This window comes from Legionella genomosp. 1 (assembly GCF_900640215.1).
Classification (GTDB): Bacteria; Pseudomonadota; Gammaproteobacteria; order Legionellales; family Legionellaceae; genus Legionella_C; species Legionella_C quinlivanii_A.
This window is the reverse complement of the sequence record NZ_CAAAJH010000010.1, coordinates 1-115,343: the sequence shown is the minus strand read 5'-3', so window position 1 is coordinate 115,343 and position 115,343 is coordinate 1. Positions and strand designations below refer to the sequence as shown.

Here is a 115,343-nt window from a genome sequence, read left to right as displayed (position 1 = left end):
GAGAGAAAGGCTTCCTGAGCAGAGATGGACTGCGTCAATCAGTTATCGCTGTGTTCTCTATTGGTGACTTGTTCTTTATCCTTTCTTTTTCCCGAGTTTGCATCGGTTTTTAAAGGAACGACTCGTGCACCGGATTGTTGTTGCTGATTGCCGCCTTTTTTGCGCTGCATATTCGCACCGGAAGTCTGACGTTGCTGATTACCAGGGGAACGTCTTCTGCGAGAAGGCGAGCCGCCTTGTCGCTTCTCACCGCTATTTCCAGCTCTGGTATTTTGCTGACGAGGATGCTGCTGACGGGTCTGTTTGGGCTCAGTTTTGGCAGCAGGTTGTTTTGATGCCTCATCCGAACCACCAAAAAGGCTTGTCCATAAACGCTTGATAAAGCTGGTTTGAGGCGCTTTTGAACTGCTTGCTACGGCAAAGGCTTTAACAGCAGGTTCGTCTCTTACAGCATCCTGCTCATCGCGCACAAGCGTTAATTCGGGCTGTTGAATCATTGAATAACTGGGTTTCTTGTTCTTGCCCACATTATCTTCTTTTAGACGCGTGATGTTATATTGAGGTGTTTGCATGTAAGGGTTAGCAATAACGATAATTTTAACCCCATGACGTTTTTCAATATGCAGAATAAATTCACGCTTCTCATTAATGAGAAAGGTCGCCATTTCAACGGGCACCTGAACATGAACTTCCGCCGTTTTATCCTTCAATGCTTCTTCTTCGATAAGACGTACGATAGATAAACCATGCGACTGAATATTTCTGACAGTACCACGTCCTTCGCAGCGCGGACAAACTTCCTGGGCGGTTTCTCCCAGAGAAAGTCTCAAACGCTGGCGGGACATTTCCAGTAAACCGAAGCGAGAAATCCGGCCCACCTGAATCCTTGCCCGATCGGTTTTTAATGCTTCTTTTAACTCATTTTCTACGTCACGCTGGTTCTTGCTGGAGTTCATATCGATGAAATCGATGACTACCAGACCACCAAGATCGCGTAAACGTAACTGACGTGCAATCTCATTGGCTGCTTCGAGATTAGTATTTAATGCAGTTGTTTCAATATCGGCACCACTGGTCGCCTTGGCTGAGTTAACATCAATGGACACCAGCGCTTCAGTGCGATCGATAACCAGAGAACCGCCGGAGGGCAGGGGTACTTCACGCTGGTAAGCCGTTTCTATCTGACTTTCAATCTGATAATAATTAAACAGAGGGATATTGTTGTTATACAGTTTAACATTGGGTAAGAAATCAGGTTTAACCTGCTCAATGTATTGTTTTGCCTTAACATAGGAAATCTGATCATCAATGATGATTTCAGAAATCGATTTTCTGAGATTATCGCGAATTGAGCGAATAATCACATCTCCTTCCTGATGAATCAGGCAAGGAGCCAGTTGATTAGTATAGGCCTGATTAATAGCTTGCCACTGATTGCACAGCATATCAAGATCAGCCTGCAATTCATCCTGGCCTTTGCCAACACCTGCTGTCCGAATGATTAAGCCCATTCCTTCCGGCAATTCCAGGGCGTTGAGTGTTTCCTTCAGTTCATCACGGTCATCGCCTTCGATGCGTCGCGAAATACCGCCAGAATTTGGATTATTCGGCATCAGCACCAGATAACAGCCTGCCAAGGTAATGAATGTAGTGAGTGCTGCCCCTTTGCCACCGCGTTCTTCTTTATCCACCTGAACCAGTAGCTCCTGGTTTTCGCGAATTAATGAGGTAATTGGAGGACGATCTTCGCCAAATTCTTCAGGATTTTTACTCAGATACTCGGGAGCGATTTCTTTTAGTGGCAGGAACCCTTGTCGTTTTGCACCATATTCCACGAAAACGGCATCAAGACTTGGTTCACGACGAGTTACAACCGCTTTGTAGATGTTTCCTTTCTTTTTGACTTCTGTTGGGCAATCAATGTCCAAATCAAACAGGTAATTATCTTTTATCAGGGCAACTCGCACTTCCTCAGTTTGAGTCGCATTTATTAACATTTTCTCCATCACACACCCCGTTGAGGGCGCAACACTTAAGCAGAACGACAGTGCAGGATCTTTTTGTTCGTTAAACGTTTCACGCCCGGTACAGGCAAAGTACAGCAAACGAACACTAATCATTAGTTCGTATGGCAGTACTGGACAGGGATGATGGCATTGAATAGTAACAGTAAGTTACTTTGTCAAATCAACAGATCCCGGATTTACGTCTCTTTAACCAAACAAAATTTATTAAGCATTTCCCAATATTACTAAATTCAGACCGTACGCAAGTTACCATTCAATCAATGGTGCATGTAAGTGCTTGTATTTAAAGGACCGTTTACGCAGAGCAGGTGTTTACTTCAGAATAGCGTAACATAGCCTTGACTCTAATATTCAAGTCGTTTTACATCTACACACATGTCTCACATGCGCAGGTATCCGGTGAGTTCTCAGTTTATGACTCTTAATACCGGGTTTACTTCCTTCATATCATTAACCTAAGGGAAGCGCATTTTATTTATCGTAAGTGTGCCGATTTTTATCGGCAATTAAACTTTTTAGTCATTATACGGTATAATTCGGTCGTCGAAATATTTTTTTTCCGACGCCTAGCATTTTAGCAAAAAAAACTGCCACAGCAAATAGGTTATTGAGAATGAATGATGTACGCTATCTGGAAGTCACTGCCAATGAAGAGGGGCAGCGTCTCGACAATTATCTGATGAGGGTATTAAAAGGAGTTCCCAAGAGTCATATCTATCGTATCATTCGTTCTGGGGAAGTACGCATCAACAAGAAAAGAGCAGAAGCATCCAGCCGCTTGAAAGAAGGCGATATTCTCCGTATTCCGCCTGTGCGTGTCAGCCAGGAAAAAGAGATTTTTGTTGGCGACAGGATGGAGCAGCGCCTGAGGAAAAGTATTATTTATGAGGACAGTGAGCTGCTTGTAATTAACAAACCGGCAGGTATCGCCGTTCACGGCGGCAGCGGTTTAAATCTGGGAGTCATCGAGGCTTTGCGAAAAATTCGGACCGATCTGCATTATCTCGAACTGGTTCATCGTCTGGATAGAGAGACTTCAGGCTGTCTTTTGCTGGCCAAAAAAAGAAGTGCTCTCCGATTGATTCAGGCACAATTGGAAAGCAGAGAGGTGAAGAAAATTTATTGGGCACTTCTTCAAAATAGCTGGGCTGATGAAAAAAAGATTCTGGTCGATGCCCCTTTAAAGAAAAATAATCTGCAATCAGGCGAGCGTGTGGTTGTCGTGCATCCGGAAGGCAAGCCCTCGCAAACGACTTTCAGATTATTGGAGAACTATACAGATGCCTGTTGGATAGAGGCTTCGCCCAAAACAGGCCGCACGCACCAGATCAGGGTACATAGCGCACATATTAAACACCCAATCGCTGGGGATGAAAAATATGGCGGCAGACGTTTATCCTATGATTTCATTCAGGATCGTTCTCGACTATATTTGCATGCGCGCGCAATTCAATTTAATCTGAAGGATAAAAAACTTTGCTTTGAAGCTGAATTGGATGAGCAATTTAGTCAAACATTAAAATTTTTACGTACACGGGAGTGTGGTATTCATGAGTAAGCGATATCGTCTGGTCGTCTTCGACTGGGAAGGGACAATCAGCGACACTCTGGGGCAGATTATCGATTATGTGGCCAGTGAAGCAAAGCGCCTGAATTTTGGGGAGTTAAATCCTGAAATTGCAAGGGAAAATGTAAACCTTGGTCTGGTTAAGGCGACTAAAAAAGTATTCCCTCATTTAAGTACGGAGCAGATGGAAGAATTGCTGGAGGCTGTTCAAAGCAAACTATACACGCGACATGCGGAAGTTTATTTGATCCCGGGTGTCCTTGACCTAATCAGACGCTTGAGTGAAGAAGGCGTTTTTCTTGCAATTGCCACCAACAAGGGGCAGCAAAGTTTACATAAGGCGTTGCAAAGCACCGGGCTCGAAAAATATTTTATTGTAACAAAATCGGCAGGCAGCCTCCCATCCAAACCCCATCCGGAAATGCTTAGGGAAATTTTGCAGGATTTTGGAGTCACTGCGAGCGAGACGCTGATGATAGGAGATTCACCCACTGATATGGAAATGGCGAAAAGTTTACAAGTTGATGTGATTGGGGTTGATTTCTACCACCAGCATCCGGAGTTATTAGAGCAATCAGGTGCACTGGCCGTATTTGATGATTACCAGCTGGTTGCAGATTTTCTTCAACTGCCCCAAAAGGATTGATGTCGTGAGTAATCTAACCAGTTTACCCAATATGTTGACGTTGTTTCGGATAGTGCTGATTCCGGTTTTTATTATTGTATTTTATCTGCCTTTCTCCTGGTCGAGGGGGTTGGCGGCTATTATTTTTGCTTTAGCGGGATTTACTGACTGGCTGGATGGTTATGTCGCCCGAAAAATGAAATTGATGTCGCCATTCGGGGCTTTTCTCGATCCTGTTGCTGATAAATTACTGGTTGCCTGTACGCTCCTTTTACTCGTTGGAGCGAGAGATGTTGATTACATCACCTTGCCTGCCATCGTTATTGTAGGCAGAGAAATCGTGATCTCTGCGCTTCGCGAATGGATGGCAGAGGTTGGCAGTCGAGCCAGTGTCACAGTAAGTTATATTGGCAAGGTTAAAACCACACTGCAAATGGCGGCGCTGGTTTTACTGGTAGCCTTTGATCCGACTCAGTCCTGGTGGGGATTAATTGGTTTTATTTTGCTTTATGTGGCTGCCATTTTGACCATATGGTCAATGGTTATTTATTTGTCCATAGCATGGCCAGAATTAACTAAAAAAAGTTAAATTTATGTGTTGACAGCGAATCAATTTTCGGTAAAATGCTTCACATAAAGACGCGGGAATAGCTCAGTTGGTAGAGCACAACCTTGCCAAGGTTGGGGTCGCGAGTTCGAGTCTCGTTTCCCGCTCCAAATTCAAAGCGACGTATAAGTCGCTTTTTTTTCAACAGAAAAATAAGGCTGTGTGGCAGAGTGGTCATGCAGCGGCCTGCAAAGCCGTGTACGCCGGTTCGATTCCGGCCTCAGCCTCCACAAAAATGCCCAGGTGGCGAAACAGGTAGACGCAAGGGACTTAAAATCCCTCGGGAGTCAAATCCCGTGCCGGTTCGACTCCGGCCCTGGGCACCATATAAATCATAAGCACACGTAGGTTTAGCGCTTCGCTCGACGTTTCCTTTTCAGCTTGTTGAAATCACACTGAACCTATTTAAATTTGATAAAAATGAAATGTCGGGCGGGTATATAATTCATGATTAACTTTATCAAAGGATTTTAAATGGGATTTTGGCAAAAATTAAAGTCGGTCAGTGATCACTATGTAGAAGTTACGCATTGTACGGATGGTCTGCTGTTTATAGATATGGCAAAGAAAATATTGCAACAGTGCATGACAAACTGCGCTTATATTTATCAGGGGCATGTTCAGATAAAACCGTTTAAAAGCTATAGTCGAGAGTATTTAAAAAGAGGATTGGAATTATTAAATGATGCCAGTTTAAATCAGGAAGAGCAGTTTAAAGTTGTGATTGGTACTCTATTGGCTGCCAAGTATTACAATGATCAATGTTATGCAGATGATATGTATTATAGAAGCAATCCCCGGCATCTTAGCTCGGAAATGAGGGATAGTATTAAATCACTGTTGGAACCATATGAGGGAAAAGAGGTTTTTACTGCTGAGGAACAGTGTGCTGATTGCAGTAATAAAATAAACGTCCTGTCTGATGCTGTATTTAATGAGGGGTTAGATTTGGATGAATCATTTTTTATTAAATCCTCTTTAATTTCTGCTGAGCCATTTAATCTGAAATTAAAAGAGTTGTGTGAAGTTTATGATATTAAGTTATCTTTGGAACAACAGAGCGAAACCCTGGCGGGGCCCAGGTAAACACATCTAACGTAGGTCGGGCGCTTCGCCCGACATTTCCATTTTCATCAAATTTCAATAATTAGCGAGCTAAGAAAAGAAACGTCGGGCGAAGCGCCCGACCTACGTCATATAAAATCGGATTAGAGTGTCTCCATTTTCGGGCAGACCCTATTTATTTTGCCATAGTGCGATATGAGCGCCGGTGGGGTCAACGAGGATCGCGAAATAACCGATTTCACCCACAGGCGTAACCGGCATTTTTACAGTGCCTCCTAATTCAGTGGCTTTTTCCAGTTTATCTTCAAGATCTTCAACGAGAATATATCCCATCCAGTGAGGTGGAATTTCGTTTTGTCTGTCTTTAGGGATTCCCCATATGCCGCCCAGATCGTCGCTTCCCGGGATTTTAATAAAGTTATACACCATATCGCCGGTTACTTGTTCAGTAAACTGCCATCCTAATAATTTTCCATAGAATTCTTTAGCAGCGGATACATCGGGCGTGGCCAGCTCATTCCAGCAGAAATTTCCGACTAGTGGCTTGTCCATTTTCAATCTCCTTATTAGTGAATGGTAATCGATGCAGCAAGGTCGAATGGGATAAGTATAGATTGTTTTAAAACTAAAGATTTAATCTTCATCTCGAGCGGAGCGGCTCATTAATTGAAGAACAGCTTGCTGAGGATTGAGTTCCCCCTTCAAGAGACTGTTTACTACAGTACAGATGGGCATTTCTACCTGATGGCGATCTGCTAAAAGGCAAATTTGTGCGGCATTATGCTTGCCTTCCACGACCTGTCCAATAAGTTTTTCCGCTTCTTGTGAGGAAATACCATGCCCAAGATGCAGTCCAAAACGGCGGTTCCGAGACTGGTCATCCGTACAGGTTAAGACCAAATCGCCTACACCAGCCAAGCCCATAAAGCTTTCATCACGTGCGCCCAATACCTTCCCAAGACGACGCATTTCCGTTAGACCTCGAGTGATTAACGCTGCTTTGGCATTGGCGCCAAAATGCAGTCCATCGCTGATTCCGCAGGCAATAGCAAGAACATTTTTAACCGCACCACACAACTGAACACCAATTAAATCATTGCTCAGATAGACGCGCAGATTCTGATGGTGCAGAAGGTTTCGAGTAGATTCCTGGTAGGTAATATTATTACCCGCCAGTGTCAGGGCAGTAGGCAGGCTCTGAGCGACTTCTTTTGCAAAAGAAGGACCTGAAATTGCTGCAACTGAAAATTCCTCGCCCCAATGATTGGCGACAATCTGGCTTAGAAATTGATTACTGGATGGATCAAGCCCCTTGGTCAACCAGGCGATGCCTCTTGCGGGTTTGTCAATAAGCTGAATCAATTCAGAAAAAGAATGAGAGGGTACGGCGATAATAACTTCATCAGCCGATGCAGAACATTCATGAAGATTATTAGTGACTTGCAAGCTGTCAGGTAATTTGATGCTGGGCAAATAACGTTGATTGCAGCGAGTGGTCTGCATGGAAGCAACATGCTGCGGGTTACGTGCCCACAGCATGACGTTTCTGCCTGTATTCGCTATATGGATAGCGATTGCGGTTCCCCAGGAACCGGCTCCCAATATAGCGATGGTTTTTTGAACATTCATTATTAATGAGTAGTTTCTGTTTCGTCTGCTTTGGATTTGCTTTGCTCTTCCAGTTGCTGCATATACAGGGCATCAAAATTAATGGGTGCCAGTACCAGCTGAGGGAAGCTGCCGCGGATAACTTGTGAAGTAATTGCTTCGCGGGCATATGGGAAAAGAATACTTGGGCAGAAACTTCCGAGTAGATGACCTAATTGTTCTTTAGGAGCTCCCTGGATAGTAAAAATACCTGCTTGCTTAACTTCAGCCAGAAACGCCGTAGTGTTTTTATTTTTGACAGTAGCAGTCACGGTAAGAACAACTTCATACACGTTTTTTTCTAATTCAGTATTTTCTGTATTCAGATCCAGCGTTAACTCAGGTTCCCATTGTTGCTGGAAAACAGCAGGAGTATTAGGCGTTTCAAAAGAACTGTCTTTCATGTACACCCTTTGAATCATAAATTGAGCTTCGTTCGCTGGATTTGTAGTGGCTTCGTTCATTATTTTTCCTAGTTATTGTAAAAGTTCATTTAGCTTACCCGCATCTTCGAGGGCATATAAATCATCACAGCCGCCGATATGCTGTCCATCAATAAAAATCTGGGGCACCGTTCTGCGTCCACTGCGGGCAATCATTTCATCGCGTTTTCCAGGTTCTTCATCAACGCGGATCTCCTGATAACTGACCTTTTTGCTATCAAGCAATTGCTTGGCTCTTAGACAATAAGGGCAGTAACTGGTGCTATACATAATTATGCTTGCCATAGTTTATTTTCCTTTTACCAGAGGTAAGTCTGCATTTTGCCATGCACTTATTCCGCCCGCCAGAATCATCGGCGCGGTGAATCCCTGTGCACGCAATTTAGCAGCCAATGCCGTAGATTGTAAACCTTTAGCACAAACCAGGATAATAGGTTTGTCTTTATATTTATCCAGTGATTGTTGTTCAAAGTCCTCTACACTGGCACGTACAGAATTAATAATATGGCCCTTTCGATAAGTTTCAAGATCACGCAGGTCAATTACTACTGCATCGTCTCGATTAATGAAGTGAACAGCCTGTTGTGGCGACACTTCCTTGGCACGTTTTTTCTGCGATTGAATTTCATTAATTAAAATGAGCAGTAAAATGAGAATTAAGCCTAACCATAAAGCCCAGTGATTAACAATAAATTGCCCAAGTTGTCCCATACAATACTCATGATAATGAAAATACTAGGACTGAATTATCCTTAGAATATCCTGCTAACGCAAGTGATTAAAAGCCGCCCTGCGCCATTTCCTGTAATCTTGCAATCCGGTCAGCAGTTGGCGGATGAGTTGAAAAAAGGGCGGTCAGACGTTGGCTGGTTAATGGATTGACAATAAATAAATTGGCGGTGGTTGGATGTCTTTCTGCCGCAGGAAACTGACCCTGCTGATTGGCCATTTCCAATTTACCCAATGCGCTGGCCAGCCATAAAGGGTGACCAGATAGTTTAGCTCCGCCTATATCGGCCTCGTACTCTCTTGAGCGAGAAACCGCCATTTGAATCAGGCCTGCTGCCATCGGCGCTAAAATCAGCATTAATATCGCGCCGATCGGATTACTTCGCTCTCCATCAGAGTCATGGCCCATTGGTAAAAACATGAACATATTAGCGATACCGCTAATCGCACCTGCCAGGGTAGCGGCAATGACGCTGATTAGTGTATCCCGATGAGTCACGTGAGAAATTTCATGAGCGAGTACCCCTGTCAGCTCTTCCTGGCTAAGTCTCGATAATATTCCAGTCGTTACGGCAACGCTGGCATGTTCCGGACTTCGTCCTGTAGCAAAGGCATTGGGTACGGGGGTATCAACTATATACACTTTGGGTACGGGAATTTGTGCTCGATTGGCAAGTTGGGAGACAATCGAGTAAACCGGATGGCTTTCATCCAGTGGTTGTGCTTTATACATTCGCAATACAATCTGGTCTGAAAACCAGTAGGCGCCAAAATTCATAACGACTGCAAAAATCAAGGCAATCATCATGCCGCCATAGCCGCCTAATAAACGGCCAATTACCATGAGAAGGGCTGTTAATGCAGCCAGAAGAATTAAAGTTTTCAAATTATTCATTTTAACCACCATTCCTTGGTATTGAACCGATCGTTTTGCAAGCCTGGCGATTTGAATCTTTATCGTCAGGCTCGCAGTGAATCGATAAGCGATGAATTGAGCTTTCTTATTTATTAATTAGCCATAAATTAACGCTTTTCAAGCTTTATTGTCATAAAAACGCGTTACCTCCGCTAAAGGCTGTCCTACGGCGGCAGAAGGCGATTTGATGGCCAGCACCGCTGCCAGAGTAGTGGCAATGTCTGTTGTATAGACAGGACGAGTAATCGTTTGCGCCTCAAATTGAGCATTAACAAAAAGAAGCGGCACATAACTGTCGTATTGCCAGGGCGTTCCATGATCGACTTTCTGGCCTTCCTGATCTTCACTCAATTGATAAGGAGGCGGCACCAGATAAAGATCGCCTGCGCGGCTTAAATTAGCCATACGAATCACCTTATCGCTAAGCCAGTCGTGTTGAGTATTGGCTAAGGACAGCGCATAAGCCTGAAAGACACCGGGGAAATTGCCCAGTGTTTCAACCAGGGTCGCGTTTACCTGATCAATATCCATACTATGAGAGCGGATGACTTCATGATTGAGATACACATAGGGAGGCATAATCGCTTGCAGCGAGTTAGCCGGCAGCTGGAACCGCTTAAGTAAAGTTTGTTCTATTTTTTGACGCAGTTCACTCTCATTTAAAGCATTGGCCTGTGGCATATGGTGTTCAGAAAGATAGCTTGGCGAGTCACTAACTCCATGATCTGCCGAGAGTACGATTAGGGTATTGGCAAGTCCCACCTGAGCATCAATCGCTTTGAGTAATTTGGTCATCGTCTGGTCAAGGCGTAGCAAATTATCTTCTGACTCCAGACTGTTTGGCCCAAACTCATGACCCACTGCGTCGACAGCAGAGAAACTAATGCCTAAATAATCGACTGTATTGGCCGTTTTACCTAATTTTTCTTCTTTAAGCAGGTGAATGGCAAAATCAGCGGTTAATTCATCCGCTTTGGGGGTCATCGATAAAAATTCGTAATATTCCTCATTACCCGGTTCACCTGTATGGTGCGGGAATCCTTTGCCGAAGTCCTTGGAGGAGCGGTTAGGAAAGCCTGCCGATTTGGCGAAAGTATATTGATTGACTGGTCTACTTAGCGACCAGGTTTCATTCTGATCCTGATAATCAGCATTCCAATTAATGACCCACTGCGGATATTGGGTCAAATAATAACTGCTGCTGATAAAACCGCCATTGCTTCGATCAAACCAATAGGCCTGACCCGCATGGCCTGCAAGAGTGATTGCCGCGCGATCCTTTAAGGAAACGGCGAATGCCTGACCTTTTTGAGCGAGCACTAATTCATCACTGAGAGTGGAGGCCAGCAATTGACGCGGGGAGCGTCCTGGCAATTCTTTTTTTGTGTGAGAGGTTGGAATAATTTTGCTGTTTAAATCTTCCATGCAATAAACAGACTGACCTGTCTGACGATCGATCCAGTCATTGGCCACCACACCGTGAAGAGCCGGGAAGCTGCCAGTCGCAATAGTCGCGTGACCAACACAGGTTACGGTATGCGCATGGGGGTGATGGGCATTCTGGTAATTGATGCCATGACTCAGCAGGTAGTTAAAACCCTCTGCGCCAAATTTGCTTTTATAGCGTTCCAGCAGGTCCCCTCGAAGCTGATCCACCACAATCTGAACAACCAGCGCAGGTGGTTTGGTTTCTGCCCAGGCGATACTGGTGAGCAGCATCAGGGGTACACTAAGGTATTTCTTCATTTGATTTCCTTTCTGTTGAAGCAAAGCGTCATCCTAAAGCAGAGGCGAAGAGAAATAAAGATTTTTCATCAGAGTTTTTCCTAAACCTGATGTAAAAACAAGAGGTTGTAATTTAGTTAAGTCGTTTAAAGAAAAGTCATGACGAACGGAAATAATTAGTTTACACTGGGTATCGTGAGGAAAGCCCTCACTTTTGGAATATGGAGTTTAAGGAGAAAATTATGGCTTACGAAATACTGAGTTGGACTGCGCTCAAAGAGGCTTGGAAACAACAACAACTTCAAATGAACTCAGACCACTCCGTTGGTGATATCAAAGAATTGGAGCGTTACGGTGATGTCAAGTTCATCAACACTTACATCGCTCATCTGGACAGTTTGAGTGTAGATTACTCAGATGATCAGAAAGCCGATTGTTTATCAGGGGTTATGCTGACAGTCCGCAAGATGGTTTACGACGACTATCCACGGCTGAATCCAAAAGGCGGTATTCTTAACAAAGGAAGTTCTCTTTTTCGCGCGCTCGACACAATTCTGAAGCCCGAAGATAAGAAAAATCCAATGGATCCTGTAACTGCTTATCGAATTCTGAATACTGCCCATCAATCGTTTTCCGCAGAAATTTATGAAGCGGGTGATGAACTCAAAGGTAAGAAAACCGATCATAAATTTGTTATCCAGGACGACAGAGCAGGGAAAGAAGGAGTAATCTTTAAGCATCTGGAATTTGGCACTACTCTTATTGCTTTAAAAAATCAGGCTCACTCTGAGAAAGATCAACTGCAAAATGAAATAAATAGAAAGGCAAAACTGGAAGAAGAAAAAAGAGCCAGAGAAGAAGCGCTGAAGGCAAAAGGCGGCAACTCAGGTATTTTATCCAGCATCACGGGTGGTTTATCTCATATGTTTCTTGGTGGTGGAAAAGCGTCAGCTTCTACTTCAAAAAGTTCGGTAGCTGAGGAAGAATTTGTTCCTGAAGGTCCTTCCACCTGATATCGCACACAGGCATACGCTGGGCTTCCAAGCCCAGCACATCCTCACTTCTCTATCGGATAACCCGCCATACTCCAGCCGGCAATTCCACCATTGACTGAATACACTTCCTGATAGCCCATTTGCATCAGGGTATCGGCTGCAGCCAGCGACCGGACTCCACCCTGACAGTGCAGATAAATGGGTTCAGCCCTATCGGCTACTTCGTCAGTAATGCGTGCGGCCAATTCCCCTTTGGGAATGTGAAGGGCTTCTCGAATGCGATAGTTCTGCCACTCATAGTCTTCACGAACATCAATCAGGCAAAGCTTGCTGTTTTTTTCCATCCGTTGCTTTAGTTCATGGACATCGATTGTGGCAATCTTATGTTCGTTCATGGCTTTTCTCTCTCAATGTAGGTCGTGTTAGTGTGGAGTGGTGAATAAACCAGTAAATTGCGGCAGTAATTACGCCGCCAAGCAGCGTCGCAAAAGCCCAAGTTGCTGCAGAAACCAGAGCAGGCCGCTGGCCCAACTGATAGAGGCTGCCGGCATCACGGGCTACCGCGCCGGCAAATAACAGATGCAGCAGGGCATTAATTAAAACGAGCAAGTATTGAAAAGTGTCGATTTGTGCTGCATATTGTTCTATTAATTGATTAAGCATGATTATATTGCGTCAATTCGGATGAGTCATCATAACAGAAATTCAGACAAACTGTATTTCTCTTAGCTTCTACGTCCCTCGGCTTGTCCGAGGGAACCAGACTCATAGAGAAACACTGGACCCTGCGGACAAGCCGCAGGGCGTAGGGGTCACTGCCATTAAGTTAAGCTCAGTTGTAAATTAAACTGTCTTCCCCGCGAAGGCGGGGAACCATCTCTGAGCTAGCTATAATGCCAATAGAAGAATGGATTCCCGCCTTCGCGGGAAGGATATAATTCCTTAACTTAATGGCAGTGGGCGTAAGGCGGAAATTAGCTGAGTATTCCTGGGCATATGCAAATAAATGATTAATGTCTTGCGTCTAAAAACCTGGATGCGCTACGCTTATCGAATCTATGCAAACAATCTGCTACTTGTTTTAAATAATAATAATTAGAAAAACCTGGCTGTCTCATTAGGCTTGAGTTTAATCGCTGAGGAGTATTCTCATGCATCACTACGATGTACCGGTACCCAGTTTATTTACGGCTCATTGCGGCCCACTGTACCATGTGGAAGAAGTGATACTGAGCCGGATCGCTGATATTGAAGACTGGTTCAGACAACAATGGCGAATGACTCCGCCCCCTCTGACCTCATCTGTTGATCTCAGACATGCCGGTTTCAAGATTGCTCCAGTGGATACCAATTTATTTCCTGCTGGATTCAATAATCTAAATCCTGATTTCTTACCCCTTTGCGTGCAGGCGGCTCAGGCGGTATTAATTGATTATCTGCCGACCTGCAGGCGTATACTGATTCTACCCGAAAGCCACACGCGTAATCGCTTCTATATGCAAAGCCTTGCCGTCTTAAGAGATATTTTGATGCAGGCAGGATTTAATGTCCGAATTGGCAGTCTGGATCCTGACTTATCGATTCCTGTTGAAATTGAGCTGGAAGGGAATAACAGTTTAGTGATTGAACCCCTGATACGGCACGAGGACCGGGTCGGCCTGCATGATTTTGATCCCTGTTTCATTGTTTTAAACAATGATCTGTCCACTGGCGTTCCTCCCATTCTCGATGGCATTAAGCAGCGTATACGTCCCACTGCCAAACTCGGTTGGTTTTCGCGTTTGAAATCCAGCCATTTTGGTTTTTTTAATGAGGTTTCGCGCGATTTCTGTGAATTAATCAATCTGGATCCCTGGCTGATTAACCCGTATTTCACCGCGGTGGATGGGATTGATTTTATGGCTCAGGAAGGACTGGAAAATCTGGCTGCAGCAGCCGATATGCTTTTAAAACAAATTGAGGACAAATACCGGACTTATGGTATTGACGAAAAGCCATTTCTGGCTGTTAAAGCGGATAATGGGACTTATGGCATGAGCGTTATGATGGTGCATGATGCGAATGAATTGCGTCAGCTGAATCGTAAGCAGCGTACCCGTATGGCGGCGAGTAAAGGAAGCCAGAAAGTTGAGCGCGTCATTTTGCAGGAAGGTGTTTTTTCCTTTGAAACCATGCCTGATGGAGCCGTTGCCGAACCAGTAGTGTATATGATGGGGCAATTTGTAGTCGGTGGTTTTTACCGCGTGCATCAGGGGCGGGGCAGTGATGAAAATCTGAATGCGCCGGGCATGCATTTTGAGCCTTTGGCATTTTCACAACCCTGCAACATGCCAAGAGGTGATTTACCACCTGTTGAGTACCCCAACCGTTTTTACGCCTATGGCGTCATCGCACGGTTAGCGGCGCTTGCGGCAGCAAGGGAAATCGCTGCAATTGGAGGCGAATAATGAAGCTGGCTGTTTTGATGGATCCTCTGGATTCAATAAAGGCGTATAAAGATTCTACTGTCGCCATGCTGCAAAGCGCCCAGCAATTGGGGTGGAAGTGTTATTATTTTACCCCTGCCGATATTTCCTGCAAACAGGGTCAGGCTTTCGCACAGGTCGCCTCAATCAGGGTGGGGGATGAGCACTCTGGCAACTGGGCGGAGGTGAGTGAAAGAGCCGAGCGCTCGCTCAATGAGTTCAATATTATTCTGATGCGAAAGGATCCTCCTTTCGATATGGAATATATTTATGCGACTTATGCTTTGGAGCTTGCAGAAAAGGCCGGGGTGCTGGTGGCTAATAAGCCGCAAAGTTTACGCGATGCCAATGAGAAGTTTTTTACTCTCCAGTTTCCACAATGCTGTCCCTTAACTCTGGTGACTAAAAATATTGACCGCTTGTACCAGTTCTGGGAGCAGCATCAGCAGGTGGTATATAAGCCTCTTGAAGGCATGGGTGGGAATGCCATTTTCCATGTTGATGAAAAAGCCAGTAATTTATCGGTTATCCTTGAGGTGTTGACCCGAGATGAAACAGTGAGCATTATGGCGCAGCGTTACATCCCGGAAATCAAAACCCTTGGTGATAAACGCATTTTATTAATCGATGGCTCTCCTGTTCCCTATGCTTTGGCCAGAATTCCTGCAAAGGGGGATATTCGCGGCAATCTGGCTGCAGGGGCTAGAGGTGAAGTAGTCGATATAAACGACAGAGATCGCTGGATTTGCGAGCAGATTGCGCCGACTCTGCGTGAAAAAGGCCTGTTTTTCGTAGGCATTGACGTGATTGGCGATTATCTGACTGAAATTAATGTAACCAGCCCCACTTGCATCAGAGAAATAACGCAGGTATCTGGTCTGGATATCGCAGGAGAGTATATGTGCTGTCTGGAGAAAAAATTAGCACCATAGTTATCTGGAGAACTCCGTCATTTCCTTGCGGCATTGTTTTGTAAATGAAAATAGCGTTACAAAAGACTGTCTTTGCGAACAAAGTGAAGCAATCAAGTCCAAGCTTTGAGCGGGGTGATGCCGTGGATTGCTTCGCTAACGCTCGCAAAGACGACAGCTTAGTTGCCTGGTTTTATTAAGCAACAATGCTTTTCCTCGCAGGTGGAAATCAATAGATGTTTCTCGGTGTAGTTCGCAAGTGATTTCAGGATAATTCGCGAACTCAAACTGGTGCTGAGTCTTTGTTTCAGTTAAACTATTTGTCTTCAAATTGCTGAGCCTGATATGCGTTCCTTTTCCCGTGAAATTCTGATTACGTTTGCGGTAAAAATAGTCCTTCTGACTGCTTTGTGGTTCTGTTGTTTCCACCACATCGAAAAGCCCCAATCGTTCAAGCAATATCTATTTGGTTCACCGGTGACTATGGAGGCTATCGCAGAACATTAATTCTTTGATCGAACAAGGGCTTTGTTTTTTTAACTTCAGTTACTAAGGTGAGCTATGATTCCTGCCAGTGAAGTTGTCGATTTATCCCGCTTACAATTTGCATTAACCGCGCTATACCATTTTCTTTTCGTTCCTTTAACTCTCGGATTGTCTTTGCTTTTGGCCATTATGGAAACTGTCTATGTAATGACAGGGCGTGATATCTGGCGCCAGATGGTTAAATATTGGGGGCTGCTATTCGGTATCAATTTTGTGTTGGGAGTGGCCACAGGACTGACCATGGAATTTCAGTTCGGCACCAACTGGGCATATTACTCTCACTATGTGGGTGATGTGTTTGGGGCTCCTTTAGCGCTGGAAGGGCTGATGGCCTTTTTTCTGGAAGCCACATTTGTCGGCCTGTTTTTTTTCGGTTGGGATAAATTATCGAAACTTCAGCATATGTGCTGTACCTGGCTTTTGGCTTTAGGAACCAACTTATCGGCGTTATGGATCCTGATTGCGAATGGCTGGATGCAAAATCCGGTTGGCGCCACATTTGACTACCAGACGATGCGTATGGAAGTGAGTGATTTTGCCGAAGTCATGTTTAATCCAGTTGCCCAGGCTAAATTTGTTCATACAATCAGTGCGGGTTATGTAACCGGCGCCATTTTTGTTTTGGCTATCAGCGCTTATTTTATACTGCGCGGGCGCCATATTGATATGGCCAAACGTTCGATGACAGTCGCGGTTTCTTTTGGCCTCGCATCAGCTTTGTCGGTGGTAGTTCTCGGAGACGAGAGCGGGTATGTCGCCAACAGCAATCAGAAAATGAAGCTCGCTGCAATTGAAGCGATGTGGCACACCGAAAAAGCGCCGGCGGGCCTGACGGTTTTCGGTATTCCAAATGAAAAAACACAAACCACCGATTATGGCTTTGAAGTGCCGTATGCGCTTGGATTAATTGCCACACGTTCTATTAGTGAGCCTTTGCAGGGTATCGCAGAGTTAATTGATGAAGGGAAACAGAATATTCGTGAAGGGATGCTTGCCTATAAAGCCCTGGCGGTACTTCAGCAAAACCCGCAGGATAGTCAGGCAAAAGCTGAGTTTGAAGCACATCGTCATGCTTTAGGCTACGGGCTTTTATTGAAAAAATATACGGAAAATGTAAGCGATGCTACGGAAGAGCAGATCAACTCGGCGGCAAATGATCTCAAGCCGAAAGTGCTGCCTCTGTTTTTCTCATTTCGCATCATGGTTGCCTGCGGTTTTTTCTTTATTTTGCTGTTTGCAGTGGGATTTTATTTGTCTATAAAACGCAGGCTGCACACCACTCGCTGGTATCTCCATGTGGCTTTCTGGTCGCTTCCTTTGCCCTGGATTGCCGCAGAACTGGGCTGGATAGTTGCTGAATATGGACGGCAACCCTGGGTTGTACAGGGGATTTTACCCACCTACATTGCCACCTCGTCAGTCAGCTTTTCTCAAGTCGCGACCTCTCTGGCCGGTTTTATCATTTTTTACACGATACTGGCGATTATTGAGGTTTATTTAATGGTTAAGGCCATACGCCTTGGTCCTGACAGCCTGATACATGGAGAGTAAGATGATTATCGATTACGAAATGCTGCGAGTAATATGGTGGATTCTCTTGGGACTTTTATTAATTGGGTTTGCGGTGATGGATGGCTTCGATTTGGGCGTGGTGATGTGGTTGCCCTGGCTCGCCAAAGACGATACTGAAAAGAGAATCCTGATTAACAGTATTGCTCCAACCTGGGAAGGCAATCAGGTGTGGTTTATTCTCGGAGGCGGCGCGATTTTTGCCGCCTGGCCCGCATTGTATGCGCTGTCATTTTCCGGCTTTTACCTTGCGATGCTGCTGGTACTGCTCGCATTGATTTTGCGGCCAGTCGGATTTAAATACCGTTCCAAGCTGCCATCGATACGATGGAGAAATAATTGGGATAAAGCACTTTTTATCGGCGGTGTAGTGCCAGCATTGATCTTTGGTGTGGCTATGGGAAATGTATTACAGGGGGTTCCCTTCTATTTTGATACGAGCCTGCGTCCTTTCTATACCGGAACTTTCATGGAGCTGCTAAATCCCTTTGCTTTGTTATGTGGCGTATTGTCGGTCGCCATGCTGGCCATGCATGGGGCGTTTTTCCTGACAGTCAAAACAGTGGGGGCTGTACAAAACCGTGCAACGATGGCTGCGCGAGCAAGTGCTATACTGGTAATTCTTTTATTTGCAGCGGCTGGCGTCTGGATTTATCTGGGAATTGACGGCTATGCGTTGGCGCATCCGATTCCACAGGATGGACCCTCTAACCCTCTTTATAAAACGGTGGTCAGGGTGCCGGAAGCCTGGTTTTTCAATTATTATCAAAAGCCCTGGGCAATGCTTGTTCCAGCAGGCGGACTGTTATCGGCTTTGCTAGCTATTGTATGTTCTAAAAAACAGAAAATTGCATTTTTATTCAGCGCACTGACTGTGGCATGCATTATTGCTACAGTGGGAGTCAGCATGTTTCCTTTCATTCTGCCTTCTGTCAGCAATCCCTCACAAAGTTTAACGGTATGGGATAGCTCTTCGAGTGCTTTGACTTTAACAATTATGCTGTTTGCGACTCTGATTTTATTGCCGCTGGTTCTTTTATATACGGCCTGGGTTTATCGCGTCCTTAGGGGCAAGGTGACCACAGAGACTGTTAACAATAATTCCGCAATGGGCTATTAGGAGGCATTATGTGGTATTTTTCCTGGATTTTAGGTACAGGTCTGGCCTGCACTTTTGCAGTATTAAACGCGATGTGGCTGGAGTTACGGGTCAGTGATTCCAATCAGGCCGTAAATGATATCTGAAAAATGAGGTTCAGTAGTCTTCGAGTCAAAGCTTTCTCTCGAAGACTATGTTTACGGGTAGCACCAAGTCAAACAAAGTTTAATTGCCGCCAGGCTTCATAAAGAATAATAGCGACCGAGTTTGAAAGATTTAAGCTGCGGCTGTTTTCCTTCATCGGAATGCGAATGGCACTGTAGCGCTCTCTTAATTCAGCGGGCAAACCACGCGTCTCCGGTCCGAATAGTAATAGATCGTCATCCTGATAGGTGATTTGGTTATAGGGTACGCTGCCTTTGGTGGAGCAGGCAAAAATACGCCGACTGCTGTTTTGATTAACAAATGCCGCTTCATTCTCATAGTGAATGACATTGGCCCATTCATGGTAATCCAGACCCGCTCGCCGCATGCGCTTGTCATCCATCTCAAAACCCAGAGGATGAATTAAATGCAATTGCGCGCCGGTATTGGCGCACAAACGAATAATATTGCCGGTATTGGGTGGAATCTCAGGCTGATAAAGCGCAATATGCAACATACAAAACTTAGACCAATGTAGATGGGTGGGCCAATTTTACCCTATTCATCGACATAATCACTACCCAGAGCTGAATTACTGCTTAGCTTCTCTCCATTTTCTCCGTTTTCTTCAACATACAGAGACTCTGAGTCACCAGTTTGTTCTTGTTCGCCAGTAATTCGATAGTTACGGTGCTGTAAGTAAGCATCGCGGATAAAGGCATATTTATCCAGCGCTTCATCCATAAGCCGTTCGGTATCGAATAATTGGGAGCGCAGATCAACATATCTCACTCCAATAAGCGTATTGGTCAGAACAGTGCTGTCCAGATAAGGATATGGCGTTAGCAGAGGATATTCAAACAGCATGCCCATACCATCGCGGAAAGTGCTTGGACCGAGGAATGGAATCACAATATAGGGGGATTCCTTATTACCCCATTTTGCAAACGTGAGGCCCAAATCATTACTGTGCGGCGGCAATCCCATTCGGCTGGCAGGGTCAAAAAATCCGGCGATACCTAAGGTGGAGTTAATCAGGAAGCGCCAGGTGTCTTTGCCTGCCTGACGTAATTCCCCCTGCAGCAAATCATTGCCTACTGTGGGAATCATATTCACATTTTCATAGGCATTGTTAATGCTGGCGCGAACAGGTCCTGGTAAAACCGCTTTGTAAAGGCGGGCCGGCGGTTTCAGAAATGTGGCATCAAATGCCATATTGAATTTGTGAGTCTCGCGATTAATGGATTCATAAGGGTCAACAGGGTTCGGGCCTTTATGGATACAGGAGGCAAGCAGGAATGAGCTTGCGCATGTGGATAAAACTGCCATTAAACGCATGATATTTCAATTGTTCCGAGTCATGGAAAATTCATGTTACCACTATCTCTGGTTTCGCCACAATATGAAAAAAATTGATAACTATTCACCACGTTCACCGAAAAGCCATATTTGGTGCATCTTGGACGATCTCGATTAAAAAAACTGCTCACATACTGATGTATGCTGCGCTTTTTTTTAATCGAGATCGTCCAACCTGCGCTCAAATCTGTCTTTTCCCCTAAAGGATTCAAAATGTTGTGAATGGATACAAAAATTGTAACTCCCCAGGTTATGGATAAGTTTGATTTTAATTCAATCAAATCGTCTCAACGTCATCCTGAACGAAGTGAAGGATCTCCTGAGTCTGGCTCAGTTCTAAGCAGCTTGAGGTCCTTCGCTACACTCAGGATGACGTAACTGGAGAGTTATAAAAAATTTTTAAAAACACATGACAGAGCATAACCGTCAGCATGCGTCTGATCTCTGGCGAGACATTTCCTTGCTTGCGCATATTAAGGCATCAATAATTCCTGCCTCCCTGTCTGAATGGCCTGCATCGCGCACAATGCTTAAATTGGAAGCGGGCAGAGCCTGATGCAAGGTCAAGGCACCCGATAAAGGGCATACCATGTCATAACGTCCATGAATCAGATAGGCCGGGATATGGCGCAGTTTGCTGGCATTCTTGAGTACCTGGTTCTCTTCAATAAAATAGCGATTGTTAATATAATGAGTTTCGAGGGTAGCAAGGGTCAGGGCAAAATGCGGGTCGCTATACTGATCAATCAGGTTTTGATGAGGTTGCAGGCTGCTGCAGCGGGCCAGCCACAGTGTCCAGTTTTTTGCCGCGGACATACGTCCTAATTCATTAAGCCCCTGCAAGCGGCTGGTATAATAAGCGGGTACTTCATCAAGCTGCGTCTCGGGGATAAGATGAGTAAACTCCTGCCAGTAATCGGGATAGATCAAATTAGCGCCCTGGCGATAAAACCAGTCAATATCCTGTTGTCTGCCTAAAAAAATACGATGTAACAATAAGCCGCAGATTTGCTGAGGATAGAGTTCGGCATAGAGTAATGCCAATAAACTTCCCCAGCCTCCGCCTGACAAAACAAAGCGCTGAAGCCCCAGGTAATCCCGAATAGCATCGATGTCGTCCAGTAACGACTGCGTCGTGTTGTCGTTAAGCTCAAGATGCGGGGTGGAGCGGCAGCAACCGCGCTGATCGAATAGAATGATGCGATAAACCTGCGGATCAAAAAAGCGCCTGAGATAGGCGTCACCTCCAGCCCCTGGCCCTGGATGCAATACTATAACCGGCAAACCTTCGGGATTTCCTGTTTCCTCAACATACAATACATGAGGGTGCGCAACGGGGAGCTCATGGACATAGTAGGGTTTAATGGGTGGGTATAGGGTATGCATAGTTTTGCTCATCTTCCTTTTTACTAATCATATACTTGTTTATCGGAATTGGAAAACATTCCATAAATATTGCTTTAACTCCACTAAATTTAAGATAATAGCTCATTTTTTGAAGTGGGAGTCATGCATGACGGTAGAAACATTAACAAAGGGTTTGAATCAAAAACAATATGAAGCCGTCACTGCTGCTTTAAAAAATGTTCTGGTTTTAGCGGGTGCTGGCAGCGGGAAAACTCGAGTACTGGTAAGCCGGATAGCATGGATGGTTTCACATTATAACATGCCCTTTTCCTCTATTCTGGCTGTGACCTTTACGAATAAGGCTGCTGGAGAAATGCGCAGCCGGCTCGCTCAGATTTTTAACAGTCCGGTTCATGGTTTATGGGTAGGTACATTCCATGGACTTTGCCATCGCATGCTGCGCCGCCATTATGAAAGAGCGCGCCTGCCGGAAACTTTTCATATTCTCGATAGTGATGATCAGGCTCGTCTGCTGAAGCGCGTGATTGCTTCACTTAATCTTGATGAAGAGCAATGGCCAGTAAAGCAGGCTCAATCCTTTATTAACGGTAAAAAAGATGAGGGCCTGCGTCCTTCGCATATTCATGCACAAAGCTATGGGCCTACCCGCACTCTGATTCGCATTTATGAGGCCTATGAGCAAGCCTGCCAGAACGCAGGCGTCATTGATTTTGCCGAGATCCTGCTTAGAACGCATGAATTGCTGCGTAATAATCCGGATATCCTTGAGCATTACCGCCAGCGGTTTAACGCCATTCTAGTTGATGAGTTTCAGGACACCAATACCATTCAATATGCCTGGATACGCTTATTAGCCGGTGAGCAGGCAGTGGTTATGGCAGTGGGGGATGATGATCAGTCGATCTATGGATGGCGGGGCGCGAAAGTCGAAAATATCGCTCAGTTTGTCAGGGATTATCCCAATACGGAAACGATTCGTCTGGAGCAGAATTACCGCTCCACGTCGACCATCCTTGAAGCGGCTAACGCTTTAATAACCAACAACAAGTCTCGAATGGGTAAGGAACTGTGGACCGAGGGGCGAGCGGGTGAAAAGATTGTCGTTTACAGCGCTTTTAATGAGCTGGATGAAGCACGCTTTATCAGTGATCGCATTAGCCTTGCATTGAGCCAGGGACGCAGTGCCGATGAGGTGGCGATTTTGTATCGTTCCAATGCGCAATCCCGCGTTCTGGAGGAAGCACTGCTGCATGCAGGAATTGCTTATCGAATTCATGGGGGGCTGCGCTTTTTTGAACGAGCAGAAATTAAGGATGCCCTGGCTTATATGCGCTTGATGGCCAACTCAAACGATGATACCGCGTTTGAGCGAGTGGTTAATTTTCCGACACGCGGCATAGGTGAAAAAACATTGGATGAGCTCCGCCATTTGGCTAAAACAGAGCAAATCTCGCTTTGGCAGGCAGCTGAACTGTTAATTAATAATTCCACACTGACTCAGCGGGCAAGCAGTGCCCTGGCCCGTTTTCTGGATTTAATAAAAGATCTTCAACAGCGAATCGCAGGGCTTGAACTTGATGAACAATTCAATGAAGTTATCAATTTAAGCGGCCTGTATGCTCATTTCGCGAAAGTGAAGGGGGATAAATCTGAATCGCGTCTGGATAACCTGCAGGAGTTAATCAGTGCTGCCAAACAGTTTCGCTATGAGCAGGATGATTATGATGAGGAATTGCCTTTACTGGTTGCGTTTTTAGCCCATGCTTCGCTTGAAGCGGGCGAAATGCAGGCGGCAGAGCATGAGCGTTATGTCCATCTGATGACCCTTCATGCGGCAAAGGGTTTGGAGTTTCCGGTCGTGTTTTTAAGCGGAATGGAGGAAGGAGTTTTTCCCGGTAAGCAGTCTATTGAGGAACCTGGACGGCTCGAGGAAGAAAGAAGACTATGCTATGTTGGGATGACTCGGGCAATGGAAGAGCTTTTTCTGACTTATGCGGAAGTCAGGCGGCAGTATGGTCGTGAAGAGTATCACCGTCCTTCTCGCTTCCTGCGTGAATTACCCTCAGAGCTTTTGCACGAATTAAGGGTAAAAACGCAATTCCAGAAGCCAGTTACTCCCAAAGCCATAACAGCCAGTTTGGCGGAAGATGCCGGATTACAATTGGGTCAGGCAGTTTCTCACGCCAAATTTGGAACAGGCGTGGTTATTTCTGTGGAAGGAAACGGGGCTCATACGCGTGTACAGGTTAAATTCAAAAGCCATGGAGTAAAATGGCTCGTGCTTGCTTACGCCAATCTGACACCGCAAGAGGTTTAAAATTAACTTGAAATTAAAATCTGCTGATGCTACGGTTCATCCGGAAAATTGAAACGGGTGGCTCCACAGTTCATGTGATGGAGCACCAGCAATGTGGACTATAAATTAAGGGGATTTTTCGTGAAATTTTCAGGACTGTTAACAGCTGGCGCATTAATTACTGCAATGTTTTCTCCAATGGCTATGGCAGATAGCAACACCGCAGCAGACACTGCCGCAACCGCTTCCATACCGGACGCGCAAAAAAAAGCGATGGAGCAGGTCATTCATGATTATTTGGTTAATAATCCCGAAGTGTTGATTGAAGCTTCCCAGGCATTGCAGCAAAAACAACAGCAAAACATGCAGCAACAGGCTCAGGCTGCAATTCAAACCAATGCTAACGATTTGTTCAGCGACAAATTAACTGTTTTGGGTAATCCCAATGGCAATGTCACCCTGGTTGAATTTTTTGACTATCAGTGTATCCACTGCAAAAAAATGGCGCCTATTGTCGGTGGACTGATACAAAAAGATCCTAACCTGCGTGTCATTTACAAAGAATTTCCTATTTTTGGAAAAAGCTCTGAACAGGCCTCCCGCGCTGCTTTAGCGGCTGCGATGCAGGGCAAATACAAAGCGATGCATGATGCCTTGTTTAATCAGGATCAAAAAGTTACTGATCAAAGCATTAATGATGCGGCGAAAGCGGCTGGTCTGGATATGACCAAGTTTGCTGCGGATATGAATAGCAAAACAGTAACAGATGCTTTGGAAGCCAATCGTCAATTAGCTGAAAAACTGCATTTAATGGGAACGCCTGCATTTATCGTTGCATCGACACCCAACGGCAGCTTTAAGGCAGGCAGTGAGCCAGCTTTCATTCCAGGAGCCGCCAGTGAAGAGGCATTGATTGATCTGATTAAGAAAGCGGGTAGTAATTAATATTACCGGGTTGTATTAGCCCTGCCTTTGATAAAGAGCAGGGCTAATACGCATGAAACAATAAATTGATGTATATCAATCATTATAGGTTTTTTCTACGTTCCGGGACTTGTTCGGCCTCGTTGCATAAAAAAGATAAATGTAAAAGCCGTCTTTGCGAGCGTTAGCGAAGCAATCCAGCTCCTGACCTTGCTCAAGTTTAGATTTGGATTGCTTCACTTCGTTCGCAAAGACGACAGATTATTTATGAAACGGCGCCGAATAAGCGGCAGAACATAGAAGTCAAGAATTGCTTTAGAAGAACGACTTCTTTTAGTAATGTCATATTTGCTACACTTTGCTGAAACATAGAGTAAATGAGATAAGAATGAATAAACCATCGACTTTCCAGGACATTATTTTGACCTTGCAACAATTCTGGGCCAATCAGGGATGCGTGATATTACAGCCCCTGGACATGGAAGTCGGTGCCGGCACCTTTCATCCGGCGACATTCCTGAGAGCGATTGGCCCAGAGCCCTGGGCTGCGGCCTATGTCCAGCCATCCAGAAGACCTGCGGACGGGCGCTATGGGGATAATCCCAATCGCGTACAGCATTATTATCAGTTTCAGGTGATTCTGAAGCCGTCTCCACTGGATATTCAGGAAAAGTATCTTGATTCACTGCGCGCTCTGGGAGTTGATCCCTTAACCGATGATATTCGGTTCGTAGAAGATAATTGGGAGTCTCCTACCTTAGGTGCCTGGGGATTAGGCTGGGAAGTCTGGCAAAATGGGATGGAGGTTTCTCAGTTTACGTACTTCCAGCAGGTGGGCGGCTTAAGCTGTAAACCAGTCACTGGCGAGCTCACTTATGGTCTTGAGCGTATCGCCATGGCAGTTTTAGGCGTAGATAATCTTTTTGATTTGCCCTGGTGCAAGACTCAGGACAAAACAGTGACTTATGGCGATGTGTTTCATCAGAACGAAGTGGAAATGTCGGCCTATAATTTTGAACAAGCTAATGTGGAAGCCTTATTCAGTCAGTTTGATTATTACGAAACTGAAGCTGAAAAACTAATCGCACTGGGCTTGCCTTTACCAGCTTACGAAATGGTTATTAAAGCGTCACATGCCTTTAATTTACTGGATGCGCGGCATGCCATTTCCGTGACTGAGCGACAGCGCTATATTCTGCGTGTGCGCCAATTATCAAGGTCGGTTGCACAGGCTTATTATCAGGCACGCGAAGCCTTGGGCTTTCCTTTATTAAAGGTGTAAACATGGTCAATGATTTTTTATTTGAATTGGGTTGTGAAGAGTTGCCTTCCGGCTCTGTTTTGCCTCTGTCTAAAGAACTAGCCTATAACATGAAGGATGCTTTAGAAAAAGCCGAAATTGCTTATGATGAAATTAAATCATTTGCTACGCCAAGGCGCCTTGCTGTCCTGATAAGCAAAGTGGCCAAAGAACAGCCCTCTCAAACCTCAGTCAAAAGAGGTCCGGCAGTCGCTGCGGCTTATGATGCGGAGGGTAAATTCACTCCTGCGCTTCTGGGGTTCGCGCGCTCCTGTGGAGTAGACGTTGAACAGCTTAGCCGCAGCAAAACCGATAAGGGTGAATGGTTTGTTTATGAAAGTCATTCACCTGGAGCACCCAGCGAAACCTTACTGCCTGCACTGGTCCAACAGGCACTGGCTAATTTGCCGATACCAAAACCCATGCGCTGGGGAACAGGTGATGATGAGTTTTCTCGACCTGTTCACTGGGCTGTTATGCTTTGGGGTAAGCAAATCATTAAAGCAAGCATTTTTGGTATGGCGACAGGACGCATCACCTACGGACATCGTTTTCATCATCCTCATGCTGTTCAAATAGACCAGCCTGCCGATTATGAACAAGCTTTACATAGTGCGTCGGTTGTTGCTGACTTTGGCAAACGCCGTCAATTAATAGTTGATGAGATTGAAAAAACAGCAGCAGAGGCCAGAGGAACAGCCATCATGCCTGAAGAGCTGGTGGATGAGGTGACCTCAATTGTTGAATGGCCACAGGCCCTGTTAGCCAGTTTTGATCAGGCTTTTCTGGATGTGCCTCCCGAAGCATTAATCGCTTCTATGCAATCACATCAGAAATGTTTTCCACTGAAGGATGAAAGCCAGCAGTTGATGCCCTTGTTTATTGCAATTTCAAATATTGAAAGCAAAAAGCCGAAGCAGGTGATCGCGGGTAATGAAAAGGTTATGCGCGCTCGTTTAAGTGATGCGGCTTTCTTTTTTGAGCAGGATAAAAAGCAGACACTTTCCAGACACCTTGATTCACTTTCGAAAGTAATTTTTCAGGCAAAACTGGGTAGTTTGCTCGACAAATCGCTCCGCATTCAAGGGATTATGGAACATCTCATAAAGCCTCTGGGTTTAGACAGAGAACAGGCCATGCGTGCAGCAGAGCTTAGCAAGTGTGATTTGATGACCGGTATGGTTGGTGAGTTCCCGGAATTACAGGGCCTTATGGGATACTATTATGCCCGACATGATGGTGAAAAGCTGGACGTTGCTGTCGCTCTTAATGAACAGTATCTTCCGCGCTTTGCGGGTGATGGTCTTCCTCAGTCTTCTCTTGGCCGCGCACTGTCTTTGGCTGATCGCCTGGATACCCTGGTCGGAATTTTTGCAATTGGGCAGAAGCCGACTGGTATGAAAGATCCTTTCAAGCTGCGAAGGCATGCTTTAGCCATAGTGCGTATGCTGGTGACTAATAACACTGAGTTGAATCTTTCTGAATTAATTGAGGCATCAATCAGCGCTTATGGCCGTCTGATTGATGCGAATGAGCCGGCTTTGAAAGAAATTCAAGCCTTTATTCTGGAACGCTTGCATTCCTATTATCAGGCACAAGCTGTAAGCAACGATATCGTACTGGCAGTTCGTGCGCGCCAGGCTGACAATCTCTATGATTTTGATCAACGAATTCAGGCATTGCTGCATTTTATTAACTTGCCCGAAGCGAGTTCACTGTCGGCGGCCTGTAAGCGTGTCAGCAATATTCTGCAGCAGCAAAGCAATGATAATCATGTAGATTCCAGCCTGTTTTCCGAAGTGGCTGAGCAGCATCTTTATGCTTCTCTTCTCGAAGTTGAGGAACGATCCAGAAGCTGGCAGGAAACTAAAAAATATTCGCTGATATTAAATCAACTAGCCGGTTTAAAAACCGCGGTTGATGCATTTTTTGAGCGAGTGATGGTTATGGTCGACGAGGAAAAAATCAAGGCCAATCGCTTGGCTTTGCTGAGTCGTTTACAGGTACTGCTCCAGAGTGTAGCAGATATTTCGGTATTACAGACGGTATCATGAATAAAGTGATTTTGCTGGATCGGGATGGAATTATTAATTCCGATTCAATCAACTATATTCGCTGCGAGGATGATTTTAATTTCTTGCCAGGCAGCAAAGAGGCTATTGCCAGGTTGACTCGCGCAGGGTATTTGTTAGGTATTGCCACCAATCAGTCCGGCGTATCGCGCGGTTATTACACTGAAAGAACGCTGGAACGTATACATCAGAAAATGCTTGGTGAGTTACAGGCGGTGGGGGGTGAAATAGCTGCCATCGAATATTGCATTCACATGCCGGATGAGGGCTGTTCATGCCGCAAACCAGAGCCTGGTTTATTGCAACGCTTGGCAAAAAGGTTTTCCTGTTCTCTCGAAGGGGTTCCCTTCGTTGGCGACAGAGTATCCGATATCCAGGCAGCAATGGCAGCTGGCGCCACGCCAGTCATGGTGCTTTCGCCCATGACTGATCGGGTAGGTCTAATGAATTATCCGGAAGTTCCTGTTTACCACTCCTTGCTGGACTATGTGGAAAGTTTGCAAGGACAGGGATGATTGAAAATTTATCCATTGTCTATGAAAACGATCTGCAGCATTCACAAGCGGAAGAGTTGTCAAAGCGCTTGAATTTGCCCATCAGTTTATCAGCAAAGAACCAGTTGCTTGTCGCCAGCAATGGTTTATCACTCAAAATTGGTCCTTTTACAGCCCAGCAGGCGAATTTTGATCTTGGCTATTGGCAAGCTCGCAAAAACGAGGGCAAAAAGCAGGGTCTGGTTCGGGCATGCAAACCACAAGCCGGTTTGCGCATAATCGATGCCACAGCAGGCTGGGGACGGGATGCGGCTGTCCTTGCTTCTTTTGGAGCCAGCGTTCTGATGCTGGAGCGAAATCCGGTGATTGCGGCATTATTAGAGGATGCCTTAATGCGCCGCGATGAACTGTCTGAAAATACCCTCCATTTATCAGTTCTCCAGTGCAATGCCATTCACTTTTTGAAAGAATTAAAGGAAGAGCAGTATCCTGATATCATTTATATCGATCCCATGCATCCGGTGCGGCAAAAATCAGCACTTGTAAAAAAAGATTTGCAGGTGCTGCAGCAGCTGATTGGCAGTGATTACGATGCAAATCAGTTATTGCAGATTGCCAGGAAAAGAGTCCGCAATAAAGTGGTTGTAAAATGGCCGCAATCCCTTCCTCCCTTGTTTCCGGCGAATTCTAATATTCCAGGCAAAACAATCCGTTTCGATGTATATCTTCCAGTTCCCTAAAAACGGTTTGACAAGAAGAGCAATAAAAATGATATAGTTGCACGCAATTTAATCATTTAGTATCCAGGCTTTCACATTATTTTATCTTAGCAATGTGAAATAAGGCGTCACCTTCGCTAACCAGTGGTGAGCTGCATTTTGCAATGATTACTCCGGTTTGCGGCGATTTTACTGATTGGGATGGACCAAGATCAAAAGGATCCAGTATTTTTCCTAATTCCTCGTCTTTTTCAATTTCTTTATTCAGATTATCCTTGGCCAGGAACAAACCGCTGGCTGGAGCTCGTACCCATTCCAATTTATCGTAAAAAGGAACTTCTTTATCCTTTCGATACCATTTCTCACTTATCATTTTTAAACTGCATAGTACATTCAGCAAACCCTGAAGACCGGTTTGAACAGCGGAGTAATCAATTCTTGAGGCCTCACCCGCTTCATATACCAGAAAGGGGATTTTGTGATCATAAGCAGTTTTTCGCAAAGAGTTCGCTTTAAGAGCAGTGCTGACAACAGGAACGCCGAAGTGGCTTGCCAGTGCTTTGGAATCTTTAGCATCATTGCAAATCCTGATGTGAGGAAAATTGAGCAGACGCTTGCCACCTGAATGCAAATCAAGACCATAATCACAGATTTTAATTATTTCATTGGTATAAAAACAGGCTAGTCTCGATGCCAGACTTCCTTTTTCTGAACCTGGAAATGATCGATTCAAGTCCTTCTTTCCAATTTCACGTTTGCACTGAATTAATCCATAGGGGTTAGCTACCGGTATGCTGATGACGGTTCCCGAGATCTCTTTATATGCTGGATGCGCATGAAACCGGTTAATGATTTCAATGCCGTTTAGCTCATCCCCATGAATCGTGCTTAAAATAAATAAACGTGGCCCGACTTCTTTTCCATGGTTGACATGAATAGGAATTTCTAAAGGTTTTTGGGTATATAGATTGCTGAATTTATAAATTATTTTTTTAATTGTTCCGAGAGGGATGTCTGTGTCACATATGTTGAAGCTTTTATCAGGCATAATGCGCTCCTTTCATTATGAATCACAACATTCGGGTCGCGCATTATTCTTCAAATTTTTTTTGATCGGGCTCTGGAATTTGATTGCCTTTGGGACCTTGCGATTTTTTAGTAATTTCGCCAGGTTTTTCCGTCTTATAGTTTCCTTGATGGTGACTACTAGCTTCTTCATTTTGAACGCTGACAGGCTTTTTATCATCCATGTGAATTCTCCTTACTTACGGCTAGTCAGAATGAATAAAAGAAAGTAACTATATGTAAAGTTTATGGCGGTTCAGTGTAATTTGCAATCACATAGAGCAATAGATAACTATTTAAATTTGGGGAAAGTTATAAGGAGAGAAGGCGTTCTCGCATGCAGTGATGCGAGAACTCAGACAAAATCAGGCAGACATTGCTTTGATACGAGCACTCAGACGGCTTTTAATACGGGCTGCTTTATTTTTATGAATCAGACCCTTGCCAGCCGCTTTGTCAATAACAGGTTGTGCTTTGGCATAAGCTGCTTTAGCTGCTTCATGGTCACCTGTTTCAACGGCTTTCAGTACATTTTTAACAAAAGTACGGTACATTGAGCGCGCACTGGCATTATGTTGGCGCAATTTAATGTTTTGACGGGCGCGTTTAATTGCTGACTTAATATTTGCCACTTAAAATCTCCACTGAGTAAGACAGCAGCCATTCATTCTATTCAGGCTACGGACTATATATCAAAAGATGCAGATCATGCACAATGCACTCGATTTTGTCAATATTTATGAAGTTTCAAACAAGGATAATTTTGATATTCCTGAAATGGAGTCTCTCAGGCTGCATTTAACGAATTAATTTAAGGTCTTTGTGTGCATATTATCATCATGATGACAATAATGTGTTATAATGACGCATTTTGTTTCCCCTAAGTCCAACATGAAAGTAAAATTTGAGAATTTCCAAAAATACACCATTTCTGTTTCCCTTCATGAGGGACGGTTGCAGTTTAAGTTGCGCACATCAAGTGAGTCCTTCAGAACCAATGATTACCAGTTAACTGAGTCATTTAAATCCTTATCTGCTTTTCCGGCTTCTCAGAATAACGAGCAACTTCTCTGTACATTCATCCAAGAGCAGTTTAAGACGTTGAAGCCCAGGCAGGTGGAAGTTGTTGATGTGATGCCTTCAGGGAAAAAAGTCGTTATTGGTGTATCTTATGGCCTGATGGGCGGCGTCACTAGTAACCAGATAGTTAAATTGACATTTTCAGGGGTTCAGATGGTGGCTGCTGTGGCAGTGGGGACTTTAAATCCTGTCGCGGGAGCTGTATTAATGAGCTCAGCGACTGGAACTGCCATAAAAGTGCTACAGGATAAAAATTGCAGTACACGTGACTATTTTAAAACAGCTCTGATTAATGGAACTGCGACTCTCGCGGGCGGTGGTCCTGCGGCTCTGGTTGGAGAAGGGTATAAGGCCATAATTCTGGCAGGTGCCTTGAGTCGACCTACTGCAAAAGTCATGGAAGCAGTAGTTGATAATAAGAAGCTGCCTTCTGGAAAAGAATTGATGGGTGAGGTGGTAGTTGGTGGAATTACGAATGTTGTGGGTAATAAAACTTCCGAGTGGACCTCGAAGGCATCTCAAATTGTACTGAGTAAATTGATTAATCCTGCCAGCTCAGCGCTCAAAGCGGTTGTTAACCAGTCACTTACCGCCGCGACAGCCGCAACCAGCAGCCAGGTGACTTCAACGCTAACTGAAAACATAATTCTTCAGCAGCCTTTGGGTAAGAACCTCGAGCCTGCTACTCTTGTTGCTACCGCACTGGCTTCAGGAGCTGCTGGGGGTATCCATGCCTATATGAATCATCAGGACAAAAGGGTCAAATTAACCGTGCAGGATGATGATGGCAATGAGCGCGTTCTATGGAGCGGCAGTGAGCAGGATTATGAGGATTACGACATTGCTGAGAAGGTCAAAGAATGGCAGGAAGTGATGGATCTCGATCAACTGACAGAGAGACTGGCAGAAATAACTGGCGAAAAAAGCACTGGAAAAAGAAAAGCAGATGATGATGGCGATGAAAGCTCCCGAGTTAAAAGAGCCAGAGTCGAACCGCTTGTTCCGTTTGAAAAATGGGACGACTCCCTGACTGCGGAGAAATTAGTTAAGACCGAGCGGCATGCTGGAGGAGGTATACAGGCTATTGCTCAACGAATGGCTGATACTTTGGCCTGTAAGTTTTGGGGCGGGGATCCTGCCTATCATGATAGCGCTGCAAAAGAAGCGATGCGTGTACAGTTTGAGAAAGATCAGGGTGGTAGTTCAAAAAGGCATGAAAAACGTCTGATCCGCTCGGCAACCCGATACATGGAATCTAATAGAGCTGAACCCGCTGCCAAAGCCTTGCTCGCTCAATACGAATCTCAAAAACCAGTCACTGTACAAACGGTTAAATATTTAAATAGCGTGCCTCAAGCCAACCTCATAGTACAGGTTTTTATAGAGAAAATTGACAAGGAATTCAAAAAAGCAGGGTATGCGCCTCTGAATGGACAACAAAAAACGGAACTAACGATGATTTGTAATCAACATCTGGAAACTACTGCCACTGACAGACAAAGGGATTCTTTTATTAACGCCTGTTTTGCAACAGCGGGAGGTAATTTTCCCCCAAATGAGATTGCGAAGGGCAGAGAAATATTTACACTGGCTCAGGAAACTGCTGTAAAGATAGGGAGGCGTCAATTTGGCGGTTTAGACGAGGTGAAACAGGAGCGCGTACATAAAAATAGAACCAAGGTGCTAAAGAGTGTCGTAAAAGTTGGTGAACAAGCAGTTAAAGAAGTATTTAAAGGCGGTGTGGGAGTTGGCGTGCAAACGAATGGTCAGGACGTGAAAGCAACGGTTGGAACGGCCAAACAGCCTGATGCCATCCCTGTATATAACTCAGGAGAGAAAGGACAGTTCAGCAAGCAGTTGGATGAGGCAGTCAATAAGCCTGCTCCTGCTCGAGAGCAGCCTGTATCAATGGATATCGAGGAAACAGTGCTTTTACAGAAATCGGCTCTGCCTGCAACATTGCCCTTATCGCTGAAAAGACCGGCTCTTACTGAAAAAGCAAAGAATACTCCCCCTCAAAAGAAAGTGGCTAAAGAAAAAACAAGCGCTTCTTCGAGCAAAGCTGAACGTACCAAATTGACTATACCTACTAAAGAAAAACAGAAAGAAAAAGATAAGAAAGACAACACACGCTGGCGTGATCCCAAGACGGGTCGATATACCACTGCCCCCCAGAAACAAATTCCAACTGGCGGTATTGGCTTTTTTAATAAACCTGGTCTCAGCATCCGAGACGCTGATAGAACAGCAGCTGTTTCGAACAGTGTTTCCTTTGTGGAGCCTGTAAAGCTGAGCGAAAATATACAAGTGGAATTGACGAAGTCGACCAGTGTGTCGGCTGTCCAGGTCACGACGGAAAGCGGCATACCCTCAGTCAGTGTTGCAGCTTCCACCCGTCTCGAGGTTTTAAAAACCGAGGGTGGCAGCCGCGTGGATTTGTTTACTGGCGATGTTACTGGCAATGTATCCTCTGAGGGGTTTAGTGTGGGTGCCCGGGTTTCTGCGGCAAAAGGACAGACTTTTTTCCGGTCGAAACCAAGTTGCAATCAGGATACCTGTACAACAGTGACCGTAGTGGGTGAACTGAGTCTTCTCAGCGCGGGAGGAGAAGTGGGATTTTCGAATAAAGAAAATAAAACCAGTGTCAAGCTTGGTGTTGGGGTTGGGCCAATCGGTGCCTCTACACAGGTGATTGTTGAAAAAAGCAAAAATTATACGAACGGTTCAGTAGAGGGTCCGGAGATGTCGGATATGATTGTTAAGACAAGAATGAAATAAATTGCAGCTCGGTTCCACGCTCTCTCCATACCTAAGTCTAATTGCACAATTTTCTTAAGTTTGGTAGTGAGCGTTAGACTCAGTTGGTAATTAATGGGATAATCACTCTTTCTTTTGAACCTGAACAATCATGTCTGCGACTGAAACAATGCTTCCAAAACAACAAAGTCTGCTGCGCTCAACCACACTGGTTTCCGTGATGACATTCATTTCAAGAATGACCGGTTTTGCCCGTGATGTGGTCATCGCCCAGCTTTTTGGCGCAGGCGCGGGAATGGACGCCTTTTTTGTAGCGTTTCGGATCCCCAATTTTATGCGGCGCTTATTTGCCGAAGGCGCATTCTCACAAGCATTTGTTCCGGTTTTGGCTGAATATCAGCAAACGCAGTCCGTTGATGATGTGCGGCTGTTTATCGCGCGCGTTTCGGGCCAATTATCCGCAGTGCTCTCTGTAGTCACTCTAATCGGTATTCTGGCCACGCCGCTGATTATTTTTATTTTTGCTCCCGGTTTTGGAGAGGGGAGTCCGCGCAGTTTGCTGGCCACAGAAATGCTGCGTATTACGTTTCCCTACCTGATGTTAGTTTCGCTAACCGCAATGGCGGGGGCTGTGTTGAATACCTATGGCTATTTTGCCATTCCCGCAATAACACCTGTCATGTTAAATCTGAGCATGATTCTGGCGGCCTGGTATCTAAGTCCCATGCTGCCTCAGCCGGTTGTCGCACTGGCCTGGGGAGTATTTATTGCCGGTGTCGCCCAGTTTCTGTTTCAGCTGCCTTTTCTATATAAAAGAACCTTATTGGTCAGACCCCGTCTGGCGCGAAAGGACGAAGGGGTTAAGCGGGTGATGAAATTAATGATTCCGGCGCTTTTTGGCGTTTCCATTGCCCAGTTAAACTTAATGGTCGACTCGATTTTTGCCTCTTTCTTAAAAGTTGGTTCGGTTTCCTGGCTTTACTACACGGATCGCCTGACTGATTTTCCGCTTGGTGTTTTTGGTGTGGCAATTGCCACGGTTATTTTGCCTCATTTGTCACGCCGTCATGCCGAGCAAAACAATGAACGCTATTCGCGGGCGCTCGACTGGGGATTAAGGCTCATTTTATTAATTGGCTTGCCGGCAGGTATTGGCCTGGCTGTGTTTTCCATGCCAATGATTGCCTGTTGTTTTTCCTATGGGAAATTTAATTTAAATGATCTTCTGCAAACTCAGAAAAGCCTGATTGCATTAGGCAGTGGCGTGCCTGCTTTTATGATGATCAAGGTGCTCGCCTCAGGGTTTTATGCTCGTCAGGATATTAAAACGCCGGTAAAAATCGGGGCCATCGCAATGGTGGTTAACAGTATTCTTTGCGCTGTATTGATATGGCCCCTGGCCCATGCAGGCCTGGCGCTTTCTTCGACCCTTGCGGGTTATGTAAACTGCGGATTGCTTATTTTCCTGCTTTTGCGTAAAAAAATTTATCATCCGGCAAAAGCTTGGCTAAAATTTATAATGCAGTTGTTGTGTGCCAATACATTAATTGCCGTTTATCTCTATTATGCCAGTGGCGATGTCCAAACGTGGTTGCATCTTTCATCGGTTATGAGGCTCATGCTGCTATTTGCTCATGTAGGTGTGGCAATTCTTATTTATTTTTCAGCACTGTATTTAACCGGTGTAAGACCCCGGCAATTTCGCGGACTAATTAAGGAGTAGGCTATGCAGGCAGAATTATTTTATAAAAATCAAGGTCAGGATATCGTTCCTGTTTATCTGCTTGCTAAACAGGATTGGGACTCAGGAATGCCAGAGCTGATTTCCTCTGAACGAAATCAGTTTTTTACCCAGCGTTTCAAGGGAAATGCGGGAGATATTTGCATCATCAGCGGCGACAATGGCAAATGTCAGAAAGTGTATATTGGAGCGGGTGAATCCAACAATTATTCCCTCTCGCTGGCTATCGCTGCTTCCCGCCTGCCAGAAGGCAATTATCAGCTGCAGCAGGATTTGAGCAATGCAGATATCATTTTCTGGGGCTTGGCCCAATACTGCTATGACCGTTATAAAAAGCAGGAAATACAGCCGCGGGTTTTGATAATTAAAGATAATCTGCAGGATATTATTCAGGATGTGGATGCCGCATTTCTGGTTCGGGACCTGATTAATGCCCCCACTAACTGTATGGGGCCTGAGGATTTGGCGGATGTTGTAAAAGCGATGGCCACTCGTTATGAAGCAAGCTTTCAGGAGTGGGTTGGTGATGAGCTTCTCACAGCTAATTTTCCTGCCATACATGCAGTGGGAAGAGCCTCTGTTCATCAGCCGCGCTTATTAAACTTAAACTGGGGGAAGGAAGATCATCCCAAGGTTTGTCTGGTTGGAAAAGGAGTTTGTTTTGACAGCGGCGGTCTGGATATTAAACCTTCTAACTTCATGCGTCTGATGAAAAAAGATATGGGTGGAGCAGCGCAAGTGCTAGGTCTGGCTCAGTGGATTATGGACAAGCAACTCCCGGTCAGACTGCAAGTGTTAATCCCCGCTGTAGAAAATGCTATCGGCCCGGACGCCTATCGTCCTGGTGACGTGTTAACGATGAGAAATGGTCTTACTGTGGAAGTGGATAACACTGATGCGGAAGGACGATTAGTCCTTGCTGACGCGCTTGCTTTGGCGGGTGAGGAGAAACCAGAGCTTATCATTGATTTTGCTACCTTAACCGGGGCTGCGAGAACTGCAGTAGGTACCGAGATTTCAGCCTTGTTCTGTAATGACGATGCATTGGCGAATGAGCTATACGATACGGCAGTGAAGGTCAATGATCCGGTGTGGCGTCTGCCACTTTATGCACCTTACGCGCCTTTGCTGGATTCTTCAATTGCAGATTTATCCAATTGTTCCGCGGCGCCTTATGCCGGAGCAATTGTTGCCGCTTTATTTCTACAACGCTTTATTCCCGCAGACACTCCCTGGCTCCATTTTGATGTGATGGCATGGAACACTTCTTCCAAACCGGGCAAACCCGAAGGCGGAGAAGCGATGGGTATTCGGGCAGTAGGTGAATATCTGCTTGCACAATTCAGAAGCTCTTGATTAAGCGCTTATAACTTGCAAAGATAGGTTCACGATGAACATGCAATGCCATGTTCATCACTTATTTGGACCCATTCAACGATAAGGATATTAATCTTGAATATCTTGCAAGAAAATCAGTCAGCTATTTCGCAAGCCTCATTTCTGAATGAAGAGACGAAAACCAGGGCTAGTGGTAAAACAGCCCGTTTCAGCGCTTTAGATATACAGCGCGGTCTGATCATGATGATGATGGCTTTTTCTCACGGCCGCGAATACATGGGGTCGGATAGTTATTCCAACTATCACATGGATGCTTCTCCTGCATGGAAGGGTGATTTTTGGATCGATTTTTTCCAGCAAGTGGGTGTATCGTCCATTGTCGCTGGTGGTTTTTTTATGATGATGGGCATCGGAATTCACTTTCTATGGCATTCTCGTCTGAAGGAAGGTTACCACCCCAATGAAGTTTGGCGATACTTGCTAACTCGTGGGGCAGTGATGGTAACCGTTCAGTTCACTATCATGGCTTTCTTTGAAACCATTTCCTCCGAGCATTTTTATTTATACGTAGGTGTTCTTTATGCCTTGGGCATATGCATGATGTTAGCGGCTTGTTGCTTAAGATTAATTGAAGCCATAAAACAAACTGCCTGGGGTAAAGCACATTCTGCTATCGAATATTGGCTGCCGTTAATGATTGGCGTCGGAATAATAATTATCAACCAGTTACTGGTGTTTCAGATTCAAGCCTCGAATATTTCTCCAACCTTGGGCAAAATTCTGTTGCTACTAGGGGGAGGCTATGACATCCAGGGGATTCATGTGGATTTTGATTTTATGCCCTTTCCCTGGTTCCCTGCAGTCGCCTTTGGACTCATTATTGGCAAGATCATTTCTCGTCGAGATGGGAAAAGCATTAAACTTTTGCAGTGGATAGCATTGGCTTTGCTGGCAAGCTGGTTTTTGATAAAAACTGCCTATTTACAGGGAATATTTTCCTGGGGTGACTATAAGTTACTGGTACCTGGTGAACATCTGGATTGGCGTGCGTATTTCTGCTCCAGTAAATACCCTCCCAGTCTTTCCTATTTCCTTTTTGCCTGGGGCATTAACCTGACAGGAATTCTGCTGTGGTTAAAACTGGAAAACCGTATCGGACACATACCCTTTGTTCTGCAGCCCTTGAAAACCTTTGGCCAATGCGCGTTGTTCTTTTTCATTTGTCATTGGTATCTCTATTATATAATTTCCATACTGTTACCCGCTAAACTCAGCTCGGCAGGTGGGCTCCTGGGCTTCTGGTTAGTGGGGTTGATACTCATGTATCCCGCCTGTTATTTTTACCGCAATTTCAAAATGACAAAATCCAAAGAGTCCTTATGGAGAATGTTTTAAGCCACAAGCTTGAATACCAATAGAACTTGTAGTTGCGTATGGCTGGACTTTGTCGTCCAGCCTCGATAATAGTTTGCATCTGACGTGAAAAAGCGCATAATAGTTGGTTTTTGACGAAATGAATTAAGCCAATGAAACTGACTGTCGAAAATTTGCTTACTGATGCGATTCACTCCCTGAAAGCCTCTAACATTATCCCAGCGGACGTTGAGGTTGAGATTAAAGTAGAACGCAGTAAAGACACTTCACATGGCGATTTTGCCAGCAATCTGGCCTTGATATTAGCAAAGCCCTGCCGTCAGGCTCCTCGTCAGCTAGCCGAGTTATTGATTAAAGCAATAGGCCAACCGGAGAGCATTGCAAAAATTGAAATTGCCGGCCCTGGTTTTATCAATTTTTTTATGCAAAAAGATAGCTTGTCACAGGTGATTGCGACTGTTTTGGAACAGCAGGAACATTATGGTCACAGTGATCTCGGCAAGCAGCAGTCTGTGTTAATTGAGTTCGTGTCCGCTAATCCCACGGGGCCTCTGCATGTAGGTCATGGTCGCGGAGCCGCGTTTGGCGCTACGCTTGCGAATTTGCTAAGTGCTGCGGGCTATAAAGTGAGCCGCGAATACTATGTGAATGACGCCGGAAGGCAAATGAATATTCTGGCTGTTAGTGTCTGGTTAAGGTATTTGACGCTGACCGGCGAGACGATTACATTTCCGGCCAACGGTTATCGTGGGGATTATGTTAATGATATTGCTGCTGCAATATTTGAAGAGCATGGCGATCAATATAAAAAGGCCTGGACTTTAATTAAGGAAAACCTGCCTGCCGATGAGCCCGAAGGCGGCGACAAGGAACTCTATATTGATGCGATTATCGAACGCTGCAAGCAATTACTGGGTCTTGATGGGTTTAAATATTTTCATAAAGCAGCGCTTGATTCTGTTCTGGATGATATTAAAGACGATCTGGAAGACTTTGGTGTTCATTTTGATTGCTGGTTCTCAGAACAGCATCTGCTGGAAGACGGTTCGATTGAAAAGGGGATCCAGGCTTTGAAAGATGCTGGGCACACCTATACCAACGAAGGCGCGCTATGGTTTAAGGCGACCGATTTTGATGATGAGAAGGACAGAGTGTTAGTCCGCGCTAATGGTCAAACGACCTATTTTGCCTCAGATGTTGCCTACCACTGGAATAAATATGATCGCGGTTTTGACCGTGTGGTTGATATTTTTGGCGCCGATCATCACGGTTATATTTCTCGAATCCGCGCAGCGGTTAATGCTTTGGGCCATGATGACAGTGCGCTGGATGTGTTACTGGTACAGTTTGCTATTTTATACCGTGGCGGGCATCGTGTTCAGATGTCTACCCGAAGCGGCTCTTTTGTGACTCTGCGGGAGTTGCGAGAAGAGGTGGGTAAGGATGCGGCTCGCTTTTTTTATGTTATGCGTAAACCTGAGCAGCATATGGACTTTGATTTGGATTTGGCCAAATCCCAGTCCAATGATAATCCAGTCTATTACATTCAGTATGCTCACGCGCGCATTAGCAGTGTGTTAAGGCAATTAAAGGAAAGAGGTTTAAGCTGGAGTCAGGAAACAGGCCTGGCGAATATTTCAAAACTGACTGAACCTCATGAACTGGCTTTGATGACTTTGATCAGTCGATATCCCGAAGTGATTGCTTCAGCAGCGGCTGTTTGTGAACCGCATCAGATTGCCTATTATCTGCGTGAACTCGCAAACGGGCTTCATAGTTATTACAATGCCGTGACTTTATTGTGTGAACAAGATACTCTACGTTCTGCAAGATTGTGTTTATTGACTGCTGTCAGGCAGGTCTTAAGGAATGGTTTACAATTATTGGGCGTATCATGCCCAGAGAGCATGTGATGGCAAAGGATTACGTAAGAAAGCGACAGTCACGACAACGAAGCAATGCGCCCCGGCAATTGCTATTGTTGCTGGCCTCTTTTTTGGGCGGTTATCTTACCGCCACGATTTTCGATTTTACCAGCTTGAGCGCATGGCTTAATAAACATGTGCTTGCTGCTCAGGAAATTCATCCTGAGGCAACAGTACCTGCTAAAAAGGCCGAAGCCCCAAAACCAAAATTTGAGTTTTATACCCTGTTGGCAAAAGATTCCAGTCCTCAGGTATTGGCTAACCGGCCAGGAGCCGGCACACCCCGTGCGATTCCCTCTACAAATACTCTAACCGCGCAACAAGCTGCACAACAGTCTTCTCAGGTAGCCCGAGTATCGACAGCGCCGGCAACTACCGCTAAAACGCCAGCCCCGGCAGCACCACAAGCAGTAACTGTTGCAGAAAGCAAACCAGTGATAGCTCCGGCAGCCAAAAATACGAAAGAGTATTACCTGGTGCAAATTGCTTCCTTCAATCGACGCCCGGATGCTGAACAAGTGAAAGCCAATCTGGTATTAAAAGGGTTTGATGTAATGATAACCTCTGCTCCACAGGGACAGGTTACCTGGTATCGGGTACTTCTTGGTCCCTATCGTTCTAAAGCGCTGGCAGAGAAAGCGCAGGCCGATGTGGCTCGCAGCGAGCATATGAAAGGAATGATTCGCAAAATGGATGCGTAAACCGTTTAGCATGTATTCCTTCGCGAAAGCGAAGGGTTTAATGGAAATGGATAATGTCAGGCCAGGGATGAATCACTTTCTACAAAGGGCAATTCATGACCATTATTTATCAATTTTCTATTCCTGATGTAACCTGTAGTGCCTGCACCCAGCCGATCGAAAACCGCCTGAAAGCGGATTTTAACCCAAAATATGAATATTATGCCGACCCGGCAAGCAAAACGCTTAAAGTGATTGTATGGGAACATAATGAAGAGGATGTTGAGCTGGGCGGCAAGATTTGTGGTTTTCTTGATGAGGAAATGTGTGTTACTTGCAGGTTTATGGAAAGCTATTCTCTAAGTTTTCAAACATTACCCAAAACCGGAACGACAGCGAAGCCCCAATTGCCTGCACTGGAATCAAATATCGAGGACGAAGACCAGAGCACGTTCTGGAAGCAGTTAAAGAATGGCTTAGTTTCACACTGGTTTCAGGGCAGTGTGGGGGTTACTGCCGGATTTGTCTTAATGATTCTATGTATTCTTTCAGGCGGACTCCCTCTGGCGGCCATGATTGCAATAGGCGGAATCAGCAGTTTACTGACATTTCTGATAGGCTTTTCTACATTCAAACAGGCTTATCTGGATATTTTCAAATCAAAAAAATTGAGTATGGATACTTTATTTGCAATAAGTACCCTGGTGGTTTTAGTGGTTTCGCTGGCCTCATTTTTTATTCCCTGGTTTTCCATGATGTTTGAAGCGGCCTTATTGATTCTTGGATTCCGTCATATAGGTCAGGCGGTTAAAAACTCCCTGACCAGACAGTTAATTACCGCGCAAGCCTTTGAAGATGATCTTCCTGAGTTTGTTCATGTCTATGAAAATGAACAATTGACAGAAAAAACACTGGAAGAGATTGAGAAGGGGGAGATTCTTTGTATTTTTCCAGGAGAGATAATCCCTGTGAATGGAATCTGCCTGACGGAAGGCTGCGAATTTTATACAAGGGAGATCAATGGTTATCCCCTGCCAAAAAAACTCAAACAGGGTACGGAGTTACTTTCAGGAATGCGTCTTACAAAATACCCCTCTCCCTTGATGATGCGGGTCAGTCATACAAAAGCTGAATCGCATCTTGCACATATGGATCATGCTTTAAAGATTGCAGAGATTTCCAAAGCACCGATTCAGCATACAGCAGACAGGCTTATGCAGTATTTCATTCCCTCGGTGTTTGCCATCGCAGCGCTGACTGGTCTTATCATTGGTCTTTTTTTTCCTCCCGTTCTTGCTATTCAATGCGCAGTTTCAGTACTGGTTTCTGCCTGTCCCTGTATTTTGGGCTTAGTTGTTCCTACGGCAATGAAAATAGGAATCCATAAAGCAGCCCAACATGGGGTTCAGTTCAGCAGTCCTGAGGCCCTGGAAACCGCCGCAAGAGTCACTGCAGTCGTTTTTGATCTCCATGGCACTTTAACCACCGGCATTCCGGTAGTAGAAAAAGTACAGTTTCTGGATCCTGTTCTGAATCAGAAACGCATATTTTCTTATATTGCCGCCCTTGAAAAAAAGGCGGAGCATTTTATAGGTGAAGCCTTGTTTGAGCACACTGCGGCTTTTGGAGAAGAGTATAAGTCTTTGCAGATTGAAAAGTTTAATAACAGGGATCACTCGGGAGTCAGCGGGATCATTGACGGGCTTGAGATCTGTATTGGTAATGAAGATTTTATGCGAAAACACAAGGTTGCTATCGATATTGATCCCAGTGTCCTCGATGATGCGGATTCTGTAGCCTATGTCGCCATTAACGGAAAACTGCAGGTGTATTTTAAACTGGTCGATCCTTTGAGAGAAGATGCATTCCGTACTCTGGAGATTATGAGAGCCAATGGTATCGAAGTATTCATCAGCACTGGTGCCTGTGAAGAAACTGCAAACCGTTACGGTAAACGCCTTAAGATCCCATCTCCTAATATCAGGGCAGGCAGAGTTGCTTTAGCCGGAAAGGACAAGGACCATTCTAAATCACAATTAATTAAAGAGTTGAAAGACTTGGGCTATGTCGTGGCAATGGTGGGTGATGCGGCGAATGATTCAGTGGCGGTCACTGATGCTGATTTTGGCGTGGGTGTTCAATCGCAATCCTCTCATGTGCTGACATTGAAAAAAGCGGGCGCTATTATCCAGAGCGGTTCGCTTTTACCCATTGCAACTATTTTTGCTGTCGCTCGGCAAACGATGAGTAATATTACTCAAAATCTGTATTTGACTCTGGGTTATAATCTGTTTGCGGTGCTGCTTGCCAGCACTCTATTGATTGCTGCAGGTTTTGTGCTCAATCCGGGAGTAGGTGCCAGCCTGATGATTTTGCAGATGGGTTTGGTTTTCTGCAATCTTTGGCGCTTCAAAAAACAGACGATACCGCATTTGCAGTCTTGCGATGCCCAGTTTGACAGTCAGTGCCGCGATTCCTATGCTGATTTACAGCAAACATTCAAACCCAATGATTTGGCTTTGGAAGAGTTGGTTGAGCCAGATGCTGGTGGCCTCAATTTTCATTCATACAAAGGGTATCAGCAGGAAGAGAAAATTAGCGCAGCTGCTGCGAAGGGAATGAGTTGCTGGTAGTAGTGATTGAAAATCCCCTCTCCCAAGTTTGGGAGAGGGCTAGGTGAGGGTTGATTTTAACCCCCCTCTCTCTAACTCTCTCCCCTGAGGGGCGAGAGGATTTCGTAGGGTAGAACTTCTTAAGTTAACACCTATTCGCTTCGCGGGGAGGACAGTTTAATATAAATTGAGCTTAACTTAATGGCAGTGCTGCTGCCAGGAACATTTATTTATTTCCCTGTTCTTTCATCATCTTTTCCATTCGCCGCTGGGTTTCTTCTTCTGAAACGTCCTCGATATGAGTTCCAATTGACCAGATGTGCCCGAAAGGATCAGTGAAAGTGCAGGTACGATCCCCGTAGAATTGATTTTCTAAAGGACGAGTAATCGTGGCCCCTTCTTTTTCTGCGAGTTTAGCCACTTCATCCACGTTTGGGACATAGACGTATAAGCCGACTGGCGAGCCGCCATAACTTGCCGGGCTTTTGGCCTGGGCTTCTTCGCATTCGTCAGCAAGCATAAATTTGGAATCACCGATACGAAGCTCAGAGTGCATAATGCGGTTGTCGGGACCATCCATACACATGACAACTTCTGCGCCAAGTACCTTTTTATAGAATTCCAGGGCCTGACGCGCCTCTTTGGCAATGAGATAAGGGGTGATGTGATTGTAATCATTTGGTTTATAATTAACGCTAGAACTCATAGCAGCTCCCTGTCTATGACTGTAATTGGAATTAACATACTAATAGAATTTTCGGTATTTGTCTTATATGAAAAAAATTGAACGTGAATTTTACGCCCGGGATACGACAATTGTGGCACAGGATTTACTGGGAAAATATCTGGTTCGCCACATTGGTAATGAACAGAAAATAGGGCGTATTGTTGAAGTGGAGGCTTATTTGGGGCAGCATGATCTTGCCGCGCACTCTTCAAAAGGCCTGACTCCAAGAACACGTGTCATGTTTGGACCAGCGGGCCATGCCTATGTGTATCTGATTTATGGGATGTATTACTGCACCAATATTGTCACTGAAACGGAGGGGAAGGGCTGTGGCGTTTTGTTGCGAGCACTCGAGCCTGTCAAAAATATCTCGGAGCGTACTCAAGGTCCTGGCTTGTTATCAAAAGCAATGGGGATCACCAAAGAGCATTATGGACAGGATCTCTTAAGCGATCACTTTTATCTTCTGCAGGATGAGCCAGGACAAACCCCATTTTCGATTGTTAAAACACCAAGAATTGGTGTTCATTACGCTAAGGAATGGGCAACCGAATTGCTACGCTTTTACATCAAGGATAATCCCTTTGTTTCAAGGAAATAACTGTCATGAGCTGCGAAAATCCCCGGTTCTGGGATCGCGCTCTTTGTTATCAAGGCGTCCTTCGTCCTGTTCGGTATCCAGTTTTTTATCATCGGCTGACTCGACCGCTGTCGGTTCTTCAGTTTCGCTGCTTTTATCGGGAGAGTCTTTAGGTTGATTCATTGCAAAATTCCTCGCTTGTTAATTTTCAAAGCGTCGTCTATCTTTAAATAGTTTTCTTTAATTATAGGATAGACAGAAGCCAGAGCAGTAATTGGACTCAGTCGTTTTATCTCTTCCAGGAAGGAGCAGATAATGAAAACATTGATATCTACAATGATTATTGCTTTCTGGTTTTCAATTTTTGCCTGCACAACGACGGAAACGACTCGCAGGGAAATGTCCGGGGTTGGTCATGAAAGCAGTAAAAATACAAAAACCGAGGAGCATGTGCATTCAGCCCAAGCCGCTATAATCGATGATCCAGGTCAGAAATAGTTCATCTAATACTAAAAATGTTATATTATTGTGCTCATTGATAGATTTATTGGGAAGTCGGTGAGCATTATTAATAAGATTGCGATGGGCCGGATCCCCAAAGCTTATCGCAGTGTAATGGGCTACTATCCTGATGTAATTCTTTATGAATGCAGTCAGAATCAATTTGAAAGCAAGTGGAAGCAATTAGCAAGAGCCAATTATATTTATACAGATGGTTATAAACTGCGCCCTGCGGGACGATGGCGCTACTATTTTGAATCGTTTAAGGGCTGGTTAGGGTTCACTAATCATTGCGATGAACACCTGGTGCAGTTATCACTGCGCAAGTTTGCTTATTATGGTTATTTAAAAGGATATCGGCCTCATGAGACGATAATAAAATACCCTTTGCCTCATCGTTTTCAGCAGTTGGCTTGCCAAAATCGGAGCTCTGAGGTTTCCACTGAATTGCAAAAAGACTTGCTCCTTTATTATCGAAATCACTCCTTTTATTTTCCTCAATTTAGCTCCGGGTGGGGAATATCTCCTCCGTCTTATTTTGGAAAAAGTTTCGCCGCGCTGAATTTATGGGATTTAATTCCCAGCCTTGACCCTCAGGATAGTCACATCATTACTCAAACAAGAGAAAATCTTGAGCCTGGTTTTTACCAGCGCTATTCTTTTCTGAGTGGCAGTCATTATGCAAAGGCAGTTGCAAAAGATTATCTGGATAAAGCGAAACAGGATAAGCAAAGCCTGTTCTATGGTTTTACTCCTATTAATTTGTTCATGGAGAATCCAAAGGTTAAAACTCAGAGAAATCTGGAACATGCCTTGTACTATGATCCCGAAATCTACCTGCAGGATTTGGAGATTTATATAGAGTATTTTCTGGAGAAGAAAAATTTCGCCAGTGCCGTTGACCTGATTGTTAAATTGAAAGATCTCAAAAAAGCCTGTACTTATTTAATCAAACACTTTAGTGCTGACCAACACATGGCTCTGGTGACTGCAGGCAGCATTTTGGCGATTGAATTGGCGAAACATTATCTAAGAGATGCAAGGAATATTGGCAATATTCGGCTGGCAATGAAGCTCGATCCCGAATTAGCTAAACGAGAACCGGCAGTAGTGTTTCGTGTGCTGGTGGCAGATCAACAATTTGAGGATGCGTATACGCTTTATCAGAGATGTTCTGATGGAATTAATTTCGATCGGAATTGCTGTTCACTGGCTTCCACCTATTTTCATCAGGAATCAGAAAAGAAATTAAAAATGGGTCGTGATTTCAGAGGATCGACTGATTGGGAAAAAGCAGCTTCCCTTTATTCGCAGGCTCTGACAGCCAGCAGACAGGCTTATGAACTCAATCCATGCGATGACAGGAATGAGCATTATACCAGTTCAAAACGATTCTATGCCCAAATTCTCGTCGATGCGGATGAATCCGAAAACACTGATATCTCAAAATGCAAGATTGCCCATATTATTTATGCGATTAAACTGCTCAAATCCTCTCAGCCAACAGACAGCATTGAAAAGGAATATCACTGCAAGGCTCTGGTTAAAGCACTGATGAGAAAAGTTGATTATTTTTGTGAGCTAATTCGCGTGCCGGCAACCTACTCGGCGAATTTGGATGTTCAGAAAGAACACCTTGCAGAGCATACAAAAAATTTTAAACGGATCCTGGAGTCCTTGAAGGAAATAGTGACTTTATTAGAAGGAACAAAAAACCGGGAGCAGAAATTAATACTGGGAAAAGCTTATTTTCTTTTGGGTGATATTAATTATTTTTTTAATTTAAATGAAAATAATCTGCAATATTTTAGAACAGCAGTGGATACCGTACCGCTTAATCCTTTTTATAATTTACGCTATTACGAAAGGTTGGTTGTCAAGCAGGAAACCTATAGGGATAAGGGTATTGAAAGGCTTAAAGAGCTGGGATTCGAAGTTTTTGACTGGCTGGACTGGGATAAAGAACGCTGGGATCAAAATTTTCGCATTAGTAATATAAAGCAAATTCATTTGCTTGAAGAAACCGCAAAATCACCAGGATGGTTTTCAAGTTTTAGCTTCGGATAGTATAGAGCCTCTGCTTTTGCATAGAGATAATGACATATCCGAACTAACTTAACTTCCAAGACCATCATCTGGAGCCGGTGGAACTTCCGGGGGGGCTGAAGCGGGTGATGGGGCCGACGGAGGTGCACTGCCTGCCAGAGTTGACATAACGTCTGTCGCAAATACCGTCGCGCCAACGGCTATTTTAGCACCAGCCACAGCGGTTAGTGTAGTGCTGATGACTTCTGTGATATGTTCAACAGCAGAGGAACTGGCTTCTTCTGCTGCTGCAGCTACTCCTTCTGAAACCACGCTTCCTGCGCCGACAGCTGCAGCGGCTTCACCCGCTGCAGCAGCAGCAGCAGCTGCATCCGGGCTTGGTATACCCAGACTGATCAATGCGCCGCCGATAGTAACATTACCAGTCACTCCAAACTCAGCGCTGTCAAAAGCGGTAACCGCTGCGGAAACGTTCGTCGCAGGACAGTCTATTGTTAAACTGGGCGCCACAATTTTAATGCCAGATGGGTCAATGATCAGCGATGATCCGCCCACTTGAAGCATGATCATGCCAAGCGCCTCCTGGATTATCATAGGAGAGGTGTGCAAACTGGTCGCTGAATCATCCGTGTATTTAAATCCCTGGGTTATGTGCATTGAAAAAGGACCCAGGTACTGAATGAATCCTCCCAGGACCGATTTAATATCGATTCCTGTAGTATCCGTAATATGGCAGCCAGTGTAACTTTTTATAGTGGCGCCCAGATGATAACTGCCGGTGAATCCTTTTACAGAGTTAATATGGGATCCTAAGGTGTGCAAGGCAAAATTACCATTAACCTCCGTAATCATGTGCTTCCCAATGGAGCTCATTACATTTTGATCAATGAAATTGTATTGACTTTGGTTGATCTGGACAGTTTCATTCCCTTTGACCTGGTAGTTTGTATCCTGATGGCAAACCATCGTAGCGTTCCCTTTGACGAAACGGGTGTAATCCTTGTCTACACTAAGCGTTTTATTCTGTTTGACAGTTATATTGGCGTCTTTACCAATATAGGAGTTTGAGTGGCTTAAAGTGCTCAGATAGTAGCCCATATCCTGCTGCGATTGAAATATGTTGTCCGTACCCAGAATCATGGTGGTATTATTGTGAGGAGTACGCAGTTTTATTCCCTGAGTTTTCCCTTTTTGTTCATTGATAAAGAATACGTTGTTTTCCTTCGTTTGCAGTCCCATATAGTGCTGGTTATCACTAATAATCAGATTCCGATGAGTTGAATTGTCAATAGCGCCTAAAAGAATAGGCAAATCCGGATTACCAAAATGAAAACCGATAGCAACTTCCATTCCCTTACGCATAGGCAGGCTGAAAGCGTATTTGTCGCCAATATAACTTTCCAGCTTGCGGACCCAGCGGGAGCCCTTTCCTGGCCCATCATCACTGATGGCAATACGAAACTTGTAATGCCCTTTCTCATTAATCTGGACAGTATCTTCACCTCCTTCATGGTCTACGAAACCGGGGAGTACGCCGCTGATGCGGGGAATAGGCGTCTGAAGAACGGAGCGAAAAGGGATTGCCTTATCGATTGCACGGTAGTCGCAGGAGAAATGATCCTCCGCTGCATCAATAGCGACTGAATGATAGGAAAAAAACGATTTTTTCTGCGAGCCGCTATATTTGGCGTGGATAATCAGCATCGGCTTATTCAAATGACCGAGCTTAAAATGCTGGTGTTGTATAAAACTGCCGGGATTGATCAATGCTGCACTGGCGGTGCCATTGAAAATCTCTTTTTGCCACTTGAAGCTCTCGGCAATCTGATTAGCGATACGCTGGTTTTCTTCCTGGCTTTGAACATTTTCAGCCCAGTAAACAATCTCTCCAACTCCCTGGGGATCAATGGCTGCGGAAGAATTGTAGGATTTGGAGGATTGTTGATAATTGTACGATTTTACTTTGACTTCAGCAGGCTGGGAGGCGGTGGTAAATTGAAAATCATAAATCAGGTTGGCCATGGGGTCGAACTCACTATCCATTGTATAGCCGTGATAGAATAGTCGATTGATGTCCTTATTCAGTTGTAATGTGGAGTTACTGTCGGTGATAACCAGAACTTCATTATCAGCAGTGTGTTCAAAAAAATAGAATAAACCTTCGTGCTCCATCCAGCGAGTCACAAATTGCCAGTCGACCTCATTGTACTGAAATACGAATTCGCGTACAGGATGAGAATTCACAAGATCAAATCGGACATGATTAATATTATTTCGCTGAAAAACATGCCGCAGAATTTCCTCAATTCTTTTTTCGAGATAAACATGGGTACGTCTGGTTTTTTGCAGGCGAGTCACTTCAGGTTGAATAATCATCTGGTACACATAATATTCATCGAGACTGTCTGTATGGCTGAAGTAATGGACGCGGCCGTGCAGAGAGCTTTCGGCTCCCCCTTTGGTCGTAAAAGTCATCTTGGCAGGATGATTAATAATTTCATTACCGAGAATGAGGCGTTTGGATGCAAGCTCAACACGAAACTCATAGAGTTCTGATACCCCCATCGTCCCTTCAAACTGCAATATTTCGGTTTCACTGCCTTCAAAAAGCGCACCGTGCATTCGGGGCATAAGAATCTGATTTTGCATGCAATTCTCCATATACGTCATTAACAACAATAGCTATTGAGTTATAGACTGTCAACTGGCTATAAGGGGTTAATGGTGCTGTCTTAAGGTATTAACCCCTACTCCCTACGGCATTCCCTCTCACCACTACGTTCCCCGCTTTATGCGGGGAATCCAGTGTTTCTTTAAGAGTTTTCTGGATCCCTCGGACAAGCCGAGGGACGTAGAAGCTAAGAGCAGACTGTGTTTTGAGATGTATAGATACCAAACAGCCATGGGGCATAGGTAAATATCTAAAGGCAGCACCTTTTCATTGCTGTTAAATTTTTGAAAAGATTCTGAATTGGCAGAAAAATTAATAATTTGTGCTATGGTTAATTTATAAGTTCAGAATTGGACATACTTTTTGGAACAACGGAGAGGAAAATGGCACGCAAAGATCAGTCTGTGGCCCCGAAAGAACGGGTCAATATTGTGTACAAGCCCAGCATCGAAGGGGCTGATGAAATAGTGGAACTTCCCCTAAGGCAGCTCGTGTTAGGTGAGTTTACAAATAAACCATCCAAACTTCCTCTGGAAAAAAGACAAACAGTCAGTATCAACAAAGACAACTTCAATCAGATTTTAAAGCTTCACGATATCAGAATAACCACAAGAGTTCCCAACCGCTTAAGCAATGATAAGAATGATTTTATTCCGCTGGATCTGAAAATTCAGTCCCTGCATGATTTTGAACCTGACCATCTTGTCAAACAGGTTCCAGAGTTAAGAAAACTGATGGAATTGAGAAATGCTCTTAAATCCCTGAAAGGGCCCTTGGGTAACACTCCGGAATTCAGAAGAAAGCTGGATGCTATTGTTAAAGATCCTGGCATGAGAGATAAATTATTAAAAGATTTGGGTATTGAAGAGAAAAAAGATTCGAAAGATCACTAATCAATAACCCAATTTTGAGGAGATAATGATGGCTGATATGAAAGAAAATCCGGGCAAGGGCCAGGATAAATCAATAGTTCATGATTTGTTGTCAGGGATTGAAATTTCCCCGGAAGAAGAGCGGTATGAAGTAACCAAAACCGGGATCCGCGCGTTCATCGATCGTATTGTTGAAGAACATCGAACTGATGAAGCGGTGACTTCGGCGATGGTTGATGATGTGATTGCTGATATTGATGCCCAGTTGTCTGTGCAAATGGATGAAATCCTGCATAACCCGGAATTTCAGAAACTGGAATCGGCCTGGCGGTCATTAAAATTCCTGGTTGATCAAACGAATTTTCGTGAAAATAGTCAGGTCGACTTTATTAATGTGACCAAAGATGAGCTGTTTGAAGATTTCCTGGACTCTCCCGAAATTGTGAAATCAGGCTTGTTCAAACAGGCGTATAGTTCAGAGTATGGCCAGTTCGGTGGTAAACCTTATGCAGCCATTATTGGAAATTATACCTTTGGACCTTCACATAAAGATGTGGCCCTGCTTCGTAATATTGCCGCAGTCAGTGCAATGGCGCACGCTCCCTTTATTGCAGCAGCAGGTCCTGAGTTTTTTAATATCAAATCAATGACTGATCTGCCTACATTAAATGATATCGCGGCCATTTTTGAAAGCCCTGTGTATGCGGAGTGGAATGGTTTGCGTGAGTCTGAAGACGCGCGCTATATCGGATTAACCTTGCCCCGATTTATGCTGCGCATGCCCTATGATGACAGAAGTTATAATCTTCGCACTTTTAACTACAAGGAAGATGTCAGCCATGGTGATGATGGCAGCTTTCTATGGGGTAATGCGGCATTCGCTTTCGCAGGACGCCTGGCCGACAGTTTTGCCAAATACCGTTGGTGTGTGAACATTATTGGTCCTGAAGGCGGTGGTACAGTTGATAATTTACCCTGCTATTTCTTTGATGCCATGAAGGAAGTGCAAAGCAAAATTCCTACCGAGCTGTTGATTTCAGAGCGACGTGAATTTGAGTTGTCTGAGCAAGGGTTTATTCCATTAACCATGCGGAAAAACAGTAACAACGCCGCCTTTTTCTCGGCTAACTCGATCCAAAAGCCAAAAACCTTTGTCGATGTCAGCGGAAATAAGGAAGCGGAAGCCAATTATAAACTGGGAACTCAATTCCCCTACATGTTTATCATTTGCCGCCTGGCTCACTATTTAAAAGTTATGCAGCGTGAAAAACTGGGTATGCATAAAGAAAGAGTGGATATGGAGCGCGAGCTGAATGAGTGGATTGGCAGTTATGTGGTGGATATGGAAAATCCGGTCGCCGAAGTAAGAGCAAAAAAACCGCTGCGTTTTGCCAAAGTCACAGTGGAAGATGTTGCCGGGGAACCTGGATGGTATAAATCCACTTTAATTGTCAGACCTCATTTTAAATATATGGGCTCTTATATTACTCTACAATTAGTAGGTAATTTAGAAACCGCCGCTTAAGGAGAAAATGGCTATGCAACAACCGGAACTTAATGTCGTACCCTTGTTGCCGGAAGGCGAAGTGGTACGCACCCAGTATAAGCTGATGGCAAGAATAACAACGACTGCGGCAGGCGTTATCAAGGGCAACAGCTCCGTTAAAGGCTATGAGCAATGGGTACAGGCGGTGGACTTTAAAACATCAACTGTCAGAAATTTTGACGCTCAGGATCAGCTGATTGGTGTTCCTGATGCTAAGTTTTTCCGACTGACTACACTCTGGGATGGCGGTGGTATTGTTCCTTTAACGCAAAGTATTTTCACAGGAGAAGATGTAACGACCTGTGATATTCACTGTCTGCGTTCAGGTCCTCAGGGGGAAGTACAACCTGCTGTACTGATTACTCTGAGTCAGGCGAAAGTCCTTGAGGTGGATTATGTTTACTCTCATGTGGCAGGCCCCCTGGTGATTGTTGATTTGCATCCCGTATCATTCAAGATAGTTGACAATCTCAATCGTTATGAGTTTAGCTGGAACTTAAGCCGATTGTCTCGCGAAGCATAAACGACGGCTTGATTAACTGATCCATACTTAAATCACTGTGACCCGGCTGCCTGCAGCCGGGATTTCTATTTAAGGAGAGCCTTGTGAGAGGGGAGCGTTTAACCGAGCGATTAAGGCGATGGGCCAGAAAAGATTCCAGGTCTCTGGATCAGTCTGAACCTGAAATATTAGTCGAGTCAATAAGAAAACATATCGAGCAGATCCTGTCAACCCGACAGGGTAATGCGCCGATTGATGACAATTATGGCTTATCTCAGTCACCAGCGCTGGTAGAGGATTATTCTCTGGCTCGCAAGGAAGAACTGGCAGAGCATTTAAGTCATCTGATTAAAACCTACGAGCCCAGAGTGGCCCAGGTTAGAATAAGCAACCTAATCATTAATCCTGATAAACAGTTAATCACTTGCCATATTGATGGAACCTTAAAAAAACCTTTTGAAGAAATATCGGTTTATTTCACCACGATTCTGACAAGTCATGGTAGAGTAATAGTGAGACTATAGTGCCTGAAATTGATTATTAATCATTGCCCAGGTTTTACATGCTGAAGGATAAGCCATGATTCTCGATTACTACCAATCTGAACTGAGTAAGATAAAAAAACTGGCCAAGGAGTTTGCTTCTGCCTATCCTGCTATTGCTCCAATGCTAAGAGAGCAGAGCACTGATCCTGATATTGAAAGGCTTCTGGAGGGGGTTGCATTTTTAACCAGTCAAATCCAGATTTTGCTCGATGACAATTTGCCGGATATGGTAGATGATTTAACTCAGCTTTTCTTTTCTCAGTATTCCAGAGCCTTGCCCAGCACTTCCATCATCCAATTTATTCCCAAACCTAATCTGGGAGAAGCAATCTACGTCAAAAAAGGAACGGAGCTGGCTTCCATTCCTGTAAATGGCACGCAGTGCCTGTTTCGTACCGTAGTGGATGTGGCGGTTGAACCGGTATTGATTGAACAAATCGTATTTAAAGAGTCACTTCAGGGTGACAGCCTTCTGGAAATCAGTTGCCAGCTTTGCGGTGTTACCTTGCAAAACTGGAAAGGCAAAGAACTACGTTTTTTTATAAAACAGCCCTGGGAAGAGGCTTGCAATACATTTTATATGCTGCAGCGCTATGTAAAACGGATCATTTTACGGGCTGATAATGAAAAAGAGTATATCCTGCCGCTTGAAAATCTGGTTGCCTGTGCTCTGGAATCAGATGATCCCTTATATCCACTGGCATTTAAAGATGACAATACGCATTGCATTCTGCATCAGTATATTAACCAGCCTTATAAATTTCTGTTCTTCAAGTTAAAGGGATTTGATAAATGGATAAGAGAAACGGATGCCTTGAGTTTCAGGATTTCGCTTGAGTTTAAAGACATCCCTGTCTGGTTTTCTCCTCCAGAAACAGGCAATCTGATTTTGCATACTGTTCCGATTATCAATCTGTTTGAGCACCATGCCGAGCCTATTCAGCTCGATCATAAGAAGCCGGAGTATCGCGTTATCCCCAGTGATAATGCCGATCAACACTATCAGATTTATGAAGTAAAGCAGGTGATAGGATATCGCCAACGCGAAAAAAGGCAGATAGTGTATGATCATGTCTTAAATTTTAATGACGAGCTGGATTTAAACAAAAAATATACGATACATAATCGCCCCTCGATAAGCGGCAACGGGCGGGATATTTATTTAGGTTTTTTTTACAATTTTGGCCAGGAGTATCCGGTTGACGAAACCCTTTCCGTGACTTTAACCTGTACGAATGGAGATTTGACTACCCTGCTGGATGAGGGGGATATTACCCGTTTTACTGACAGTTCGCCCGAGAATTTGAGTTTCACCAATATTATACCGCCCTCGTCCAACATTCCGCCGCTCCATAATCAGGCCTTGATCTGGAATTTTCAGTCCTTGCTAGTGCTGAATTTTGTTCAGATACTGGATAAAAACTATTTAAAACAAATTGTTAATCTTTATCTCTATGAAAAGGGCGAAAATTACCACCTGAACATGAGCCGAATACAGGGTGTTGAAGATATTCTGGTTGAAAAGAGCAGGCGTTTGTATCTTGCTGAAATGATTGCTGGTGTGAACATTACATTAATATGCGAGCCAGATCACTTCAAAAGTATTGGGGATATGTACTTGTTTGGCTGTATCCTGGATATTTATTTTTCACAGAACTCACCGATAAATACATTTACTCAACTGAATTTAAAAAATTCACGTACTAAAGAGACCTGGAAATGGACACCAAGATTGAACAATCCTCACCAGAAATAGTTAAAAAGCTTTTAGCTCAGCCGAAATCTTTTAATTTTTATCAGGCTATTCGGCTACTTAATCATGAAATTGAACAGGAAAGATTGCAAGGAATTCCCGCAAGTCTTGATATCGTTCCCTGGCTAAGCCTTGCCTTTCCTGAAACCGATATTGAAGACATAAAAAAAAATCAGAATAAATATATTTTAACCGCTACTTTTTTAAGTTTGTTTGGTACCACCTCTCCATTGCCAACCTTCTATACAGAGCAGCTGATTCAGGATGAGTTTTATGAAATAGGAGAGGTAAAATATTTGCTCAACATTATTCATAAGCGATTATATGACCTGATGTATGGTGTCTGGTCTAAAAACAGGATAATTGAGCAGTTCGTTGAACATCATAACCGGGAAATAGAGGATGCACTTTTTGGTCTGATTGGTTTGGCGCTTACAGAGGTTAGGGAAAAAATTCCTCATTATCTGCGCTTGTTAAAATATTCCGGGCATTGGATTAATACTCATCGCAGTTTGAATGGCTTAAGAAATTTTCTGACTGATTTTTTCAAGGTACCCATTGAGGTGAAATCATTTTTTCTTGCCATGCAATCAATTCCTTATGATCAGCGCTGTCATATTGGGCATAGCAATCATCAGTTAAATCGTACTGCCTATCTTGGCAGCAGGATCAGAGCTAGCAGTAATAATGTGCTGATTCGCATCGGCCCCTTGAATGCTTCCGTATTCCCTACATTTTTAATTGATAGTTCCAATATTAACTTAATGCAATTATTGCTTAAACTTTATGTCCGTGAGCCTTTTAATTACATGATGGAAGTGATTCTTGACCGAGGCTCACTTCATGGGATGCAATTATCGTCAAGCATGTATCCTTTGGGGGTAGCCAGTTGGCTTGCTCCTGAGAAAGAGATTGAATCCTTCACGGTAAGGTACTGGCTTAAAAGCAGACTGTCATGAAGAAATGCCAGTCTAGGTTCAATAGTTCTGATAACAGCGGCAGGTAATCATGTTAACCGTCAATTTAAAAGCTTTGCTGGAGCGTCTGAATGACTATACCGCTCTGACACTCGAGCAGTCAGTTAATTTATGTATGCAGAAAACGCATCGGGAAGTTACTATTGATCATTGGTTGAGTGAATTACTCTCCAATCCTCGCAGCGATATCAGTCTTATTCTTGAGCAACAGGCTCTGGTGCCAGACAGCATTCGTTTTGATATTCATTCCGGTATTGATAAATTGAAACAGGGGCACAGGGGAAAACCCAGTTTCTCGGTTTCTCTTTTTGACTGGATGCAGGACGCCTGGCTCATCGCAACTTTAGAGCAAAAAGTAGAGAAAATACGTTCAAGCTCTTTGTTATTTGCTCTGATTAAAAAGCACAATCATTATCCCACCCATATTGGAAATGAAATTTTTGAGCTTCTGCCTTTGGAAAGTCTAATGAGCCATTGGCAGGCGGATACAATGGAGTCTGTCGAACGGGATATCTCGCAGTTAGGTTCAAACGCAGAGTCTCCTGAGAATCAATCCCGCCTTGGGGAGTCTCTACAGCAGTTTTGTATCAATTTGACCGAAAAAGCCCGAACTGGACAAATAGATCCAGTGTTCGGCCGAGAGCGTGAAATTCAGCAAATGGTTGATATCCTGGGGCGGCGGCGTAAAAATAATCCAATACTTGTGGGCGACCCTGGCGTCGGTAAAACCGCGCTGGCTGAAGGGCTTGCTTTGGAAATCAGCAAGGGGAATGTTCCTGATTTTCTAAAAAATACCAGTATTCTTGCTTTGGATTTAGGCTTACTGGAAGCTGGCGCGAGTGTAAAGGGCGAGTATGAAAGACGCTTGAAAGCGGTGTTGAAAGAAGTATCCGCCGCCAAATTTCCAATAATCTTATTTATTGACGAAGCGCATACTCTGATTGGTTCAGGGCAGCAGCAGGGTGGGCTGGATGCTGCCAACATCCTGAAACCGGCTCTTGTTCGCGGTGAATTGTGTATTATCGCTGCAACAACCTGGCATGAATATAAGAAATATTTTGAAAAAGATGCCGCCCTGGCAAGACGATTTCAGCTGATTAAATTACAGCAGCCGGACATCGAGGACACCATTCGTATTTTGCGGGGATTGCAGCCAATATATGAAAAAGCACATGGTGTAAGCGTTCGTTCTGATGCCTTGGAAGCAGCGGCAGAACTGTCCACCCGCTATATTTCCGGACGACAGCAGCCTGATAAAGCGATTGATCTGATAGATACAGCGGCAGCGAGAGTAAAGATTAATCTGAGTGCGAAACCGGCCGAGGCCAGTGCTATGGAAAATCAAATTGAAGCACTTGAGCAGGAGTTGGGCAGTCTAAGTAAAGATAAAGAACAAGGCCAGTCCATTGATCCTAAAAAATTAAGGGCATTGAAGCAGGAAATTAAAGAGAACAAAGCAAGGCTCGATGCAATTCAGAACGATTGGGAGGAGGAGAGTGCTTTAATTAGTGAGCTACTGGCTATCCGTGAGGAGATTTCAAAAAAACCAAAAAAAAGCAGCAGCTTACAGAAAAGGCAACAGGAGTTGATCAACATCATGGGTGAGCGAAACATCTCGTTAATTGAGTATGAGGTTTCACCAGAACTTGTCGCAAAAGTTGTTTCAGACTGGACCGGCGTGCCATTAGGTAAATTGCTGAAAAACGAATATTCCGCTCTGCTTACGCTCGAGCAGAGTCTTGAAGAGCAAATCAAAGGCCAGCATGAAGCGATTGAGGTGATTTCACAAAAGTTGAAAGCTGCGAAAACCGGTTTAAGCTCTGTCGACAAGCCTTCCGGTGTGTTTCTACTGGTGGGACCGAGCGGTGTTGGCAAAACTGAAACTGCATTGGCCATCGCAGAGCGAGTTTTTGGGGGCCGTCAGTATTTAACAACTATTAATATGTCTGAGTTTCAGGAAAAACATTCGGTCAGCCGCCTGATAGGATCACCTCCGGGCTATGTGGGATTTGGTGAAGGGGGTATGTTAACAGAGGCTGTACGTCAGCGCTCCTATTCAGTAGTACTCCTGGATGAAGTTGAAAAAGCGTCACTGGATGTCATGAATTTGTTTTATCAGGTTTTTGATAAGGGCAGTCTGACTGATGGAGAGGGCGAGGAGGTCAATTTCAAAAATACAGTAATTTTTTTGACTAGCAATTTAGGCAGTGATCTGATTCTTCGGTCTGATAATTTATCACAGCAACAATTAACCAAGCTAATCTGGCCAATTTTATCCGCGCATTTTCAGCCTGCATTGCTTGCCAGAATGACTGTCGTCGTTTATCGTGCATTGTCGCGGGCCACTTTAAAGGACATTACTCGCCAGAAACTTGAGGCGTTTAAAATGCAACTGGTTCGCACGCATGCTATCAAGCTCCAGTTTAAAGAGGCAATAATTGATTATCTGGTAGATCGTTATAATGAGCCTGAATTAGGGGCAAGAGAAATTGAATTAACCTTGCATGCTCAAATAATGCCTGCTCTGGCTAAGTATATTCTTGAGGCAATGACAAAAAACAGAGAATTGAATGCCTTACTCCTTGAAATTGTGAACGATGAGATAGTGATACGCGAATAGTCTTGGCAAGTTGCTTGCTATTTCAGATATTCTATTGATATCATTAAGTTGTCTAGCATTACCTGCAAATAATTAAAATAAGAAAGGGAATGTCGGTGTTTAAGAAAATATGTTTACTCTCTGTGGTATTGCTAACTGCCTGCACAATGGGCGGCAATACGAAACAACCCCAACTGGCAGATTCTTATCAGGATAATGCTATCCTTATGCGTATTGAGGCGAGTAAAGATCTCAATCTGTATAACGATCAAAAACATACCCTGAAGCTTGTAATTATCCAGGTAGAAAAAGTTGAAGATGTTCAAAAGCAGTTGATGTCTTCTGATTCTATCGCCAAACTTCTTGACAGCGCTGATGATTCTGAAGACTCCAAGAACAAGGCCGGCGACAAGCAAGTATACATGCACACCTTGTTTATCACACCGGGCAGCAAAAAAGTGTATACCTTCCCCCGCCTGGCTGGTGCAAGGCGAATTATAGTAGTTGCAGGATATTATGATCTGGTACCCAATCAGGTAGTCCGAGTATTTGAAATTCCTGTATTTGAAAACTGGAAGCCTGTAACCTTCTGGGAAATGAATCGTAAAATGGGCCGTATTGCCATATGTTTAATGCTGGGAGCGAAAGGAATTAATTTTACTGACAGCACATCAAAAGAAACAACTAGTGAATCTCTGAAATAGGATAAGCCAAAATGGTTTGGAAAACAGCAGTTGATTGGGAGCATGGACTTTTTCTACAACCACAACATTTTCAGTGTTCTGAGCTGCATCAACAGTTTCTATTAAACCAGCTGATGCTGAATGTCACGCCTTATTTCTGGGGATTTGCCCAGTTAAAATTAAATCATCAAGCTCTGAAAAATGGCCGTTTTGAAGTCGATAAAATGGCCTTGTTTCTTCCTGGCGGTGAATATGTTGAAATAGATTCCAATGCGGTTTTTTTACCACGCTCATTTTTAAAGGATTGGCCTGCCAACTCTGACTCAATGAAGGTATATGTGGGCGTAAAAGATTTATCCTTGTCCAAGAAAAATGTGACATCCGTTAACCAACTGGAGGACTTAACAGGTGTAACCACGCGATATATCAGTTATGCCTCGGGTGTGGAAACCGCTGATTTCTATCATCAGGAATCTCAGGCACAACTAAAAACGCTGCAGTTTGTCGTTAAACTGTTCTGGGAATTTGAACTTGAAAACACCCATAATTACACCTTGATACAAATTGCTGAACTGAAGCGAATTGATAATGAGATTAAAAATAACCCTGTCTACATTCCCTCCTGTGTCAATATCGCCGCTGCGGAGAATTTGTTTATTGGAATGCGAGCGCTGCTTGAAAATTTGATGGGGGTCTGCAGCCAGCTTGAAAAGTTTAAATTGCCGATTGACTGGTATGCCAGTCACATTGACAAGGCCAATTTCGGGCGGTTATTCTCCTTACGCTCCCTTCTCCGGAGCGTCCCGGTATTAAAGCAATATGTAAAAACGGGTAATGTACATCCCTGGCATTTATTTACCCTGCTTGAAACAATCGCCTGTGAGTTAAGTTATTTTAGTACCGAGGTAAATTTGTTTAGTAGTAGCGAACAAAATACTACTATATTACCGGATTATAATCACCAGAATCTGACAACATGTTTTGCAGCGGTAAGAGCTCTTCTACAGAAATTAATTATCACCATTGTTGCTGATCCAGGCCGCATTCATAGAATGATTAAGGAGCATAATTACTACTATGCAGACCTGGGGCCCTATTTTATAAGGCCGGAGAGAAGGTATTATCTGGTCATATATGCGGAAAATAATCAGGAAGAAGTTGCCAGTATTGTCAAAGACTCCAGCAAACTGTGTGCATATTCAGATATTGTCACTTATATTGAATATGCCTTACCCGGTGTTCCAATTTCAAAATTAAGTGCTGCACCAGAAGGTATCCCTCGCGGCGCAAGCTGTCTGTACTACAAAATTGATAACCAATCGTCGATGTGGTTGAAAATTGAACGTGAATTGAAAGTGGCCTTATATATGGGTAAGGCTCCAATTGATGTCGTCATAGATATTGTTGCTGTGGGAGCATAAATTGAATCTTCAATCCTTATTTTATGATTTGTTCCATTATGTGAGCGAATTGAAAGACAGCGAATTTTCAACGGTAAGCTTTAGTGAATTCAGAGAAGAAGTGCTTATTCGTATCAAAGAAATCCGAAATCGCAGCGGCTCACTGGATAAAGACCAGGTGAATACTGCATTATTTGCTGTGATCGCCTGGATTGATGAACTCGTGCAAAATTCTATGTGGGAAGGAAAAAAAGAATGGCAGCACCGTTTTTTGCAAACTGAGTTTTTCAATACGACGGATGCGGGAAAAGAATTCTTTATTTATTTATCCAAAATTCCACCAAAACAGGTTGATCTTTTCCGTATTTTTTATCGCTGTCTTAGTCTGGGCTTCAGAGGAGAATACCATAGTCCTTTGGACAAACCGGACTTAATCAAATATAAAGCATACGCATTGGAACATATCACACCCGATCATGCAATGGTTGACAATGTGGAGCACTTCATCGCTTTTCCTGATGCCTATGAATGCAAGGTTGGTGGAGGTATGCAAATGGGACGATCGGCCTGGAAACGCTGGCTACTATGGCTAATACCCATTCCCGTCTTATTATTGATTTATTTCTTTTTCTATTTTGTTATCAACAACACTGTTGATAATTATTTACAAATGATTAAATAACCGAGAGATTAAATGAGGTTAATCGGGCAAACAATTTTCTGGATGGTCACGCTGCTAGTCTTCGGTTTCCTATCGACGCTTCTGGTAGTAGGCCATGATTTTCCAATCTGGATGGGACCGCTGATTTTTGTCGGAATATCGTTGGTTTTTTACCTTCTGACTTCAATGAGTTATGGTTTGGAGAAATGGTGGAGAAACCGCAAAAATGAAAAACAGAAAGCCGTAGGTGAAAAGGTGGAGACTGGCGGATTAAGCCTGACTCTGCAAAACGCGGTTAACTACATTCATCAAAATTCAGTGGCTGGAGGAGTGAAGCGTTTTTGGCATATGCCCTGGGTTCTGTTTTTTGGTAGCCCTAAAGCCTCGCAAATGAATGTGTTCAAACTCCATACACATTTCAGTGTTGGAGATACTGATGATATCGAACTGCAAAGAAATAAAGCAGTAGTCCTGGAAGATTATGTTATCTGGTATGTTGATGACACTTTACTTCAGACCAACACTCCCAGAAAGATAGAACGGCAATGGCAATCTTTTCTTGAAACAATACGAAAGGGTAAAAAGAAACAACCAGCGGTCCAGCAAATTGTAGTTGAAATCCCCGCTTCTCTTTTAACAGGTGGTAATAAAGGCGAGTTATCATTTTATGCTCGTTCTCTAAGAGACCGAATTAATCAGGTCAGCAATATAACAGGATATCGTCAACAAGTTCTCTTCATTATTACAGAGTGTCAGCATTTGGAAGGTTTTGACTCCTATGTACAGATTATTCCTGAAAATATGCTGAATCAGGCGATGGGATATGTGGTAGATGATCCCATGCGCAATTCGTCGTCCAGCAAACCTATCCAATATTTAAGTGAGCGCGCACAAGATGTAATTGATATCATCCTGTTTAACCGCGAGAAATCATTTGACTCGAAAGCATACCGCTTTCCTTTGTCTATTGGCGATCTGAAAGAGCAATATACGGTCTTTAGTGAAATATTTTTTTCAGCCACCTCCTACAGTGAGTCCCCGGTGTTACTGGGTGTTTACATGACAGGAACGATTTTCAATAAGGGAATGGAAGACCAGGCCTTTGCCTACGATTTGATTGACAAGATACAGACTCGACTCATGTGTCCGATGATGCCATTGAAAAGTGAAATGGCTAGACAGCAAAGACGTGAATACATAAAACTTGGACTTTGGTATTTGGCGTGTTTTGGATTAGCGGGCTATTTATATTATGTTTACACACAAACTTCCAAGCGGTTGCTTGATTTAGTTCAGTTGTTACCAGCGGAGGAAGTTTATGGAACCAGTCTTGAGGCAAATCTGGTTGAATTCAATGAGTTTCATATTTTAATGAATGCTGTAGATCGGTTTAAAAATCAATGGCAAATAAAAATCCTTCCCTATAGGGGGGGACTGGACAGGCTGTATGATTTTTTTGCTGATCTCTATGTTACACAATTCAAATCACATGCGTTAGATATTCTGGATGCCAAGATTCTGAGCTTACTGCGACAGGGTGATGCAGTTTCAGATCGCGAGAAAGCGTATCTGGTACAAAACATGGTAACCCGGGTAAATACAGTTCAGGCTAAAATGGGTGGCTCTGATCGGCAGGCATTGATGAGTATGCCTAATCCAGAAATACGGTATTTAGGTTATAACAACATTTCTGAAGACATACAAAATGCGTTTGGCGTATTGTATAAAGATTATATTTATTGGAACTCTAATACTGAGGGATTGCGACTTGAATCGATTAAGTTATTACGCTGGCTTGAGGATTCTCGTTATCTGAATTCAAATCTGCATTGGCTGGTGGAATGGGGTAATACACGTCCTGGAGCTTACAGCATTGGTCTTAATGATTTCTGGCCGGGCAGTATTAGCATACGGGAGTATGATATTCAACCTGCCTTCACCATTCAGGGTGATCTGGCAATTCAGCAATTGCTGGAGCAAATTGAATATGCACTGCCTGTTTATATTGACATTTCTCGTCAGGAAAGTAATTTCAAAGTCTGGTACGAAGAAAATCGCGTTAATAAATGGGAACAGTTTTCCTTTGATTTTTCAAAAGGGCAGAGGACCCTGGCTTATCAGTTTGAATGGGATCAAACCTTCGATAATATGATGACTCCCAATGGGGTTTATTTCAGTTTGATGGACCGTATTAACAATGAATTTTCTCATAAATTGTCCATTAAAAATCCGCGATGGATTGAGATGATTCATCAATTTGCGGGCTTGCTGAATTACCAATATGAAAGCACTGAAGGTGTACAACTTAAAGAGCTGTCCAACACTCTGGCAAAATGGGGTGAAGTACTTAATGCGCGGCCTTCGCAAATCAATCAGCCTGTGCAAACAATGAAAACAACTCAGACCATTAAGCCAGTGCCCAATGATGCCTCGCCTGATGAAATTAAAGCAGTCAGTAACAAGTTGAGTTTTGACAATCAGGTTGATGCTGCCAAAGCATTCCTGACCTACCGCGGCTTATTGAGAAAATTGTATGCCAAACCTTTTGTTCAATCGGTTAAAGCCTATGCAAGTGCCAAGAGTTTATATGAAAGCCAATCGAGTCTGAGCAGAGATACTTCCAATGTAATTCAAGCCTATCAGGCATTACTCGGTATACGTCGCACTCTGGACCATTATGATCAACTGGATGAAACCAATGCGTTCTGGGTATTGATGCGTGGCCCCCTGGATTTCTATATTGATTATACAAATCGTTATGCCTCTTGTTATATTCAGCAAAAATGGCTGGATGAAGTCTATTTGCGAACAGCCACAATTGAAGGGGAAGACTTAAATGATCTGCTATTTGGTAAAGCCGGTGTAGTGTATGCCTTCCATGAAAAATACACTAAACCGTTTATTAAGCAGGTAGGCAACAACTTCGTCCCCATTTATGTATTAAAACACAAGTTTCCTCTCTCCACTGAGTATTACCAATTCCTGAAGTCAGGATTAAATCTCGATACGGGTGATAACAGCCTGGTTAAAATCAAGAAAGAGCTGGATGCTAAACTGCCCACCGATATTACCATCAGAGCCAAACCAGTTAATTTACAGCTGGGATCAACCGCTTTGCCTTATAAAACAGTACTGAATGTCAAATGCAATGATGATATGGTTTCACTGGAAAACTTCAACTATCCATCCCAAAGAACAATTCGCAAATGGACTTTGGAGTCTTGTGGGCCGGTTGAAATCGATATTTATTTTCCTGCGGCAACCTTAACTATTCAGTACGCCGGTAATGACGGTTTTCTTAGATTTTTGCAGGATTATAGTAAAGGCATTGTAACTTATCCTGTAAGTTTATTTCCGGATCAAGCGAAATATTTGAGGGCTAATCGAATCAATGCAATACATGTTTACTACAGTTTAAGCGGAGCAGACGACGTCACCTGGCAAATTGGACAATATTTGGCCGCCCTGAAACAAATCAAGGTTGATAAAGTGAAGTTGGATCAAGTGGTGAAAGTCCCGCGTGTGATTACTGATTGTTGGGAACAAGAGTCATAATATGCTTGAACTTGATCAAATCGCTGGATTAGTCGCCAAGCCTATCACAGATAGTGAACCCGCCGGGGCAAACTGTCAGGACGATGACAAATACATCAGCCTGCGTAATGAAATGCAAAAACTATCCCGTGCAGGTCAGTCCAGTGGCATTGAGTGGAATACTGTCAGCAACAATTCACTTTATTTGCTGATTGAAAAATCCAAGGATTTTCAGGTTGCATGTTATCTTGCCTATGCTCTTTTTCATCAGTATCAATATCCAGGCCTGAAAATTGGAGCGAATGTTCTGACCAATATGCTGGAACGATATTGGGATAGCTCTCATCCTCAGGACCGACCTCGTGTTAAGGTTAATTTCTTAAACTGGTATGCTTCCCAGTGTTTTAATTATATTCAATATATCAAGCCTGTCGACAACGTTAAGGATATTCAGCAATCTGTCAAGTATTTTAACAAAATCAGAGACTTTCTCAGCGAGCGGGAACTTGAGTTTGAGGCGTTCAACAATCTGATATCTACGCTGAATGAGTACCTTCGCCAATTGGATTTTAAAATGGTTGAACCTCAAAAAGAGGAAAAACCTGTCAAGTTGGAAGATAGCGTCAAAACCATTCAGCAAGATGAGAGTTTGCCGCTTGAGCAAGGCTTTCTGGCCTTGACTCGGGGAGCCCGCGATTTGATGAAAGCGGATTTGACCCTCCCTTATCCCTATTATTTAAACCGGCTCGCTGCCTGGGGTAGCATTGCCGTGCTGCCAGATATGGAAGACGGAGTAACCAGCATTTCACCCCCCGATTTTTTTAGTGTAAAAAGAATTAATACGATTCAGGACGGAAATGATCCTCTCGAAGTTTTAAGATTGGTTGAAGAAATTATTCCCGATGAGCCATTCTGGCTTGATCTGCAAATTCTCAGTCTCGATATGTTGAAAAAGCTCGGCGAACGTTACGAAGAGGCATTCGCTGTGGTTAAACGCGAATTTATTCAGTTTCTCCAGCGTTTTCCTGGCATTGAGAAATTAAAGTTCAATAATAACAGTGCCTTTCTAAGTGATTGGGCGCAAGATCAGCTAAACGAATTAAGGACAACAAGTTCAATGAGTTTTACTGATCGAATGAGTCATCTGTCATCTGCTGAACAACAGCAAATTGATGACATTAAAACTCTTTGTAAAGCATTCAGTAGAAAAAATATAGAACTTGAAATTGTCCAGCTGGAACAGATAAACAAGCAAGCGGTTTCCGAGCGTGTACGGTTGACTGCTTATATGGCGATCTGCGAAGAGTTACTGAAAGCAGGAAATCGAACAATCATCAGGCCTTATTTATTATTCATTCTTGAGATTATTGATAAACATCAGCTGGGAACCTGGGATTCTGTTTTAACACTGGATGCCTTGAGTCTGGTGTATCGGGGAATGAAGACTATAAGAAATAAAATCAGTGATGATTTATTTGAACAGGTTATTGATAGAGTCGCTCGAATTGATTCAAAAATGGTATTGGAATTAAGTAAACTTTAAAGAGTGCAATGCAAATATTACGTGATCCAGCTCATACATTAATCCCTGTTTTTTATCGTCGTGATAATAAAGATAAGCTGGCTGTTACTCTGATGGCCATGTTCTCCTTCAGCCAACCCAAAGTATTCCTGAGCTTTCAGGAGTTCTGGACCATTGCTAAAAAGAATTTTTCAGACAATGAAATGCTTGATTTCTATCTTCCAAAGCTTAGGGCCGAGTATTTTGTGAAGGGTAGTTGTTTTGCCTATAATCCTGAGACACGTCGATCTGAAGTAGAAGTGATTCTGGACTCGCTTGAAAAGAAGTTACTAGTTTTTGGTGATCGCTACTGGATTATCAATGGCTTGGTAAAACAAGCTTCACAACCCGCTGTATTTCAAACCATGCCCTTATCCTATGAAAATGCATTTGGGGGAGAAGGCAACATTTATAACCCCCGCGGGAAAGGCGACAGGAGTTCCAGTAACTCTGAACAGTCCAATGAATTACCCAATATAGAATTGCCTGATACCCAGTTTATAGATGAGACAGACAAGCCTTTACCGGCTTTGCTTCTACCGTATTCACCTGATTCTCAGGCCAATAATTCAAAGCTGGGAACTTTTGATCGGGAATGGTATGAAAATGAAAGGCCATTTTATCCCAAAAATATTGACTGGACTTATTTTAATCGTGCGCTTCCTGATCAACAACGTGATGGGTATTTTAAAGGGGATGAAAGCTTCAGCATTAAAAATATGCACCCAGGAAAAAAATTGCTGACTGGCAATTTGCCCGGTATGCGTACCCGCTGTTTTTATCAAGATCAGAATCCAGAGGCAAAACTTGAGGAAGTCTCTCTTAATCTTGATACTGTATGGTTTATACCAGAGTTTGAAAAGGGGATTTTAATATGGCATGGACAGATTGATTTGATTCAGGGTAAAAAGCCAGCTTTCCTTCACAGTGTTCATGAAGCGCTCGATGAACCAAAAAAAACACTTGCTTATTATTCCAAGCGTTTAAAAAACCCGACTGGTGCACTCCCTCTTCCTGCTTCTTCGCCTCGGGAGAAAAGCCCTCCACGACAAGATGTTGCTGATGATCTCGCTGAACAGCTGAAGAAGATACGGATTCAAAAAGACGAGGATCCCGAATCAGCGAAGCTTCGCGTGAAGCTAGCTACTCTACTGGATGGATTATCGCCACAAGCAAAAATTACTGCGGCAAAAGCTTTTTCCAAACAAACGATTAACCATTTAAAATTGAATGAGTCGCAGCCATCTCCTCAGGCGACCAAACAATTATTTACCTATATATCCAAATATAAAGAAGAGATTGCTAATGGGAACCACTCCAGCAAGGAGAAACAGAAACTGCTGGATGAAGCGGTTATATTGGAAAAACGGCTTGGCATGTTAGATTCCACTGGAAAAATGGCGCAATACCGTTTTGAAACAGCCAGCCCCTCAGTGTACACGCGAGATGATGTTATCAGGGCTTATCAGGAAAAGACGGATCTTAAATATGAAAATCTGGCTGGTATTGACTTGTCTGACCTGGATTTGTCAGGGATTGATTTAACCGGCTGTAATTTGAGCCATTGTTTGCTTGTCAATACCAAATTAAATAAGGCTAAACTTGAGCAGGCCACTTTAATACGTACCCGGCTGGATCAAACAGATTTGCTGGGCGCCAATCTTACTGCTGCCTATGTTAAAGATTGCTCATTATGTAATGTTGAAGCGAAGCTTGCGAATTTTTCAAAAGCTGAGTTGGCTGATTGCGAGCTTAAAAACTGTAATTTCACACAAGCCATTTTTTATTATACAAAAATTAACAAATCCAGCTTTGGACAGTGTAAATTAACCTGCTTAAACGCTGAGGGTTTGATAATGAATGACTGCTCCCTAAAAACCTGCAATTTGAATCAATCCATTCTGAAATACAGCCATTTAGAATGCTGTGTGTTTGACCATGCCGAACTATCAGAAGCTGATTGGGCTTATACAGATTGTCGACATAGCCGATTTGAAGGTATCAGCATCAATCGACTGAAAGCCAAATTAATGGTGATGAGAGATTGTAAATTGAGTAATTGTCTCTTCGATTATTGCGAATTAACCTCTTTTGAACTGACCAATTCTCATTTCGAGAAAAGCAGATTTTTACATTGCGATTTGGAGAAGGCAACATTTGCTGGCTCCACAATAATAAATTGCCGAATTGCCCACTCAAATATGAAAAACTGGCGTACCAATACAGAAACAATAATTAGTAAAACCAAATTCATTAATACAGATCTAAAAAAGGCAGCTTTACTAGGCGGCCATTTTGAAAATATTTCCTGGTCAGCCTGTAGTATGGAAACCATGCATGTCACTGATACTATTTGGCTTAACTCAGAACTCACACAATGTAACGCCCGGAAAATACGAGTTTCAGGCAGTGAAATGAAGAGGGTTGATTTTAAAAATACCAATTTGCTTCAGGCAACTTTTGATCAAACCCGTTTTATTGAGTCCGAATTTAATCGTTCTAATTTATATGGAACTACCTTTAATAGTTGCACATTAATTGACACTCAAAAACAGCATTGTCTTGAACAGCAAAGTTATTTTGACAAAATAGAAGGCTAGCAATGGATTTAGCTCAGTTAAAGAACGCATTGTCAGAACGAAAAGTAATTGAAGAACAGACCTTTGATGGTACTTTAATTAAGGAACTGGATATATTCAGACCCATCTTTTTAAACAGTCATTTCAAGAAATGTGTTTTTAAAAATATAAAATTCAAGGCTGCTATTTTTGAGAATTGCCGCTTTGATGAGGTGTATTTCGAGAAAGTCGAGATGACTATCAATACATTCACTGCCTGCACATTCAACAAGGTCCATATTGTACATAGTGATTGGAAAAGTGCCGTATTTAACCAGAACAAGATTGATGGACTAATTATCAGTGATTCCAATCTTGCGCTAAGTGATTTCAAGGCAGAGGTATTGGAGAACTGTCAATTCCTTAATAGTGATTTAAGTCAAAGCAGTTTTTCACAATGCCGATTAATTGCTGTACAAATGCAAAATATACAATGGTCGCGCTCAACAGCAACTGAGGCGTCGTTTGAACGTGGAAATTTTTTAAAGGTCGATATGACTGCCTGTAACTTTACCGGTAGCAGACTTTCCGGTGTACATTTTAAACAATGCAATTTTTTTCACTGCTTACTGATTAAAGCGAAAATTGATAAAGTCGCTTTCCAGGATCCTGCGGATATCAGGCATATCAATTGCCTGCAAGCGACACTTAACCAGCTCTCACTGGAGAAATTAACTTTTTATGCTGCTGTTTTTCAGGAAGCGAAACTAACCGCTGTGGATTTTAGCCAGGCCCAATTAAATACCGCTAATTTTATCAGTGCGACAATAGACGATTGTCTTTTTAATCGCTGCCAATTAAACAATGCTAACTTTGAATCTGCAATTATTAAGGACTGTGATTTTCAGCACAGTTCCTTAAACGCTGCCAGGTTTAATTATAGTCAGCTTAGTCATTGCGATTTTTCACAATCGGAAATGAACAGCGCATCCTTACATGACACCAGAGAGCATCAGGTGAACTGGAATATTAAAAGCGGTGAGTATATGAAAAAAACCGATCCGGATTTATTGAGAGCAGAACAGTGGAGCACATGATTTAAGGTTTATGAATAAGATCAAAACGTCTCCCTTCCATGACTTCGAGGAGCGGAGAGTTACTGAGAGGACTGGATTCTTTTATTTTATATCGGCATAAATCCGGACGAGGAGAGCACTATGTTAAAAGAAAATGAAATAATGCGATTGGCCGGTACCGGCGGATGTTATCCCGCTACGATAAAATTTATCGAAGGCGATAATTTTCATTTAAAATTTTCATTTAGCAACTCCACCATTAAAGCCAAAAAAGCGTTTTCCTGCCTGTTGGAGCCCTTGGCTGATGATGAAATCATGGCTTATCTGGGGGAGGAAGAGGTTTATGTTTTAGCGATTTTGAATCGAAGAAGTGAAAATCATGCATGCATCAATATGCAGCATGGGCTTGAAGTTAATGCATCTTCAATTGGTTTAAATTCCACTGAGTTGGCAATAAATTCTGAAAAAGCCCGCCTGAATTTGCAACACAGCCGCCTTGAGGGACAAGAATGCAGTTTTCATTTTGAAAGGTTGAAATTCATTGCCAAAACCATTGAAAAAATCTGCGACACCTTGAATCTGCAGACTATTCGCCTGTTCCAATGGGTAGAGGATTTGGAGCATCAGGTGTTGGGGCGTTTACGAAGCAGGGTAAAAAAGAACTATCGACTGGATTGCGGCGAACTGACAATCATCACAGAAGACGACGCAAAAATAAAAGCCAGGCAAATTCATTTGGGGTAAATAATATGACTATGGCATGTATGTGGGGCGGTTCGGTTACAACAACGGGAAACACGGATGTTTGCCTCGTTCCGCCTGAGATTCCAACACCATTTCCTAACATTGCGACCTGGTTAAACAGTATAGGTTTCGTTCCGGAAATATTGATCTTGATGGCGCCCAGTTGCAATATCCTTACCTCTATCAGTATCTCAACGGGTGATGAGCCTGGCAAAGAGGGCGGAGTAAAGTCAGGAACCACACAGGGAGTGTTTCAGCCACTCACAGGTCTGCCGAATGTGTTACTCAATGGATTGCCTGCCTGCAATGTTGGGATAACGAATGGTACGTCAAATACAACCAACACCACATCTATTTATACCATTCCATCACAAACTGTAGTAGTTGCGGCCTAGGTCAGACGTCAACTTGGAAGAAGGTCCTTCTCTCTTTTGTTGGGAAAGGTTAGGGCATTGCCATTAAGTTAAGATCAACTGTAGATTAAACTGTCATCCCCGCGAAAGGGGATCCATCACTGAGCTAGCTACAATGCCGACTGAGGAATGGATTCCCGCCTTTCGCGGGAATAACGTAATTACTTAACTTAATGGCAGTGAGGGGTAGGATCGATTAGGCAAAACTTATTAAAGATTAATCACAGGGCTCTATAAGTTTCTTTTTCGCCGAGCGATAACGCTCTGCCTTTTCAATATCAATATAGCGATCGGTTGTTGCACTTGAACTGTGACCGGCATCGTCTCGCACATGTTCCCGCGGCCGAGTTTTAACGTCTTCGGAAATGCCGGTGTGACGAAGCCAATGCACGGTGGCCGCTCCTAAACCATCAGCCTCTTCTATAAAATGATCGCGGCGCAGCTTTTCAGCAGCGAGATCAAAGCAAGTCTGGACGAGACGACGGAGGGGGGCAGTGTCGGTCATAGGACCATTACCGCGTATTTTGGGGATCAGAGGCGTGTTATCGGCGGGAGTGGGGAGATTGCTTAAACCTAAAAAGCGCCTCCAGCGGCTCAGACTATCCAGCATTGCATCACTTACCGCCACCTGACGCTCTTTGTTACCCTTTCCGATGGTTGTGAACCACCAGAATCCATTACTATCCTTGCTGAAATCATTCATGCTGGGAACCCAGCGATCACTTGCGGCAAGCTCTGAAATACGCAAATACATTCCAAAAAGCATGCTTAGAATAAAGCGAGTGCGTTCATGTTTTTCAGGATTATCTGCGGCTAAAGACTCGGCAGCATCCAGCACCGCCTGCCACTGCAAGAGGCTAAGTCTTCTAACCGGCGCATTTTGCTGCCTTTTGCGGATAAATTTGCTTTTCTGGCGGATTAAGGCAACTGGATTGGAAAACAGGTATTCTTCTGCAATTAAGAAATTAAATAAAGTACTTAAAATTGCGAAAATTTCCTGAATAGCACCCTGAGATAATGAGAACTGATTGATAGCAGGCTCATATCCCTGTTTGCGAGCCAGCTTACTGACAGTTGCTACAAATGGACGCCATTCGTTATTGGGCTCTCGTTTACCTTCTTTTTCAATGAATCGAGGAACTTTTTTCAGACTAATCCAGCTTGCAGGAGGATGCTGGCAAAATCGTATAAAGGCTTCAATGTCTTCACGTTTTAATTGCGGCAAGCGGCAATCTCTGACTAACCAGCACCACTGCAAAAGACGCTCGGCTTCTCTCCGATAACTATTAAATGTGCCCACGCTGCCGCAATAACTTCTTAAAAAACTTAATACATGGATGAAATCGGCATAACAGTCTGGAGAAGGCAGTATGACGTGATCTGAATTCTTACTTAATTGATCCAGGCTATCGAACAGCGGCAACAACAGTTTTTTCATGACTTAAACCCGAAAGCATTCCTGATTTATGTTAACTTAGCGTCAGTCGGCTGGCAATTTGAATTTATGAGTTATCATTACCTGGTTATCAGGAATGAGCGCGGGATCTAAAAATGATCTATATATTTTAATTAAAGACAGTTTGGGTTGAATTAGTTCACTTAATCTATGGATTTTTCAATCAATAAAAAATTAGTTCTCGAATATATTGACCTTAGGAAAAGCAAGCGGTATTATCTGCGCTCTGTCCTAGGACGGGTTTGCGGGGTGTAGCGCAGTCTGGTAGCGCGTCTGCTTTGGGAGCAGAATGTCGGGGGTTCGAATCCCTCCACCCCGACCAATATATTTGCGCCCGTAGCTCATCTGGATAGAGCATCGGCCTTCTAAGCCGAGGGTAGCAGGTTCGAATCCTGCCGGGCGTGCCAGCCTTTGTGCAGTATTCCGATATGGTGAGCGTAGCTCAGTTGGTAGAGCCCCGGGTTGTGATCCCGGTTGTCGTGGGTTCGAGTCCCATCGTTCACCCCATTTAAAACATCAATGAGTCTGAGTTGGTTAAGTAGATTATGCTGAAAAACGGCTATAATATATAGTCGAAACAATTTTTTGGCTATATTCAGAATCCAAAGTCTAAAGATTCGCATCTCGAGTCTTTACAACCAAGTCATACTGTTCGATAATTCCACCCTGTTTTGCGAAAGTGGCGGAACTGGTAGACGCGCTGGATTTAGGTTCCAGTGGGGTAACCCGTGAGAGTTCGAGTCTCTCCTTTCGCACCATTACATGACAAAAATATCCAAGAGGTGACTAGATGCAAATTTCTGTTGAAGCCCTGAACGGTCTGGAGCGTAAGATTACCGTTAGCGTACCTACCGAAAAGGTTGAAGATGAGGTCAAATCGCGTTTGCGTGATCTTGCACGTAAAGCCAAAGTTGCCGGTTTTCGACCAGGAAAAGTCCCTATGGATGTAGTCAAGAGCCGCTTCTCAAAGGGTGTTCGTGAAGAAGTTGCCCGTGAGATGGTGCAATCAACTCTATATGAAGCCTTGAAAAACAATGAGTTGGTTCCAGCCGGTTCTCCCTATGTTGAGCCAGAAGAGCTCGAAGAAGGTAAAGACTTTAAATTCACCGCAACTTTTGAAGTATTCCCTGAAATTAAAATTACTGAGCTGAACGGCCAGGAAATTGAAATTATCAAGTCAGTGATCAGTGATGCTGATGTTGATGAAATGATTAGCAAGTTACGGGATCAAAACAAAGTTTGGAAAGATGTTTCTCGTGCTGCTGCAGAGGGAGACAAAGTCAGTATCGATTTCAAAGGCTTCATTGATGATCAGCCTTTTGAAGGCGGCAGTGCTGAGAAATATGAAATTGTTCTTGGTTCCGGTTCTATGATTCCTGGTTTTGAACAAGGAATTATCGGCGGCGAAATTGGCAAATCCTTTGATATTAAGGTTGCCTTCCCTGAAGACTACGGCCACAAAGAATTAGCCGGCAAAGATGCCGTATTCCAAATCACCATCCATAATGTGTGGGAAGGTGAACAGCCTGCACTGGACGATGCTTTTGCTGAAAAGTTTGGCATTAAGGAAGGCGGTGTCGACGCACTCAAAAAAGACATTCGGGAAAATATGACCCGTGAGCTGGAGCGTCGCGTCAGCGCTACCAATCGCGAGCGTATTTTCAATCAATTGATGTCTGTTAATAGCTTCGATTTACCTGCAGCTCTGATTGATCAGGAAATCGAACATCTTAAACATGATATGTATCATCGCCTTTTTGGGCATGCGCATCATGAGAATGAAAAGATTCCTGACTTTCCCAGAGAGTTATTTGAAGAGCAAGCCAAACGCCGAGTTCATTTGGGTCTGTTATTCTCAGAATACGTCAAGGCACATGAATTAAAAGCGGATAAAGATCGTGTTGATGCGATGATTGAAAAATTTGCCAGTGCTTATGAGAACCCGGACGAGTTACGTAACTGGTACCGAAATAGCAAGGAACGTACTGCTGAGGTTGAAGCCCTTGTTATGGAAGAAATGGTTGCAGAAAAAATCAGTGAAAACGCTAAACTCATCGAAAAATCAATGAGCTACGATGAAGTCATGAATCCCAAAAAGGAAAACACAGAGAAAGGAGAGTGATAAATGGCAGGTCATCCCGATAACCTGATTAGAAATGCCAGCGGCCTGGTTCCAATGGTTATTGAGCAAACGTCAAGAGGAGAGCGCTCCTATGATATTTACTCAAGACTTTTGAAAGATCGCATTATTTTTCTATTAGGTGAAGTTGAAGACCATATGGCTAACCTGGTAGTGGCGCAGCTCCTCTTTCTTGAATCAGAGAACCCGGATAAAGATATTTATCTGTATATCAATTCGCCTGGAGGCGTTGTTACAGCTGGCTTGGCAATTTATGACACGATGCAGTTTATTAAACCGGATGTAAGCACTCTCTGTATTGGCCAGGCTGCCAGTGCAGCTGCTTTGTTGCTTTGTGCCGGCGCTGACGGTAAGCGCTTCTGCTTGCCCAATTCCAGGGTAATGATACATCAGCCCTTAGGCGGATACCGTGGTCAGGCGACTGATATCGAAATCCATGCCCGTGAAACGCTGGCTGTACGTGAGCGTTTGAACAGCATCATGGCAAAGCATACCGGCAAAACGCCTGATCAAATCATGCGTGATACGGAAAGGGATAACTTCATGAGTGCGTCTCAAGCCAAAGAATATGGATTAATAGACAAAGTGCTTTACGATCGTAATGCATTTACAACTGCAGAATAATTCAGAGCTCAGGACTCTTGACTCAATGGCCTCTTAAAAAGAGGCCATTATCCACTTGGCTTATTTTTATTGATTGTCTAAAATTTTACTAGGTTCTGTCAATTATCATGTCACAGGCGAAGTTGAGGATAGTCATGCGGAGCACTATACAGGATATAGATAAGAGAGTTTGGCAGCAAAAATTGTTTTTGAGGTCAATTCCAATAAATTTAAAATTGCATTCCTTATGAGGAATCGGCACGAGAGGGTTTGTTGATGAGTAAAACCGGTAAAGGTGATGGTGAAAAAGTTTTATATTGCTCATTTTGCGGCAAAAGCCAGCATGAGGTAAAAAAATTAATCGCAGGTCCTTCGGTTTTTGTATGCGATGAATGCGTTGAATTGTGTAACGATATCATTCGTGAAGAAACGCAGGAGACAATTGAGGATACCGAAACCCATTTGCCGACACCAAAGGAAATTTCAAAGTTTCTTGATGAATATGTCATAGGACAGCCTCATGCAAAAAAGGTGCTGTCTGTTGCTGTATATAATCACTACAAGCGCTTGCAGCACAAGCCACAGGATGGTGTTGAGCTGGGTAAAAGTAATATTCTGCTGATAGGCCCGACAGGCAGCGGCAAAACCTTGCTTGCTCAAACACTTGCCCGATTACTTAATGTTCCATTCACCATCGCAGATGCTACTACTTTGACTGAAGCAGGCTATGTAGGTGAAGATGTTGAGAATATTATCCAGAAGTTATTGCAAAAATGCGATTATGACGTGGATAAAGCCCAGCAAGGTATAGTTTACATTGATGAAATCGATAAAATTTCCCGTAAATCAGATAATCCATCGATCACCCGGGATGTCTCTGGCGAAGGGGTACAGCAAGCACTGCTTAAGCTGATTGAAGGTACAATCGCTTCAGTACCACCGCAGGGTGGACGCAAACATCCGCAACAGGAATTTTTGCAGGTTGATACGTCCAACATATTGTTCATTTGCGGAGGCGCCTTCGCTGGCCTGGAAAAAGTAATTCGCGATCGAAGCGATAAATCCGGTATCGGCTTTGCCGCGCAGCTCAAAAACTCCAAGGATAGCAAAGTCAATGAGAAAATACTGGATGGGCTTGAGTCAGAAGATTTAGTGAAGTATGGATTAATACCAGAGTTCGTTGGCCGTCTTCCTGTAGTAACAACACTGCATGAACTGGATGAAGATGCCCTGGTTGATATCCTGACTCGTCCAAAGAATGCTTTAACCAAGCAATTTCAAGCTCTGTTCAAAATGGAGTCAGTTGAGCTTGAATTTCGTGATGACGCCTTACGGCAAATCGCTAAAAAAGCATTGGAGCGAAAAATTGGTGCTCGTGGTTTAAGAACGATCCTTGAAAATCTTCTTTTAGACACCATGTATGAATTACCGTCACTCGAGGGAATCAAAAAGGTTGTTGTAGACGAGAGTGTAGTCGGCAACACTAATAAACCGCTTATGATTTTTGAAGAGAGAGACGATAAGCACTCTGCTGCTGGTGGGGGAGATTAATTCCTGAGTATGGAGTTGGCAAACGCCAGCTTCATACTTGTCAATTAAGCAGGTTGATGGCATGGTTCATGCTTCAACTTCCTTAATCAATTAAGAACCAGGCGGGTAAATACGACCTGATGTTTCAAAAGCTATCTGCTAGCCTGCATAGAATGTTAGTATTAGATTCAGAAGATTTAAATTGTATTTTCCAGCGGTTTGCAAATTCTGCAGCCAAGGGAATAAACGGATTGTAGTCTGAATAAGGGCTTATTATGTCAAGTGAAAACGAACTGATGCCATCCCCGGAGAATGATGAGTTCTCTTTTCTGCCAGTCCTGCCTCTTAGAGATGTCGTAGTGTATCCCCATATGGTGATTCCATTATTTGTCGGGCGGGAGAAATCAATCAAGGCACTGGAAGCTGCAATGGTTGATAACAAACAGATTTTTCTGGTTGCCCAGCGCAAATCATCCAACGATGACCCGTCGCCAGCTGATGTTTACAACATTGGTACCGTTGCGAGTGTCTTACAGCTTCTCAAACTACCTGATGGAACTGTGAAAGTTCTCGTAGAAGGCGAGAAACGTTCACGTGTCAAAGAATATAAGCAAGAACAGGGTTTTCTTGAAGCCCGACTTGAAGAGGTTGAAGAAGTTGTTGGAGAAATTGATCCCCAGGAAATTGAAATATTAATGCGCTCATTGATGTCACAATTCGAGCAGTATATTAAGTTAAATAAAAAAATACCGCCTGAAGTACTCAGTTCTCTGGCTGGTATTGAAGAGCCAGGCCGCCTGGCAGACACCATTGCTGCTCATCTAACCCTAAAAGTTGATGATAAACAGGAACTTTTAGAAACATTAGAGATTGGCACACGCCTTGAGCGCTTGATGGGGGCAATCGAAGGTGAGATCGATTTGCTGCAGGTTGAGAAACGAGTTCGCGGCCGCGTGAAACGCCAGATGGAAAAAAGCCAAAGAGAGTATTATCTCAATGAGCAGATGAAGGCGATTCAAAAAGAATTAGGTGAAATGGGCGAGGAAGGAAGCGAAATAGAGCAGCTTGAAAACTCTATCAAGAAAGCCGGAATGCCCAAAGAAGCCAAAGAAAAATCCTTATCGGAATTGCACAAGTTAAAAATGATGTCGCCTATGTCGGCTGAGGCTACAGTCATTCGCAACTATCTCGACTGGATGCTAAGCGTTCCCTGGAAACGTAAAAATAAAATTCAATTCGACCTGCGCAAAGCTGAAAACTTATTGAATAAAGAACATTATGGTCTTGAGAAGGTTAAAGAGCGCATCATTGAATACCTGGCAGTACAGCAGCGGGTTAAACGAATGAAAGGACCTATTCTTTGTCTGGTTGGACCTCCGGGGGTTGGTAAAACTTCTCTTGGACAGTCGATAGCAAATGCGACAGGAAGAACATTCATCCGTATCGCCCTGGGAGGTGTTCGGGATGAAGCTGAAATCAGAGGGCATCGTCGCACCTATATAGGTTCCATGCCGGGAAAAATCATTCAGAAGCTATGTAAGGCAGGCGTCAAAAATCCACTTATTATGCTTGATGAAGTCGATAAAATGGCAATGGATTTTCGTGGTGATCCCGCTTCCGCCTTGCTGGAAGTGCTTGATCCAGAACAGAATCATACCTTTAGCGATCATTATCTGGAAGTGGATTATGATTTAAGTGATGTGATGTTTATCGCCACAGCTAACTCATTGGAAATACCAGCGCCTTTACTTGACCGGATGGAGGTGATTCGCCTAGCCGGTTATACCGAGGATGAAAAGATAAATATTGCTGAAACCTATCTTGTTCCCAAACAGACTATTCTTAATGGTCTTAAAGAAAGTGAGTTAACTATTAATGAAGGTGCAGTGCGCGAGATAATCCGTCACTATACTCGAGAAGCTGGGGTGCGTAATCTGGAGCGCGATATCGCCAGTATTTGCCGCAAGGTAGTTAAAGATATTCTCAGCAATAAGAAAACAAAAAAAATAACAGTTTCAAAAAACAATATTGAAAAATATCTTGGGGTTAAGAAGTTCCGTTATGGACTTGCTGAGGAGTTTGATCAGGTCGGACAGGTAACTGGCCTGGCCTGGACCAGTGTGGGCGGGGAACTGCTGACAATTGAAGCGTCTATGATGCCTGGTAAAGGAAAAACAACTCATACCGGTCAGTTGGGCGAGGTGATGCAGGAATCGATTCATGCTGCAATGACAGTAGTCAGAAGCAGGGCGAAATCGTTTGGCGTTCCCGATGACTTTTATGACAAGAATGACTTTCATGTGCATGTACCAGAAGGGGCTACTCCAAAAGATGGACCCAGCGCAGGTATTGGAATGTGTACGGCCCTGGTCTCGGTGGTTACTCATATTCCTGTCCGGGCTGATGTTGCTATGACCGGAGAGATTACCCTGCGGGGGCAGGTGCTTCCAATAGGCGGATTGAAAGAGAAGCTCCTGGCAGCTCATCGTGGGGGTATCAAGCATGTCATTATTCCTGAGGAAAATCGCAAGGATCTTGAAGAAATCCCTGATAATGTCCTGAAGAAGTTAAGCATTCATCCTGTGAAGACTATAGAGCAGGTTTTAGAGCTGGCATTGCAGCGTAGTCCTCTTGCTGCAGCACCAGATTCTGAGAATTCAGAAGCCAAAGATGTGGTTTCTGAAAAAACTGCAAAAAAAAATGAAAATAAGGATTTACATACCCATTAATACCGAGTATAGTTCACTCCGTTGTCCGCTACTGGCGGGCAACCCAAGGAAGTGACTGCTTGACTGGGGCATAAGAATCTGATTAAATTCGCCTCATGGAAGGATGAATAACTGATAGGGGAAAAGATGAACAAAACTGAATTGGTAGAAGCAATTGCAAGCGGTTCTGGTGTTACTAAAGCCGACGCTGGACGAGTTCTTGAAGTGTTTATGTCTACCATTATTGATGCACTGAAAAGTGGTGATCAGGTGGTTTTACCAGGATTCGGATCTTTTTCAACTGGTAACCGTTCTGCCCGTGTTGGAAGAAATCCACAAACTGGCGAACAAATTGAGATTAAAGCGTCAAGAGTTGCCAAGTTCAAAGCAGGCAAATCTCTTAAAGAGGCTGTACAAGAAGCGTAAGTTTTCGGGTGCTTAGCTCAGCTGGGAGAGCATCGCCCTTACAAGGCGAGGGTCGCAGGTTCGATCCCTGCAGCACCCACCAAGAATTGGAGTGGTAGTTCAGTTGGTCAGAATACCGGCCTGTCACGCCGGGGGTCGCGGGTTCGAGCCCCGTCCACTCCGCCAAATTAACGCGCCGTATGGCGCGTTTTTTTTATCTGTTTTTAGCGTATTAATTTCTTGTAAACTATCAAAAATGGAACTCCAATAATGTTGCAGAAGCTGAACGAACGTATACAAGGTCTTGTGGCCTGGATAGTTATAATTCTGATTGCCGTAACATTTACATTATTCGGGGTCGACTACTACATGCAATCACACCAGGCTTCTGACGCAGAAGTAACGGTAAATGATCAGCCCATTAGCAAACAAGCCTTTGAACTCAACTATCGACGTGCCCGTCAGCAACGCGATCCGTCCGAAATGTCTACTGAAAGTGATGTCGCATTGAAAAAAGAAGTACTGGACGGGATGGTAATGAATGAAGTTACAGTACAAGCCGCACAGGCCGCTGGCTTTGGAGTCAGTATCGAGCAGGCGAATGCTGCAATTCAAAGTATTCCACAGTTCCAGCAGGACGGTCATTTTTCGGCTGAGCGCTACCAGCAGGCTTTAAGCGGAGCCATGTTTACCCCGGAGTCTTTCCAAAAGGAAGTCCGTCAGGGGATGCTTCTCAATCAGCAGCGTTTTGCTTTTATCGGTACCGCATTTGCTTTGCCCAGCGAAGTGAAGCGTTTTGTGAAGCTATACATGCAAACCAGGGATTACGATTACCTGCAGATTTCTACCAAGCTGTTCATGGATAAGTCTCAAATTACCAATGATCAGATAGAGACTTATTATAACAGTCATAAAAAAGAATTTATCGCACCAGAAAAAATAGTTATTAACTATGTCCGTCTTTCAATGAAGGATGTTCGTAAAAACCTGAAAATTAATGATGAAGAGGTCAAACGCTACTACGAAGAAAACCAGAATAACTTTCTGACCCCCGCTCAGTGGAAGGTAGCCCATATTCTGTTTGCCATCCCCGCGGATTCCTCTGATGAAGCGGTTGAACAGGTTAAACAAAATGCAGAGGAAGCTTACCAGGCACTGCAAAATAATCCAACGCAGTTTTCGCAATGGGTTAAGACAATGTCTGCCGACAAGTTATCAATCAAGAATGAGGGTGTTTTACCCTGGATAGTTGCAGGGCACACCCAGTTCGATAAAGCTCTGTCTGATTTAACGACTCCAGGACAGATTTCAGCTCCTTTTCGCAGCGGAAACGGTTTTGAAATTTTCAAATTAATTGATTACAAACCTGCGCAGTTAAAACCTTTTGAACAAGTCAAAGCGCAGATTGCCGATCAAATGATAACCGAGTTATCACAGGCCCGTTATGCACAATTATTGGAACAACTCACTGACTTAAGCTATCAAAGCCCTGATTCCTTATCGCCTGTTGCTGATGAATTAAAATTGACTATTGAGAAATCTGAGCCATTAACACGGGGCGGAGATAATACCGAAATTGGCAAGAATAAACAGATCGTTAATACTGCGTTTAGCCATGATGTGATGGAGTTGGGGAATAATAGCGAACCAATCCAGTTGGATAGTGATAGTGTGATTGTCTTGCGTGTTAAAAAACATACAGCGGCCAGCGAAAAACCTCTGAATGCGGTTCGCGATGAAATAATCGAGCGCCTCGCTTTGGAAAATGCAACGAATAAGGCCAAAGCATTAGGTACTAATCTGTTATCTACCAAGCTGGACTCCTCTGAAGATGAGAAGCTCATCGCCGCAAATCAGTTAAAATGGCAAGAAATTGATAATGCCACTCGTGATACTGACAAAGCCGAAGCAATGATTAATGATCTTGCTTTCAGCCTGGCCAAGCCGAATAGTGTCGATGGTAGAAAATTAATGAATGGTGATTTTGTAATCGTTCGGTTAAAAAAGATTTCTGATGGCAAACTAAAAAATTTGGATAAAGAACAACAAGCCAGTTTGGCGCAGCAAATAGAAGCAAATTATGGATTAATGGATTACGATCTTTATGTCAATCAACTGGTTGCCAAAGCCAAGGTTGACAAACATTAACCTATAAACAATACCCGAGATACGAAACCAGGGAGGAGTATTTTATCTTAGGCTAAAGTTTACTCGCAATGTGAGGTAAGTTTATGGCGGTATTTACCAATAATGATATGGCGAAGTTGTATTTGAATTTATCAGGAGATTACGAGCAACTTAAAAACCACAGCTATCTGCGTTTGAACCAGCAGCAAATTTTCTCTGAGTTGGCCAGGCGTGTTTATCAGGCTGTGAATGCACCAAACAGCCCCTGGTATACCCTTCCTGCAGAGGAAAAAAATAAAGTCTTTCGCGTTCTATACTCATTTTGTAATTCTCTTCCCCAATTCGCCAAGTTAGACGATGATTATCGCAGGCATTATTTTAACTACGCAACCTACCCGGTATTTCTGCAAATCAATGTCTATGATCATCACCATAATTACGATTGTTATTATGCACGCCATCATGATTTCCTGTTTACCTGGTTAATGTGGGACGCCATGCTAAATCATCACAACCATCATGGGGGCGTGGATGGATGCTGTGGACATAATCATGACCATGAAAATAATGGTGAAGCCTGGGCAATGCTTCTGTTAATATTATTGGCAGTCATTGCTGCAGTATTGACTTTTATTGCGTTATATTACCTCTTGCAAAAAATATGCAGTAATGTTGAGCGTCTGCTTTTTAATGAAGGATGGCTGCAAGCGACTATTTCCTTGGCCAGCATGCTTGCTGGTGCTGCCGTTGGTGCCCTTGTAGGTACTTTTTTGTTATCTACTCCCTTAATGTGGCTGGCGTTCACTGCAGGAATTAGCAATCCTATTGGGATAGCAATCACCGGCATCGTTGTCATGACTATTCTCGGAGCTGCAGGGGTTGCTTTTATCAGCAATGCGATTCAGCAATATTATATCAAGAAAAACAATCCACACGCTGCTGATAATGAAGATCCATTCAGAAACCGTGCCGAGTTAACTGATGAGGAAACCAATGAGCTTATCGCAAAAGGAATCGACCCATTTGAAGTTACTCAGGCGATTATCGCAGTACGGCATGAAATGGCAGCCCTGGATAAGAAACATTCTGGATCAAATCATAAGAAAATTCCTTCAATCTGGGCAAGATGGTTCACTGAGGCCGGTCGTGAAAGTGACGCGCTGCTGAATACTATACGAGATTTGCGTAAGGGACGCTTGATTTATGTTAAAATAGGCGACGACAAAATCAGAAATCTCATGCATCTGCATGGCCTGACTAATGATGAGAAACTTGATTTAATTAGGAAAGGATTAAACCCTGATTCAGTTGAAAATGCTTTGAAACATGTGTTTGCACAAATTGAGAAGCGTATCGCAGCGTTTCGTGATGACTCTCTCCATTACGCCAAACCGACCCAGGACGATTATTTGCGTGATCAAGATATTTTCCTCGAAAAAATAAGCCGTTTGCGCAATGGTATAGATCGGGTGTTTGAGTTGGATGGGTTCATTTATACTCTGGAGTATCCTCGAATGCACAGTCATCCCGGCGCCTACCATCATGGCTATTCGTCGCAACAATACACTGAATATTCCAATCAATATCAGTATCAGCACCAACACACGGGTGGAGCTGCTTTCTTCGGTGGTCAGCAACAAGCCCCTCAGCCGGGTTTGGTGGCGTCGAATGAACCAACGCTTTATGCTTATAATCCCTCTTCTTCCTTATATCCTAATCTATATGGCGAAGTCGTTCCTTCGGCACCGCCAATGGAAGTTCCTCAGAAGTAAAACTTTTAGCTGTTGGTTGGGCTTTACGCCCAACTGACCAGTTCGATAAGGAAGTTGACGCCTATGTCTCTGCAGCCAAAGTTCTCAATCTATAGTGAACAATGTCCATCAAGAAATGTATTTGAAAAAATCAGTGACAAATGGTCAATTTTGATAATTAATTGTCTACTGGATGGAGCTTGCCGGTTCGGAGAATTGAAACGGAAACTTGAGGGGATTTCCCCCAAAATGCTCACTCAGACATTAATCAAATTAGAGCGCCTTGGTTTTGTAGCCAGACAATCCTTTCCTGTACTCCCTCTAAAAGTGGAGTATTCATTGACTGCATTAGGGAATGAATTAGGTAAAATTCTTGGAACTTTAAGGGAGTGGACTGAGTCTAATATGGAGGCAATAATGCTTTCCAGCAGTCAGTTTGATGAAACAAGGAAGCTCTAGCTATTGTTTAAACCATTTAAGCAACGTCTCCTCACCCAAATTATCATAGATATAAGATAAATAATCTGAGAGTTCCCGTTCATAATTGTCGCTGCTTATATTTTCTTCTGCGATGATCGGTTCATGGTGAAAGAAATCACCGTTCAGGTATTCATTGCAGAAATGCTGATAATCTTTAGTGAATAAAAGGAAAGTGTGCCACATGTTATCAATATCCGACATTTCCGAATGAATGACACAGGAAAAATTTAATAAATCATTGTTCGGATTCATCTGCTTTTCTCCTTTGTGTTTCAGGCAAAGCCAGATATATTTCATCAATTCTTTCAATGCATCTTCTGCTTGTAAACTTGCTTCAGGATAGTCTCTGGTGTATCGGGAAATAATTTTATTATTTTTGTAATTGATCAGTACATTCAATTCTGGCATACGCATAATAATCTTCCATAATTTTTGCATGCACCATTTTTTAACATGGTGCATGCGCTATTCCTAGCCAGCACAGGTGCCAGGCCCACACCATCCTTTACTAATACTTGCCAGTTTCGCCTGAATAATCTTATTGATAATAGCTTCCTTCATGGAACTCTCCTGTTTGTTGAAATCGTTAATGAGAGTATAAAAGTCTTATTAATCAGTCAATTAGTTACCAGATGGTAACTAAGCAAGATGGTCTAAGTATTAGAAGAAATAGGGATATTATTTTTCTTAGTTAAGCTCAACTGTCTATTAAACTGTCATCCCCGCGAAAGGCGGGGATCCATCTCTGAGCTAGCTACAATGCCGACTGAGGAATGGATTCCCGCCTCTCGCGGGAATGACATAACTCCTTAACTTAATGGGAGTGAGAGTTAAAGAGGGGGGTTAGCCTATCGAATGTCTAATCCATGAAGGCCAGCGTTTAACGGCCTGAATGACTTGTTTTATTTTAGGTGAGAAATAATTGTACTGGATTTTATGAATGGCATGTTTAGGTAATAAAAGCCAATAGCGGCCCTGATTCTTCATGTGCTCGCCAAGATAAGCGGCTTTCTTACTGGCTCCCCAGTAAATATCACCTCGTACCAATCCACGAATAGCGCCTCCCGTATCCTGAGCAATCATCAGGCGTTTAAATTGCTTCTGCGGCTCATTTTGTACAGGAACTTTGGTAACCAGCCAGAGGGGAGCGCCTAACGGAATCCATTGACGATCGATTGCCAGAGAATATCCTGGTGTTAAAGCCATTCCCTGAGCACCCAGTGCCGCTGGTTTTTTCAGGTTCTGGAAAAAGACAAAGGATTTGTTCTGGTGAAGAATGGGGTTTACTTTTCCTGGATTATTTGACAGATAGTGCTTAATAGCCGTTTTGGACGCATTATCTTTATTCATAATGCCTTTTTTAATTAGAACGCTGCCAATTGACGTATAAGGCGCGCCATTTTCACCTGCATAGCTAAGATAGAGATCTTTGCCGCTATTTAGTTTGACAACCGCGGCTCCCTCTATTTCCAGAAATAAGCGGTCTACAGGGCTGTTGATCCAGGCAATAACAGGCGCTTTATGGTTTAAAACTCCTCTATCGATTTGTTCACGTGTATAAGAAGCACTTCGCTTGGCCGGCATTCCATAAATAGGGGTATTATATTGCTTGGAACGAGTCAGGCTGCCTTTAACCTGCGGTGTGTAGTAGCCGGTAAAAACTCCTTTACTGGGCTTTTTCTTGCCGAATTCAACGGGATAAAACCATTTTTCAAAAAATTGTCTGGCTTCTTCCTCATAGACATTATTCATGGAGAGCGCGGCTTTACATGCCGGCTGCCAGTCTTCAGCTTTTAAATTAATTTGCTTTGAACCTACTGGATGATCAGGATCTTTTTTCAGAAATGTTTCGCAGGATTTTCTGAAAGCAAATAAGGACTTCTTAACATCCGCTTCCTGCCAGCCTGGCAGCTCATAATAGGGGATTTGTTTAAGTGTCAGCTGATTAACTACCATTGGGGCTGCGGGTTTTTGATTAACCATCGCTTTGGCCAAAGGCGCTTTAATAAGGGGTAAATGCCCAGAGCTCTTGGTGTATGGTATGCATGGGATTTCGCTTACCAAGGCATTTTGCGATGGAGCTTGCAACTTTTTCTGGGGTAAAAAACCCAGCGCGCTACTAAAAATGCCAATGGTGGCGAGAATTATGTAAACTACTTTTCTTTTCATCGGTGTAATTTTACACAATATGGAATTAAATACAACATTTATTTTAAATTGTCTGGATGCTGTGCATAATGCACAGCACCTGGCAAGGGGGGATTAACGCAATTACTCTTCGAGATTCGACATGGAAACGGCATGATAACCCGCATCCACATGAATAACTTCGCCTGTAATACCTGAGGAAAGGGAAGACGCTAGAAATGCTGCGGTATTACCCACTTCCTCAGCGGTCACATTCCGCTTTAAAGGCGTTGTATTCGCATAGGCATTCTGCATTTTACGGAAATCTTTAATGCCTGCTGCTGCCAGTGTTTTGATGGGGCCGGCAGAAATCGCATTCACTCGTAAACCGCGTCGTCCCAGGCTTGCAGCGAGATAGCGTACAGAGGCTTCAAGGCTTGCTTTGGCTATGCCCATGACATTGTAATTCGGAACTGCTTTTTCAGCGCCGTAATAGCTGAGTGTGATCACAGAGCCTTCCGTGCCTTCCATCATTGGCAGAGCCGCTTTGGCAAGGCCAATCAGACTATAGGCACTGATATCGTGGGCAATGTGAAATCCTTCACGGTTGCAGGATTCAATAAAATCACCGCTTATCTGATCGGCTGGTGCAAAGGCTACAGAATGAACCAGAATATCCAGCTTACCCCAATGAGTACCCAATTGTTCAAATACCGCATTCACCTGCATATCATCAGCAACATCACAAGGGAAAGTAAGTTGTGAGTTAAATTCAGCCGCCATTGATTCCACACGACCTTGCAGTTTTTCACTTTGATAAGTAAAGGCAAGTTCCGCGCCTTGTTCATGGAATGCCTTGGCAATTCCATAAGCTATGGAGCGATTACTGGCAAGACCAACGATTAATGCTTTTTTGCCGTTTAAGAAACCCATAAGACTCTCCTTTATTCATTGTTATGCATGGCCAGAAGCTCACGCATTTTTGCCTGAATCATATCAATCGCAATTCGATTTTCACCGCCACGAGGAACAATAATATCGGCATAGCGGCTTGATGGTTCGATAAACTGCAAATACATTGGCCGTACAGTGGTCTCATATTGATGCACCACAGACTCAAAAGAGCGATGACGCTCTACCACATCTCGTTTTAGGCGGCGAGTAAGGCAAACGTCAAGAGGCGTTGACATAAAGATACGAATATCCATAATCTCACGCAGTGCCTTGTCGGAGAATAATAATATGCCTTCGAGAACAATAATGGCGTGCCGGCCGATTGAGCGGGTTTCTGGTAAACGGAGATGTTTTGAATGTGAATAAATGGGAATGTTAACGGATTCGCCGCGGCGCAACAGTTTTAAATGTTCACAAAGCAAGGCATGATCAAAGGCGTCCGGATGGTCGTAATTGATTTTTTCACGTTCGGCGAAAGGAAGATGACTATTATCTTTGTAATAGGCGTCTTCGGAAATGACGACAACTTGCTGAGAACCGAGTTCGTTAACAATAGTATTTGCAAGCAGGCTTTTACCGGAAGCTGAAGGTCCGGAAATGCCAATAATAATGGGTTGTTTACTCATGATGTCAGGCTTTATAACTTTGGGCCTGATGGTAAGCGTTTATCAATCGAAATTCAATGTTTATAGCTTGAAATTAGTGTATTAATTTTGAGGACTCATCGCTCCGTTTTTATTTTTTTCAACAAAACATATACTGCGCCGTTGCCGCCGTCTCTCGCTAAAGCGCTATGAAAAGCAAGGACTTGAGATAGTTGAGGCAGCCAGTAATTAACCAGATTCTTTAATATAGGCTTTTCTCCCCTTAAGCCGCCTTTTCCATGGATAATCAATACACAACGATGACCGGCTAAGGTTTCTTCGCTGATAAAATGAATAAGCGCTTCACGGGCTGAATCCGGGCTCTTGCCATGTAAATCGAGTCTCGCCTGAATGTGGATAAGCCCAGTTTTTAACTCGCGCATCCTTTTTGACGGAATTGGATGAGCCGACCAGGATAAAACAGAATCGCTTTGCAATTCATCACGATAGGAATCAGATAAAAAAACCCTCGGCAGCGGAGGCTGGGCAAAAGCTGTCTTTTTGGAAACAACCGGCAGGGGCTTTGCAGGATGTTCGGCTATTTTGTTCGATTGGCGAAGCGGTTTGACCGATTGCATTGCATTTCTAAATAATGCTTTATCTTCATCGGATAAATTGTCTTCAGCCATACATTAAGCCTCGTAATATTACTTCTGGAAATCAGCGCGCTTGCTATGTAAAAGCGACCAAGAGTATTCTTAACCCCATCTCTTTAATTATACAGGGTTTATATGACGAATATTAATATTGTTTTGGATCTTGAGCCCTCTGAACAGAATAACGGTATCCTGAGACGCGGAATTATTGATTTCAATGTCGCTCATCTGGGAGAAAAAGCTCACAACTGCAGTGTGTTTGCGCGTGATGAGAATGAGAAGATTATTGGAGGGGCAACTCTCTGGGTGCATAGCGACGCGGCTTACATCGATATTTTGTGGATTGAGGAAGCGTTTCGCCAGCAGCGTATTGGCTCTGCAATCATGAAGGTAGTTGACGATTACGCCAGAAAACAAAAGCTGTCAGCCTTGTTTGTTGATACCTTTGATTTTCAGGCTCTGGATTTTTATTTAAAACAGGGATTTCAATTAGTGGCCGAGATTAAAGCCTATCTGCTAAAGCATGATCGCTATTATTTACGCAAGGATTTGGCGAATGAGGGGATCTAACCTTGGAGCTAATGTTAACTGAGGAATGGATTCTCGCATTCGCGGGAAGGCATTGTTGCGTAAATAGAACCAAGCAGCCAACCTGTCGTCTTTGCGAACAAAGTGAAGCAATCCAGATCGAAACTTGAACAAAGCAAGGAGCTGGATTGCTTCGCAAACGCTCGCAAAGACGGTTTTTTGTGCACCTATCTTCATTTACGCAACAATGCCTCGCGGAATGCGAGAATGTTTGTAACCTAGCAGGACATCGCGTGAGTGCTGGAGATTGGGAGAGATTCATTCAGTGCTATGAGAGCCGCGTCTTCTTTGTGTTCTGCTTTATTGTTCTGAGTTTTCATAAACTGCTGGAATACAGGATTATCGGCGGCTTTTTTCCCCAGATAATTACGAATTCTGGGATTAGCTCCCGCATCCACTAAATGTCTGATAACTTCAGTTTTCTTTTTGCCCTGCAAAGCGAGATGAAGAGGCGTATTTCTCTGTTTATTCATGACATCTACTTTTGCTCCTGAGGCAATCAGAAACTCAACGATATCATCCAGGCCCAGGCGCGAGGCATGATGTAGTACGGTCATGTGTTTCTTGTCTCTGATAGAAAGATCGGCGCCTTCACGAATACAGATTTCCAGTAAATCTTTTCGCTTAAGCCGGACAGCATAATGAGCGGCTGTTTCTCCCATATTATCCTGGAAATTCACATCGGAGCCTGCTTTCAATAAAAGACGCATACAGGTGGCTTGCGTTTTAATCACAGCCCAAAGCAAAGCCGAGCGCTCAAAGCGTTCATCGGGTTCATCCAATTCCTCATTGTGAGTTTTTATCCTCTGAATCAACAGTTTTAATTCAAAAACCATACCTTTTGAAGCTGCGCGACGTAAGGCTTCATCTGGATCAGGATACTCTGACTCTCCCCGTTTCAGCAGGCTAACACAAACCCGCAGATATTTCTCTTCCAGCTCTTGAAGCGCATTTGGGTTGTCCTGGTTCAGAAAACCAAGTAACCGGGTAGCTAGACGTCCTTGGGCTGTTGCTACAATTTCGGTGTTTGCCTTCTGCATGGCCTGACAGAGTGATGGTTTCTCTATACAGGTTTTAAGATATTCTCTTTCGGCTTGTCCAAGAGGTTTTTCTGCAAATAATAGCTCAGCGAATCGAATCATTATTTGACTGGCCTGAGGTGAAGCGCTCAGCCTTAATGCCACTAGCGATTTAAGTGTTTCAAGATAGGAGTCAACAAAATCAGCATTGTGCTCTGTGTATTGATAAAATGGCAATTTTTTATCTACAAACGCTTCCAGAGTGCTTTGAGTGCCCGTTGTAACGATCAAATCGCCGGAAGAGTGGGACATCAATTGTCTCATCAGCTTATTTTCAACTATTGCATGATGGTGGATTACGGCCGGCTCAATAGTACCCTTTGCCAATAAAATTTCGTTCATTTTCCCTCGCAGAAAATCAATCTCCTGCGTTGAAAAATCACCTAGTAGCATTAATTGATGCTGACCTGTGATTTCGGTGTAATTCGTAATTGCTTTCCAGCTTGCATTAAAATTATGGTTATTTATATAGGCAAAACTATAAGCCGTGTTTGGAATTAAAGCCGCCTGTTCTGCATTTAAAAGAGGCAACTGATCAAGTGGTGTTATTGCGGTGATACCTAGTCTGTCTGGGCCAAGACCTGTGGAGCTGAAGAATTTTTGAGAAGGTGGAAGGTAGAAGAACAATTCAGGCTGGTCTATATAATTCTGAAAATCCACCTCCTGCGTCATCCATTCTTTGGAGAAATCGGGTGCATTGGGTGCTCCTGCAAAAATGTATTTCGTTTCAGGAGAAAATGCTGCGAGCATCAAGTCACCATCTGCCGGCTTACAACGGTTTGCATCAATAAATGCAAGCATGGTATTTTGCTCATCAGTCAGGTCCTCGAGAGCAATAACAAATATCCCTAACTCAGTTAAGTGAGAACCGCACAGCGTTTCGTAGTGATGCAGGTTTTCGCGAGTTGAGGTCAAGACCAGCTGGATGTCCTCCGGATTATTATTTACCAAGGCTTGTTGTAAGCTTTTGGCAATCTGTATCGCCAGCATGTAGTCACCGGCGGCGATAGGACTTTGGCATTGAGCAAAAATGGCAATGAACTTAGACATTGTTTTGAGATTTTAATAAACAGGGCGCCAATTTACAGTACAAAGCTTAAGAAAATATTATGTGAAATCCAGGAGTTTTCTGGATTTTCTGGATCCCGCGAACAAGTCGCGGGACGTGGAGAGTAGGGAACGCAGAGCCTGAGAACTTTTCTTAGAAGCGACATTATCTATTCTTCAAATTAACAGGCAGTTCAATATTTTTTTTATTAACGATCAAATTCCTTATCACCTGGCTATCAAACTCAGGAGGATGATCTCCTTTAATATAAAGATATAAGGCACTGTTAAAAATGGCATTAAAGGTGGTATTTACAATCAGCCATAATCCAATAAAAATCAGAATGAACGCCATGCTATACTCGTTAGCCACTGCCTGAATCTGTGGCTTAAGCAAATTGGCGATGAGGCAAAAGACGGCCACAATAGCGGCTATAATCAGAAAAAGAATGAAATTAACAATCAGGAGCTTGCGCCATCCTTTGCCGAGCATTCTGACCGAGTGCTTAATTGCCGTGATCGGACCGACATTTTCAGCAACCATCACCGGCATGACAAAATAAGTAATCACTGACCAGGAGAATCCGAAAATCGCACTGAGAATATCAGCAACCGTACTATGGCTTCGTTCAAGGTAGTGAAAAAAGGTGGCGATGGTGGCGCTGATTAAAGTCCAACCCAGTAATGGAACCGTTTTTTTCAATGTACTGCCCATTGCCTGGAAAATATTCATCTTGTGACCTTGCAGGCGATGAATCACACAAGTAATTAAAGAAGCATTGAAAAATATGGTGATGAAAGCCAGTAAAAAATAAAAAGCCAGAATAACAATAAAGAACAGGGGTTTTTGGTACTGGTAGAGGTGCATAATATTGTTAAACTCAAAAAATGAACCCACAAACAAACCTGCTACCGCAATAATTACCGCCAGCATGCTGAGAATGGGCAATATAAGCAAGGCCGGGTTTTTCATTAGAAAACGAAAGCAGGATACGAGAAATTGCCAGCCCGCATGAAAACGTTGCGCGTATGACATAAGCGTTCTCCACTATGAATTGGAATTAAACGGTTTAACTAAGGGAATCAGTAAATGACTGTCATATTCTTCTCCGCCATAAATGCGGCATAAGCCTGTTTGACTCGGTTCATATTTACCCAGTTGGGATAAGAAAATGTTCTGGGAGAAAAACCATTTTCCTCGCAGTTCCAGCCGCAATTGATCACCCTGTTTAAAGAAAGTGGCGGAGGGAAGCAGTGAAAGTTCCACCAATACAATCTCGCCTGATTTCAGAAACTGTTGCTCCTCAAAGCGATGTTCCGGTTTCCAGAAAACACTTTCAATTTCGTCAATTTTACGCAAGGATACTTTTTGCCAGCCTTTGCTCACAATATCAAAGCCAAATCCATAACTTCCTTCAAAGAAAACTTCCTCATCCTGATGGAACTTGCGAATGCCTGCAAAAAGGTTCATATCCTGAGTATCGATCAGCTCTACCCACAATTTAAGTTTCATCGGGCCAATAACCTGTAAATCAAAAGGGCAGATAAAAGTGAATTGCAGGTTATTATCAGGCAGAGAAAAATCCCGATAATTTTTTTCAGCGGGGAGATTTTCACTTAATGTTTGATCTTCGTTATGCAAATACAAAGGAAGCCATTGAGTGTCAGGCAAAGGCCAGGTATTGTGGTAGCTGGTACTATGTATCTGATCACGGTTTTCACGAACTTCCAGGCGAACACCTGGTGTTGATAGCCAGTTGTTTTCTTTGTCTTTAAGAAAAAAGTCAAAAAAATGCAGCTGAGTTTTAAGTGCTTCATCACTGTAATAACTGGACCATTTACCCCCTCGGTGGGTATACAGCCATTTATGTTTTGACCGAATCTGTTCATACACACGAAATGAGCCATTCGTATGCAGACATTGATCTGAAAAGCTTCCGCAGATAAGCGCAGGCACTTCAATCGCCTTTAGATCAGGTACCCTGGCTTGCCACCAGCTATCTCTTGTAATGCGTTGCATTTGCTGCGTTCGCAGTTCAGGGTTTATCATGTGTGTCCAAAATGCATAAAAGCCATCTTCACGAATTCCGCCCGGGCGTGCCAGGTCTTTATATACATCACTGAATCCTTCCCAGGGGCAAATCGCGGCCAGGTGGGGAGGATGCAAGGCTGCGACCCGATATTGACTCAATGCCAGATAGGAAACGCCGTTTAAACCTATTTTTTGATTGGACCAGGATTGCTCTGCAGCCCATTCGATAAGTTCATAATAGTCCTGCGCTTCGGTATCACTGAGTAAATCAAGTTTTCCCTCTGATTTTCCGGCGCCGCGCATATCCCCATTGATGACTGCATACCCATTTTTGACCCAGAAATCGGGATCGGGGGCTTCCCAGCCAGTTAAAGTGGAGAAATGCGAAGGGCTTGGCTGCCGCATGAATCGATAGGCTTTTAGAGGCTTATAACGCCCAAATAATGATTTTTTGGGTAACTGGTCTTTGTCATAGGGATGAAAACAAATCACTACCGGATGCTTTAAATTGTCATTTGGACGATACACATTAACACTGAGCAAAATCCCGTCTCGCAGACGTATTTTCACGTCCTTTTCAATAATCATGGGAGTTTTTGACGCGTAGATATCTGTAGGCGGAGAAATAAAATATCGAAGCCGTTTTAAAATATAAACCAGTCGAGATTCACTCATGAGGTTTTACTCTGGGGCGCTATAACTTAATGGTTGACTATAAAATGATTTTTTTCAACAAGAAGCCTTGTTTTTACAAATTTTGACACAAACCAGATTGGGCTGAGCCTATATGGGTCTGGTTTGCTCAGATTATACTTATTATACTTAAAAATTCATGACCTCAGGCTGTTTTTTCCATAGTCTTTGCCTGTTCAAACAGCTCGAATTTTCCAAAGTCGCTGACCGTCAGATTCTCCAGGTTGTTTTCAAACCACTCAAGATAGGCTTGCGCCTCTTGCTCGTGTTCCAAGCGTAAACGCGAAAGCTGACTGACAATAAAATTTTTCGTCACATAATGGGTGGCCTGATAATATTGTTTGATCACTCCTCGATATTCATCGCTGATTTTGATTTCCAGAGAGGCCTGGCGGTTATCGATTTGTCCGAAAAATCCGCGACTGGACTGAGTGTTACGTACATCAGCAAGACTGTCCTTTTTCATCTGATCTACCTTATTCTATGATGTTCAACTTCTCAGTTTGGACCAATATAAAAGGGCTGACAAGTCCTGATTTGTACTCGACCGGCTGTTTTCTCAAAATTGGTTTACAATTAACAAAAAGACAGGAAAAACAATCATGAACGAAGTGGATATTTTAAAAATGTTTTACGACGAAATGGTTGACAGAGGGGTCACTCGCGAACAGGTATTTCTTGACCTTGAAGAGGAGGCTGCCAGCAGATTGAGTGACAAACTTGGAACGCCCGTCTCAGTAGAAGCGATGCAGAAGCTGGCAGATGCCTGTATCGCCAATGAATGGCTTGAGCGTACCACTATTGATCCCGGTTATAAATTCTTATCGCTGACGGCTGCTGGTTTACAAATTGTATTGAATAATGAATATATCTGAGGAAGCCTCCCGCTTCCTCTACACATTGTGGGTGTTTATTTCGCAATTTGCGCTGCGATACTGGCGAAAATGAGAACGGCTTAGTGTTTTAGCCTGTTCCTCGTCAACAACCAATTCAATCACGCGTTTGAATTTTGTGAAAAAGCCTGGAATTTCATCGGACAGATTCAGCAAAATATCATGAAACCCCCGCGGCTCCTGCTGATAGCCAATTTGAATGACTGGTGGAGGCTCAGGACCTTCGCCCTGTAGATTGTGAGGAATGAAGCTGTCATCCTTAAAAGTCCACAGCAACTCGTCAAGGCTTTCTGCTTCTTGCCGGTTATTGCAAAAAACAAACACCTGATGACCTCGTAAATAGGCTTTTTCTAACAGACGGCAAGCAAACTGCAAAGCGGCTTGCTTGTCACTACTGCCTAATAAATAAAAATCAACGCGAACTGGCGACATGGCGTAAGAACTGAATTAATAAAGGAACGGGCCGGCCGGTTGCGATGCGCTTTTTGCCGGAAACCCAGGCCGTACCTGCGATATCCAAATGCGCCCAGCGGTATTTTTTAGTGAAACGGGAGAGAAAGCAGGCTGCGGTGATCCCTCCGGCGCTTCGGTCAAATGAGGCGTTGATCATATCCGCCAGCGGGCTATCGAGAGCATCCTGATATTCCTCATCAAGAGGCATGCGCCAGCATTTGTCGCCACTTTGTGATGAGGCGGCAATAATTTGTTCTGCCAATGCTTCATCGGAAGTCATAAACCCGGTAGTGATCGTGCCTAATGCAATAACCATCGCACCAGTTAGTGTGGCAATATCAATGACCAGTTCGGGATTAAACTGTTCAGCATAAGTGAGGGCATCCGCCAGTACCAAACGTCCCTCGGCATCAGTATTTAAAATCTCCACGGTTTGCCCGGACATGCTGGTCACAATATCGCCAGGTTTGACAGCGCTGCCGCTTGGCATATTTTCAGCGCTAGCAATTAGACCAATCACATTAATCGGCAGTTTCAGCATTGCACAGGCTTTCAGGGTACCAAGAACACTGGCTGCTCCTGCCATATCGTATTTCATTTCGTCCATTGCATTAGCGGGTTTAATTGACAGTCCGCCAGAGTCGAAAGTAATGCCCTTGCCTACCAGAACAACAGGGGCCTGATTGCCATTGCCATTATAAGCCAGTTCTATAAGGCGAGGCTCTTCAGTACTCCCCTTACTGACGGCCAGCAAGGCACCCATGCCCAGCTCAGTCATTTCGGGAATACCAAGGACACGCGTTTTTATCTGTGAATAGTCTTCGGCCAGTTTCTGAGCCTGCTCTGCCAGGAAGCTGGGAGTGCAGTGATTGGCCGGCAAGTCGGCCAGACGACGGGTTAACCGGATGCCTTCAGCAATTGATTGCGCAGTCGACAATGCAGTATCACTGGTGTTTGGCAGGTAAAAATCAACCGCCTTAAGGCTATGCGGTTTTTTTTGCCGGGTTTTATAATCAGTTAATTGATAACAAAGGCTGTCCACTGCAAGCAGCATCTGGGTCAGCTGCCAGTCAGCATCTTGTTTGTTAATTGCAGGCAGGGCTATACAGGCTTTTTTGATTTTCTGCTTTAACAGTGCCATTGTGATTTCTTCAACACGTCTTCGCAGTGAAGAGGCTTTAAACTCAGCCTGCTTGCCGCAATGCAGCAGCAATAAGGAGCGGCCCTTGATATCGCTTTGCCAGACACTGTCACCTGCTTCGTTAATTTTAGTCATAAGCCGAGGCAGCAAGGCGAGCAGCTCGGCATCATCGATAGTGGAAAATTCATCGGCTCTGCTTTCCGAAAAAACACCGAGCACCAGGCATTCATCTGACGCATCCTGCAATGATTGGATTAATCCGTAGTTCATTTGACTTCCTATAAGACGCAAAAACTGGTAGTTTACCCAATCTTGGATATCATTCAAATGGTTTTAATTATTCGAGACCAGGCATTAAATTGCAGCCTGCCGCAGAGCAGGAATTCGTCTCAGTAATATGCTTAATTAATATAGAGACCGAAGGTCGTGCTTATATTCCGTTATCTGGCAAAAGAAGTTTTTATTACACTGGCATCACTTACCAGCATTTTAATGCTCATTTTCATGAGTAATCAGTTTGTCCGTTATTTAAATCGCGCTGCCAGCGGGCAAATCCCGATTGTCATCATCATGAAACTGATGATGCTTGAATTACCTAATCTGATGGGATTGCTTCTGCCATTGGGCTTTTACGTAGCACTGCTTGTTGCTTATGGCCGCCTTTACGCGGAGAGTGAAATGACCGTATTGCAGGCTTGCGGATATGGGAATTCACAATTATTGAAACACAGTTTCATTCTGGCAATTATTGTCACCGTCATTGTCACCGCGCTGACCATGTGGGTGAGTCCTGTAATCGCCACGGAAAGAGGAAAGTTACTGCGTACAACTGGAATACAAACCTTAATCCAGACGATTGTTCCCGGGCGTTTTCGCGGTATTTCCGGCGGCAAGGAAGTGTTTTATGTGGAATCAATGAGCCGTGATCACAGCAAGGCAAAAAATATCTTTCTGGCCAGGCAAGTCATTAAGGATTATCAATTTCAGTGGGATATTCTATGGGCAGAGCAAGCCTATGCACAGACTGATCCCGAAACCCTGGAAGATTATTTAGTTTTGCAAAATGGCAGTATTTATCAGGGTCAACCCGGTCATGCGGATTATCAGGTTGCTGAGTTTAAGGAATACAAAGCCAGACTGCCGCATCCTGATATTAAAATTGACAACGACATGCGTACCGCAACGACTGCTTCCTTATTCCCCTGGTTTAATTCCGATCCCAAAAAAGCGGCTGAGCTTCAGTGGCGGATTTCCATACCGCTGATGGTGCTGACATTAACGCTGGTTGCAGTGCCTTTGAGCCGCGTCAATCCGCGTTCGGGGAAATATGCCAAACTCTTACCCGCCATTGTACTCTTTATTATTTATGCCAATTTCATGTTTGTCGCCCGTGACTGGATTGCCGCTGGAAAATTACCGATCTGGGTAGGGATGTGGTGGCTCCATTTGATTGTGGCTGCAATTGGTTTGTTGTTAATCTGGCGAAACAGGGTGAAGCTGGCATGAAATTACTGGATCGCTACATCGCAAAAAATGTTCTGCTGGCTATTGGCCTGGTCACGCTGCTGCTCGCGGGTTTGCAAATCTTTATTCTTATGGTCAACCAGCTTGAAGATTTGGGCCGCGGGGATTTCGGAATTATTCAGTCGGCCATTTATGTGTTATTGCAAATGCCTTATCAGGTCTATCTTTTTTTCCCAATGGCAAGCTTATTAGGATCACTGATTGGGCTTGGCGTTATGGCCAACAATCGTGAGCTGGTGGTAATGCGGGCGGCAGGAATGTCGATTGGTCAGATTACAATGGCAGTTCTGAAAGCGTCGCTCATCCTGATTGTTCTGGTCACACTTATTGGCGAAACCATAGTGCCAAAGCTTGCTTACTATGCGAATGATGTCAAAGTGCAGGCCATTAGCGGCGGACAGGCTCTTAGAACCTCTCACGGCGTCTGGCTTCGTTATCAGAATGATTTTATTACCATTGGAACCGTGCAGCAGGATAATACGCTGGTTGATGTGAGACAGTATCATTTCGACGAACATCACCAGATGGTTTTTGCACGTCAGATCTGGACGGTAAAATTTTATGATAATAGCTGGTGGGCAGAGAATATCTCGCAGACCTTGATCAGTAAAGATCATACAGTGATTCAGCATATCGATAAAATGCCCTGGGATGTCGCTGTTAAACCGTCTATTCTCAATGTCAGCAGCAGTGAACCGGATGAGATGACCTTGAAGGAACTCCGGCAATATCTGCGGGCTCAGAAACAAAATCATCAGACGGCATTAAATTACCAACTCGCCTTCTGGCAGCGAATTATTCAGCCTTTCACTACTGTGGTCATGATGATTCTTGCCATTCCCTTTATCTTTGGGCCGCTGCGCTCTTCAACAATGGGGTCAAAATTACTGGCGGGAGCAACTATGGGTTTTGGTTTTCATATCATTAACCGTTTTTTTGGTCCGGTGAGCCAGGTACTCCAATGGCCTCCTGTGGTAGCGGCACTTGGACCAACAGTTTTATTCGCCTTTTTAGGCCTGTATCTGATGAAACGGGTTAGATAATGGTTATTCGTCATTTGATTGAAGCAGTGGCTAATCCATTTTTTTTATTGATTTTATTCTTTGCTTTTTTACTTTATAAACTGGGAAAATCGATCGAGTCACGGCGTCTTTTTATTGGATTTAGTATTTTTTTTATTCTTTTGCTAGTGATAAGCACCGGCTGGTTGCCGCAGTTTCTTACCCAGTCGCTCGAAAAACAATATCCCCCGGTTAAGAAAATTAATCCGGAAGTCAAATGGATAGTGGTGCTTAGCGGCGGACAGACCGAAATCGAAGGTCTACCGCCACAATCCTTACTATATTCGGCCTCGGCCAAACGCGTCCTTGAAGGCTTGCGTTTGTGGCGGCAAAGCGCTTCCATAAATCTGCTGCTCTCAGGCGGGGGCTATGGTCAGGAAAAAGCCGAAGCGTTTCGCATGCGTAAACTCGCATTGCTATATCCAGTAGATACCAGCAGGCTGCAGATAGAAACAGGCTCATTGAATACTGCTGATCAGGCTGCCGCCATAAAAGCCTGGGTCAGTGATAAACCCTTTTATCTGGTGACCTCGGCTATTCATATGCCAAGAGCAATGGCACTTTGCAAAGCCCAGGGTTTGCGTCCGATAGCCGCACCTACCGATTTTACCTTGTATTGGGGAGATGAGCGTTGGCAAAAAACAATCATCCCAAATGCGCAGAACATGGTGTTTCTCAATATTGCCTTGCATGAACTGATGGGTCTGGCCTGGGGGAAGTTCAGAGGTTTATTATAAAAATAAAGATAAGATAGGATCTTTTAACTAAAATCGTTAGAATAGGTCACTCAAACCGTTTTCTAAGTTGTCATGCCAAAACGTACAGATATTAAATCCATTTTGATTCTCGGTGCAGGCCCAATTGTAATCGGTCAGGCTTGTGAATTTGACTACTCAGGTACGCAGGCTGTGCGTGCTTTGAAAGAAGAAGGCTATCGCGTCATTCTTGTTAATTCCAATCCAGCAACCATAATGACCGATCCGGAGCTGGCCGATGCGACTTATATTGAACCTGTTTTATGGCCGGAAGTAGCCAAAATTATTGAAAAAGAACGGCCCGATGCACTCTTGCCGACTATGGGTGGTCAGACCGCTTTAAACTGTGCCCTTGATTTGGCAAAGCACGGTATCCTCGAAAAATACTCTGTTGAAATGATTGGTGCGACCAAGGAGGCGATTGATCGCGCCGAGGACCGTGACCGTTTTCGTCAGCTGATGAAAAAAATTGGCCTGGAAATGCCAAGATCGGCAATTGCTCATAGCATGGAGGAGGCGATTCAGGTTCAGGCTCAATTAGGTTTTCCAACCATTATCAGACCCTCATTCACTATGGGCGGCAGTGGCGGCGGTATCGCCTACAACCGTGAGGAATTCGAAGAGATTTGTACGCGCGGTCTGGATATGTCGCCGACGCATGAGTTATTACTCGATGAATCAGTTCTCGGCTGGAAAGAATTCGAGATGGAGGTTGTGAGGGACAAAAACGACAATTGCATTATCGTCTGTACTATTGAAAATTTTGATCCAATGGGTGTGCATACCGGAGATTCTATCACTGTCGCTCCTGCGCAAACATTGACCGATAAAGAATACCAGCGTATGCGTGATGCCGCCGTTAAGGTATTAAGGGCGGTGGGTGTGGATACCGGAGGCTCGAATGTCCAGTTTGCCATCAACCCTGAAGACGGCAGAATGCTGATTGTTGAAATGAACCCGCGGGTTTCCAGAAGCTCGGCGCTCGCCTCAAAAGCAACCGGTTTTCCAATTGCTAAAATTGCGGCAAAACTGGCGGTTGGTTATACCCTGGATGAGTTGGATAATGAAATTACTGGCGGCAAGACGCCAGCTTCCTTTGAACCCAGTATTGATTACGTGGTAACTAAAATTCCGCGCTTTAATTTTGATAAATTCCCCCAGACCTCAACAACCCTGACCACTCAAATGAAATCAGTGGGTGAGGTGATGGCGATTGGCAGTAATTTTCAGGAGTCATTGCAAAAAGCAATACGTGGTCTGGAAATTGGGCGCAATGGTTTAAACAGTCTGTTTAAGAAAGGGGAAGATTTAAGCCGGCTTAGAGGGCATTTACGCGAGCCTACTCCGGATCGCCTATGGTATATTGCCGACGCATTTCGTCAGGATTTAACGCTGGAAGAAATTCAGCTGGAAAGCAAAATAGATGCCTGGTTCCTGTACCAGATTCAGGATCTGGTTATGCAGGAGCGGGCAATTTACGGAAAGACGATTACTGATCTCGATCAACAGCAGCTTCTGCAATTAAAACGGCATGGATTTTCTGATGCGTTTCTTGCGAAAATTTTATATTGCCGGGAAGAGCAGGTACGTCAGCATCGGCTGGCTTTAGGGGTGAAACCGGTTTACAAGCGCATCGATTCCTGTGCTGGTGAATTCCCCAGTTCCACCGCCTATTTATATTCATGCTATGAGGACGGTTGTGAAGCCCGGGCTGAATCTGATGCAAAAAAAGTGATGATTCTCGGAGGGGGACCCAATCGAATTGGTCAGGGAATTGAATTTGATTACTGCTGTGTCCACGCGGCGATGGCATTGAGGGAAGAAGGTTACCAGACTATCATGGTCAATTGTAATCCGGAAACTGTTTCAACCGACTTTGATACCTCGGATCGTCTGTATTTTGAGCCCCTTACTCTGGAAGATGTGTTATCCATAGTCGATGTTGAAAAACCCATGGGTGTTATTGTGCATTACGGCGGCCAAACCCCTCTAAAACTGGCAAGGGATCTGGAAGCGAATGGTGTACCCATTGTCGGAACATCACCTGACGCTATCGACATGGCGGAAGATAGAGAGCGCTTTCAGAAAATGGTGGCGGAACTTAATCTGCACCAACCAGCCAATGGCACAGTGCGCAGTACGGAAGAAGCTCTGGAAGTTGCAAAACGCATCGGCTATCCATTGGTGGTAAGACCATCTTATGTTTTGGGTGGGCGGGCAATGGAAGTCGTCTATCAGGAAGAGGATTTACGCTATTATCTCGAGCACGCTGTAGCGGTTTCCAACGATTCTCCGGTATTGCTGGACAAATTTTTAAATGATGCCATTGAAGTAGATATTGACGCAGTCTGTGATGGGCAGGATGTCATGATTGGCGGGATCATGGAGCATATTGAGCAGGCCGGTATTCATTCCGGTGATTCTGCCTGTACTTTACCGCCTTTTAGCCTGAGTTCGGTAGTTCAGCAGGACTTGATTGAACAAATCAGACAAATGGCTCTTAAATTAGGGGTAGTCGGCTTAATCAATGCGCAGTTTGCTATTCAGGCCGATGATATTTATGTGCTGGAAGTGAACCCAAGAGCCTCTCGAACGGTCCCCTTTGTTTCCAAAGCCACCGGCCTTCCTCTGGCAAAAATTGCAGCGCGCTGCAAATTAGGGCAAACTCTAAGGCAGCAAGGATTGAGTCAGCATTATCCGATGCCGGCTTTTTACTCTATTAAGCTGCCTGTATTTCCGTTTATTAAATTCTCTGGGGTTGACTCCATTTTGGGACCTGAAATGAAATCAACTGGTGAGGTAATGGGAATTGCCAGGCGTTTTGGACAGGCTTATGCGAAAGCACAGCTTGGAGCTGGTGGTAACATCGTTAAACGACGCCGTGCCTTTGTGTCAGTGAGGGATGCGGACAAAACCCGAATTGGTGAAATTGCAAAGCGTTTAATTCAATTGGGGTTTGAGATTATTGCAACCCGGGGTACAGCCCTGGTATTGCATGCAGCAGGTATCGATTGCCGCCGAGTATATAAAGTGGCAGAAGGAAGACCGCATGTGGTGGACTTCATTAAGAATAATGAAATTGATTTTATCGTCAATACCACAGAAGGAAAGCAGGCCGCCGCTGACTCGTTTGCAATTCGTCGAAATGCCTTGCAACATAAAGTGAGCTATACGACGACTTTGTCAGGTGCCGAGGCAGCTTGTCTGGCAATGAAATATGAAGACCGTGAAACGGTTACTCGTTTACAAGATTTACATTAGAGGTGGATATGCATAAGCATCCAATGACAATTGCAGGTGCAGAAGCACTGAAGAAGGAATTATCTCATTTAAAAAGCGTTGTGCGCCCGCAAATCATCGAGGCGATTGCAACTGCCAGAGCGCTTGGCGATTTAAAGGAAAATGCAGAGTATCATGCAGCGCGTGAGCAGCAAAGCTTTACAGAAGGACGTATCAAGGAGCTTGAAGCCAAAATTTCTCATGCTCAGATTGTGGATATCAGTAAGCTCGAAAATAATGGCAAGGTAGTTTTCGGCGCTACCGTAACGATTTGTCATACAGAGACAGGTAATGAACTCAGTTATCAGATAGTCGGTGAAGACGAAGCTGACATTAAATCTAATAAAATTTCCTACAGCTCTCCCATCGGCCGCGCGTTGATTGGCAAACAGATTGACGATACAGTGGTCGTTGAAACACCTGGGGGCAGGGTGGAATATGACATTATTGAAGTGGATTATTTAAACTGAAAACCAGCTGTCATTGCGAATGAAGTGAAGCAATCCAGATCGAAACTCCGAACAAAGTTGGGAGCTGGATTGCTTCGCTGACGCTCGCAAAGACGGTTTTTTGTGCCGAGGCACGCAGGGATATTCTCAGCGGAGCTCGTTAACCGCTGACTCATTTCTTTCTGTTTGCCCAACTGCCATTTTCTTCGCTTTTCTCCCGGATGACCTGGTTGAGTTCTTCTCACTGAATAAGCCCTCTGTGACTACAGGAGACGGGGTTTTCTTTTGCAAAGTCTCTTTTAATTTCTCAATTAATACTGCAATGCGTTTCTCAACAATCGGCAAGAGCTGCGCTTTATCCGGGCGCTCGCTAATTATTTTGAGAACAGAATGGCTGCCTTGTCCGGAAATATTTTTCAAAGCGATCCAGGGGCATTCCAGTATGGCTTCAAGTTGCTGGGCGGAACAGATCTGCAGTGTGCGATAGATATAGGGTTTATCAGTCTTTGGGTTAATTTCAGTGAGAAATTTTGTGTGTTTGCTTTGTAAAAAAAGCTTTAACAGATCCAGGTTCAGAATAGCGATTAGATTTTCAAAAAAGTACTCTTCCGGCGGGAAGAGTTGGGTAGCGGAGCGCCTGCTACTGTCTCTTCTGCCTGATTCAAGGTGGGTTATCAGCAGCGTAGTATCGAGCATGTGCAGGACTTCCTGTCTGTGAGATAGAATGACATTTACCAGTCTATTGCCCGTTTCGCTGCAAAATCCAAACATCAATATACCGCCAAAAGAACGAGGCATTGATTTCTTTGGATTGGGAATATGAAAATGACTATTGCCTATGAAAGAAATTAACTCTGGGCGATTGTGAAGAAGACAATATAAAGCACCTTGACTTTCTATATTCATAAATAAGTGATGAAAGACGGAGACGTCATGATGGCTATTTGTAAATAAATCTTCTTTTATTATAGAAGCCTGAAACTCAGGAACCGAGAGCATACCAAACAACATACGACCAGCTGGAAAAGAAATCATGTGATAGAATAAATTGCTGCCATGAAATGCCACATACGGCATATACCCTATTTCGGATTTAGGCGTTTGCAGCGCATTTTTACAAGGATACTTCTTCCTTAACCGCTCCATCGACAGTGTCAGGCTGGGATATCTTGCCGTCCATTTAAGCACAAGATCTGCGCCAACATTATAATGAAAAAGCTGTGCCAGCAGATGCCCTTGTTCAGTGCCTGTAAAAATTGATCTGAGATAGCCTTCATCCCATTCCAGTTCCGCATATCCCTGGAGAGCATGCAAGGTATAAATACCATAGGCATCTTCGCAAAGTTTGGGAAAGAGGGGAGGCTGCCTTTTAGGGATTTGAGGAAATAGCATTTTCATATCAAGATAAACATGCAATGGCCGCCCATTGATGACATCAGGATACCCAAGTAGATCAAGCTGTTTCCTGGTCTCTTCGTTTTTGCATAATAAAGGAAAGACGGGGCTGACCAAATGAGGTTTGCAGCGAAGCAGGATCAGAAAGATACCAATAGCTAAGGGGTTCTTGTGTGTAAGCATAAGCGGTGCAATTCTCAATACCAGCTCATCTGGAAGCTCGACCGCATGTTCAATCGCATCCGGAGTTATAATGGGATAGCTTTCCGGATCCTTTATCACAACGGGAAAATAATCATAAAGAAGACTGTGCATTAAAGGTTTGGAAGAGAGAATAGTGTCTAAGAAATCCATATTCGTCTTTTTCCCATCATGGGTCAGCAGCTGAGTGCAGTGAGGATGAGAAAATATATTTTCCCAGAGGCTATACAACTCCTCCCCAGCCCGCCAATTAGAGGTTGCAATAGGTGCCAGCTGGTTCAATCGTCTCAGATAACTTTCTCTGTATAAAGAACATAGTTTGTTGAATAGTGTCAGCGGTTTACCACGAAGCAGGATATTAAGAATCTCAACGACATTGAGATCTTTATGGTTTATCATCAGGGGGGCTATTTTGAGAATAAGCGCGTCTGAGAAGTGGTCCTTTCGCTCTGTCGCCGTCGGACTCAGAGCAGATGTATCATCATCCTTTTCTATCCGGGGAAAATAATTAAACAAGCTGCTAACTAAATATGAGGAAGAAAAAACGTCTTTCAGAAACTCCATACCCTCTTCGGTCAGTAGCTGCATCGATTGGGGATGGGTGAAAATTTCATTCCACACACAATCCATGGTCTCCTGATTTTGTTCTGCTGTTTTTTCATCAGGAGCAAGACCTTTAAGACAATTTACATAATTCTGACGAAGTGTCTTTATTTCCTGAGCAAGCAGTAAACTGTTAATGACTTTATCAGTATTGATGCGCTCCTCTTCGAGCTCTTGACTCACCAAAGAAGATTGTATGACGGCTGCTTCCTTTGAGTTTCCCTCTGGCACCTGGTTTGGGATAGTATTTGATGGGCTTGGTGAAAATGATCGAGAAGCGAGTCCGGGTTTTAATCTGTCCCAACTGAGCAGAATGAGCTTTGCCTTCTCTTCAGAATAGTTTAATTCTTTCGTCAAGACGGAAAGGGCAGATAGATATTCATTCTCTGAATGATAAGCCTGAGCCTGTGTCAGCCACTCTTCCTCGGTGGAGGCGCTATGGTCTTTGATATTGAGGCTTTCATTTTCTGCGAGCCTTCGCCCCAGTTTGTGCATGGGCGAAAGTAATTTCGCCAGCTTTTTATTACCAGAGCGCAAAACAATAATATTGGCGGTCGACCTTGAGAATAAGACCACCAGTTTATGCATGGGAGCGTTAAATTCTGGATTCCCACGGTCTGGAGCGGGGCGGTTAAATTGCTGTTGATTCTCATCAAACTCAAAATTGCCGGGTAAGTTTTTACTGATTTTCTCATAAACCTCCGCTGAAAAAGGTTCAACCAGTAAGGTGGTGGTATACTCCAGACCTTTACTCGCCTCAGGTGAAATAAATGTGGTGCCAGGAAAATGCTTCTCCAGCATGGGTTTATGAATATCATCTGCAATAATACAGAATTTATGCGATTTTTTAAGCTCATTGATCTCGCTGATTAAAAGCGGGCTTAGGTGATCAACCCAAATTAATTCGCCTTCAGCAGCGTCTTCTGCAGATTTAATAAAACTGTTTTCATTCTTTTCGCCGATGCCACCAGTTAATTCATACTTGATTTGTAAGAGTAAATTTAAAAATTTACTATGAAGTTTGGCGCTGCGGTGCGTAGTGGATAATTTCAGGATATTGAGATGATGCCCTAATTTCTGCGCCTGTGCCTGGATAAGCCTCGTATTGGATTTATTGCCGTCGAGCTTTTGATTGCCATCACCTAAAAAGACTACCTCACCTTTAGAAATGTCAAAAATATTGGCCAATTGTTTGCCGGTTAAATCATTGCATTCGTCAACGGCTATAAATGAAGGTTGAATTCCAATATTGAGAGAGGAAAAATGCGGATGGATTTTATCTTTGGGAATAGCGGCTTCAAATTTTCTATAATGCTGGAAAAAGGCCTCACGAAACTCCGCGGAGACTTCGCTTATCCGTTTGGCTTTATCGGTATACTGAGTTTTTGTATACCCTGAGATTAATTTGAATTCATTATAAAGTCTGACCGGATCAGCGATGAACGGATGCAAAATCTGTTGATTCGCTTTCGCCAATACCTTTTGTTCGGCATAAAACGTGTCGTACCAGCTTTTAAAGAAATTATCCGCTTCTTCTTCGGTAAACAAAGTTCGCTTTTGTGCATTTTCCTCGGTTGGCACATCCAGTGCGGCGAATTCTTCATAGGTCATGACCCAGACGGGAGGGAGCTCAGGATCAGTATGATCAAGTAACTCCGATAATTTATCTCTGACCTGATTTACAAGAGCCGCTGATTGGGCAAGATAAATAATGGGCTGTTGCGACCCTCTGTTTTGCCAGCGCTTTTCTCTGATAAAGGTTTCAGCCAGAATCGTTTTACCGGAGCCAGGTATACCCTCTACATGAATTGGGGTTTGAAGTGCAAAGACAGATTGCTGCAGCTCGCTCAACTCGATAAATCGGTGATGGTATTCTACCGGCTTGAATCTTGGGTTCTCAGGAATCAATTCTTCCAGACCGGTCCTTTCCAAATCCTCAGCGTTTACTTTTTCCCAAAGCTGATCTTTGTGGTTATGCAAATAGTTTTTTAAGACCTGGGATTTTAAAAAACGTGAATTTTCGTATTTATGATTCAGAATAACTTCTAAAACAAGCAGGCGGGGCTTGGCATTGAGTATTTCGGTGGTTAGCAAGAGCCTGTCGGAGTGGTTCATCCGAACGCTGTAGATTTTGGGATTAGTACCGGCCAGTACTTCCAGATCGAGTGCCGCCCATTCCCTGTTTCTGATTTTTGCCAAAGTATTATCAAGAATGACAACATCCCGGTGGTTTTTCTCAAGAACCCCATAAGTCGTTTTGTGTAAGGTGAGCATACTTGCCCAAATAAAGATTTCATTACCTTCCTTGGCTTTCTCAATTGGGGCTGAACGGGTTTTTATAGTTTTTGCTTTAGTATCTGTCTGAAGTTGGCGATTGCGTTTTTTATGAGAATGTTTTCTGGTCATAAACGTTATGGATTAGACGAAGCGGAAGAGGGGGAATATAGCATTTGGTAAAAAAATAATCAATGTGAGTAAATTATTTATTTATGAGTTGATGTTTCAATGCATCCTCCAGATCAGGATATTGAAACTGATAACCATTATCCATCAGGCGGTTAGGGAGAACTCTTTGTCCGCTGAGCAGAAGGCATTCGCCCATTTGACCAAAAAGCAGTTTGATAACCCATGCCGGGATCCGAAATAAAAGAGGTCGTTTCAGAACGCGTGCTAATGTTTTAGTAAAAATCTCCTGGGTAACGGGCTCGGGAGAGCAAATGTTCACTGGACCCGTTATGCCTGGATTCGCGATGAGGAATTCATAAGCCCCAATAACGTCCTGCATATCGACCCAGGAAATTACTTGCTGGCCTTTGCCTAAAATACTTCCAATCCCCAATTTAAAAACCGGGGCAAGCTGACCTAACATGCCGCCATCTGGCGATAGAACCACCCCAAAGCGGGTGATGGTCACGGGTATGTCTGCTTCAATGGCTGGCTGTAAAGACTGTTCCCAGCGGATGCCCACCTCGCTTAGAAAATCATGAGGTGTTTCATCGTCAATAGCGCTGTTTTCGTCAAAGGCCTGGCTGTCATTTTGTGATTGTGTACCATAAATTCCAACGGCATTGGCGCAGAAGTAGTGGGGCTGTGCCTGATATTTGATTAGCCAATTGATCAGGCTGCGATTGGATTGAACGCGTGAATTAATGATGTCCTGCTTAATAGTATTATTCCATCGAAGGGATGAGATATTTCTGCCGCAGAGATTAATCAGGGTGTCAAAGCTATTCGGATCCACATTATCGAGCTGTTCCCAGGACAAGTGTTTAACTGACTCGGGAAATTGCATTTGCAGTGTTTTCAGATTACGGCCCAGTACAGTGATCTGATGCTCATTACAAAAAGCTGAAACCAGCTTTTTTCCAATAAGACCGGAAGCTCCTGCAATCAGTATATTCATGATGATCCTTTAACCATTAATGACAGACTTTGAAGAATGCCTGCTGTCATGGGAGTTAACACTAAATTATTCCCTAATTCCTTTTTTAGTAATTCTATACTTAATCGCCTGGAGCTTTGCATGATTTCCCGTTTCATGTCACTGGCAGTTTCCCAGATCTCATTCCAGGCTTGAAAAGAGGCCGCTGGATAATCGAGATGGTGAGCCACCAGTTGCTGCAAAGCGCCCATCTTTTTGGGATGCCCGTCTGCGATGTTAAAAATACCCTGCACATTGCTTTTGGCAGTAAGCTGTGAGGCAATTTTAACTAAATCGGTGACTAGTATGTGATTAGTATAAGGGGCTTGTTGTGGGAATAAAAGGGGGCTCTGGCTGCGCGCTGCTTCTATTGGCAGTCGATTAGGTCCGTAAATTCCGGCAACACGCAGCAAGACATACACTGCCTTGTTTTTTCTGGCAAAGCGTTTCCATTGCTGTTCCGCATCCAGGCGTCTTAGTTGCCTGTCATGCTGTATACGACATTTAGCCCGCTCACCCACCCATTTACCCTGATGGTTGCCATAGACAGCGCTGGAACCGAAGTAAACAATTTTAGTGGGCTTTAAGCTTGTAGTACTTAAAAAATCCTGAAGAAGCGAGTCATAATCTCCAGAGGGAGGAGGAGGAATAAGATAATAGACGGTCAACTCTTCTTTTTGCTCGATATCGAGATCGAGCAAATCGCCGGCTACATGCTGTAAACCAGGAAGGTATAATGCAGGATGGTAATGTCTGGAAACCGCGGTGACTTCCCCATGCTGTTTTAATAAATGCTGCGCAAGATAGAATCCGCAATAGCCATAACCGAGAATTAGATGATGCATAATGACTTGGAAAATAAACCTTTCATTATTCAATAAAAATTTAAAAAATCAATAGATTATGTTCGCTTTATTGAACGATTTCTAATTAAAACAGCCAATTTGGTTGTAAATTTACACAATTTGATATTTAATGAAAAAGAACACATCGATGGAGTAAGGGAATGCCTGTCAGTGATCTGTGCCGTAAATCATTTGAAGAAATGATTCTGAATTATCAAAAAATTGGTTTGGAAGATAGGGACTTTGAAAATCTTCATCGCCATCTAAAGCAGTGGCTATATCGAATCAGTGTAGATGACAGCGAATATAATGACGCCCGGTTTGTCATGGAAATAGCTCACAACGTTCATCTTCTGAACGACCGAAATTCAGGGTTAATAGCTGCTTATCATCAATTTACCAAAGATTATTTCAGGAATACCTCGCAGGCTCAATTATTTGTGAAAGGAAATGGAGATGTTGTAAGTAATTGGCCGGTCACGCCTGAGCCGCTATCGAGGTCTCCAGCAGTTCCTTCAAGTGCTGCAACTACCACATTATTTACCAAGCTCATTCAGGAAACAGCAGAACAGTTTGCTGAAAGACGTAAAGACCGGGCACTAAATGAGATTAATAAAAAATTTACCATTCTTCCTACTGAAAACTCTCCGGAGATGACTTTGAAATAGAGGTCATTGATGACTGGGTCCCTGGGTATTAAATCTGGAAAAATCGTTCGTCTTATACTGTGTCATTACCGCGCAGGCGCTGTTGCGTAGATGAAGATAGGTGCACAAAAACCGTCTTTGCGAGCGTTAGCGAAGCAATCCAGCTCCGTGCTTTGTTCAAATCCCGATCTGGATTGCTTCACTTCGTTCGCAAAGACAACAAGTTAATAGCTTGGTTCTAGTTATGCAACAACACCGCGCGGAAACGACAGAGTCTGCAACAGCTTTGCATTGCAGCTACCCAGCCCAATAGATTATTTGGTAGAATATCAGACTGTACCTGGGTTGTTCCCTCCATTACGAGAAAAATGTGAAACCTTATTTCCCAAATTCTATTGAATTGAATGCTATTGGCGTTGCGAAACATCAAAATGGTTTAATGCTTTATAACATGGAAAATAAAAGCCCTGAACTGCTGCTCAGTTTCGCTGATTTATTTGATCTTCCCTACAGTGTCTATTTGCTGGATGCCAGAGGCGCTACAGTTAAAATCAATGAAATAGGGGCTGCTGTTTGTGGTTACAAATCACCCGAGCAGGCAGTGGGGAAAACAATTTTCGATGTATCCACAGACAGTGCCAGACATTTGCTGGATAATTGTGAATCGATTTTAAAACAGGAAACCATTCAATTTTTTGATGAGTTTAACACGCGTCTGGATGGTAAGTCGCTGCAGTTTTTATCCGTAAAATTTCCCTGTTATGACTCGGCCTGTCAATTACAGGGTACATTGGGAATATCGATTGTTTTAGGTGAGCATTCACTGGCGGATGCCATCATGCGCCTGACCGATGCAGGTCTTTTGCCTGAAAAAACCTCTGATAACCCAGCGATTAAACTGAATCTGGAAGATGCCTCATTAACGCCGAGAGAACAGGAGTGTCTGGAATATACTGTGAAGGGATTTACAGCCAAGGAGATTGCCAGAGAACTCTCGATTTCACCCCGTACGGTGGAGGAGTATATCAATCAGGTAAAAATAAAACTGGGTGTCAGTACTAAACGCGAGATGATTCAAAAAGTACTTGATGTGTAAATGACCTGACAACCCCGTATCCAGGACGGAGTGCATTAAATCTCCGAGATTATTAACATGACGTTATTCAATCATGAGGAGACAAGCATGCAACCTTCCGTTAAAACCCCTGTTAGTACTGATGGACAAGCTATTTCGGCTTTACCTATGCATAATGAAAACCCTGAAGGGGATACGCAGGAATTTACTATCAGCCGCTTATTGAATCTTAGTAATAATCGTCCCATCAAAAATTTTGCTCGTCGCGGAATATTTTTTCCTGTTGCGAAAACATTGTCCAGCAAATTTATTAACTTTTATAATCATGGCTGTCCAGTAGAAGCATGGAATATTGACCCCCAAAAAGTCGCGCGTAACCAGTTCAAAGTATTTTCAACCGGTGACGCATTCTCTATTCTATCCCCGAATGTTGCCATTCGCGGTGAGAACATCAATATCCATGTCGGGGTGTCCTCGGGTACCTATTCGAAGTCAGTCTTACTTCATGAAGCATTGCAGCTTTGCCGCGCAATACATGAGCATGGTGCGGAGCGAATAACCCTTGCATTACCCGAACAATTTCACCCGGTGTTATATCCTGACGATTTTAATTTACTTCTGATTAAATTATTCAAGGCAAGCGGTGCCAATAAGCTTTATTATTATGATAAGAATTATCAGGGTATTCTGGATGAAAATCATATTGACGCAAATATCACTTTTAAAGTATCCCAACAATCAAAGCCTGAAGAATATCAGGTCAGCAAAAGCGAACTATCATCTTACCTGGAGTTACCCGCTAACCAGACTAGCGAGTCAACTATAGACGCTAAAGTACTTCATTTTACTCGACGAAGTTATTTAAATGCCGTTTGGTCAAAACTCAATTTATCTCATAGTAAGCTCATGGAGAGGGTCTGTGAGGGTGCGCCGGTAAGTCTTGAGGTTCCTGAAAAAAAACAGGGACATGTATTAATTTGCTGTTCAGCCAATCGGCCTTTAGCTGAAGAAATCGCGGAACATCTTCGTCAGAATGGTGAGGAAATTAAACTCTACTGCATCAATGGAGCTGGAATTGGGGCCACAATTCCTGACGAGGCTGTTATCGCCGGCTCGGTAGTGACTATTGTGCAATCCACACGCCCCAATCCTGATGATTTTACGGTGTCGGCCGAATACGAGAAAAATGGCGCTTCCCCCTGCTTTTTTGAAGCTGCGATGATTGCAAGGCAGGCACATTTACGCGGCGCCCTGCATATCAACCTGATTAATCCCTACCAATTTAGCGCTAGATCGGATAAGGCAGAAGATAATCCAAAGGGAAAAACTGGCGCTTATGTTCAGCATAATGGAAAACTGTTTGAGGCGGCAGGGGTAAATAATGTGGTTACCGCGGAGTGTCATGATAATCATACTTTATCTGGAACATACACAGGCAAAGAAATAAGGGGCTCGGCTGTACCCGCACTGACCATTCTTGCTACCCGGGTTGCTACAGAATGGCTCAATAATCCGGGACAAGGTCAGTTACGTCTGGTGACTCCGGATGCTGGGGCGGCAAAACGAACCAATGAACTGACTCAGCACTTGCAAAGCATTTTGGGTGATAAATTGTGCTCATCACGCGTGCTGGGTGAAAAGCAGCGGGATTCTCATCAGGACACAAGTGCTTTGATCAATAATATGAATGCGGGTGAACTGGGAATTAATGCACAGGACAGGTATTTAATTACTGATGATGAAACCGCGACTGGCAATACCCTGTGCCAGGCCATTAGTAACTTAAAGAAGCAGGGCGCTAATAATATATCGGTTATCGTGGTTCACAATAATATGCCATTGAACTGGCTGCAGCGACAGCTTTGTTTATCCCGATTCCTGTACATGGGTGTGAGTGATTTGCATTTCAGTAATACTCAGGAAATGGGTAGTCTGGCAACTGATTATGATGATCTCATCCAGACCTATGCTAGAAAAGCAGGTTTAAGCGAAACTCAAGTGAAAGAGCAGGTTTCAGACTGGTTTAAAAAGAATATTGCTGAAAGCTTTCCTGATCAGTCATCTCAATACCTGAAGGATGAGTTTGACCAATTTACCTTTCAGTTTGAGCAACTGAAGAGCAAAGTCACTGTTCACTCCCTGGCGGATGAATTTGCAAAAAGGGTTCATATTCAGCCATCTAAAGTGAGTGTATTTGAAAATACTCCAGGTGTTTCGATGGGGTATAGCTCTGATAAGAGAAATCCGCTATTTGCGTATATACCTCAAGCCCTGGCAACGGATGTTACTGTAAATACTCTGCCGCAGCCTAGTTAGACAACAATGTCATTGTCAGTAAGTTAGGCTCAAATTTCTATTAAACTGTCCTCTCCCGAATAAACTGTCCTTCCCCGAATAAACTGTCCTCCCCGCGAAGGCGCTGAGTGATCCTGTCATTATTTTGAACAACTCAAAGCGCCAGATTCAATAAATGAGTGATATTGCTGTTGCAGGTCACTCATTACGCTC

General features: G+C 43.7%; 95 protein-coding genes and 9 tRNA genes. 70 read left to right on the top strand and 34 right to left on the bottom strand.

Annotated elements, in window-relative coordinates; genetic code table 11:
- Positions 1-38 precede the first annotated feature (38 nt).
- Positions 39-2,006, bottom strand: a complete 1,968-nt coding sequence (locus E1O89_RS10605) for a ribonuclease E/G (protein WP_112220649.1) — start codon at positions 2,004-2,006, stop codon at positions 39-41.
- Positions 2,007-2,640: 634 nt separating this feature from the next.
- On the opposite strand from E1O89_RS10605, the gene E1O89_RS10600 reads away from it, so the two are divergent.
- The 7 genes from E1O89_RS10600 (at position 2,641) to E1O89_RS10570 (ending at position 5,912) form a co-directional block, all read left to right on the top strand.
- Positions 2,641-3,585: an RluA family pseudouridine synthase gene (locus E1O89_RS10600; RefSeq protein WP_112220648.1), complete on the top strand. Its 945-nt coding sequence runs from the start codon at positions 2,641-2,643 to the stop codon at positions 3,583-3,585.
- Positions 3,578-4,240: an HAD family hydrolase gene (locus E1O89_RS10595; protein WP_133140135.1), complete on the top strand. Its 663-nt coding sequence runs from the start codon at positions 3,578-3,580 to the stop codon at positions 4,238-4,240. Before E1O89_RS10600 ends, E1O89_RS10595 begins: the two co-directional genes overlap by 8 nt.
- 4 nt (positions 4,241-4,244) lie before the next feature.
- Positions 4,245-4,808 (top strand): CDP-diacylglycerol--glycerol-3-phosphate 3-phosphatidyltransferase, encoded by a 564-nt coding sequence (gene pgsA / locus E1O89_RS10590; protein ID WP_133140134.1) that lies wholly within the window; start codon positions 4,245-4,247, stop codon positions 4,806-4,808.
- Between the two features lie 52 nt (positions 4,809-4,860).
- Positions 4,861-4,936, top strand: a tRNA-Gly gene (locus E1O89_RS10585).
- A gap of 46 nt (positions 4,937-4,982) precedes the next feature.
- Positions 4,983-5,056: transfer RNA gene (locus E1O89_RS10580), tRNA-Cys, on the top strand.
- A gap of 7 nt (positions 5,057-5,063) precedes the next feature.
- Positions 5,064-5,152, top strand: a tRNA-Leu gene (locus tag E1O89_RS10575).
- 148 nt (positions 5,153-5,300) lie between these two features.
- Positions 5,301-5,912: a hypothetical protein gene (locus tag E1O89_RS10570; protein WP_133140133.1), complete on the top strand. Its 612-nt coding sequence runs from the start codon at positions 5,301-5,303 to the stop codon at positions 5,910-5,912.
- Positions 5,913-6,062: 150 nt separating this feature from the next.
- Here E1O89_RS10570 and E1O89_RS10565 read toward each other — a convergent pair whose 3' ends face one another.
- The 7 genes from E1O89_RS10565 to E1O89_RS10535 form a co-directional block, all read right to left on the bottom strand.
- Positions 6,063-6,443, bottom strand: a complete 381-nt coding sequence (locus tag E1O89_RS10565; RefSeq protein ID WP_133140132.1) for a VOC family protein — start codon at positions 6,441-6,443, stop codon at positions 6,063-6,065.
- A gap of 81 nt (positions 6,444-6,524) precedes the next feature.
- Positions 6,525-7,520, bottom strand: coding sequence for an NAD(P)H-dependent glycerol-3-phosphate dehydrogenase (locus tag E1O89_RS10560; RefSeq protein ID WP_133140131.1), 996 nt, complete (start codon positions 7,518-7,520; stop codon positions 6,525-6,527).
- 2 nt (positions 7,521-7,522) lie between these two features.
- Complete coding sequence (secB, locus tag E1O89_RS10555; protein WP_058507721.1) at positions 7,523-8,002, bottom strand: protein-export chaperone SecB; 480 nt, start codon at positions 8,000-8,002, stop codon at positions 7,523-7,525.
- Positions 8,003-8,014: 12 nt separating this feature from the next.
- Complete coding sequence (gene grxC, locus E1O89_RS10550) at positions 8,015-8,266, bottom strand: glutaredoxin 3 (protein WP_112220197.1); 252 nt, start codon at positions 8,264-8,266, stop codon at positions 8,015-8,017.
- Positions 8,267-8,269: 3 nt separating this feature from the next.
- Complete coding sequence (locus tag E1O89_RS10545) at positions 8,270-8,692, bottom strand: rhodanese-like domain-containing protein (RefSeq protein WP_112220198.1); 423 nt, start codon at positions 8,690-8,692, stop codon at positions 8,270-8,272.
- A gap of 67 nt (positions 8,693-8,759) precedes the next feature.
- On the bottom strand, positions 8,760-9,605 hold the full coding sequence (gene htpX, locus E1O89_RS10540) for a zinc metalloprotease HtpX (RefSeq protein WP_133140130.1): 846 nt from the start codon (positions 9,603-9,605) through the stop codon (positions 8,760-8,762).
- 138 nt (positions 9,606-9,743) lie between these two features.
- Positions 9,744-11,372 carry an alkaline phosphatase family protein gene (locus E1O89_RS10535; RefSeq protein ID WP_133140129.1) on the bottom strand — a complete coding sequence of 543 codons (1,629 nt, stop codon included), beginning with the start codon at positions 11,370-11,372 and terminating at the stop codon, positions 9,744-9,746.
- A 221-nt stretch (positions 11,373-11,593) separates the two neighbouring features.
- On the opposite strand from E1O89_RS10535, the gene E1O89_RS10530 reads away from it, so the two are divergent.
- Positions 11,594-12,364: a hypothetical protein gene (locus tag E1O89_RS10530; protein WP_165483131.1), complete on the top strand. Its 771-nt coding sequence runs from the start codon at positions 11,594-11,596 to the stop codon at positions 12,362-12,364.
- A 44-nt stretch (positions 12,365-12,408) separates the two neighbouring features.
- On the opposite strand, the gene E1O89_RS10525 is transcribed toward E1O89_RS10530, so the two are convergent.
- On the bottom strand, positions 12,409-12,741 hold the full coding sequence (locus E1O89_RS10525) for a rhodanese-like domain-containing protein (protein ID WP_133140127.1): 333 nt from the start codon (positions 12,739-12,741) through the stop codon (positions 12,409-12,411).
- Complete coding sequence (locus tag E1O89_RS10520; protein ID WP_133140126.1) at positions 12,728-13,009, bottom strand: hypothetical protein; 282 nt, start codon at positions 13,007-13,009, stop codon at positions 12,728-12,730. Before E1O89_RS10520 ends, E1O89_RS10525 begins: the two co-directional genes overlap by 14 nt.
- 488 nt (positions 13,010-13,497) lie before the next feature.
- On the opposite strand from E1O89_RS10520, the gene gshA reads away from it, so the two are divergent.
- From gshA to cydX, 6 genes are all read left to right on the top strand, one after another.
- A complete protein-coding gene (gene gshA, locus E1O89_RS10515) occupies positions 13,498-14,793 on the top strand; it encodes a glutamate--cysteine ligase (protein WP_133140125.1) in 1,296 nt (431 codons plus the stop codon).
- A complete protein-coding gene (gshB, locus tag E1O89_RS10510) occupies positions 14,793-15,743 on the top strand; it encodes a glutathione synthase (protein ID WP_133140124.1) in 951 nt (316 codons plus the stop codon). The genes gshA and gshB overlap by 1 nt, the downstream gene beginning before the upstream one ends.
- A gap of 324 nt (positions 15,744-16,067) precedes the next feature.
- Positions 16,068-16,229: a cytochrome oxidase putative small subunit CydP gene (gene cydP, locus E1O89_RS15455; RefSeq protein WP_165483130.1), complete on the top strand. Its 162-nt coding sequence runs from the start codon at positions 16,068-16,070 to the stop codon at positions 16,227-16,229.
- A 54-nt stretch (positions 16,230-16,283) separates the two neighbouring features.
- Positions 16,284-17,819: a cytochrome ubiquinol oxidase subunit I gene (locus E1O89_RS10505; RefSeq protein ID WP_133140123.1), complete on the top strand. Its 1,536-nt coding sequence runs from the start codon at positions 16,284-16,286 to the stop codon at positions 17,817-17,819.
- A gap of 1 nt (position 17,820) precedes the next feature.
- A complete protein-coding gene (cydB, locus tag E1O89_RS10500) occupies positions 17,821-18,957 on the top strand; it encodes a cytochrome d ubiquinol oxidase subunit II (RefSeq protein WP_133140122.1) in 1,137 nt (378 codons plus the stop codon).
- 5 nt (positions 18,958-18,962) lie between these two features.
- The gene (gene cydX / locus E1O89_RS10495; RefSeq protein WP_222845433.1) at positions 18,963-19,082 is read left to right on the top strand and encodes a cytochrome bd-I oxidase subunit CydX; all 120 of its coding nucleotides are present in this window, start codon (positions 18,963-18,965) and stop codon (positions 19,080-19,082) included.
- Between the two features lie 68 nt (positions 19,083-19,150).
- Here the strand turns inward: cydX and trmL are convergent, their stop codons facing one another.
- From trmL to pip, 3 genes are all read right to left on the bottom strand, one after another.
- Positions 19,151-19,597 carry a tRNA (uridine(34)/cytosine(34)/5-carboxymethylaminomethyluridine(34)-2'-O)-methyltransferase TrmL gene (gene trmL / locus E1O89_RS10490; RefSeq protein WP_133140120.1) on the bottom strand — a complete coding sequence of 149 codons (447 nt, stop codon included), beginning with the start codon at positions 19,595-19,597 and terminating at the stop codon, positions 19,151-19,153.
- A gap of 41 nt (positions 19,598-19,638) precedes the next feature.
- Complete coding sequence (locus E1O89_RS10485) at positions 19,639-20,418, bottom strand: VacJ family lipoprotein (RefSeq protein WP_133140119.1); 780 nt, start codon at positions 20,416-20,418, stop codon at positions 19,639-19,641.
- A gap of 447 nt (positions 20,419-20,865) precedes the next feature.
- On the bottom strand, positions 20,866-21,825 hold the full coding sequence (gene pip, locus E1O89_RS10480; RefSeq protein ID WP_133140118.1) for a prolyl aminopeptidase: 960 nt from the start codon (positions 21,823-21,825) through the stop codon (positions 20,866-20,868).
- Between the two features lie 127 nt (positions 21,826-21,952).
- On the opposite strand from pip, the gene uvrD reads away from it, so the two are divergent.
- From uvrD to E1O89_RS10450, 6 genes are all read left to right on the top strand, one after another.
- Complete coding sequence (gene uvrD, locus E1O89_RS10475) at positions 21,953-24,124, top strand: DNA helicase II (protein WP_133140117.1); 2,172 nt, start codon at positions 21,953-21,955, stop codon at positions 24,122-24,124.
- A 120-nt stretch (positions 24,125-24,244) separates the two neighbouring features.
- Complete coding sequence (locus E1O89_RS10470; RefSeq protein ID WP_058507704.1) at positions 24,245-25,048, top strand: DsbA family protein; 804 nt, start codon at positions 24,245-24,247, stop codon at positions 25,046-25,048.
- 367 nt (positions 25,049-25,415) lie between these two features.
- Positions 25,416-26,309 (top strand): glycine--tRNA ligase subunit alpha, encoded by an 894-nt coding sequence (gene glyQ / locus E1O89_RS10465; RefSeq protein ID WP_133140116.1) that lies wholly within the window; start codon positions 25,416-25,418, stop codon positions 26,307-26,309.
- Positions 26,310-26,311: 2 nt separating this feature from the next.
- Positions 26,312-28,381, top strand: coding sequence for a glycine--tRNA ligase subunit beta (gene glyS / locus E1O89_RS10460; RefSeq protein ID WP_133140115.1), 2,070 nt, complete (start codon positions 26,312-26,314; stop codon positions 28,379-28,381).
- Positions 28,378-28,914: a D-glycero-beta-D-manno-heptose 1,7-bisphosphate 7-phosphatase gene (gmhB, locus tag E1O89_RS10455; RefSeq protein ID WP_133140114.1), complete on the top strand. Its 537-nt coding sequence runs from the start codon at positions 28,378-28,380 to the stop codon at positions 28,912-28,914. The genes glyS and gmhB overlap by 4 nt, the downstream gene beginning before the upstream one ends.
- Positions 28,911-29,633, top strand: a complete 723-nt coding sequence (locus E1O89_RS10450; RefSeq protein ID WP_133140113.1) for a class I SAM-dependent methyltransferase — start codon at positions 28,911-28,913, stop codon at positions 29,631-29,633. The genes gmhB and E1O89_RS10450 overlap by 4 nt, the downstream gene beginning before the upstream one ends.
- 76 nt (positions 29,634-29,709) lie before the next feature.
- Here the strand turns inward: E1O89_RS10450 and E1O89_RS10445 are convergent, their stop codons facing one another.
- The 3 genes from E1O89_RS10445 to rpsT all read right to left on the bottom strand — a co-directional run bounded on the left by E1O89_RS10445 (position 29,710) and on the right by rpsT (position 31,309).
- Positions 29,710-30,660, bottom strand: a complete 951-nt coding sequence (locus tag E1O89_RS10445; RefSeq protein WP_133140112.1) for a succinylglutamate desuccinylase/aspartoacylase family protein — start codon at positions 30,658-30,660, stop codon at positions 29,710-29,712.
- Between the two features lie 43 nt (positions 30,661-30,703).
- Positions 30,704-30,862, bottom strand: a complete 159-nt coding sequence (locus E1O89_RS15450; RefSeq protein WP_165483129.1) for a hypothetical protein — start codon at positions 30,860-30,862, stop codon at positions 30,704-30,706.
- Between the two features lie 180 nt (positions 30,863-31,042).
- A complete protein-coding gene (gene rpsT, locus E1O89_RS10440; protein ID WP_058507698.1) occupies positions 31,043-31,309 on the bottom strand; it encodes a 30S ribosomal protein S20 in 267 nt (88 codons plus the stop codon).
- A 259-nt stretch (positions 31,310-31,568) separates the two neighbouring features.
- Between rpsT and E1O89_RS10435 the strand changes: the two genes are divergently transcribed.
- The 7 genes from E1O89_RS10435 to E1O89_RS10405 all read left to right on the top strand — a co-directional run bounded on the left by E1O89_RS10435 (position 31,569) and on the right by E1O89_RS10405 (position 44,205).
- Positions 31,569-34,535 (top strand): hypothetical protein, encoded by a 2,967-nt coding sequence (locus E1O89_RS10435; RefSeq protein WP_133140111.1) that lies wholly within the window; start codon positions 31,569-31,571, stop codon positions 34,533-34,535.
- 130 nt (positions 34,536-34,665) lie between these two features.
- Positions 34,666-36,237 (top strand): murein biosynthesis integral membrane protein MurJ, encoded by a 1,572-nt coding sequence (gene murJ / locus E1O89_RS10430; RefSeq protein WP_133140110.1) that lies wholly within the window; start codon positions 34,666-34,668, stop codon positions 36,235-36,237.
- A 3-nt stretch (positions 36,238-36,240) separates the two neighbouring features.
- The gene (locus E1O89_RS10425; protein ID WP_133140109.1) at positions 36,241-37,611 is read left to right on the top strand and encodes a leucyl aminopeptidase family protein; all 1,371 of its coding nucleotides are present in this window, start codon (positions 36,241-36,243) and stop codon (positions 37,609-37,611) included.
- A 96-nt stretch (positions 37,612-37,707) separates the two neighbouring features.
- Positions 37,708-38,988 (top strand): heparan-alpha-glucosaminide N-acetyltransferase domain-containing protein, encoded by a 1,281-nt coding sequence (locus tag E1O89_RS10420; protein WP_165483128.1) that lies wholly within the window; start codon positions 37,708-37,710, stop codon positions 38,986-38,988.
- A 122-nt stretch (positions 38,989-39,110) separates the two neighbouring features.
- The gene (gene argS / locus E1O89_RS10415) at positions 39,111-40,880 is read left to right on the top strand and encodes an arginine--tRNA ligase (RefSeq protein ID WP_410054769.1); all 1,770 of its coding nucleotides are present in this window, start codon (positions 39,111-39,113) and stop codon (positions 40,878-40,880) included.
- Positions 40,880-41,593: an SPOR domain-containing protein gene (locus E1O89_RS10410; protein WP_165483127.1), complete on the top strand. Its 714-nt coding sequence runs from the start codon at positions 40,880-40,882 to the stop codon at positions 41,591-41,593. The genes argS and E1O89_RS10410 overlap by 1 nt, the downstream gene beginning before the upstream one ends.
- A gap of 95 nt (positions 41,594-41,688) precedes the next feature.
- Positions 41,689-44,205 carry a heavy metal translocating P-type ATPase gene (locus E1O89_RS10405; RefSeq protein ID WP_133140106.1) on the top strand — a complete coding sequence of 839 codons (2,517 nt, stop codon included), beginning with the start codon at positions 41,689-41,691 and terminating at the stop codon, positions 44,203-44,205.
- Between the two features lie 205 nt (positions 44,206-44,410).
- On the opposite strand, the gene E1O89_RS10400 is transcribed toward E1O89_RS10405, so the two are convergent.
- Complete coding sequence (locus E1O89_RS10400) at positions 44,411-44,890, bottom strand: VOC family protein (protein WP_133140105.1); 480 nt, start codon at positions 44,888-44,890, stop codon at positions 44,411-44,413.
- Between the two features lie 67 nt (positions 44,891-44,957).
- On the opposite strand from E1O89_RS10400, the gene E1O89_RS10395 reads away from it, so the two are divergent.
- Positions 44,958-45,512 (top strand): DNA-3-methyladenine glycosylase, encoded by a 555-nt coding sequence (locus tag E1O89_RS10395; RefSeq protein WP_133140104.1) that lies wholly within the window; start codon positions 44,958-44,960, stop codon positions 45,510-45,512.
- Positions 45,513-45,515: 3 nt separating this feature from the next.
- Here the strand turns inward: E1O89_RS10395 and E1O89_RS15445 are convergent, their stop codons facing one another.
- Positions 45,516-45,674: a hypothetical protein gene (locus E1O89_RS15445; RefSeq protein WP_157072295.1), complete on the bottom strand. Its 159-nt coding sequence runs from the start codon at positions 45,672-45,674 to the stop codon at positions 45,516-45,518.
- Positions 45,675-45,806: 132 nt separating this feature from the next.
- Between E1O89_RS15445 and E1O89_RS10390 the strand changes: the two genes are divergently transcribed.
- Both E1O89_RS10390 and E1O89_RS10385 read left to right on the top strand, forming a co-directional pair.
- Positions 45,807-45,989 (top strand): hypothetical protein, encoded by a 183-nt coding sequence (locus E1O89_RS10390; protein ID WP_133140103.1) that lies wholly within the window; start codon positions 45,807-45,809, stop codon positions 45,987-45,989.
- Between the two features lie 60 nt (positions 45,990-46,049).
- The gene (locus E1O89_RS10385; RefSeq protein ID WP_133140102.1) at positions 46,050-48,059 is read left to right on the top strand and encodes a hypothetical protein; all 2,010 of its coding nucleotides are present in this window, start codon (positions 46,050-46,052) and stop codon (positions 48,057-48,059) included.
- Between the two features lie 48 nt (positions 48,060-48,107).
- Here the strand turns inward: E1O89_RS10385 and E1O89_RS10380 are convergent, their stop codons facing one another.
- The gene (locus E1O89_RS10380) at positions 48,108-50,687 is read right to left on the bottom strand and encodes a type VI secretion system Vgr family protein (RefSeq protein WP_165483126.1); all 2,580 of its coding nucleotides are present in this window, start codon (positions 50,685-50,687) and stop codon (positions 48,108-48,110) included.
- 405 nt (positions 50,688-51,092) lie between these two features.
- Here E1O89_RS10380 and tssB point away from each other — a divergent pair, with 405 nt between their 5' ends.
- The 16 genes from tssB to E1O89_RS10300 all read left to right on the top strand — a co-directional run bounded on the left by tssB (position 51,093) and on the right by E1O89_RS10300 (position 72,115).
- Entirely contained in the window at positions 51,093-51,602 is a 510-nt protein-coding gene (gene tssB, locus E1O89_RS10375) for a type VI secretion system contractile sheath small subunit (RefSeq protein WP_133140100.1), read from the top strand.
- Positions 51,603-51,630: 28 nt separating this feature from the next.
- The gene (gene tssC, locus E1O89_RS10370; RefSeq protein ID WP_133140140.1) at positions 51,631-53,106 is read left to right on the top strand and encodes a type VI secretion system contractile sheath large subunit; all 1,476 of its coding nucleotides are present in this window, start codon (positions 51,631-51,633) and stop codon (positions 53,104-53,106) included.
- Between the two features lie 7 nt (positions 53,107-53,113).
- Positions 53,114-53,650, top strand: coding sequence for a type VI secretion system tube protein Hcp (locus tag E1O89_RS10365; protein ID WP_083499222.1), 537 nt, complete (start codon positions 53,114-53,116; stop codon positions 53,648-53,650).
- A gap of 83 nt (positions 53,651-53,733) precedes the next feature.
- Positions 53,734-54,153: a type VI secretion system baseplate subunit TssE gene (gene tssE, locus E1O89_RS10360; RefSeq protein WP_165483125.1), complete on the top strand. Its 420-nt coding sequence runs from the start codon at positions 53,734-53,736 to the stop codon at positions 54,151-54,153.
- A gap of 55 nt (positions 54,154-54,208) precedes the next feature.
- Entirely contained in the window at positions 54,209-55,930 is a 1,722-nt protein-coding gene (tssF, locus tag E1O89_RS10355) for a type VI secretion system baseplate subunit TssF (protein WP_133140099.1), read from the top strand.
- Complete coding sequence (gene tssG / locus E1O89_RS10350; RefSeq protein WP_133140098.1) at positions 55,894-56,886, top strand: type VI secretion system baseplate subunit TssG; 993 nt, start codon at positions 55,894-55,896, stop codon at positions 56,884-56,886. The genes tssF and tssG overlap by 37 nt, the downstream gene beginning before the upstream one ends.
- Positions 56,887-56,935: 49 nt before the next feature.
- Positions 56,936-59,524 (top strand): type VI secretion system ATPase TssH, encoded by a 2,589-nt coding sequence (gene tssH, locus E1O89_RS10345; RefSeq protein ID WP_133140097.1) that lies wholly within the window; start codon positions 56,936-56,938, stop codon positions 59,522-59,524.
- Positions 59,525-59,619: 95 nt separating this feature from the next.
- A complete protein-coding gene (locus E1O89_RS10340; RefSeq protein WP_165483124.1) occupies positions 59,620-60,207 on the top strand; it encodes a type VI secretion lipoprotein TssJ in 588 nt (195 codons plus the stop codon).
- An 11-nt stretch (positions 60,208-60,218) separates the two neighbouring features.
- Complete coding sequence (gene tssK / locus E1O89_RS10335) at positions 60,219-61,607, top strand: type VI secretion system baseplate subunit TssK (RefSeq protein WP_133140095.1); 1,389 nt, start codon at positions 60,219-60,221, stop codon at positions 61,605-61,607.
- 1 nt (position 61,608) lies between these two features.
- Positions 61,609-62,268, top strand: a complete 660-nt coding sequence (locus E1O89_RS10330) for a DotU family type IV/VI secretion system protein (protein WP_165483123.1) — start codon at positions 61,609-61,611, stop codon at positions 62,266-62,268.
- 12 nt (positions 62,269-62,280) lie between these two features.
- The gene (locus E1O89_RS10325; RefSeq protein ID WP_133140093.1) at positions 62,281-65,802 is read left to right on the top strand and encodes a type VI secretion protein IcmF/TssM N-terminal domain-containing protein; all 3,522 of its coding nucleotides are present in this window, start codon (positions 62,281-62,283) and stop codon (positions 65,800-65,802) included.
- Position 65,803: 1 nt separating this feature from the next.
- Positions 65,804-67,324 carry a TssA family type VI secretion system protein gene (locus tag E1O89_RS10320; protein ID WP_133140092.1) on the top strand — a complete coding sequence of 507 codons (1,521 nt, stop codon included), beginning with the start codon at positions 65,804-65,806 and terminating at the stop codon, positions 67,322-67,324.
- 8 nt (positions 67,325-67,332) lie between these two features.
- Entirely contained in the window at positions 67,333-69,942 is a 2,610-nt protein-coding gene (locus E1O89_RS10315) for a DUF2169 domain-containing protein (protein ID WP_133140091.1), read from the top strand.
- A gap of 2 nt (positions 69,943-69,944) precedes the next feature.
- Positions 69,945-70,997: a pentapeptide repeat-containing protein gene (locus tag E1O89_RS10310; RefSeq protein WP_133140090.1), complete on the top strand. Its 1,053-nt coding sequence runs from the start codon at positions 69,945-69,947 to the stop codon at positions 70,995-70,997.
- Between the two features lie 120 nt (positions 70,998-71,117).
- Positions 71,118-71,720 (top strand): DUF3540 domain-containing protein, encoded by a 603-nt coding sequence (locus E1O89_RS10305; RefSeq protein ID WP_133140089.1) that lies wholly within the window; start codon positions 71,118-71,120, stop codon positions 71,718-71,720.
- 5 nt (positions 71,721-71,725) lie between these two features.
- A complete protein-coding gene (locus E1O89_RS10300) occupies positions 71,726-72,115 on the top strand; it encodes a PAAR-like domain-containing protein (RefSeq protein ID WP_133140088.1) in 390 nt (129 codons plus the stop codon).
- Between the two features lie 235 nt (positions 72,116-72,350).
- Here E1O89_RS10300 and E1O89_RS10295 read toward each other — a convergent pair whose 3' ends face one another.
- Positions 72,351-73,571 carry a tyrosine-type recombinase/integrase gene (locus E1O89_RS10295; RefSeq protein ID WP_133140087.1) on the bottom strand — a complete coding sequence of 407 codons (1,221 nt, stop codon included), beginning with the start codon at positions 73,569-73,571 and terminating at the stop codon, positions 72,351-72,353.
- 263 nt (positions 73,572-73,834) lie between these two features.
- Here E1O89_RS10295 and E1O89_RS10290 point away from each other — a divergent pair.
- The 14 genes from E1O89_RS10290 (at position 73,835) to E1O89_RS10225 (ending at position 85,312) form a co-directional block, all read left to right on the top strand.
- Positions 73,835-73,911: transfer RNA gene (locus E1O89_RS10290), tRNA-Pro, on the top strand.
- An 8-nt stretch (positions 73,912-73,919) separates the two neighbouring features.
- Positions 73,920-73,996, top strand: a tRNA-Arg gene (locus tag E1O89_RS10285).
- A gap of 24 nt (positions 73,997-74,020) precedes the next feature.
- Positions 74,021-74,096, top strand: a tRNA-His gene (locus E1O89_RS10280).
- Between the two features lie 166 nt (positions 74,097-74,262).
- Positions 74,263-74,347, top strand: a tRNA-Leu gene (locus E1O89_RS10275).
- Positions 74,348-74,379: 32 nt separating this feature from the next.
- The gene (gene tig / locus E1O89_RS10270) at positions 74,380-75,711 is read left to right on the top strand and encodes a trigger factor (RefSeq protein WP_133140086.1); all 1,332 of its coding nucleotides are present in this window, start codon (positions 74,380-74,382) and stop codon (positions 75,709-75,711) included.
- A gap of 3 nt (positions 75,712-75,714) precedes the next feature.
- Positions 75,715-76,353 carry an ATP-dependent Clp endopeptidase proteolytic subunit ClpP gene (gene clpP / locus E1O89_RS10265; RefSeq protein WP_058507666.1) on the top strand — a complete coding sequence of 213 codons (639 nt, stop codon included), beginning with the start codon at positions 75,715-75,717 and terminating at the stop codon, positions 76,351-76,353.
- A 255-nt stretch (positions 76,354-76,608) separates the two neighbouring features.
- Positions 76,609-77,883: an ATP-dependent Clp protease ATP-binding subunit ClpX gene (clpX, locus tag E1O89_RS10260; RefSeq protein ID WP_133140085.1), complete on the top strand. Its 1,275-nt coding sequence runs from the start codon at positions 76,609-76,611 to the stop codon at positions 77,881-77,883.
- A 254-nt stretch (positions 77,884-78,137) separates the two neighbouring features.
- Positions 78,138-80,591, top strand: a complete 2,454-nt coding sequence (gene lon / locus E1O89_RS10255) for an endopeptidase La (RefSeq protein ID WP_133140084.1) — start codon at positions 78,138-78,140, stop codon at positions 80,589-80,591.
- A gap of 126 nt (positions 80,592-80,717) precedes the next feature.
- Positions 80,718-80,996, top strand: a complete 279-nt coding sequence (locus tag E1O89_RS10250; protein ID WP_058507663.1) for an HU family DNA-binding protein — start codon at positions 80,718-80,720, stop codon at positions 80,994-80,996.
- Between the two features lie 6 nt (positions 80,997-81,002).
- Positions 81,003-81,078 (top strand) — tRNA-Val (locus E1O89_RS10245).
- Positions 81,079-81,084: 6 nt separating this feature from the next.
- Positions 81,085-81,161 (top strand) — tRNA-Asp (locus E1O89_RS10240).
- A gap of 84 nt (positions 81,162-81,245) precedes the next feature.
- Positions 81,246-83,123 carry a SurA N-terminal domain-containing protein gene (locus E1O89_RS10235; RefSeq protein ID WP_133140083.1) on the top strand — a complete coding sequence of 626 codons (1,878 nt, stop codon included), beginning with the start codon at positions 81,246-81,248 and terminating at the stop codon, positions 83,121-83,123.
- An 83-nt stretch (positions 83,124-83,206) separates the two neighbouring features.
- Positions 83,207-84,874, top strand: coding sequence for a hypothetical protein (locus E1O89_RS10230; protein WP_133140082.1), 1,668 nt, complete (start codon positions 83,207-83,209; stop codon positions 84,872-84,874).
- A gap of 63 nt (positions 84,875-84,937) precedes the next feature.
- Complete coding sequence (locus E1O89_RS10225) at positions 84,938-85,312, top strand: winged helix-turn-helix transcriptional regulator (RefSeq protein WP_133140081.1); 375 nt, start codon at positions 84,938-84,940, stop codon at positions 85,310-85,312.
- On the opposite strand, the gene E1O89_RS10220 is transcribed toward E1O89_RS10225, so the two are convergent.
- The 5 genes from E1O89_RS10220 to E1O89_RS10200 all read right to left on the bottom strand — a co-directional run bounded on the left by E1O89_RS10220 (position 85,313) and on the right by E1O89_RS10200 (position 89,687).
- Positions 85,313-85,795 (bottom strand): hypothetical protein, encoded by a 483-nt coding sequence (locus E1O89_RS10220; protein WP_262337493.1) that lies wholly within the window; start codon positions 85,793-85,795, stop codon positions 85,313-85,315. It lies immediately after the preceding gene.
- 381 nt (positions 85,796-86,176) lie between these two features.
- Entirely contained in the window at positions 86,177-87,502 is a 1,326-nt protein-coding gene (locus tag E1O89_RS10215; RefSeq protein WP_133140080.1) for a murein transglycosylase A, read from the bottom strand.
- Positions 87,503-87,604: 102 nt separating this feature from the next.
- Positions 87,605-88,393 (bottom strand): enoyl-ACP reductase, encoded by a 789-nt coding sequence (locus tag E1O89_RS10210; protein WP_133140079.1) that lies wholly within the window; start codon positions 88,391-88,393, stop codon positions 87,605-87,607.
- Between the two features lie 11 nt (positions 88,394-88,404).
- Positions 88,405-89,040, bottom strand: a complete 636-nt coding sequence (gene udk / locus E1O89_RS10205) for a uridine kinase (RefSeq protein WP_112220254.1) — start codon at positions 89,038-89,040, stop codon at positions 88,405-88,407.
- 95 nt (positions 89,041-89,135) lie between these two features.
- Positions 89,136-89,687, bottom strand: a complete 552-nt coding sequence (locus E1O89_RS10200; RefSeq protein ID WP_133140078.1) for a Smr/MutS family protein — start codon at positions 89,685-89,687, stop codon at positions 89,136-89,138.
- A 102-nt stretch (positions 89,688-89,789) separates the two neighbouring features.
- Between E1O89_RS10200 and E1O89_RS10195 the strand changes: the two genes are divergently transcribed.
- The gene (locus E1O89_RS10195; protein WP_133140077.1) at positions 89,790-90,224 is read left to right on the top strand and encodes a GNAT family N-acetyltransferase; all 435 of its coding nucleotides are present in this window, start codon (positions 89,790-89,792) and stop codon (positions 90,222-90,224) included.
- Between the two features lie 236 nt (positions 90,225-90,460).
- Here E1O89_RS10195 and ankY read toward each other — a convergent pair whose 3' ends face one another.
- The 4 genes from ankY to E1O89_RS10175 all read right to left on the bottom strand — a co-directional run bounded on the left by ankY (position 90,461) and on the right by E1O89_RS10175 (position 95,559).
- A complete protein-coding gene (ankY, locus tag E1O89_RS10190; RefSeq protein WP_133140076.1) occupies positions 90,461-92,371 on the bottom strand; it encodes a Dot/Icm T4SS effector AnkY/LegA9 in 1,911 nt (636 codons plus the stop codon).
- Between the two features lie 163 nt (positions 92,372-92,534).
- A complete protein-coding gene (locus E1O89_RS10185) occupies positions 92,535-93,404 on the bottom strand; it encodes a DUF6159 family protein (protein ID WP_133140075.1) in 870 nt (289 codons plus the stop codon).
- Positions 93,405-93,416: 12 nt separating this feature from the next.
- On the bottom strand, positions 93,417-95,075 hold the full coding sequence (locus E1O89_RS10180) for a CocE/NonD family hydrolase (RefSeq protein ID WP_133140074.1): 1,659 nt from the start codon (positions 95,073-95,075) through the stop codon (positions 93,417-93,419).
- Positions 95,076-95,238: 163 nt separating this feature from the next.
- Positions 95,239-95,559, bottom strand: a complete 321-nt coding sequence (locus E1O89_RS10175) for a hypothetical protein (protein WP_133140073.1) — start codon at positions 95,557-95,559, stop codon at positions 95,239-95,241.
- 136 nt (positions 95,560-95,695) lie between these two features.
- Between E1O89_RS10175 and E1O89_RS10170 the strand changes: the two genes are divergently transcribed.
- A complete protein-coding gene (locus E1O89_RS10170; protein WP_133140072.1) occupies positions 95,696-95,968 on the top strand; it encodes a hypothetical protein in 273 nt (90 codons plus the stop codon).
- A gap of 18 nt (positions 95,969-95,986) precedes the next feature.
- Here the strand turns inward: E1O89_RS10170 and E1O89_RS10165 are convergent, their stop codons facing one another.
- Both E1O89_RS10165 and E1O89_RS10160 read right to left on the bottom strand, forming a co-directional pair.
- The gene (locus E1O89_RS10165) at positions 95,987-96,418 is read right to left on the bottom strand and encodes a DNA polymerase III subunit chi (protein ID WP_133140071.1); all 432 of its coding nucleotides are present in this window, start codon (positions 96,416-96,418) and stop codon (positions 95,987-95,989) included.
- Positions 96,399-97,850 (bottom strand): leucyl aminopeptidase, encoded by a 1,452-nt coding sequence (locus E1O89_RS10160; protein WP_133140070.1) that lies wholly within the window; start codon positions 97,848-97,850, stop codon positions 96,399-96,401. The genes E1O89_RS10165 and E1O89_RS10160 overlap by 20 nt, the downstream gene beginning before the upstream one ends.
- Positions 97,851-98,006: 156 nt before the next feature.
- Between E1O89_RS10160 and lptF the strand changes: the two genes are divergently transcribed.
- From lptF to greA, 5 genes are all read left to right on the top strand, one after another.
- On the top strand, positions 98,007-99,086 hold the full coding sequence (gene lptF, locus E1O89_RS10155) for an LPS export ABC transporter permease LptF (protein ID WP_112220264.1): 1,080 nt from the start codon (positions 98,007-98,009) through the stop codon (positions 99,084-99,086).
- Complete coding sequence (lptG, locus tag E1O89_RS10150; protein WP_112220265.1) at positions 99,083-100,147, top strand: LPS export ABC transporter permease LptG; 1,065 nt, start codon at positions 99,083-99,085, stop codon at positions 100,145-100,147. Before lptF ends, lptG begins: the two co-directional genes overlap by 4 nt.
- Positions 100,147-100,902, top strand: a complete 756-nt coding sequence (locus E1O89_RS10145; RefSeq protein WP_262337492.1) for a YdcF family protein — start codon at positions 100,147-100,149, stop codon at positions 100,900-100,902. Before lptG ends, E1O89_RS10145 begins: the two co-directional genes overlap by 1 nt.
- A gap of 72 nt (positions 100,903-100,974) precedes the next feature.
- Positions 100,975-104,181, top strand: coding sequence for a carbamoyl-phosphate synthase large subunit (gene carB, locus E1O89_RS10140; protein ID WP_133140068.1), 3,207 nt, complete (start codon positions 100,975-100,977; stop codon positions 104,179-104,181).
- Between the two features lie 8 nt (positions 104,182-104,189).
- The gene (greA, locus tag E1O89_RS10135; protein ID WP_058507908.1) at positions 104,190-104,669 is read left to right on the top strand and encodes a transcription elongation factor GreA; all 480 of its coding nucleotides are present in this window, start codon (positions 104,190-104,192) and stop codon (positions 104,667-104,669) included.
- 126 nt (positions 104,670-104,795) lie between these two features.
- Here the strand turns inward: greA and E1O89_RS10130 are convergent, their stop codons facing one another.
- From E1O89_RS10130 to E1O89_RS10120, 3 genes are all read right to left on the bottom strand, one after another.
- Positions 104,796-109,253 carry a hypothetical protein gene (locus tag E1O89_RS10130; RefSeq protein WP_133140067.1) on the bottom strand — a complete coding sequence of 1,486 codons (4,458 nt, stop codon included), beginning with the start codon at positions 109,251-109,253 and terminating at the stop codon, positions 104,796-104,798.
- Between the two features lie 73 nt (positions 109,254-109,326).
- Positions 109,327-110,250 carry a TIGR01777 family oxidoreductase gene (locus E1O89_RS10125; protein ID WP_133140066.1) on the bottom strand — a complete coding sequence of 308 codons (924 nt, stop codon included), beginning with the start codon at positions 110,248-110,250 and terminating at the stop codon, positions 109,327-109,329.
- Positions 110,247-111,113: an SDR family NAD(P)-dependent oxidoreductase gene (locus tag E1O89_RS10120; protein WP_133140065.1), complete on the bottom strand. Its 867-nt coding sequence runs from the start codon at positions 111,111-111,113 to the stop codon at positions 110,247-110,249. The genes E1O89_RS10125 and E1O89_RS10120 overlap by 4 nt, the downstream gene beginning before the upstream one ends.
- Before the next feature lie 161 nt (positions 111,114-111,274).
- Between E1O89_RS10120 and E1O89_RS10115 the strand changes: the two genes are divergently transcribed.
- From E1O89_RS10115 to E1O89_RS10105, 3 genes are all read left to right on the top strand, one after another.
- On the top strand, positions 111,275-111,781 hold the full coding sequence (locus E1O89_RS10115) for a hypothetical protein (RefSeq protein WP_133140064.1): 507 nt from the start codon (positions 111,275-111,277) through the stop codon (positions 111,779-111,781).
- A gap of 349 nt (positions 111,782-112,130) precedes the next feature.
- Positions 112,131-112,856, top strand: a complete 726-nt coding sequence (locus tag E1O89_RS10110) for a helix-turn-helix domain-containing protein (protein WP_133140063.1) — start codon at positions 112,131-112,133, stop codon at positions 112,854-112,856.
- An 87-nt stretch (positions 112,857-112,943) separates the two neighbouring features.
- Positions 112,944-115,151, top strand: coding sequence for a phosphoribosyltransferase family protein (locus tag E1O89_RS10105; protein ID WP_133140062.1), 2,208 nt, complete (start codon positions 112,944-112,946; stop codon positions 115,149-115,151).
- The last annotated feature ends 192 nt before the right edge of the window (positions 115,152-115,343 follow it).

Excerpts from the sequence above, each read along its gene's own strand:
- E1O89_RS10605 (WP_112220649.1), bottom strand. The coding sequence starts at position 2,006 with ATGGAGAAAATGTTAATAAATGCGACTCAAACTGAGGAAGTGCGAGTT.
- E1O89_RS10600 (WP_112220648.1), top strand. The coding sequence starts at position 2,641 with ATGAATGATGTACGCTATCTGGAAGTCACTGCCAATGAAGAGGGGCAG.
- E1O89_RS10595 (WP_133140135.1), top strand. The coding sequence starts at position 3,578 with ATGAGTAAGCGATATCGTCTGGTCGTCTTCGACTGGGAAGGGACAATC.
- E1O89_RS10570 (WP_133140133.1), top strand. The coding sequence starts at position 5,301 with ATGGGATTTTGGCAAAAATTAAAGTCGGTCAGTGATCACTATGTAGAA.
- E1O89_RS10565 (WP_133140132.1), bottom strand. The coding sequence starts at position 6,443 with ATGGACAAGCCACTAGTCGGAAATTTCTGCTGGAATGAGCTGGCCACG.
- E1O89_RS10560 (WP_133140131.1), bottom strand. The coding sequence starts at position 7,520 with ATGAATGTTCAAAAAACCATCGCTATATTGGGAGCCGGTTCCTGGGGA.
- secB (WP_058507721.1), bottom strand. The coding sequence starts at position 8,002 with ATGAACGAAGCCACTACAAATCCAGCGAACGAAGCTCAATTTATGATT.
- grxC (WP_112220197.1), bottom strand. The coding sequence starts at position 8,266 with ATGGCAAGCATAATTATGTATAGCACCAGTTACTGCCCTTATTGTCTA.
- E1O89_RS10545 (WP_112220198.1), bottom strand. The coding sequence starts at position 8,692 with ATGGGACAACTTGGGCAATTTATTGTTAATCACTGGGCTTTATGGTTA.
- htpX (WP_133140130.1), bottom strand. The coding sequence starts at position 9,605 with ATGAATAATTTGAAAACTTTAATTCTTCTGGCTGCATTAACAGCCCTT.
- E1O89_RS10535 (WP_133140129.1), bottom strand. The coding sequence starts at position 11,372 with ATGAAGAAATACCTTAGTGTACCCCTGATGCTGCTCACCAGTATCGCC.
- E1O89_RS10530 (WP_165483131.1), top strand. The coding sequence starts at position 11,594 with ATGGCTTACGAAATACTGAGTTGGACTGCGCTCAAAGAGGCTTGGAAA.
- E1O89_RS10525 (WP_133140127.1), bottom strand. The coding sequence starts at position 12,741 with ATGAACGAACATAAGATTGCCACAATCGATGTCCATGAACTAAAGCAA.
- E1O89_RS10520 (WP_133140126.1), bottom strand. The coding sequence starts at position 13,009 with ATGCTTAATCAATTAATAGAACAATATGCAGCACAAATCGACACTTTT.
- gshA (WP_133140125.1), top strand. The coding sequence starts at position 13,498 with ATGCATCACTACGATGTACCGGTACCCAGTTTATTTACGGCTCATTGC.
- gshB (WP_133140124.1), top strand. The coding sequence starts at position 14,793 with ATGAAGCTGGCTGTTTTGATGGATCCTCTGGATTCAATAAAGGCGTAT.
- cydP (WP_165483130.1), top strand. The coding sequence starts at position 16,068 with ATGCGTTCCTTTTCCCGTGAAATTCTGATTACGTTTGCGGTAAAAATA.
- E1O89_RS10505 (WP_133140123.1), top strand. The coding sequence starts at position 16,284 with ATGATTCCTGCCAGTGAAGTTGTCGATTTATCCCGCTTACAATTTGCA.
- cydB (WP_133140122.1), top strand. The coding sequence starts at position 17,821 with ATGATTATCGATTACGAAATGCTGCGAGTAATATGGTGGATTCTCTTG.
- trmL (WP_133140120.1), bottom strand. The coding sequence starts at position 19,597 with ATGTTGCATATTGCGCTTTATCAGCCTGAGATTCCACCCAATACCGGC.
- E1O89_RS10485 (WP_133140119.1), bottom strand. The coding sequence starts at position 20,418 with ATGCGTTTAATGGCAGTTTTATCCACATGCGCAAGCTCATTCCTGCTT.
- pip (WP_133140118.1), bottom strand. The coding sequence starts at position 21,825 with ATGCATACCCTATACCCACCCATTAAACCCTACTATGTCCATGAGCTC.
- uvrD (WP_133140117.1), top strand. The coding sequence starts at position 21,953 with ATGACGGTAGAAACATTAACAAAGGGTTTGAATCAAAAACAATATGAA.
- glyQ (WP_133140116.1), top strand. The coding sequence starts at position 25,416 with ATGAATAAACCATCGACTTTCCAGGACATTATTTTGACCTTGCAACAA.
- glyS (WP_133140115.1), top strand. The coding sequence starts at position 26,312 with ATGGTCAATGATTTTTTATTTGAATTGGGTTGTGAAGAGTTGCCTTCC.
- gmhB (WP_133140114.1), top strand. The coding sequence starts at position 28,378 with ATGAATAAAGTGATTTTGCTGGATCGGGATGGAATTATTAATTCCGAT.
- E1O89_RS10450 (WP_133140113.1), top strand. The coding sequence starts at position 28,911 with ATGATTGAAAATTTATCCATTGTCTATGAAAACGATCTGCAGCATTCA.
- E1O89_RS10445 (WP_133140112.1), bottom strand. The coding sequence starts at position 30,660 with ATGCCTGATAAAAGCTTCAACATATGTGACACAGACATCCCTCTCGGA.
- E1O89_RS15450 (WP_165483129.1), bottom strand. The coding sequence starts at position 30,862 with ATGGATGATAAAAAGCCTGTCAGCGTTCAAAATGAAGAAGCTAGTAGT.
- E1O89_RS10435 (WP_133140111.1), top strand. The coding sequence starts at position 31,569 with ATGAAAGTAAAATTTGAGAATTTCCAAAAATACACCATTTCTGTTTCC.
- murJ (WP_133140110.1), top strand. The coding sequence starts at position 34,666 with ATGTCTGCGACTGAAACAATGCTTCCAAAACAACAAAGTCTGCTGCGC.
- E1O89_RS10425 (WP_133140109.1), top strand. The coding sequence starts at position 36,241 with ATGCAGGCAGAATTATTTTATAAAAATCAAGGTCAGGATATCGTTCCT.
- E1O89_RS10410 (WP_165483127.1), top strand. The coding sequence starts at position 40,880 with ATGGCAAAGGATTACGTAAGAAAGCGACAGTCACGACAACGAAGCAAT.
- E1O89_RS10405 (WP_133140106.1), top strand. The coding sequence starts at position 41,689 with ATGACCATTATTTATCAATTTTCTATTCCTGATGTAACCTGTAGTGCC.
- E1O89_RS10400 (WP_133140105.1), bottom strand. The coding sequence starts at position 44,890 with ATGAGTTCTAGCGTTAATTATAAACCAAATGATTACAATCACATCACC.
- E1O89_RS10395 (WP_133140104.1), top strand. The coding sequence starts at position 44,958 with ATGAAAAAAATTGAACGTGAATTTTACGCCCGGGATACGACAATTGTG.
- E1O89_RS15445 (WP_157072295.1), bottom strand. The coding sequence starts at position 45,674 with ATGAATCAACCTAAAGACTCTCCCGATAAAAGCAGCGAAACTGAAGAA.
- E1O89_RS10390 (WP_133140103.1), top strand. The coding sequence starts at position 45,807 with ATGAAAACATTGATATCTACAATGATTATTGCTTTCTGGTTTTCAATT.
- E1O89_RS10380 (WP_165483126.1), bottom strand. The coding sequence starts at position 50,687 with ATGCAAAATCAGATTCTTATGCCCCGAATGCACGGTGCGCTTTTTGAA.
- tssB (WP_133140100.1), top strand. The coding sequence starts at position 51,093 with ATGGCACGCAAAGATCAGTCTGTGGCCCCGAAAGAACGGGTCAATATT.
- tssC (WP_133140140.1), top strand. The coding sequence starts at position 51,631 with ATGGCTGATATGAAAGAAAATCCGGGCAAGGGCCAGGATAAATCAATA.
- E1O89_RS10365 (WP_083499222.1), top strand. The coding sequence starts at position 53,114 with ATGGCTATGCAACAACCGGAACTTAATGTCGTACCCTTGTTGCCGGAA.
- tssF (WP_133140099.1), top strand. The coding sequence starts at position 54,209 with ATGATTCTCGATTACTACCAATCTGAACTGAGTAAGATAAAAAAACTG.
- tssG (WP_133140098.1), top strand. The coding sequence starts at position 55,894 with ATGGACACCAAGATTGAACAATCCTCACCAGAAATAGTTAAAAAGCTT.
- tssH (WP_133140097.1), top strand. The coding sequence starts at position 56,936 with ATGTTAACCGTCAATTTAAAAGCTTTGCTGGAGCGTCTGAATGACTAT.
- tssK (WP_133140095.1), top strand. The coding sequence starts at position 60,219 with ATGGTTTGGAAAACAGCAGTTGATTGGGAGCATGGACTTTTTCTACAA.
- E1O89_RS10325 (WP_133140093.1), top strand. The coding sequence starts at position 62,281 with ATGAGGTTAATCGGGCAAACAATTTTCTGGATGGTCACGCTGCTAGTC.
- E1O89_RS10320 (WP_133140092.1), top strand. The coding sequence starts at position 65,804 with ATGCTTGAACTTGATCAAATCGCTGGATTAGTCGCCAAGCCTATCACA.
- E1O89_RS10315 (WP_133140091.1), top strand. The coding sequence starts at position 67,333 with ATGCAAATATTACGTGATCCAGCTCATACATTAATCCCTGTTTTTTAT.
- E1O89_RS10310 (WP_133140090.1), top strand. The coding sequence starts at position 69,945 with ATGGATTTAGCTCAGTTAAAGAACGCATTGTCAGAACGAAAAGTAATT.
- E1O89_RS10305 (WP_133140089.1), top strand. The coding sequence starts at position 71,118 with ATGTTAAAAGAAAATGAAATAATGCGATTGGCCGGTACCGGCGGATGT.
- E1O89_RS10300 (WP_133140088.1), top strand. The coding sequence starts at position 71,726 with ATGACTATGGCATGTATGTGGGGCGGTTCGGTTACAACAACGGGAAAC.
- E1O89_RS10295 (WP_133140087.1), bottom strand. The coding sequence starts at position 73,571 with ATGAAAAAACTGTTGTTGCCGCTGTTCGATAGCCTGGATCAATTAAGT.
- tig (WP_133140086.1), top strand. The coding sequence starts at position 74,380 with ATGCAAATTTCTGTTGAAGCCCTGAACGGTCTGGAGCGTAAGATTACC.
- clpP (WP_058507666.1), top strand. The coding sequence starts at position 75,715 with ATGGCAGGTCATCCCGATAACCTGATTAGAAATGCCAGCGGCCTGGTT.
- clpX (WP_133140085.1), top strand. The coding sequence starts at position 76,609 with ATGAGTAAAACCGGTAAAGGTGATGGTGAAAAAGTTTTATATTGCTCA.
- lon (WP_133140084.1), top strand. The coding sequence starts at position 78,138 with ATGTCAAGTGAAAACGAACTGATGCCATCCCCGGAGAATGATGAGTTC.
- E1O89_RS10250 (WP_058507663.1), top strand. The coding sequence starts at position 80,718 with ATGAACAAAACTGAATTGGTAGAAGCAATTGCAAGCGGTTCTGGTGTT.
- E1O89_RS10235 (WP_133140083.1), top strand. The coding sequence starts at position 81,246 with ATGTTGCAGAAGCTGAACGAACGTATACAAGGTCTTGTGGCCTGGATA.
- E1O89_RS10230 (WP_133140082.1), top strand. The coding sequence starts at position 83,207 with ATGGCGGTATTTACCAATAATGATATGGCGAAGTTGTATTTGAATTTA.
- E1O89_RS10225 (WP_133140081.1), top strand. The coding sequence starts at position 84,938 with ATGTCTCTGCAGCCAAAGTTCTCAATCTATAGTGAACAATGTCCATCA.
- E1O89_RS10220 (WP_262337493.1), bottom strand. The coding sequence starts at position 85,795 with ATGCACCATGTTAAAAAATGGTGCATGCAAAAATTATGGAAGATTATT.
- E1O89_RS10215 (WP_133140080.1), bottom strand. The coding sequence starts at position 87,502 with ATGAAAAGAAAAGTAGTTTACATAATTCTCGCCACCATTGGCATTTTT.
- E1O89_RS10210 (WP_133140079.1), bottom strand. The coding sequence starts at position 88,393 with ATGGGTTTCTTAAACGGCAAAAAAGCATTAATCGTTGGTCTTGCCAGT.
- udk (WP_112220254.1), bottom strand. The coding sequence starts at position 89,040 with ATGAGTAAACAACCCATTATTATTGGCATTTCCGGACCTTCAGCTTCC.
- E1O89_RS10200 (WP_133140078.1), bottom strand. The coding sequence starts at position 89,687 with ATGGCTGAAGACAATTTATCCGATGAAGATAAAGCATTATTTAGAAAT.
- E1O89_RS10195 (WP_133140077.1), top strand. The coding sequence starts at position 89,790 with ATGACGAATATTAATATTGTTTTGGATCTTGAGCCCTCTGAACAGAAT.
- ankY (WP_133140076.1), bottom strand. The coding sequence starts at position 92,371 with ATGTCTAAGTTCATTGCCATTTTTGCTCAATGCCAAAGTCCTATCGCC.
- E1O89_RS10185 (WP_133140075.1), bottom strand. The coding sequence starts at position 93,404 with ATGTCATACGCGCAACGTTTTCATGCGGGCTGGCAATTTCTCGTATCC.
- E1O89_RS10180 (WP_133140074.1), bottom strand. The coding sequence starts at position 95,075 with ATGAGTGAATCTCGACTGGTTTATATTTTAAAACGGCTTCGATATTTT.
- E1O89_RS10175 (WP_133140073.1), bottom strand. The coding sequence starts at position 95,559 with ATGAAAAAGGACAGTCTTGCTGATGTACGTAACACTCAGTCCAGTCGC.
- E1O89_RS10170 (WP_133140072.1), top strand. The coding sequence starts at position 95,696 with ATGAACGAAGTGGATATTTTAAAAATGTTTTACGACGAAATGGTTGAC.
- E1O89_RS10165 (WP_133140071.1), bottom strand. The coding sequence starts at position 96,418 with ATGTCGCCAGTTCGCGTTGATTTTTATTTATTAGGCAGTAGTGACAAG.
- E1O89_RS10160 (WP_133140070.1), bottom strand. The coding sequence starts at position 97,850 with ATGAACTACGGATTAATCCAATCATTGCAGGATGCGTCAGATGAATGC.
- lptG (WP_112220265.1), top strand. The coding sequence starts at position 99,083 with ATGAAATTACTGGATCGCTACATCGCAAAAAATGTTCTGCTGGCTATT.
- E1O89_RS10145 (WP_262337492.1), top strand. The coding sequence starts at position 100,147 with ATGGTTATTCGTCATTTGATTGAAGCAGTGGCTAATCCATTTTTTTTA.
- carB (WP_133140068.1), top strand. The coding sequence starts at position 100,975 with ATGCCAAAACGTACAGATATTAAATCCATTTTGATTCTCGGTGCAGGC.
- greA (WP_058507908.1), top strand. The coding sequence starts at position 104,190 with ATGCATAAGCATCCAATGACAATTGCAGGTGCAGAAGCACTGAAGAAG.
- E1O89_RS10130 (WP_133140067.1), bottom strand. The coding sequence starts at position 109,253 with ATGACCAGAAAACATTCTCATAAAAAACGCAATCGCCAACTTCAGACA.
- E1O89_RS10125 (WP_133140066.1), bottom strand. The coding sequence starts at position 110,250 with ATGAATATACTGATTGCAGGAGCTTCCGGTCTTATTGGAAAAAAGCTG.
- E1O89_RS10120 (WP_133140065.1), bottom strand. The coding sequence starts at position 111,113 with ATGCATCATCTAATTCTCGGTTATGGCTATTGCGGATTCTATCTTGCG.
- E1O89_RS10115 (WP_133140064.1), top strand. The coding sequence starts at position 111,275 with ATGCCTGTCAGTGATCTGTGCCGTAAATCATTTGAAGAAATGATTCTG.
- E1O89_RS10105 (WP_133140062.1), top strand. The coding sequence starts at position 112,944 with ATGCAACCTTCCGTTAAAACCCCTGTTAGTACTGATGGACAAGCTATT.